This is a genomic window from Microbacterium sp. JZ37 (assembly GCF_035188445.1).
In the GTDB taxonomy this organism is placed as follows: Bacteria; Actinomycetota; Actinomycetes; order Actinomycetales; family Microbacteriaceae; genus Microbacterium; species Microbacterium barkeri.
In genome coordinates this window covers 2618828-2731704 of sequence record NZ_CP045253.1, presented here as the reverse complement: position 1 = coordinate 2731704, position 112877 = coordinate 2618828, and the positions used below count along the sequence as shown (strand labels likewise).

The 112877-nt window shown below is 68.8% G+C and carries 114 protein-coding genes and 1 pseudogene (2 of these 115 running past the window's edge); 90 read left to right on the top strand and 25 right to left on the bottom strand.

Annotated features, from left to right (window positions below):
- From rpsL to GC092_RS12670, 5 genes are all read left to right on the top strand, one after another.
- On the top strand, positions 1 to 236 hold the 3' portion of the coding sequence (gene rpsL, locus GC092_RS12690; protein ID WP_067194597.1) for a 30S ribosomal protein S12. The gene continues 133 nt to the left of window position 1, outside the view; the window shows 236 of its 369 coding nt (coding positions 134-369); its start codon lies beyond the left edge, outside the window; its stop codon occupies positions 234 to 236.
- Positions 237 to 241: 5 nt separating this feature from the next.
- Positions 242 to 712 (top strand): 30S ribosomal protein S7, encoded by a 471-nt coding sequence (rpsG, locus tag GC092_RS12685; protein WP_271174465.1) that lies wholly within the window; start codon positions 242 to 244, stop codon positions 710 to 712.
- Positions 713 to 804: 92 nt separating this feature from the next.
- A complete protein-coding gene (gene fusA, locus GC092_RS12680; protein WP_282980231.1) occupies positions 805 to 2919 on the top strand; it encodes an elongation factor G in 2115 nt (704 codons plus the stop codon).
- A 160-nt stretch (positions 2920 to 3079) separates the two neighbouring features.
- Complete coding sequence (tuf, locus tag GC092_RS12675) at positions 3080 to 4273, top strand: elongation factor Tu (protein ID WP_271174467.1); 1194 nt, start codon at positions 3080 to 3082, stop codon at positions 4271 to 4273.
- A 924-nt stretch (positions 4274 to 5197) separates the two neighbouring features.
- Positions 5198 to 6034, top strand: coding sequence for an aldo/keto reductase (locus GC092_RS12670; protein ID WP_324012332.1), 837 nt, complete (start codon positions 5198 to 5200; stop codon positions 6032 to 6034).
- Here GC092_RS12670 and GC092_RS12665 read toward each other — a convergent pair.
- A complete protein-coding gene (locus GC092_RS12665; protein WP_324012331.1) occupies positions 6031 to 6474 on the bottom strand; it encodes a GbsR/MarR family transcriptional regulator in 444 nt (147 codons plus the stop codon). The two genes, GC092_RS12670 and GC092_RS12665, sit on opposite strands and share 4 nt — an antisense overlap.
- Positions 6474 to 7340, bottom strand: coding sequence for an alpha/beta fold hydrolase (locus GC092_RS12660; RefSeq protein WP_324012330.1), 867 nt, complete (start codon positions 7338 to 7340; stop codon positions 6474 to 6476). The genes GC092_RS12665 and GC092_RS12660 overlap by 1 nt, the downstream gene beginning before the upstream one ends.
- Before the next feature lie 96 nt (positions 7341 to 7436).
- On the opposite strand from GC092_RS12660, the gene GC092_RS12655 reads away from it, so the two are divergent.
- Both GC092_RS12655 and GC092_RS12650 read left to right on the top strand, forming a co-directional pair.
- Positions 7437 to 8066, top strand: a complete 630-nt coding sequence (locus GC092_RS12655) for a VanZ family protein (RefSeq protein WP_324012328.1) — start codon at positions 7437 to 7439, stop codon at positions 8064 to 8066.
- A 92-nt stretch (positions 8067 to 8158) separates the two neighbouring features.
- Positions 8159 to 8491, top strand: a complete 333-nt coding sequence (locus tag GC092_RS12650) for a DUF7882 family protein (protein ID WP_324012327.1) — start codon at positions 8159 to 8161, stop codon at positions 8489 to 8491.
- A gap of 402 nt (positions 8492 to 8893) precedes the next feature.
- On the opposite strand, the gene GC092_RS12645 is transcribed toward GC092_RS12650, so the two are convergent.
- Positions 8894 to 9859, bottom strand: a complete 966-nt coding sequence (locus GC092_RS12645) for a helix-turn-helix transcriptional regulator (RefSeq protein WP_324012326.1) — start codon at positions 9857 to 9859, stop codon at positions 8894 to 8896.
- A 62-nt stretch (positions 9860 to 9921) separates the two neighbouring features.
- Between GC092_RS12645 and GC092_RS12640 the strand changes: the two genes are divergently transcribed.
- The 4 genes from GC092_RS12640 (at position 9922) to GC092_RS12625 (ending at position 14596) form a co-directional block, all read left to right on the top strand.
- The gene (locus GC092_RS12640; RefSeq protein ID WP_324012325.1) at positions 9922 to 11058 is read left to right on the top strand and encodes an epoxide hydrolase family protein; all 1137 of its coding nucleotides are present in this window, start codon (positions 9922 to 9924) and stop codon (positions 11056 to 11058) included.
- Positions 11059 to 11579: 521 nt separating this feature from the next.
- The gene (locus tag GC092_RS12635; protein ID WP_324012324.1) at positions 11580 to 12752 is read left to right on the top strand and encodes a sensor histidine kinase; all 1173 of its coding nucleotides are present in this window, start codon (positions 11580 to 11582) and stop codon (positions 12750 to 12752) included.
- On the top strand, positions 12749 to 13417 hold the full coding sequence (locus GC092_RS12630) for a response regulator (protein WP_324012322.1): 669 nt from the start codon (positions 12749 to 12751) through the stop codon (positions 13415 to 13417). The genes GC092_RS12635 and GC092_RS12630 overlap by 4 nt, the downstream gene beginning before the upstream one ends.
- A 57-nt stretch (positions 13418 to 13474) precedes the next feature.
- Entirely contained in the window at positions 13475 to 14596 is a 1122-nt protein-coding gene (locus GC092_RS12625; RefSeq protein WP_324012321.1) for a hypothetical protein, read from the top strand.
- A 797-nt stretch (positions 14597 to 15393) separates the two neighbouring features.
- Here the strand turns inward: GC092_RS12625 and GC092_RS12620 are convergent.
- Positions 15394 to 16794 (bottom strand): D-alanyl-D-alanine carboxypeptidase family protein, encoded by a 1401-nt coding sequence (locus GC092_RS12620; RefSeq protein ID WP_324012319.1) that lies wholly within the window; start codon positions 16792 to 16794, stop codon positions 15394 to 15396.
- Positions 16795 to 16879: 85 nt separating this feature from the next.
- A complete protein-coding gene (locus GC092_RS12615) occupies positions 16880 to 17548 on the bottom strand; it encodes a GntR family transcriptional regulator (RefSeq protein ID WP_324012318.1) in 669 nt (222 codons plus the stop codon).
- A 231-nt stretch (positions 17549 to 17779) separates the two neighbouring features.
- Here GC092_RS12615 and GC092_RS12610 point away from each other — a divergent pair, with 231 nt between their 5' ends.
- The 3 genes from GC092_RS12610 to GC092_RS12600 all read left to right on the top strand — a co-directional run bounded on the left by GC092_RS12610 (position 17780) and on the right by GC092_RS12600 (position 21797).
- Positions 17780 to 19297 (top strand): MFS transporter, encoded by a 1518-nt coding sequence (locus GC092_RS12610; protein WP_324012316.1) that lies wholly within the window; start codon positions 17780 to 17782, stop codon positions 19295 to 19297.
- 60 nt (positions 19298 to 19357) lie between these two features.
- Positions 19358 to 19657 carry a carboxymuconolactone decarboxylase family protein gene (locus GC092_RS12605; protein WP_324012315.1) on the top strand — a complete coding sequence of 100 codons (300 nt, stop codon included), beginning with the start codon at positions 19358 to 19360 and terminating at the stop codon, positions 19655 to 19657.
- Between the two features lie 61 nt (positions 19658 to 19718).
- Entirely contained in the window at positions 19719 to 21797 is a 2079-nt protein-coding gene (locus GC092_RS12600; RefSeq protein ID WP_324012314.1) for an acyltransferase family protein, read from the top strand.
- Positions 21798 to 22097: 300 nt separating this feature from the next.
- Here GC092_RS12600 and GC092_RS12595 read toward each other — a convergent pair whose 3' ends face one another.
- Entirely contained in the window at positions 22098 to 23399 is a 1302-nt protein-coding gene (locus GC092_RS12595; protein ID WP_324012313.1) for a UDP-glucose dehydrogenase family protein, read from the bottom strand.
- Positions 23400 to 23565: 166 nt separating this feature from the next.
- Between GC092_RS12595 and GC092_RS12590 the strand changes: the two genes are divergently transcribed.
- The 14 genes and pseudogenes from GC092_RS12590 to GC092_RS12530 all read left to right on the top strand — a co-directional run bounded on the left by GC092_RS12590 (position 23566) and on the right by GC092_RS12530 (position 41758).
- Entirely contained in the window at positions 23566 to 24669 is a 1104-nt protein-coding gene (locus GC092_RS12590; protein ID WP_324012311.1) for a glycosyltransferase, read from the top strand.
- A 217-nt stretch (positions 24670 to 24886) separates the two neighbouring features.
- On the top strand, positions 24887 to 26347 hold the full coding sequence (locus tag GC092_RS12585) for an O-antigen ligase family protein (RefSeq protein WP_324012310.1): 1461 nt from the start codon (positions 24887 to 24889) through the stop codon (positions 26345 to 26347).
- 38 nt (positions 26348 to 26385) lie between these two features.
- Entirely contained in the window at positions 26386 to 27549 is a 1164-nt protein-coding gene (locus GC092_RS12580; RefSeq protein WP_324012308.1) for a glycosyltransferase family 4 protein, read from the top strand.
- On the top strand, positions 27546 to 28607 hold the full coding sequence (locus tag GC092_RS16140; RefSeq protein WP_416383274.1) for a glycosyltransferase family 4 protein: 1062 nt from the start codon (positions 27546 to 27548) through the stop codon (positions 28605 to 28607). Before GC092_RS12580 ends, GC092_RS16140 begins: the two co-directional genes overlap by 4 nt.
- 20 nt (positions 28608 to 28627) lie before the next feature.
- Entirely contained in the window at positions 28628 to 29608 is a 981-nt protein-coding gene (locus GC092_RS12575; protein WP_324012306.1) for a glycosyltransferase, read from the top strand.
- The gene (locus GC092_RS12570) at positions 29608 to 30726 is read left to right on the top strand and encodes a glycosyltransferase (RefSeq protein ID WP_324014915.1); all 1119 of its coding nucleotides are present in this window, start codon (positions 29608 to 29610) and stop codon (positions 30724 to 30726) included. The genes GC092_RS12575 and GC092_RS12570 overlap by 1 nt, the downstream gene beginning before the upstream one ends.
- A 70-nt stretch (positions 30727 to 30796) precedes the next feature.
- A complete protein-coding gene (locus GC092_RS12565) occupies positions 30797 to 31654 on the top strand; it encodes an NAD-dependent epimerase/dehydratase family protein (protein ID WP_324012304.1) in 858 nt (285 codons plus the stop codon).
- Between the two features lie 398 nt (positions 31655 to 32052).
- Positions 32053 to 32403, top strand: coding sequence for a serine O-acetyltransferase (locus GC092_RS12560; protein ID WP_324014913.1), 351 nt, complete (start codon positions 32053 to 32055; stop codon positions 32401 to 32403).
- 17 nt (positions 32404 to 32420) lie between these two features.
- Complete coding sequence (locus GC092_RS12555; protein WP_324012302.1) at positions 32421 to 33692, top strand: UDP-N-acetylglucosamine 1-carboxyvinyltransferase; 1272 nt, start codon at positions 32421 to 32423, stop codon at positions 33690 to 33692.
- Between the two features lie 63 nt (positions 33693 to 33755).
- Positions 33756 to 34787, top strand: coding sequence for a UDP-N-acetylmuramate dehydrogenase (gene murB, locus GC092_RS12550; RefSeq protein ID WP_324014911.1), 1032 nt, complete (start codon positions 33756 to 33758; stop codon positions 34785 to 34787).
- Positions 34777 to 36249 (top strand): lipopolysaccharide biosynthesis protein, encoded by a 1473-nt coding sequence (locus GC092_RS12545; RefSeq protein WP_324012300.1) that lies wholly within the window; start codon positions 34777 to 34779, stop codon positions 36247 to 36249. Before murB ends, GC092_RS12545 begins: the two co-directional genes overlap by 11 nt.
- A 104-nt stretch (positions 36250 to 36353) precedes the next feature.
- A pseudogene (locus GC092_RS12540) lies at positions 36354 to 37110 on the top strand (integrase core domain-containing protein).
- A 478-nt stretch (positions 37111 to 37588) separates the two neighbouring features.
- Positions 37589 to 39619 (top strand): acyltransferase family protein, encoded by a 2031-nt coding sequence (locus GC092_RS12535; protein WP_324012297.1) that lies wholly within the window; start codon positions 37589 to 37591, stop codon positions 39617 to 39619.
- A gap of 339 nt (positions 39620 to 39958) precedes the next feature.
- On the top strand, positions 39959 to 41758 hold the full coding sequence (locus GC092_RS12530; protein ID WP_324012296.1) for a DUF4012 domain-containing protein: 1800 nt from the start codon (positions 39959 to 39961) through the stop codon (positions 41756 to 41758).
- Here the strand turns inward: GC092_RS12530 and GC092_RS12525 are convergent.
- Positions 41738 to 42994 carry a hypothetical protein gene (locus tag GC092_RS12525; RefSeq protein ID WP_324012294.1) on the bottom strand — a complete coding sequence of 419 codons (1257 nt, stop codon included), beginning with the start codon at positions 42992 to 42994 and terminating at the stop codon, positions 41738 to 41740. The genes GC092_RS12530 and GC092_RS12525 overlap by 21 nt on opposite strands.
- 271 nt (positions 42995 to 43265) lie before the next feature.
- Between GC092_RS12525 and GC092_RS12520 the strand changes: the two genes are divergently transcribed.
- A complete protein-coding gene (locus GC092_RS12520; protein ID WP_324012292.1) occupies positions 43266 to 43676 on the top strand; it encodes a glycosyltransferase in 411 nt (136 codons plus the stop codon).
- 30 nt (positions 43677 to 43706) lie between these two features.
- Here the strand turns inward: GC092_RS12520 and GC092_RS12515 are convergent, their stop codons facing one another.
- Positions 43707 to 44075: a VOC family protein gene (locus tag GC092_RS12515; RefSeq protein WP_324012290.1), complete on the bottom strand. Its 369-nt coding sequence runs from the start codon at positions 44073 to 44075 to the stop codon at positions 43707 to 43709.
- Between the two features lie 53 nt (positions 44076 to 44128).
- Between GC092_RS12515 and GC092_RS12510 the strand changes: the two genes are divergently transcribed.
- The 3 genes from GC092_RS12510 to GC092_RS12500 all read left to right on the top strand — a co-directional run bounded on the left by GC092_RS12510 (position 44129) and on the right by GC092_RS12500 (position 46595).
- Positions 44129 to 44596 (top strand): MarR family winged helix-turn-helix transcriptional regulator, encoded by a 468-nt coding sequence (locus tag GC092_RS12510; RefSeq protein WP_324012288.1) that lies wholly within the window; start codon positions 44129 to 44131, stop codon positions 44594 to 44596.
- Positions 44597 to 44775: 179 nt separating this feature from the next.
- Positions 44776 to 46002, top strand: coding sequence for an FAD-dependent oxidoreductase (locus tag GC092_RS12505; RefSeq protein ID WP_324012286.1), 1227 nt, complete (start codon positions 44776 to 44778; stop codon positions 46000 to 46002).
- 2 nt (positions 46003 to 46004) lie between these two features.
- On the top strand, positions 46005 to 46595 hold the full coding sequence (locus GC092_RS12500) for a TetR/AcrR family transcriptional regulator (RefSeq protein ID WP_324012284.1): 591 nt from the start codon (positions 46005 to 46007) through the stop codon (positions 46593 to 46595).
- A 55-nt stretch (positions 46596 to 46650) separates the two neighbouring features.
- On the opposite strand, the gene GC092_RS12495 is transcribed toward GC092_RS12500, so the two are convergent.
- From GC092_RS12495 to GC092_RS12485, 3 genes are read right to left on the bottom strand one after another with little or no spacing between them, the layout of a single operon-like run.
- Complete coding sequence (locus GC092_RS12495; protein WP_324012281.1) at positions 46651 to 47541, bottom strand: sugar phosphate isomerase/epimerase family protein; 891 nt, start codon at positions 47539 to 47541, stop codon at positions 46651 to 46653.
- A complete protein-coding gene (locus tag GC092_RS12490) occupies positions 47538 to 47942 on the bottom strand; it encodes a C-glycoside deglycosidase beta subunit domain-containing protein (protein WP_324012279.1) in 405 nt (134 codons plus the stop codon). The genes GC092_RS12495 and GC092_RS12490 overlap by 4 nt, the downstream gene beginning before the upstream one ends.
- Before the next feature lie 17 nt (positions 47943 to 47959).
- Positions 47960 to 49504, bottom strand: a complete 1545-nt coding sequence (locus GC092_RS12485; protein ID WP_324012278.1) for a GMC oxidoreductase — start codon at positions 49502 to 49504, stop codon at positions 47960 to 47962.
- A 172-nt stretch (positions 49505 to 49676) separates the two neighbouring features.
- Between GC092_RS12485 and GC092_RS12480 the strand changes: the two genes are divergently transcribed.
- From GC092_RS12480 to GC092_RS12465, 4 genes are all read left to right on the top strand, one after another.
- On the top strand, positions 49677 to 51128 hold the full coding sequence (locus GC092_RS12480) for an MFS transporter (protein WP_324012275.1): 1452 nt from the start codon (positions 49677 to 49679) through the stop codon (positions 51126 to 51128).
- Between the two features lie 4 nt (positions 51129 to 51132).
- On the top strand, positions 51133 to 52452 hold the full coding sequence (locus tag GC092_RS12475; protein ID WP_324012273.1) for an ROK family protein: 1320 nt from the start codon (positions 51133 to 51135) through the stop codon (positions 52450 to 52452).
- A gap of 212 nt (positions 52453 to 52664) precedes the next feature.
- Complete coding sequence (locus GC092_RS12470; RefSeq protein ID WP_324012271.1) at positions 52665 to 53723, top strand: acyltransferase family protein; 1059 nt, start codon at positions 52665 to 52667, stop codon at positions 53721 to 53723.
- A 33-nt stretch (positions 53724 to 53756) separates the two neighbouring features.
- Positions 53757 to 54722 (top strand): glycosyltransferase, encoded by a 966-nt coding sequence (locus GC092_RS12465; protein WP_324012269.1) that lies wholly within the window; start codon positions 53757 to 53759, stop codon positions 54720 to 54722.
- 537 nt (positions 54723 to 55259) lie between these two features.
- Here GC092_RS12465 and GC092_RS12460 read toward each other — a convergent pair.
- Complete coding sequence (locus tag GC092_RS12460) at positions 55260 to 55952, bottom strand: hypothetical protein (protein WP_324012267.1); 693 nt, start codon at positions 55950 to 55952, stop codon at positions 55260 to 55262.
- A 453-nt stretch (positions 55953 to 56405) separates the two neighbouring features.
- Positions 56406 to 57239, bottom strand: a complete 834-nt coding sequence (locus GC092_RS12455) for an EamA family transporter (protein ID WP_324012265.1) — start codon at positions 57237 to 57239, stop codon at positions 56406 to 56408.
- 517 nt (positions 57240 to 57756) lie between these two features.
- Between GC092_RS12455 and GC092_RS12450 the strand changes: the two genes are divergently transcribed.
- Both GC092_RS12450 and GC092_RS12445 read left to right on the top strand, forming a co-directional pair.
- Complete coding sequence (locus GC092_RS12450) at positions 57757 to 59196, top strand: O-antigen ligase family protein (RefSeq protein WP_324012263.1); 1440 nt, start codon at positions 57757 to 57759, stop codon at positions 59194 to 59196.
- Positions 59193 to 60224, top strand: a complete 1032-nt coding sequence (locus GC092_RS12445) for a hypothetical protein (RefSeq protein WP_324012261.1) — start codon at positions 59193 to 59195, stop codon at positions 60222 to 60224. Before GC092_RS12450 ends, GC092_RS12445 begins: the two co-directional genes overlap by 4 nt.
- Before the next feature lie 423 nt (positions 60225 to 60647).
- Here the strand turns inward: GC092_RS12445 and GC092_RS12440 are convergent, their stop codons facing one another.
- Complete coding sequence (locus GC092_RS12440; RefSeq protein ID WP_324012260.1) at positions 60648 to 61538, bottom strand: LysR family transcriptional regulator; 891 nt, start codon at positions 61536 to 61538, stop codon at positions 60648 to 60650.
- Positions 61539 to 61734: 196 nt separating this feature from the next.
- Between GC092_RS12440 and GC092_RS12435 the strand changes: the two genes are divergently transcribed.
- A complete protein-coding gene (locus tag GC092_RS12435; RefSeq protein ID WP_324012259.1) occupies positions 61735 to 62580 on the top strand; it encodes an NmrA family NAD(P)-binding protein in 846 nt (281 codons plus the stop codon).
- A 326-nt stretch (positions 62581 to 62906) separates the two neighbouring features.
- Here GC092_RS12435 and GC092_RS12430 read toward each other — a convergent pair whose 3' ends face one another.
- The 3 genes from GC092_RS12430 to GC092_RS12420 all read right to left on the bottom strand — a co-directional run bounded on the left by GC092_RS12430 (position 62907) and on the right by GC092_RS12420 (position 66233).
- On the bottom strand, positions 62907 to 63917 hold the full coding sequence (locus GC092_RS12430) for a glycosyltransferase family 2 protein (protein WP_324014910.1): 1011 nt from the start codon (positions 63915 to 63917) through the stop codon (positions 62907 to 62909).
- Complete coding sequence (locus GC092_RS12425) at positions 63917 to 65122, bottom strand: polysaccharide biosynthesis protein (RefSeq protein WP_324012256.1); 1206 nt, start codon at positions 65120 to 65122, stop codon at positions 63917 to 63919. The genes GC092_RS12430 and GC092_RS12425 overlap by 1 nt, the downstream gene beginning before the upstream one ends.
- A gap of 151 nt (positions 65123 to 65273) precedes the next feature.
- Complete coding sequence (locus GC092_RS12420; RefSeq protein WP_324012254.1) at positions 65274 to 66233, bottom strand: glycosyltransferase family 2 protein; 960 nt, start codon at positions 66231 to 66233, stop codon at positions 65274 to 65276.
- 127 nt (positions 66234 to 66360) lie between these two features.
- On the opposite strand from GC092_RS12420, the gene GC092_RS12415 reads away from it, so the two are divergent.
- From GC092_RS12415 to GC092_RS12185, 47 genes are all read left to right on the top strand, one after another.
- Positions 66361 to 68556 (top strand): carbohydrate binding domain-containing protein, encoded by a 2196-nt coding sequence (locus GC092_RS12415; RefSeq protein ID WP_324012252.1) that lies wholly within the window; start codon positions 66361 to 66363, stop codon positions 68554 to 68556.
- Positions 68557 to 68645: 89 nt separating this feature from the next.
- Entirely contained in the window at positions 68646 to 70733 is a 2088-nt protein-coding gene (locus GC092_RS12410; protein ID WP_324012251.1) for a DUF4012 domain-containing protein, read from the top strand.
- 112 nt (positions 70734 to 70845) lie between these two features.
- A complete protein-coding gene (locus GC092_RS12405; RefSeq protein WP_309299959.1) occupies positions 70846 to 72435 on the top strand; it encodes a sugar transferase in 1590 nt (529 codons plus the stop codon).
- 196 nt (positions 72436 to 72631) lie between these two features.
- Positions 72632 to 72850 carry a hypothetical protein gene (locus GC092_RS12400; RefSeq protein WP_271172391.1) on the top strand — a complete coding sequence of 73 codons (219 nt, stop codon included), beginning with the start codon at positions 72632 to 72634 and terminating at the stop codon, positions 72848 to 72850.
- A 101-nt stretch (positions 72851 to 72951) separates the two neighbouring features.
- Positions 72952 to 73869 carry a dihydrodipicolinate synthase family protein gene (locus GC092_RS12395; RefSeq protein ID WP_324012249.1) on the top strand — a complete coding sequence of 306 codons (918 nt, stop codon included), beginning with the start codon at positions 72952 to 72954 and terminating at the stop codon, positions 73867 to 73869.
- 315 nt (positions 73870 to 74184) lie between these two features.
- Positions 74185 to 75027 carry an aggregation-promoting factor C-terminal-like domain-containing protein gene (locus GC092_RS12390; RefSeq protein ID WP_324012247.1) on the top strand — a complete coding sequence of 281 codons (843 nt, stop codon included), beginning with the start codon at positions 74185 to 74187 and terminating at the stop codon, positions 75025 to 75027.
- 27 nt (positions 75028 to 75054) lie between these two features.
- Entirely contained in the window at positions 75055 to 76002 is a 948-nt protein-coding gene (locus tag GC092_RS12385; protein ID WP_324012246.1) for an aggregation-promoting factor C-terminal-like domain-containing protein, read from the top strand.
- A gap of 906 nt (positions 76003 to 76908) precedes the next feature.
- Complete coding sequence (rpsJ, locus tag GC092_RS12380) at positions 76909 to 77217, top strand: 30S ribosomal protein S10 (RefSeq protein WP_098409068.1); 309 nt, start codon at positions 76909 to 76911, stop codon at positions 77215 to 77217.
- A gap of 8 nt (positions 77218 to 77225) precedes the next feature.
- Positions 77226 to 77885, top strand: coding sequence for a 50S ribosomal protein L3 (gene rplC, locus GC092_RS12375; RefSeq protein WP_271172387.1), 660 nt, complete (start codon positions 77226 to 77228; stop codon positions 77883 to 77885).
- A 5-nt stretch (positions 77886 to 77890) separates the two neighbouring features.
- Positions 77891 to 78550, top strand: coding sequence for a 50S ribosomal protein L4 (rplD, locus tag GC092_RS12370; RefSeq protein ID WP_271172386.1), 660 nt, complete (start codon positions 77891 to 77893; stop codon positions 78548 to 78550).
- Entirely contained in the window at positions 78547 to 78846 is a 300-nt protein-coding gene (gene rplW / locus GC092_RS12365; protein WP_271172385.1) for a 50S ribosomal protein L23, read from the top strand. Before rplD ends, rplW begins: the two co-directional genes overlap by 4 nt.
- A gap of 24 nt (positions 78847 to 78870) precedes the next feature.
- Entirely contained in the window at positions 78871 to 79710 is an 840-nt protein-coding gene (rplB, locus tag GC092_RS12360) for a 50S ribosomal protein L2 (protein ID WP_271172384.1), read from the top strand.
- A gap of 11 nt (positions 79711 to 79721) precedes the next feature.
- Positions 79722 to 80003: a 30S ribosomal protein S19 gene (rpsS, locus tag GC092_RS12355; RefSeq protein ID WP_147911206.1), complete on the top strand. Its 282-nt coding sequence runs from the start codon at positions 79722 to 79724 to the stop codon at positions 80001 to 80003.
- Positions 80004 to 80024: 21 nt separating this feature from the next.
- Positions 80025 to 80420 carry a 50S ribosomal protein L22 gene (rplV, locus tag GC092_RS12350; RefSeq protein ID WP_271172383.1) on the top strand — a complete coding sequence of 132 codons (396 nt, stop codon included), beginning with the start codon at positions 80025 to 80027 and terminating at the stop codon, positions 80418 to 80420.
- A complete protein-coding gene (gene rpsC, locus GC092_RS12345) occupies positions 80420 to 81181 on the top strand; it encodes a 30S ribosomal protein S3 (protein WP_271172382.1) in 762 nt (253 codons plus the stop codon). The genes rplV and rpsC overlap by 1 nt, the downstream gene beginning before the upstream one ends.
- Positions 81181 to 81600 carry a 50S ribosomal protein L16 gene (rplP, locus tag GC092_RS12340; RefSeq protein WP_271172381.1) on the top strand — a complete coding sequence of 140 codons (420 nt, stop codon included), beginning with the start codon at positions 81181 to 81183 and terminating at the stop codon, positions 81598 to 81600. Before rpsC ends, rplP begins: the two co-directional genes overlap by 1 nt.
- On the top strand, positions 81600 to 81914 hold the full coding sequence (rpmC, locus tag GC092_RS12335; protein WP_271172380.1) for a 50S ribosomal protein L29: 315 nt from the start codon (positions 81600 to 81602) through the stop codon (positions 81912 to 81914). The genes rplP and rpmC overlap by 1 nt, the downstream gene beginning before the upstream one ends.
- On the top strand, positions 81914 to 82198 hold the full coding sequence (gene rpsQ / locus GC092_RS12330; protein WP_271172379.1) for a 30S ribosomal protein S17: 285 nt from the start codon (positions 81914 to 81916) through the stop codon (positions 82196 to 82198). Before rpmC ends, rpsQ begins: the two co-directional genes overlap by 1 nt.
- A 36-nt stretch (positions 82199 to 82234) precedes the next feature.
- Positions 82235 to 82603 (top strand): 50S ribosomal protein L14, encoded by a 369-nt coding sequence (gene rplN, locus GC092_RS12325; protein ID WP_271172378.1) that lies wholly within the window; start codon positions 82235 to 82237, stop codon positions 82601 to 82603.
- A 3-nt stretch (positions 82604 to 82606) separates the two neighbouring features.
- Positions 82607 to 82966 (top strand): 50S ribosomal protein L24, encoded by a 360-nt coding sequence (gene rplX, locus GC092_RS12320; protein ID WP_271172377.1) that lies wholly within the window; start codon positions 82607 to 82609, stop codon positions 82964 to 82966.
- 2 nt (positions 82967 to 82968) lie between these two features.
- Positions 82969 to 83559 carry a 50S ribosomal protein L5 gene (rplE, locus tag GC092_RS12315; protein ID WP_271172376.1) on the top strand — a complete coding sequence of 197 codons (591 nt, stop codon included), beginning with the start codon at positions 82969 to 82971 and terminating at the stop codon, positions 83557 to 83559.
- Positions 83560 to 83709: 150 nt separating this feature from the next.
- Positions 83710 to 84108 carry a 30S ribosomal protein S8 gene (rpsH, locus tag GC092_RS12310; RefSeq protein ID WP_271172375.1) on the top strand — a complete coding sequence of 133 codons (399 nt, stop codon included), beginning with the start codon at positions 83710 to 83712 and terminating at the stop codon, positions 84106 to 84108.
- A 7-nt stretch (positions 84109 to 84115) separates the two neighbouring features.
- Positions 84116 to 84652 carry a 50S ribosomal protein L6 gene (rplF, locus tag GC092_RS12305; protein ID WP_324012237.1) on the top strand — a complete coding sequence of 179 codons (537 nt, stop codon included), beginning with the start codon at positions 84116 to 84118 and terminating at the stop codon, positions 84650 to 84652.
- 2 nt (positions 84653 to 84654) lie between these two features.
- Positions 84655 to 85014: a 50S ribosomal protein L18 gene (gene rplR / locus GC092_RS12300; protein WP_271172373.1), complete on the top strand. Its 360-nt coding sequence runs from the start codon at positions 84655 to 84657 to the stop codon at positions 85012 to 85014.
- Positions 85011 to 85691: a 30S ribosomal protein S5 gene (rpsE, locus tag GC092_RS12295; protein WP_374727720.1), complete on the top strand. Its 681-nt coding sequence runs from the start codon at positions 85011 to 85013 to the stop codon at positions 85689 to 85691. Before rplR ends, rpsE begins: the two co-directional genes overlap by 4 nt.
- On the top strand, positions 85691 to 85876 hold the full coding sequence (rpmD, locus tag GC092_RS12290; RefSeq protein WP_271172371.1) for a 50S ribosomal protein L30: 186 nt from the start codon (positions 85691 to 85693) through the stop codon (positions 85874 to 85876). Before rpsE ends, rpmD begins: the two co-directional genes overlap by 1 nt.
- The gene (gene rplO, locus GC092_RS12285) at positions 85876 to 86337 is read left to right on the top strand and encodes a 50S ribosomal protein L15 (RefSeq protein WP_271172370.1); all 462 of its coding nucleotides are present in this window, start codon (positions 85876 to 85878) and stop codon (positions 86335 to 86337) included. The genes rpmD and rplO overlap by 1 nt, the downstream gene beginning before the upstream one ends.
- 110 nt (positions 86338 to 86447) lie before the next feature.
- Positions 86448 to 87773 (top strand): preprotein translocase subunit SecY, encoded by a 1326-nt coding sequence (gene secY / locus GC092_RS12280; protein WP_271172369.1) that lies wholly within the window; start codon positions 86448 to 86450, stop codon positions 87771 to 87773.
- Positions 87770 to 88363: an adenylate kinase gene (locus GC092_RS12275; protein ID WP_271172368.1), complete on the top strand. Its 594-nt coding sequence runs from the start codon at positions 87770 to 87772 to the stop codon at positions 88361 to 88363. Before secY ends, GC092_RS12275 begins: the two co-directional genes overlap by 4 nt.
- Before the next feature lie 4 nt (positions 88364 to 88367).
- On the top strand, positions 88368 to 89213 hold the full coding sequence (gene map, locus GC092_RS12270) for a type I methionyl aminopeptidase (RefSeq protein WP_271172367.1): 846 nt from the start codon (positions 88368 to 88370) through the stop codon (positions 89211 to 89213).
- A gap of 23 nt (positions 89214 to 89236) precedes the next feature.
- Positions 89237 to 89926 (top strand): DsbA family protein, encoded by a 690-nt coding sequence (locus tag GC092_RS12265; RefSeq protein ID WP_324012235.1) that lies wholly within the window; start codon positions 89237 to 89239, stop codon positions 89924 to 89926.
- Between the two features lie 164 nt (positions 89927 to 90090).
- Positions 90091 to 90318 carry a translation initiation factor IF-1 gene (gene infA, locus GC092_RS12260; RefSeq protein ID WP_156242004.1) on the top strand — a complete coding sequence of 76 codons (228 nt, stop codon included), beginning with the start codon at positions 90091 to 90093 and terminating at the stop codon, positions 90316 to 90318.
- A gap of 73 nt (positions 90319 to 90391) precedes the next feature.
- Entirely contained in the window at positions 90392 to 90508 is a 117-nt protein-coding gene (gene rpmJ, locus GC092_RS12255) for a 50S ribosomal protein L36 (RefSeq protein ID WP_005050492.1), read from the top strand.
- 168 nt (positions 90509 to 90676) lie between these two features.
- Positions 90677 to 91051, top strand: a complete 375-nt coding sequence (rpsM, locus tag GC092_RS12250; protein WP_271172365.1) for a 30S ribosomal protein S13 — start codon at positions 90677 to 90679, stop codon at positions 91049 to 91051.
- A gap of 28 nt (positions 91052 to 91079) precedes the next feature.
- A complete protein-coding gene (rpsK, locus tag GC092_RS12245) occupies positions 91080 to 91478 on the top strand; it encodes a 30S ribosomal protein S11 (protein ID WP_271172364.1) in 399 nt (132 codons plus the stop codon).
- A gap of 144 nt (positions 91479 to 91622) precedes the next feature.
- Positions 91623 to 92612 (top strand): DNA-directed RNA polymerase subunit alpha, encoded by a 990-nt coding sequence (locus GC092_RS12240; protein ID WP_271172363.1) that lies wholly within the window; start codon positions 91623 to 91625, stop codon positions 92610 to 92612.
- Between the two features lie 35 nt (positions 92613 to 92647).
- The gene (gene rplQ, locus GC092_RS12235) at positions 92648 to 93226 is read left to right on the top strand and encodes a 50S ribosomal protein L17 (RefSeq protein WP_271172362.1); all 579 of its coding nucleotides are present in this window, start codon (positions 92648 to 92650) and stop codon (positions 93224 to 93226) included.
- 117 nt (positions 93227 to 93343) lie between these two features.
- Entirely contained in the window at positions 93344 to 93811 is a 468-nt protein-coding gene (locus tag GC092_RS12230) for an S-ribosylhomocysteine lyase (protein ID WP_271172439.1), read from the top strand.
- Positions 93808 to 94503, top strand: coding sequence for a 5'-methylthioadenosine/S-adenosylhomocysteine nucleosidase (gene mtnN, locus GC092_RS12225; RefSeq protein ID WP_324012230.1), 696 nt, complete (start codon positions 93808 to 93810; stop codon positions 94501 to 94503). Before GC092_RS12230 ends, mtnN begins: the two co-directional genes overlap by 4 nt.
- Positions 94504 to 94860: 357 nt before the next feature.
- Positions 94861 to 95724 (top strand): tRNA pseudouridine synthase A, encoded by an 864-nt coding sequence (locus GC092_RS12220; protein WP_324012228.1) that lies wholly within the window; start codon positions 94861 to 94863, stop codon positions 95722 to 95724.
- Positions 95725 to 95828: 104 nt separating this feature from the next.
- A complete protein-coding gene (locus GC092_RS12215; RefSeq protein ID WP_271172359.1) occupies positions 95829 to 96497 on the top strand; it encodes an endonuclease/exonuclease/phosphatase family protein in 669 nt (222 codons plus the stop codon).
- 170 nt (positions 96498 to 96667) lie between these two features.
- Positions 96668 to 97114 (top strand): 50S ribosomal protein L13, encoded by a 447-nt coding sequence (rplM, locus tag GC092_RS12210; protein WP_271172358.1) that lies wholly within the window; start codon positions 96668 to 96670, stop codon positions 97112 to 97114.
- 33 nt (positions 97115 to 97147) lie between these two features.
- Positions 97148 to 97612: a 30S ribosomal protein S9 gene (rpsI, locus tag GC092_RS12205; RefSeq protein ID WP_374727767.1), complete on the top strand. Its 465-nt coding sequence runs from the start codon at positions 97148 to 97150 to the stop codon at positions 97610 to 97612.
- A 14-nt stretch (positions 97613 to 97626) separates the two neighbouring features.
- A complete protein-coding gene (glmM, locus tag GC092_RS12200; RefSeq protein ID WP_324012223.1) occupies positions 97627 to 98982 on the top strand; it encodes a phosphoglucosamine mutase in 1356 nt (451 codons plus the stop codon).
- A 221-nt stretch (positions 98983 to 99203) separates the two neighbouring features.
- The gene (locus GC092_RS12195) at positions 99204 to 100277 is read left to right on the top strand and encodes a hypothetical protein (protein ID WP_324012221.1); all 1074 of its coding nucleotides are present in this window, start codon (positions 99204 to 99206) and stop codon (positions 100275 to 100277) included.
- 528 nt (positions 100278 to 100805) lie between these two features.
- Positions 100806 to 101402: a GTP cyclohydrolase II gene (locus tag GC092_RS12190; RefSeq protein ID WP_324014907.1), complete on the top strand. Its 597-nt coding sequence runs from the start codon at positions 100806 to 100808 to the stop codon at positions 101400 to 101402.
- A gap of 77 nt (positions 101403 to 101479) precedes the next feature.
- A complete protein-coding gene (locus GC092_RS12185; RefSeq protein ID WP_324012220.1) occupies positions 101480 to 101827 on the top strand; it encodes a hypothetical protein in 348 nt (115 codons plus the stop codon).
- 110 nt (positions 101828 to 101937) lie between these two features.
- On the opposite strand, the gene GC092_RS12180 is transcribed toward GC092_RS12185, so the two are convergent.
- Genes GC092_RS12180 through GC092_RS12165 form a run of 4 tightly spaced genes read right to left on the bottom strand, consistent with a single transcriptional unit; the run spans position 101938 to position 104582 of the window.
- Positions 101938 to 102276: a DUF202 domain-containing protein gene (locus tag GC092_RS12180; protein WP_324012219.1), complete on the bottom strand. Its 339-nt coding sequence runs from the start codon at positions 102274 to 102276 to the stop codon at positions 101938 to 101940.
- Complete coding sequence (locus GC092_RS12175; RefSeq protein WP_324012218.1) at positions 102273 to 102626, bottom strand: YidH family protein; 354 nt, start codon at positions 102624 to 102626, stop codon at positions 102273 to 102275. Before GC092_RS12175 ends, GC092_RS12180 begins: the two co-directional genes overlap by 4 nt.
- A complete protein-coding gene (locus GC092_RS12170) occupies positions 102623 to 103600 on the bottom strand; it encodes a formylglycine-generating enzyme family protein (protein WP_324012213.1) in 978 nt (325 codons plus the stop codon). The genes GC092_RS12175 and GC092_RS12170 overlap by 4 nt, the downstream gene beginning before the upstream one ends.
- Before the next feature lie 52 nt (positions 103601 to 103652).
- Positions 103653 to 104582, bottom strand: coding sequence for a Ppx/GppA phosphatase family protein (locus GC092_RS12165; RefSeq protein WP_324012211.1), 930 nt, complete (start codon positions 104580 to 104582; stop codon positions 103653 to 103655).
- Between the two features lie 233 nt (positions 104583 to 104815).
- On the opposite strand from GC092_RS12165, the gene GC092_RS12160 reads away from it, so the two are divergent.
- Entirely contained in the window at positions 104816 to 106885 is a 2070-nt protein-coding gene (locus GC092_RS12160) for a carbohydrate binding domain-containing protein (protein ID WP_324012209.1), read from the top strand.
- A 93-nt stretch (positions 106886 to 106978) separates the two neighbouring features.
- On the opposite strand, the gene GC092_RS12155 is transcribed toward GC092_RS12160, so the two are convergent.
- A complete protein-coding gene (locus GC092_RS12155; RefSeq protein ID WP_324012207.1) occupies positions 106979 to 107743 on the bottom strand; it encodes a TetR/AcrR family transcriptional regulator in 765 nt (254 codons plus the stop codon).
- A gap of 88 nt (positions 107744 to 107831) precedes the next feature.
- Here GC092_RS12155 and GC092_RS12150 point away from each other — a divergent pair, with 88 nt between their 5' ends.
- The 3 genes from GC092_RS12150 to coaA all read left to right on the top strand — a co-directional run bounded on the left by GC092_RS12150 (position 107832) and on the right by coaA (position 110012).
- Entirely contained in the window at positions 107832 to 108284 is a 453-nt protein-coding gene (locus GC092_RS12150; protein ID WP_324012204.1) for a VOC family protein, read from the top strand.
- Positions 108281 to 108928 carry a CatB-related O-acetyltransferase gene (locus GC092_RS12145; RefSeq protein WP_324012202.1) on the top strand — a complete coding sequence of 216 codons (648 nt, stop codon included), beginning with the start codon at positions 108281 to 108283 and terminating at the stop codon, positions 108926 to 108928. The genes GC092_RS12150 and GC092_RS12145 overlap by 4 nt, the downstream gene beginning before the upstream one ends.
- Positions 108929 to 109067: 139 nt before the next feature.
- On the top strand, positions 109068 to 110012 hold the full coding sequence (gene coaA / locus GC092_RS12140) for a type I pantothenate kinase (protein WP_282978214.1): 945 nt from the start codon (positions 109068 to 109070) through the stop codon (positions 110010 to 110012).
- 24 nt (positions 110013 to 110036) lie between these two features.
- Here the strand turns inward: coaA and GC092_RS12135 are convergent, their stop codons facing one another.
- From GC092_RS12135 to GC092_RS12125, 3 genes are all read right to left on the bottom strand, one after another.
- Entirely contained in the window at positions 110037 to 110708 is a 672-nt protein-coding gene (locus tag GC092_RS12135) for a FadR/GntR family transcriptional regulator (RefSeq protein ID WP_324012200.1), read from the bottom strand.
- 70 nt (positions 110709 to 110778) lie between these two features.
- Positions 110779 to 111909, bottom strand: a complete 1131-nt coding sequence (locus GC092_RS12130; RefSeq protein WP_324012198.1) for an L-talarate/galactarate dehydratase — start codon at positions 111907 to 111909, stop codon at positions 110779 to 110781.
- 208 nt (positions 111910 to 112117) lie between these two features.
- A protein-coding gene (locus tag GC092_RS12125; RefSeq protein ID WP_324012196.1) for an enolase C-terminal domain-like protein crosses the window boundary here: on the bottom strand, positions 112118 to 112877 show its 3' portion. It continues 563 nt past the right edge of the window; 760 of the gene's 1323 nt are visible here — the last part of the coding sequence; its start codon lies beyond the right edge, outside the window — the gene reads right to left on this strand; its stop codon occupies positions 112118 to 112120.

Here is a 112877-nt window from a genome sequence, read left to right as displayed (position 1 = left end):
CGAACTCGGCGATGCGCAAGGTCGCCCGTGTGAAGCTGCGCAACGGCACCGAGGTCACCGCCTACATCCCCGGTGAGGGTCACAACCTTCAGGAGCACTCGCTCGTGCTCGTCCGCGGTGGTCGTGTGAAGGACCTCCCCGGTGTGCGCTACAAGATCGTCCGCGGTGCGCTCGACACCCAGGCTGTCAAGAACCGTAAGCAGGCGCGCAGCCGCTACGGCGCGAAGAAGGGTTGAGTTAGATGCCTCGTAAGGGTCCGGCCCCCAAGCGCCCCGTCGTCAACGACCCGGTCTACGGCGCCCCGATCGTCACGCAGCTGGTCAACAAGATCCTCGTCGACGGCAAGAAGTCCATCGCCGAGCACATCGTCTACACCGCTCTCGAGGGTGTGGCCGCGAAGAACGGCCAGGACGCTGTCGCCACGCTGAAGAAGGCGCTCGACAACGTGCGCCCGACGCTCGAGGTCCGCAGCCGCCGCGTCGGTGGCTCGACGTACCAGGTTCCGGTCGAGGTCAAGCCTCACCGTGCCAACACGCTCGCTCTGCGCTGGCTCGTGAGCTACGCGAAGGGTCGCCGCGAGAAGACGATGACCGAGCGTCTCATGAACGAGATCCTCGACGCGTCGAACGGCCTCGGTGCCGCGGTCAAGCGCCGCGAGGACACCCACAAGATGGCCGAGTCGAACCGCGCCTTCGCGCACTACCGCTGGTAGGAAGCGCCCCGAGCCGGTCCCGGATCGCTCCCCGGGGCATCCGGGGCCGGCTTCCTGCTTCATTCCCTCTCCACACGTAAGGAAGAACGCAAGTGGCACAAGACGTGCTCACCGACCTCAAGAAGGTCCGCAACATCGGCATCATGGCGCACATCGATGCCGGTAAGACCACGACGACCGAGCGCATCCTGTTCTACACGGGCGTCAACCACAAGATCGGCGAGACCCACGACGGTGGCGCGACCACCGACTGGATGGAGCAGGAGCAGGAGCGTGGTATCACCATCACCTCCGCCGCTGTGACGTGCTTCTGGGACAAGAACCAGATCAACATCATCGACACCCCCGGTCACGTCGACTTCACCGTCGAGGTGGAGCGCTCGCTCCGCGTCCTCGACGGCGCGGTCGCCGTGTTCGACGGCAAGGAGGGCGTCGAGCCCCAGTCCGAGACGGTGTGGCGTCAGGCCGACAAGTACAACGTCCCCCGCATCTGCTTCGTCAACAAGATGGACAAGCTGGGCGCGGACTTCTACTTCACGGTCGACACGATCATCAACCGCCTGAAGGCGAAGCCGCTCGTGCTGCAGCTTCCCATCGGTGCCGAGAACGACTTCGTCGGCGTCGTCGACCTCGTCAACATGCGCGCTCTCACGTGGCCCGGCGACGCCAAGGGCGACGTGACCATGGGCGCCAAGTACGAGATCGGCGAGATCCCCGCCGACCTCGCCGACAAGGCTGCCGAGTACCGCGAGAAGCTCCTCGAGACCGTCGCCGAGAGCGACGACGTGCTGCTCGAGAAGTACTTCGGCGGCGAGGAGCTCACGGTCGACGAGATCAAGGGCGCCATCCGCAAGATGACGATCGCCAGCGAGGTCTACCCGGTCCTCTGCGGATCGGCGTTCAAGAACCGCGGCGTGCAGCCCATGCTCGACGCGGTCGTGGACTACCTCCCCTCGCCCCTCGACGTGCCGGCCATCGAGGCCCACGACCCGAAGGACGAAGAGAAGATCATCGAGCGTCACGCCGACCGTGACGAGCCCTTCGCGGCTCTCGCGTTCAAGGTCGTCTCGCACCCGTTCTTCGGCCGTCTGACCTACATCCGCGTCTACTCGGGCCACCTCGAGTCGGGTGCGCAGGTCGTCAACTCGACCAAGGGCAAGAAGGAGCGCATCGGGAAGATCTTCCAGATGCACGCCAACAAGGAGAACCCGGTCGAGTCGGTCACCGCGGGCCACATCTACGCGGTCATCGGCCTCAAGGACACGACCACGGGCGACACGCTCAGCGACCCGAACAACCAGGTCGTCCTCGAGTCGATGACGTTCCCGGAGCCGGTCATCGAGGTCGCGATCGAGCCCAAGACGAAGGCCGACCAGGAGAAGCTGGGTCTCGCGATCCAGAAGCTCGCGGAAGAGGACCCGACGTTCCGCGTCGAGAACAACGCCGAGACCGGTCAGACCGTCGTCAAGGGCATGGGCGAGCTGCACCTCGACATCCTCGTGGACCGCATGAAGCGCGAGTTCAAGGTCGAGGCCAACGTCGGCAAGCCGCAGGTGGCGTACCGCGAGACGATCCGCAAGGTCGTCGAGCGTCACGACTACACGCACAAGAAGCAGACCGGTGGCTCGGGTCAGTTCGCGAAGATCCAGTTCAAGCTGGAGCCGCTCGAGGTGACCGCCGACAAGACCTACGAGTTCGTCAACGAGGTCACCGGTGGCCGCATCCCGCGCGAGTACATCGAGCCGACGAACCAGGGCTTCCAGGACGCGATGAACACCGGCGTGCTCGCCGGCTACCCGATGGTCGGCGTCAAGGCGACCCTCGTGGACGGCGCATCGCACGACGTCGACTCCTCGGAGATGGCGTTCAAGATCGCCGGTTCGATGGGCTTCAAGGAGGCCGTCCGCAAGGCGAACCCGGTCATCCTCGAGCCGCTCATGGCCGTCGAGGTCCGTACGCCCGAGGAGTACATGGGCGACGTCATCGGCGACCTGAACTCGCGTCGTGGTCAGGTCCAGTCGATGGAGGACGCTCAGGGTGTGAAGGTCGTCAAGGCCCTCGTCCCGCTCTCGAGCATGTTCGGCTACATCGGCGACCTGCGTTCGAAGACGTCGGGCCGTGCTGTCTACTCGATGGAGTTCGACAGCTACGCCGAGGTCCCGAAGGCTGTCGCCGACGAGATCATCCAGAAGGGCAAGGGCGAGTAATTCGCCCGAGCCTCATGGCTCGCCGGGGCCGGCTGCGTGGCCGGCCCCGGCACCTCAAAACTTCATAACGAGTCTCTACTAGACTGTGAAACATCCCCGTAGAGGCCCGGTCGCAATCCGGCGACCGTGATCTCTGCACGACCGTCCTGAGGAGGACCCAGTGGCTAAGGCCAAGTTCGAGCGCACCAAGCCGCACGTGAACATCGGAACGATCGGTCACGTCGACCACGGCAAGACGACGCTCACCGCGGCGATCTCGAAGGTGCTCGCTGACAAGTTCCCGTCGGCGACCAACGTGCAGCGCGACTTCTCGTCGATCGACTCCGCTCCTGAGGAGCGCCAGCGCGGCATCACGATCAACATCTCGCACGTCGAGTACGAGACGCCGAAGCGTCACTACGCTCACGTCGACGCCCCGGGTCACGCCGACTACATCAAGAACATGATCACCGGTGCCGCCCAGATGGACGGCGCGATCCTCGTGGTCGCCGCGACCGACGGTCCCATGGCTCAGACCCGTGAGCACGTTCTGCTCGCCAAGCAGGTCGGCGTTCCCTACCTGCTCGTCGCGCTGAACAAGGCCGACATGGTCGACGACGAGGAGATCCTGGAGCTCGTCGAGCTCGAGGTCCGCGAGCTCCTCTCGTCGCAGGACTTCGACGGCGACAACGCTCCCGTCGTCCGCGTCTCGGGCCTCAAGGCTCTCGAGGGCGACGAGAAGTGGACGCAGTCGATCCTCGACCTCATGGAGGCCGTCGACGAGTCCATCCCGGACCCGGTGCGTGACAAGGACAAGCCGTTCCTCATGCCCATCGAGGACGTCTTCACGATCACCGGTCGTGGCACCGTCGTCACGGGCCGCGCCGAGCGTGGCACGCTCGCCATCAACTCCGAGGTCGAGATCGTCGGCATCCGCCCGACGCAGAAGACCACGGTCACGGGTATCGAGATGTTCCACAAGCAGCTCGACGAGGCGTGGGCCGGCGAGAACTGCGGTCTTCTCCTCCGTGGCCTCAAGCGCGAGGACGTCGAGCGCGGCCAGGTCGTCGTGAAGCCGGGCTCGGTCACCCCTCACACCAACTTCGAGGGCACCGCGTACATCCTCTCGAAGGACGAGGGTGGCCGTCACAACCCCTTCTACACGAACTACCGCCCGCAGTTCTACTTCCGCACCACGGACGTCACCGGCGTCATCACGCTGCCTGAGGGCACCGAGATGGTCATGCCCGGCGACACCACGGACATGACGGTGGAGCTCATCCAGCCCATCGCCATGGAAGAGGGCCTCGGCTTCGCGATCCGTGAGGGTGGCCGCACCGTCGGCGCCGGCACGGTGACCAAGATCATCAAGTAAGTTCTTCCGAACCTGCTTCGTCAGCGGGGTCGCCCTTCGGGGCGGCCCCGCTTTCGTGTGTCCGGGGTTCTGTCGCGTCCACGTGCGGGCATTGCACGAGCGGATGGCCCCTTCCGGTCGTCGCACGAGCGGATGGCCCCTGCCCGGTCGTTGAGCGAGCGGAGCGAGTCGAAACGCGGTGACCTTTCGAGGCACGGCCGGGGCGTTTCGTCTCGGTCGCTGGCGCTCCCTCGCTCAACGACCGGGGGGCGAGCGGATGGCCCCTTCCGGTCGTCGCACGAGCGGATGGCCCCTTCCGGTCGTCGCACGAGCGGATGGCCCTGGCCCGGTCGTTGAGCGAGCGGAGCGAGTCGAAACGCGGTGACCTTTCGAAGCACGCCCGGGGCGTTTCGTCTCGGTCGCTGGCGCTCCCTCGCTCAACGACCGGGGGTGAGCGGATGGCCCCTGCCCGGTCGTTGAGCGAGCGGAGCGAGTCGAAACGTGGTGACCTTTCGAGGCGCGGTCGCGTCGTTTCGTCTCGGTCGCTGGCGCTCCCTCGCTCAACGACCGGGGGTGAGCGGATGGCCCCTGCCCGGTCGTTGAGCGAGCGGAGCGAGTCGAAACGTGGTGACCTTTCGAGGCGCGGTCGCGTCGTTTCGTCTCGGTCGCTGGCGCTCCCTCGCTCAACGACCGGGGGTGAGCGGATGGCCCCTTCCGGTCGTCGCACGAGCGGATGGGCGCCTTCCGGTCGTTGAGCGAGCGGAGCGAGTCGAAACGTGGTGACCTTTCGAGGGTCGGCCGGGGCGTTTCGGCTCGGTCGCTGGCGCTCCCTCGCTCAACGACCGGCAGGCGAAGCTCGCCGACCGAGTCGCAAGACCTTCCGCGACGTCCACTCGCGGTGTCAAGCCGCTCGCGCCATCCGCCGTCGCCGTCTAGGAAAGACGCATGACCATCCCCACCTGGACTGCACACGGCGGGCTCGAGCTGCCCGTCCTCGGATTCGGCACCTACCGCCTCAAGGGATCGGATGGCGCGGATGGCGTCGCGCGCGCGATCGAGAAGGGCTACCGGCTCATCGACTCGGCCTTCAACTACGAGAACGAGGGCACGGTCGGCGCGGGTGTGCGGCGGGCCGGGATCGATCGCGACGAGGTGATCGTCACTTCGAAGCTCCCAGGCCGGCACCACGCGTACGACGAGGCGCTCGAGACGATCGAGGAGAGCGTGTTCCGGTCGGGCCTCGGCGATCTCGACCTCTATCTCATCCACTGGCCCAATCCGAAGACCGACCGGTACGTCGAGGCGTGGGAGGCGCTCATCGAGGCGCGCGAGCGTGGGCTCGTGAAGGCGATCGGGGTGTGCAACTTCCTGCCCGAGCACCTCGAGCGGCTCGAGCGCGAGACCGGCGTGCTTCCCGAGGTGAACCAGATCGAGATGCACCCGTACTTCCCGCAGGAGGAGCTGCTGCGGTTCGATGCGGAGCACGGCATCCTCACCGAGGCCTGGAGCCCGCTCGGGCGCGGCAACGATCTCCTCGAGAACGAGGTCATCGTCGACATCGCCCGCAAGCACGGCGCGACACCCGGCCAGACGGTGCTCGCATGGGCGATCGCGCGGGTGTCGATCCCGATCCCGAAGGCGGCGAGTGACGAGCGGCAGATCGAGAACCTCGGCGCCCTCGAGGTGGAGCTCGACGAGGACGACATCGCGGCGATCACGGCGCTCGGGCGCCCGGATGGCCGACTCGCCGACCAGGACCCCGCCGAGTACGAGGAGTTCTAGGTCGCGCGGCGAGCTCGTGCACGCAGCACGTGCTCGCCCGCCTCGACGTACGACGTGAACAGCTCGGTCACGTCGCGCAGTCGGCCAGCAGTCTCGGGTGTCTCGGTGAGGCTCTCGGCGGCCTGCAGCGTGCGGATGAACGCGCGTGCGCGCTCATGGCTCGCCGCGAGCAGGCTCTCGAATCCGCCCGTCGCCTCGATGAGGAGGCGCCGGCTGCCGGGCTGGGGGATGGTCCGGGCGAGCCCCCACGCCACGAGCTCGCGGACGGCGGTGCTCACGGCTCCCGCACTGAGCGAGAGCTCGGCGCGCAGCTCCTCTGCGCGGGACGGCTCATCCTGGAGCAGGAGATAGCCGTAGACCCGGCCGGTTGCGCGAGGGAGGTTCCACGTGGCGAGTCTGTCGCCCATCGCGTCGATGAACTGCTCGCGGTCCGCGCTCATCAGCGGCGCCCTGCGCGGCCGGGCTCCGCGGCACGCCACTCGTCGAGGATCTCGCACAGCGTGCGAGACGTCTCCGCGGGCGCATCCCAGGTGAGGATATGCCCGGCGCCGGGGATGACCCGTTCGCGCACGCCCTCGGCCGCCGCCCACCGCGCCATCGCCGACGCGATGTTCCCCGTTCGATCCTCCGCGCCGCGCACGAGGGCGAGCGGCACGGGGGAGAGGTAGGTGGGATCCGGCTGCACGAACGAGGTCGTCGCCCGCCAGACGTCGAGGAAGACGCGCTTGGGCATCCGTGCGAACACCGACTCGGCTCGAGTCACCGCCTCCGGCCGCACAGCCGACGCACGCGCCATGAGGCGCGCCATGGTCCGCGCCGGCATCGCCGCGAGCGCCGGCGCCGCGAGTCGGAGGCCGAGCCGCTCCATCGCGGACAGAGGGCCGGTGTTCCACGTCGACCCGAGCACGATCAGACCGCTCACGCGATCAGGGTGCGCGCGCGTGAAGGCCTGGGCGAGGTTGCCGCCGAGCGAATGCCCCACGAGCACCGGTGACGGATGACCGCAGGCCGAGAGAAGAGCGTCGAGATCCCGCAGCGCGTCCTGCGCGGCGAAGCGCATGCCCGCCTTCATCGCGGATTCCCCGTGCCCGCGCAGATCGCAGACGATGACGCGGAAACCGCGCTCGATCAGCGCGGCAGCCTGGTCGTCGAACATCGTGTGGTCGAGGCCCGCCCCGTGGAGCAAGACGACGGCCTGCTCTCCGCTGCCGGCGTCCTCGTACGCGAGCTGCGCGTCCCCTCTCTCGAGCCGCTTCGTCAAATTCACCACTTTCTGAAAATAACCCATCGGACACAACGCGGCCACCCACCCCGGTCACCCAACCGTTACCCGAGGCACCGATGATTGCCAGGTGACACCGCCTATCGTCGAGGGCATCATCTGCTCCAGAGGAGGCACCGCATGACCGACGTCCTCGGACCGAAGCCGCCCCGCAGCCGCGCTCGCCTGTGGGTCGCCACGCTCCTTCTTCTCGTCTACGCGGGCTTCGTCGCTCTCGTCACACTCTGGCCGAACCCGAGCGACCTCGAGTTCGGCGGGATCGCCGACCGCGTGCTGAACGTGCTGTACCGCTTCGGCGTGCCCGAGTCGTTCGGCTTCGACGAGCTCGAGTTCACGGCGAACATCGGCATGTTCGTGCCTCTCGGCTTCTTCCTCGGTCTCGCGCTGCCGCGGCGCGGATGGTGGCTCGCGCTGTTCCTCGTGCCCGGTTACTCCGGCTTCATCGAGTTCACGCAGGCGACGGCCCTCGAGTCGCGCGTCTCGAGCATCCTCGACGTCTTCGCGAACACGACCGGCGGCTACATCGGCCTCCTCTTCGCGATGACGATGCGCGCCATGATCTATGCGCGCGACCGGCGCATCATTGCCCGCGCCATCTGGGAGCGCGACGCCGAGATCATCCGCGCCCGGCAGCATCCGCTTCCGCAGCAGCGCGTGACACAGCGGGAGCCCGACCCGGCGACGCGGATCTTCGAGCAGCCCGCCTGGCGCGACCCCCAGGACGCTCCGACCGAGCGGCTCCCGTTCTGAAACGAAAAGTTAACTTGGCTAATCGCTTCCATGTCTAGTAACCTCCGAAGTGTGGGCAGACGCTCACAGGTCGGCGAACGAGGGGGCACGTCATGGGCAGGATCTTCTACGGCACGAGCGACCAGGCGATCGAGATCGAGGACCGGCTCCTGGCGCACGTCCAGGCCGTCGTCATCACCAAGCTGCGGCGCGGGGAGTCGTTCTCCCTCACCTGCCGCGCGGCGGATGGCTCGCGCGAGACGGTGTGGGTGAACTCCGCGATCCCGATCCGCATCGTCCTCGAAGACGAGACGGATGGCCGGCTCGACCGGGAGCTGCTCGTGCAGCTCGTCGAGGCGGCGAACTCGAACCGCGGGCTCGATGTGACCGAGCTCATGGCGGAGTCGGCGCCCGTGCAGCGCCGGAACCTGTCGCGCGCCGCCTGAAGGGGCAGGCACCTGCGTCCGGTGGGGGAGCCGGGCACGGGGGATGGCGCGCAGCGGACCTGACCGAGAGGAGACGGGTCGAACGCCGGGGGACGTTCGGCCCGTTTCGCATGTCCGGATGGTGCGGGCTCAGGACGCACGCACCCCGGTCGTTGAGCGAGGGAGCGCCAGGGCACCTCCCCGGTCGTTGGGCGAGGGAGCGTGAGCGCACGCTCCCCGGTCGTTGAGCGAGGAGCGCCAGCGCGCTCACTCCGGTCGTTGAGCGGGGAGCGCGAGCGCACTCTCCCCGGTCGAGCGGGGAGCGCGAGCGCACTGTCCCGGTCGTTGAGCGAGGGAGCGCCAGCGACCGAGTCGAAACGCAGTTCCTCCAGAGCTCACCCCGTTTCGACTCCCTTCGCGCGCTCAACGACCAGAAAGCGCCCCACCCGCGGCCCGCTGGAGTCGCGCGGCGAGCCGCTCGAGCGCCGCGACGACCTCGTCGCCCTCGAGCACCTCGATGTCTGCGCCGAGCTGCGTGAGCGAGAGCGCGAGCCGGTCGGGGTCGTTCGAGCCGAGCTCGAAGCGGCACGTGCTCTCGTCGATCTCCTCGATCTCGATCGGGATGGGGATCCGTGCGGCGACCTCGGCGGACGGTGCATGCACGACCACGCGCGCGCGGTATGTCCAGGTCGACCGCGCGACGCGGCGCACGACGAAGTTCACAACCTCCTCCTCCGGGATGACCCGCGGTCGGAACCGCGCGCCTGTCGGCGCGTGCGGCACCATCCGATCGACCCGGAAGATGCGCCAGTCGTCGCGGGCGAGATCCCACGCGAGCAGGTACCAGAGCGGCCCCCAGTTCACGAGCCGCTGCGGCTCGACGTGGCGCGGCTCGGTGCGGCCGTCGTGCGTCGTGTATCCGAAGCGCAGCCGCTCTTGGCTGCGGATGGCCGCCGCGACGGCGCCGAGCACGGGGAGCTCGACCGGACCGCCCGGATCGGGCACGGCGCTCGTCGCCGCGCGCACGGCCTCGACGCGCCGGCGCAGATGCGACGGCAGCACCTGCTCGAGCTTCGCGAGGGCGGTGAGGGATGTCTCCTCGACGCCGACGCCCCGGGTCGCGATCGCGCCGAGCCCGAGCGCGACGGCGACCGCCTCGTCGTCGTCGAGGAGGAGCGGCGGCATCGCCGTGCCGGCGGCGAGGCGGTACCCGCCCGAGACGCCCGGGCGCGCGTCGACCGGATAGCCGAGCGCGCGCAGGCGGCCGATGTCGGCGCGCACGGTCCGCGTGCTCACGCCGAGGCGCTCCGAGAGCGCCGAGCTCGTCCAGTCGCGTCGCGCCTGAAGGAGTGAGAGCAGCTCGAGCAGGCGGGCCGAGGTCTCCAGCATGCCTCGATCATCCTCCGAATCGCGGAAGCTCATCGTCCGCATTGCCTGGAAGCGTCGATGTCATGACCGAAAGCACAGCTCTCACACCCTTCCGCATCGACATCCCGCAGGCCGACCTCGACGATCTCCGTGACCGACTCGCGCGCACGCGCTGGCCGCACCCGGTGCCGGGTCGCGACGACCCGCACGACTTCAGCCGGGGCATCCCTCTCCCGTACCTCCGCGAGCTCGCGGAGTACTGGCGCGACGGGTTCGACTGGCGTGCGCAGGAGGCTCGGCTCAACGAGCTCGAGCAGCTGACGACCGTCGTCGACGGCCAGATCTTCCACGTCGTGCACGTGCGGTCGTCCGACCCCGCCGCCACGCCGCTGCTCCTGAATCACGGATGGCCGGGCTCGTTCATCGAGTACGAGCGGATCATCCCGATGCTCGCCGACGACTTCCACCTCGTGATCGCCTCGCCGCCCGGGTTCGGCTTCTCGACTCCGCTCTCGGGCACCGGATGGGAGCTCGCTCGGACGACGGATGCCTTCGCCGAGATCATGACGAGGCTCGGCTACGAACGGTTCGCGGTCCACGGCACCGACATCGGCTCCGGCGTCGCCGGCCGTCTCGCCGCGGTCTACCCCGAGCGGGTGATCGGCATGCACCTCGGCATCGATCGGGCGGTGCTCGGGCTCGTGGGCGCGGTCTTCCCGCGACCCGACGGACTGTCGGAGGCGGAGGCGGCCGAGCTCGACGGGATCCTGGCGGCGAGCGCTGCGGAGCGCGGCTACCTCGAGATGCACAACCACCGCCCCGACACGATCGGTGCGGCACTGACCGACTCGCCCGTGGGGCTCCTCGCGTGGATCGGGGAGAAGTTCAAGGTGCGGTCGGGCGACGGGTACGGCGCGCCGGTGGTGGATCGCGACCAGCTCCTCGCCGACGTGAGCCTGTACTGGTTCACCCGCAGCGGCGCATCGAGCGCGCAGTTCTACTACGAGGGCGCGCACTCCGGGGCGATGCCGCTCATGGGCGGCCCGGTGCCCTCGGCCTGGGCGGCGTTCGACACGCACCCGCTGCTGCGTCGCACGATGGATCCGGCGAACCGCATCGAGCACTGGAGCGACTTCACTGAGGGAGGTCACTTCCCCGCGATGGATGCGCCGGAGCTGCTCGCCTCGGACCTGCGGGCGTTCCTCCGCGGGCTCAGCTGAGGGTTGCTCGGCCGCCCCTGGGGGTTCCTCGGTCGCACCTGGGGTTGCTCGGCCGCACCTGGGGTTGCTCGGCCGCCCCTGGCTGTTCGGGTCGCAGTTTCGGCCCCTAAACGCGGGGTTGAGGACGGTTTTTGCGACCTGGGCAGTTGGGTCGGCTGTTCAGGTCGCAGTTCCGGCCGCTAAACGTCGGTTGGGGGACGGTTTCTGCGACCTGAGCGGTGGGCCTGGCTGTTCGGGTCGCAGTTTCGGTCCCAAAACGCCGGTTAGCGGCCGGTTTTTGCGACCTGAGCGATTGCTCTTCCCCGGTCGTTGAGCGAGGGAGCGCCAGCGACCGAGACGAAACGTGGTGACGGTTCTTCGGGTTCGGCGGCGTTTCGACTCGCTTCGCTCGCTCAACGCCCGGGGAGACGGCACCCGCCCGCTCCACATCCCGAAGCGGCACTCATCGCCCCACTCCACCCCCGCCGCCCCTCACCCGCGCGGGGGAGGCGCGGCGGCGCCGGGCGCGGCACGATGGAGCCGTGACCGCATCCGACGCCGACCGTCGCGGGCCGCTCGTCGCGGCGGTGCTCCTGTGCGCGATCGCCTTGCCGATGACGATCGCGATGCTCGTGCAGCTCGTCGCTCCCGTGCAGGGTGGGGCGTGGGCGACGTGGATCGGCGCACTCGCGGTCGTGCTGCACGCGGCCGCCTTCGCATCGCCGTGGCTGCCGCGGGCGGCGTTCGCGGTCGGCGCCGCGGTGATGCTCGCACTCGCCCTCATGGCCGACGCCGGAACGTCGAGCGCCGCCCTCGTGCCGTCGGCGGTGGCGTTCCTCCTGCTCGAGTGGCAGGTCGCGTCGACCCAGGGGCGCGCGACGGCCGTCGCGGCGCTGGTCGTCGGCATCGTCGGCGCGTTCGTCATCACGAGCGTCGACGTCGTCTCGACGCGGCAGGCCGACCCGGCGCTCATCGCCTTCGAGGTCATCGCGCTCGCCGCGGTCGCGAGCGCCGCGTGGGTGCTCGGAAGGTCGGCGCGGCGACGCCGCATCGCGACGGCCGAGCGCGAGCGGCAGCAGGTGCGGGATGCTCTCGCCGCCGAGCGCGCGCGGATCGGCCGCGACCTGCACGACGTCGTGTCGCACTCGCTCACGGTCATGATCGCCCAGGCCGAGGCGGCGCGCGTGCTCACGAGCGAGCCGCGCGCGGCGGATGCCCTCGCCCGCGTGGCCGACACCGGGCGCTCGGCGATGCAGGGGCTGCGCGGGATGCTCCGCGTGCTCGACGAAGCGGATGCCGCTCGAAGCGCGCTCGACGAGACCGCGCCCGCGCCGGATCTCGCGTCGCTCGCCGCTCTCGTGGCCGGCGCGGGCTCATCCGATCACCGCCTCTCGTTCGTCGAGACGGGGCATCCGCGCCCGCTCGCGCCCGACGCCCAGCTCGCGCTGTACCGCGCGGCGCAGGAGGCGATCACCAACGCCGTGCGCCATGTGCGCCCGCCGGTCGAGGTGCGCGTCGAGCTCGCATGGGGAGAACAGGATGTGCGCCTCACCGTCGCGGATGACGGCGGCTCCGGCCCGCGCGACGATCCGGGCGGCGGCACGGGACTCATCGGGATGGCCGAGCGTGTGCGCCAGGCAGGCGGCGCACTCGAGGTGCGCAGGGGAGCGGGATGGACGGTGCAGGTGACGATGCCGGTGGAGCAGGGCGCATGATCCGGGTGCTGCTCGCCGATGATCAGGAGCTCCTGCGCGACGCGCTCACGACCATCCTCGGCGCGGACGCGCGCCTCGAGATCGTCGGGGGAGTGGCGGATGGCGCGGCCGCGGTCGAGTACGTGCGCGCGCACGACGTCGACGTGGTGCTGATGGATGTGCGGATGCCCGGGATGGACGGGATCCGCGCGACCGAGGAGGTGCGGCGGGTACGGCCGTCGACGCGCGTGCTCGTGCTGACGACGTTCGACGTCGACGAGTACGTGTTCGGCGCCATCCGGGCAGGGGCGAGCGGGTTCCTCACGAAGGACGCGCGGCCCGACGCGCTCGTCGACGCGATCGTGCGGGTGGCCGCGGGCGACGCCGTCATGGCGCCGCGGGCCACGGCGCTCCTGCTGCAGCACGTGCGCAGGCAGGCGGCTCCGGCAGGCGGCGACCCGCTTGCCGTGCTCAGCCCGCGCGAGCGCGAGGTCGCGCTCGCGCTCGCTCGCGGGGCGTCGAACGACGACATCGGGCGCGCGCTGTACCTCACCGGCAACACGGTCAAGACGCACGTGAAGGCGATCCTCGCGAAGCTCGGCCTCGCCGACCGGATCCAGGTCGTCATCTGGGCGTACGAGCACGGCGTCGTCGAGCCGGGCGCTCAGCCTCACCCGCGCGGGTGATCCGTCCCGCTCTCGCGGGCGAAGCGCGGCACGGAGTCTCCGCGCGACCGTGGAGCCATGGACATTCGCACGCAGATTCCCAACCCGGCTCCGACCATCCGCCCGCCCGCGTCGCGCCCGCTGACGTCGGTCGGTGTCGCGCTCGCGACCGTGGCGCTCGCCGCCGCGGGGGTGTGGCTCGTCGCTCCCGACGCCGGCCCGTTCGCGGCGGGCGGCACTCCGCTCGAGCAGCTGCTCGGCGGACCCGCGCCGTTCGCGTCCTTCATGGCGGGCGCCATCCTCGCGCTCGCGGGAGTGCTCGCGCTCGCCGCAGGGCTCGCCTCGCTCGCCGGATGGCGGTCGCTCGACCGCGCGGCACCCGCGCTCGCGCTCGTCGCGTCGCTCGCGGTCGCGCTCGGCCTCGTCGGATTCGACGGCATCGTCATCGCGGGGTACACGCTCGCGACCCTCGTGCCGATCGGCGTCGTCGTGGTGATCGCCCTGCTCGCGCGGCGGCGTCCGCTCGCGGCAGTCGCGCTCGCGGTGCCGGTCGTCGCCGTCGTCGTGCTCGCGGTGACGGGGGTGTTCCCGATCGGGATGTTCTACGCCCGGTTCACCGAGACCGTCCTCGACGATCCGGTCCGCTTCGTCGGGGCGCTCGGGCTCACCCTCTTCGCCGGAGTCTGGATGGTCTGGGCCGCGACCTCGACGGCGGCCGCGCTCCCGCGCATGGGCGCGTTCGTGCAGCGGCATCGCGTGGTGATCACGGTGCTCGCGGCGCTGTGCCCCGCGCCGTACGTCGTCGCGCGTCTGACGTGGCTCACACCATGGCCGCTCTTCGGAGGCGACCTCGAGGCCTTCGCGGAGCACCCCGACATGTTCGTGACGGGGCTGCTGCTCGGGGCGGCGATGCTGCTCGGAGCCGTGCTCACGCTCGGGCTCGTGCTGCCGTGGGGCGAGCGTGCGCCGCGGTGGGTGCCCGGCATCGGCGGGCAGCCGGTGCCGATCGCGCTCGCCGTCGTGCCGGCGCTCTCGGTCGCGGTGCTCTTCACCGCCGGCGGCGTGCAGGAGCTGGGGCTGATCGCCTCGGGGCAGCTTCACGGCGCGAGCGCGCTGGTGCTGCCGTTCTGGGCGTGGGGTCCGCTGCTCGCGCTCGCGACATGGGGGTATGCGCGGAAGCGGATGGGCGAGGTGCGGTGAGCGGGGGCGTCGGCGTCCTGCCCCGGTCGTTGAGCGAGGAAGCGCCGGTGCCTTCCCCTCGGTCGTTGAGCGAGGGAGCGCCGGTGCCTTCCCCCCGGTCGTTGAGCGAGGGAGCGCCAGCTACCGAGTCGAAACGTGGTGACCGTTCTTCGGCGGCGTTTCGACTCGCTTCGCTCGCTCAACGTCCGGAAGGGGCGTCGTTCGCTCAACCTCCCGAGCGGGTGTGCCGCTACCTTCCCCCGGTCGTTGAGCGAGGGAGCGCCAGCGACCGAGACGAAACGTGGTGACCGCTCTTCGGCGGCGTTTCGTCTCGCTTCGCTCGCTCAACGCCCGGAAGGGGCTTCGTTCGCTCAACCTCCCGAGCGAGGGAGCGCCGGTGCCTTCCCCCGGGCGTTGAGCGAGGGAGCGCCAGCGACCGAGACGAAACGTGGTGAGCGTTCTTCGGCGGCGTTTCGTCTCGCTTCGCTCGCTCAACGCCCGGAAGGGGCTTCGCTCGCTCAACGACCGGATGGGGCTTCGTTCGCTCAACCTCCCGAGCGGGTGTGCCGCTACCTCCCCTCGGTCGTTGAGCGAGGGAGCGCCAGCGACCGAGACGAAACGTGGTGGCCGTTCTTCGGCGGCGTTTCGTCTCGTTTCGCTCGCTCAACGCCCGGCAGGGGCACCAGCTCGCTCAACGACCGGAAGGGGCACCAGCTCGCTCAACGCCCGGAAGGGGCACCAGCGCGCTCAACGCCCGGAAGGAGCGCCGACGTCGCCGGAGGTGCATCCAGTCTGCTACGGGCAAGGCAGCTCCCGCGTCACCGGTACTCCGGTGCCGCCGGGAGCCCGAAGAACGCCTCGAGCGAGTGGTATCCGCCGTCGTGGTAGACCCGCGCGAGGTCGGCGCCGATGTACCGCAGGTGCCACGGCTCGGCGTTGTACCCGGTCGTGCCGGTCTGGCCTGACTCGTAGCGCACGATCCACCCGTACCGCCAGGAGTTCTCGCGCACCCAGCGCTCCTGCGCGGTGCCGGCGAAGCTGTACAGCGAGCCGCATCCGCCGCCGCACGAGACGACATCCGCGGCGAGGCCGAGCTGGTGCTCGCTGTAGCCGGGTCGGGCCGCGAGGCGCTCGCCCTGCTCCTGGCCGAGCGTCTCGACCTGGTAGCGGTGGATGCCCGCCTGGGTGCCGTACGAGCGGTAGCCGCTCGTCAGCGCGATGCGGCCGGCGCCCGATGCGGCGACGTCGCGCTGCAGCTGCTCGAACGATCCGACGGCGTCGGAGCGGATGCCGCCGTCAACGAGAGAGCCGGATGGCACGGTGAGCGACGCGGGGACGTAGTCGAGCGGAGACACGGGGCGCTGCTTGTTCACGACGACCCACGGCAGCGCCGGGTCGTCGAGCGGCACGCACGCCGCGCGGCCGTCGGCGATCGCGTCGCGCAGCGCGCCCGCCCCGCCGAAGAGCTGCGTGATGCGCCCCGCGTCGTGGGCTGCGAGCGCCGCGGGCATGTCGGGCGACTGGCAGCCGACGCGCGGTGCCGGCTGGCCCGTGATCGGAGGCGACGCCGCCCCCGAGGTGGGCGCGTACATGGCGACGCCCTCGTACGTCCAGTTGCGGTCGCTCGAGCGCAGCTTCTGGGCCTCGTCGGCGTTGGCGGTGTAGAAGTGCTTCTCGAAGCCCGGGCTCCAGAACCGGTGGACCGCGACGGTCCCCTCGGTCTGCTGCGCTGCGGCGCAGAACCGCACACCCTCGTACGTCCAGTTGCGGTCGGTGCGGCGCACCTCGTCGGCCTCGGCCGCGTTCATCGTGTAGAAGTGCGACGTGTAGGCGGATGACCAGAACCGGTGCACGGGCGAGGTCCCGGCCGGGCAGGAGCCCGACGCGAGCGGCCAGACCCGGAAGTCCGTTCCCTCGTACGTCCAGTTGCCGTCCTTGCTGTGCAGGCCCTGCGCCTCGGCGTGGTCGAGCGTGTAGAAGTGGGCGTTCTCGTAGCCCTGACTCCAGAACCGGTAGATCGGGCGGCTCGAGCTCGGGTCGGGCGAGGCGCTCGCCGCGGCGGCGGGCGCGACCGTCACGCTCGGCGCGACCGCGGCCATCCCCCCGAGCAGGATGGCGGCCGCGAGTCCGCTCGCGAGCCTGCGGATCGCGGAACCCGGTTTCCGCCCTCGTGCACGTGCTCGCCCCAGCGCTGCGCGCGCCATCCCCCCGGAAGTCATGATCCCGATCGTATCGACGGCCCGACGGCGGTGGGGAACGGAGCGACCCGGGCACCCGAGCGGATGGCGCTGGCCGGCTGCGGCGCTACGGTGCGCCTTCCTCGACGGCGGGGCGGCAGTCGGCGAAGGCCGCGGGCAGGAAGAACTCCTGCAGGTGCGTCGCCACCTCGGCGCCGTCGCCGGCCTCGAACGCCCGCTTCAGCCGCGAGATGGTGGGAGCCATGTCGATGTCGTGGCTCGGGCCCGTGCGCACGACGTGCCCGACGTGGAACAGCAGCGTGATCCGGGCGGCATTCCATGCTTCGAGAAGGTGCTCGTTCTCGGCGGCGCGCGCGAGCGCGCTGACGAAGCGGGTCGAGCTCAGGAGCAGGTCGCGTGGTTCGGCCGCTGAGGCCAGGGCGGCCAGCTCGGCGGACGCAGCCGTGTGCAAGGTCGTGCCGGCGAGCTTCGGGATGGCGACCCGCGCGACGCCGCCCGCGAGGTAGGCGGCGAACTCGGCCGCCGCCTTCGTCGATGCCGGCGTGACCGGGGCGACGCGCGTCCAGCGGCTGGCTTCGACGTCCACGAGCCCGAGCGGAACGAGGCGTCGGATGGCCTCGCGCACGGGCATGCGCGAGATGCCGAGCTCCTGCGCGATCTCCGCGAGCTCGAGGGCCTCGCCGGGGGAGTAGCGCCCCTCGCAGATCTCACGCGCGAGATGCTGGAACACGTTGTCGGTCAGGGACTCCGTGTGGGCGCGGATACGCGGCTGCATCACATCGACTCCTTCGCAGTCGCACTCGGGTACTCGACTGAAGGTACGGGCCCTGCGAGCCTTCGCGCGCGGGGTTGTTAGGGTACGAACATATTGGCATAATCCCCGGCGCCGGGAGCGGGAGGTCGTCAGTCGCGCTCCCTTCTTTCTGTGCGGAATACCCTAGGGGGGTATGGTGTTGGGCAAGGAGTCCTGTCGACCCCGAAGCCGAACCCCGAGGAAAGCGCCTGCATGACCACCCCCTCCCGCACATCCGCTCGCCCTCCCGCTGACGTGCAGTCGAGCCGGGGATTCCTCGTCCCGATGCTCGTCGTCTCCGGCGGGCAGCTCCTCATCGTCCTCAACGACGTCATCGCGAACGTCGGGCTGCCGGCCATCCAAGCCGATCTCGGCATGTCTCCCGCGGCGATGCCGTGGGTGGTGAACGCCTACATCCTCCTGTTCGGCGCGCTGCTGCTGTTCGGCGGACGACTCGGCGACCAGTACGGACGCCGCCGTCTGCTGCGCATCGGGCTCGTCGTCTTCATCGCCGGGGCGCTGATCGCGGGTCTGTCCACGAGCGGCACCATGGTCATCCTCGCGCGCGCTCTTCAGGGCGTCGGAGCAGCTCTGACGGCGCCGAACGTGCTCGCCTCGATCAATTCGACGTTCCCAGCGGGAAAGCAGCGCAACACGGCGCTCGCCCTGTACGGCGCGATGTCCGGCCTGGGCGTCGCGGTCGGACTCCTCGTCGGCGGGGTGCTCACGGGCACGCTCGGATGGAACTGGATGTTCTACCTCAACATCCCGATCGGCCTCCTGCTTCTCGCGGGCACCAGGTCGCTCGTCGAAGCCGAGCGGCACCAGGGGCGGATCGACATCGCCGGCGCGGTGCTCGGCACGGGCGCGATGGCTTCCCTCGTCTACGCGATCACGCGCGGAGGCGAGCACGGATGGGCCGACCCAACGACCCTCGCGTTCCTCGCCGCAGCGGCCATCCTGCTGCTCGTCTTCCTCGTGGTGCAGTCGAAGATGAAGGATCCGATGCTGCCGCTGCGGGTGTTCCGGAACCGCAATCGCGCCGGCGCGTACGTCGGGATGCTCATGGTCTCGTTCGGCCCGCTCGGCATGTTCTACCTGCTCAACCTCTACCTGCAGTACGTCCTCGACTTCGACCCGCTGCAGACGGGCCTCGCCTGGCTGCCTTTTGCGGTCGGCATCGTCCTCGGGGCGGGAATCAGCGCGAAGCTCGCGGCAGCGATCGCGCCGCGCTGGATCATCGGCGCGGGCATGCTCATCGCCGCCGGCGGTCTCTTCTCGCTCACCTTCATCGGCACGAGCACGTCGTACTGGGGGCACCTCCTGCCGGCGATCCTCGCCACGGCGTTCGGGTTCGCGCTCAACTTCGTGCCGCTGACATCGGCCGCGGTGACCAGTGCTGCTCCGGCAGACACGGGAATCGCATCGGCCCTTCTCAACGCAGGTCAGCAGATCGGAACGGCGCTCGGCATGGCCGTGACCTCGAGCATCGCGGTCGCCGTCACTGCGGGCGACCTGCCCGACGCACTCGCCCGTCTGACGCAGGGGCGCCGGGATGGCGACTCGACCATCGTCGCGGAGGCATCAGAGGCGCTCGTCCACGGCTACACCGCCGCGCTCGCCGTCGGCGCGATCTCACTCGTCGTCGCGGCGGTCGTGACAGCGATCGTCGTCAACGGCGCGAAGCCCGCTCCGACCGCGTCTGACCAGCTCGCGAACGATGCCATCTGAACGGACAAGCCACTCCAGGAAAGGAACAAGGTGCACTCCCACAACGACGAAGCGACGTTCATGGCCGACATCAAGGAGGGCGCGCCCGAGCTGGTCTCGGCCTTCTTCGGGTTCGACAAGGCCGTATTCAGCAAGAACAGCGGCAACCTCGACCTCGCCACGAGGGAGCTGATCGCGGTCGGTGTCGCTGTGACCACGCAGTGTCCGTTCTGCATCGAGGATCACGCCAAGCGCGCGGTCCGGGCGGGCGCGTCCAAGGCCGATGTCGCCGAAGCCGTCATGGTCGCCGCTGCGCTCCGCGCCGGCGGCGGCGTGACCCACGGCTGGAAGGCGATGAAGGCGATCGCCGAGAGCGAGTGAGTCGCGTGGCGCTCGGGAGCAGCCGTCACGGCGGCTTCCTCCCGCCCCTAAACTGGCCCTCGTGTCCGCTCTCGCTCAGGGCATCGGCGCAGAGCCCCGCATGAGCGGCGGACGCGAACCGAGCCACCTCCGCCGCGACGTCCAGGGTCTGCGCGCCGTCGCGGTGCTCGCCGTCATCGCGAACCACGCCGTCGGATGGCCCGCGGGAGGGTTCCTCGGCGTCGACGTCTTCTTCGTCATCTCGGGCTTCATCATCACGGCGCTGCTGCTGCGCGAGAGCGACCGCACAGGCCGCATCTCACTCGCCGAGTTCTATCGGCGTCGGGTCCGGCGGATCATGCCGGCGTCGGTTCTCGTGCTCGTCGTCACCGTCGGAGCGAGCTGGGCGCTCCTCGGCGGCGAGCAGGCACGGTCGATCGCCCTCGACGCGCTCGCCGCGGTCTTCTTCGTGAGCAATTGGCGCTTCGCGGCCGAGGGCACCGATTACTGGGCCGACACCGGCGACGTCTCGCCGCTCCAGCACTACTGGTCGCTCGGCGTCGAGGAGCAGTTCTACCTCGTATGGCCGGCCATCCTCATCCTCTGCCTTCTGTTCGCGGCCCGTGGTCGTCTGCCCAGCCGTCGCGTCCTGGCGATCGCGCTCGGCGCCATCCTCGTCGGGTCGCTTGCGTGGGGTGCGCTCGAGACGCTGCAGCGGCCCGGCATCGCGTACTTCTCATCCCTCACGCGCGCATGGGAGCTTGCCCTCGGCGCGCTCGTGGCGGTCGGCGCGCCGCTGCTGGCTCGATTGCGCGACGCCTGGCGCCCGCGGATCGTCTGGGTGGGTCTCGCCGCCCTCGCGTTCGCGCTCCTCACCAGCGGCAGCGAGGGGATGCCCGTGCCCGGCGCGCTGCTCGCCGTGGTCGCGACGGCCGTCGTCATCGCCGGCGGGACCGGAGGGAGAGAACCCGAGATCTGGCCCCTCACGAATCGCGCCTCCACGTATGTCGGAGACCTCTCGTTCTCGCTCTACCTGTGGCACTTCCCGGTCGTGGTGTTCCTCGCGCCGCGGTTCGATGCGCACGAGCGGAAGTTCCTCGCGGTCGCGCTCGCGGCCACGCTCGTCCTCGCGGTCGTGACATATCACCTGGCCGAGAACCCCGTACGGCGGTCGGCATGGCTCGCGCGGGGCAGCGGGCGGATGGTCTGGGTCGCGACGATCGGGGGAGTCGCGCTGCTGATCGCGGGGCTTGTCGCCGCGGGAGCGGTGCGACCTCCTGCACCGGCGGCCGCGGCGGCGGAGCGCACGACGATCACCTCGCAGGCCCAGCTCGACGGACTGCTTCGCGACGCGCTCGCCGCAACAGCGTGGCCCGCGCTCGACCCGGCTCCGGCTGATGTCGCGGTGCAGGGGATGCCGGAAGAGGATGGCGCCGGCTGCTCGAACGTGGATCTCGCCGACCTGTCGGCGTGCTGGTTCCCCCACGAGGGGGCAGAGCGCACGGCTGTCGTCATGGGCGACTCGACGGGCATCGTGCTGCTGCCGATGATCCGCGCCGCGCTCGGAGACGGCTGGAACGTCAAGGCGCTGACCATGGCCGCCTGCTATCAGGTCGACATCCCGCGCTGGTATGACAACGCGGAGCACGAGCGGACGTGCGAGGAGCATCAGGCAGGAGCCCTCGCCGAGGTCGAGCGCATCTCGCCCGCTCTCGTCTTCGTCAGCAACCTGTACACCGGGGTGTGGCACCTCGAGCCGGCGGTCGACGCGCTCGATGGCGGCGGAGTGTATCAGTGGGCGCTCGAGACCGAGCGTCTCGCGGAGCAGCTGAAGAAGGTGACCGACGACGTCGTCTTCGTGCAGTCGCCGCCGCGCCGGGAGGCGCTCGGGGAGTGTGCCGGCGCGGGGTCAGTGCCGGCTGATTGCATCCATGAGCTCGACGCGCTCTATCGCGAGGTGGCGGAGGGTGAGATGGCAGCGGTGCGCTCCGCCGGTGCGGCGTACGTCACCGTCGAGGAGTGGTTCTGTGCGGATGGTCGCTGCCCGGCTTTCGTGGGCACGACCCCGACGATGCGCGACGAGATGCACGTCACACGGCAGTACGCGGAGATGCTGGCGCCGCTGCTGCGGGAGACGGTGGGTGAACAGGCCGGCGGTTGATGATGCGTTGTAGCGAGGGCCGGGCTTTCAGTGCCCTCCGCCACGATGCCGTCTCTGGTGTGCGAGCCGCTCCCAGACGTACGAGCCGAGAAAGGTGATCGCGGTGACGGACATCCAGGTAGGTGCAAGGAACGGACTCCAAGCGGGGACGAGCCAAGCGACCAGGAGGCAGACATAACCGAGCGTCACGACGAACGCGAAAGGTATCACCGGCGCCCAGGTGAACGGACCTCTCTGCACTCCTTAACGATAACCAGCTCGTTGAGGCGCGTATGTGTTCATCGCGACGCGGGGGTCATGTCAGCGGCCCATGCCGTGGTAGGTCCAGCCGGCGTCGCGCCAGGTGGTGGGGGTGAGGATGTTGCGGCCGTCGATGATGACGGGGCGGGCGACCTTGTCGCGGGTGGTGTGGGGGTCGAGGTCGCGGAAGGCTTTCCACTCGGTGGCGATGACGACGGTCTCGGCGCCGGTGAGGGCGTCGTCGAGGGTGTCGGCGTAGGCGAGCTGGGGGTGGGCGCGGCGGGCGTTGGGGATCGCTTCGGGGTCGTAGGCGATGACGTCGGCGCCGAGGCCTTTGAGGCGGACGGCGACGTCGAGGGCGGGGGAGTCGCGGGTGTCGTCGCTGTCGGGCTTGAATGCGAGGCCGAGGACGGCGACGCGGTGGCCGTTGATGTGGTCGGGGAAGCTGTCCACGGCGAGGTCGACCACGCGCTGGCGGCGGCGGAGGTTGATCTCGTCGACGTGCTTGAGGAACGCGACGGATTCGCCCTTGCCGAGTTCCTCGGCGCGGGCGGTGAAGGCGCGGATGTCCTTGGGCAGGCAGCCGCCGCCGAATCCGACGCCGGCGTTGAGGAAGCGGCGTCCGATGCGGTTGTCGTGTCCGATCGCGTCGGCGAGCTGGGTGACGTCGGCGCCGACGGTCTCGGCGATCTCGGCCATCGCGTTGATGAAGCTGATCTTGGTGGCCAGGAAGCTGTTGGCGGCGACCTTGACGAGCTCGGCGGTGGCGTATCCGGTGACCAGGCGGGGGGTGCCCGCGGCGATCGCGGTGTGGTAGACGGCGTCGAGGGTGGCGGTGTCGTCGGTGCCGGTGGTGTCGGAGACGCCGTACACGAGCCGGTCGGGCTCGATGGTGTCCTTGACCGCGAAGCCCTCGCGGAGGAACTCGGGGTTCCAGGCCAGGTGCGCGCCGGTGGGGGCGATCAGCTCGGCCAGGCGGCTGGCGGTGCCGACGGGGACGGTCGACTTGCCCGCGACGAGGTCGCCGGGGCGCAGGTGGGGCAGGAGGGACTCGACGGACGCGTTGACGTAGGTCATGTCCGCGCCGGTGCCGTCGTGGCGCTGCGGGGTGCCGACGGCGATGAAGTGGACCTGCGCGCCCGCGGCGGCGGACATGTCGGTCGTGAACGACAGGCGACCCGATTCCAGCCCCTGGGTGAGGATCTCCCCGAGCCCGGGCTCGAAGAACGGCGTCTCGCCCGCGGCGAGCTTGGCGATCTTGGCCTCATCGACATCGATCCCGACGACCTCGTGCCCCAGCGACGCCATCGCCGCCGCATGCACTGCACCCAGATACCCGCAACCGATCACACTCAACTTCATGCAGAACCCTCCCTAGGCGGCAGGCGAGCGCCGGACGCCTCGGTAATTGTTCCATGCCTCGCTGTCGAGTGTTGGACGCCGCTATCGCGGCATCCTCAGGAGGCCTCGGATAGGCTCGAGCTCGATGACTTGCTGTCTCCGAGGGGGATGATTGAGCGGCGTAATCGTGCACGAGTGGCTCGAGCGATCTGGCGGTGCCGAGAACGTTGTCGAGGCACTCAGGGAGACGTTTCCCGATGCGGAGTTGTGGAGCCTCTGGGACGCCAGCGAGGGTCGGTTCGGTGAGCATGTGAATGAGACTGTCCTCGCTCGGACGCCTCTTCGCGGCCGAAAGGCTCTTGCGCTGCCGTTCATGCCGTTCGCCTGGCGTAATCTCCCCGAGATCGAGGCTGAGTGGATGCTTGTGAGCAGCCACTTGTTCGCCCATCATGCTCGGTTCCGGGGCGCGTCGGCGCACATCCCGAAGTTCGTTTACACGCACACGCCAGCGCGTTACATCTGGGTCCCCGAGCTCGACGGTCGAGGAGATGGACCGATGGCGCGCGCCTTGTCCGGGTTGCTTAAGCCGCTCGATCGGAAGCGCGCCCAGGAGCCCGTGGCTATCGCCGCGAACAGTCAGTTCATCGCAGAACGCATCGCGGACACGTGGGAGCGGGAGGCCACGGTCATATACCCGCCCGTCGCCGTCGCCGAATTCGCGGCGGAGCCCGAACTCACTGCCAATGAGCAGGACGCGCTCGACGCGCTCCCCTCGGAGTTTCTGCTCGGTGTCTCACGTTTCGTACCGTACAAGCGACTTGATGCTGCGATCCAGGCCGGAAAAGCGTCGGGTCTGCCCGTCGTCCTCGCCGGGCGCGGCCCCGACGAAGAGCGACTACGTGCGGTCGCGGAAACCGTGCACCCCGGCAAGGTCTCGTTCGTGCACCACCCGTCGTTCCAACTGCTCAAGGCCCTTCTGCGCAGGGCTCAGGCACTCGTGTTCGCCTCGATCGAAGATTTCGGCATCGTTCCTGTTGAGGCAATGGCGTCAGGGACGCCTGTAATCGCGAACGCTGTTGGAGGTGCTGCGGAATCGGTACTCGAGGGAGTGACAGGGACACACGTTCGTGAGTGGAACTCCCACTCCGAGGTGCGAGCGGCCGTCGAGCGAGCACTGGGTACCGACTCGCGTGCCTGCACCGCCCGAGCGCGGGACTTCGACTACCAACACTTTGAGGACGGCATAGCTGCCTTCGTCAAAGATGGGTTACGCGCGGCCGCCAGACCTTAGAAGCACCGCCGCAGTGTCCGAAAGTCGTGGGCGAGAGCGAGCTCGTCGCGAGCACGTGACCGTGGCCCCCGTGCGCACGCGCTCTCGCGTCCAGTCACGAGCACCGCTCGGGTTGCCTGACAGTACGTCAAACCACGCTGTCATAGCATCGAGTCATCATGGTTGTCACACTTGGAGGAGCGCGGAGTGAACGCGCCGGCGAGAAGCGGGGCGTGCGATGCTGATCGAGCTCACCCCGATCGGCATGCTCTTCGGGGCAGCCATCGTAGCCACTCTCGTCCTGAACCCGAAACAACTCATTTGGATACTCAGCGTTGCTGTGCCGTTCTCTCACACAGCGATGTTCGTCGTCGGCGAGAATGGCGTTAGTCCCTTTTGGGCAACTGCGGTCGTGGCGGTGGGGCGGCTGTTCTACCTGCTCCTTCATCGCGCTGGAGGCAATGGTCCGCGCCGCGCCCGCCGGGCTGGACAAGTCGAGCTTTCGGGTGCAACGGTCGCGATTTTGGCCTTCGCAGCGTACGGCCTATTCATAACTATAGTTGGACCAGCTCTGTTCGCGGGGACGCCGGTCATAACGCCTCGTGGCGGTCTTGATTCCCAAATCGGCAACTTCACCGCACTGACATATACATCGTCCAACTTCGCGCAAGCCGCGTACCTGCTCGTCGGCGTCGGACTCGTTGCGTACATTATTCTCGAGCGTCCGCCGTCCCGCCGCATCCTAGAGGCCGCTATCGTCACTGGTATCGCGCTCACTCTTTTCAAGCACTTCTTCTTGCAGTACTGGCCGCAAGCTTGGTTCGATTCAAATCCTAGCTACTACTACCACTGGATATTCGATGGTGCGCGAGAACGTGGACCGTTCGCCGAGCCGTCTCTTCTCGGAATGTTCATTGGGATGAGCATCGCTTACCTGGTCAGTTCAAGCGTAGCGAGCAGTTGGGGGCGGCGAGTTTTTTATGGCGTGTTGCTGGTGGCGGCCATCTACATCTATGCCGAGTCCTACACGGGTACAGCCCTACTTTCTCTCGGCTCCACCATGCTGATCGCGTTTGTTTACGTCGCCGTGCAGGTATTCATCGGACAGGGGAAGCGCGGTCGACTAATATTCTTCGCGGTCTGCTTGGCACTTCTCGGGCTGATTCTGGTGGCGTGGCAGTTTATCGCGAGATACACTATCGATCTCGTCATCGACAAGCTGGGATCGGAGTCGTTTGAGAAACGCAACGCGAGCAATGCCAACTCGTGGAGCGTGATGCTGGACTCGTTTGGACTAGGGGTCGGTCTTGGGAGTGATCGCCCCTCCAGTCTCTTCTTCCTGCTTCTTTCGTCCGTAGGTGTTATCGGCATTATCCTGTTCTTGCGTGGGATCGGCGGATATGCGCTAGTGGGGATGCGTGATCCGGGCCGTCAACCGCTGGTCTGGGCATTTTTGGCGCAAGTGATTGCAATGCTCGTTGCAAAGCCGGACATCTCTGCGCCGGCTTTTTGGCTCATACTCGGTCTTCTTGGAGTCGGGTACAACGAGTTTGCGCGAGAGCGAAGGAACTCGCGTGATCAACCTTGGCGCGCCCGTGATGCGATTGGATCTTTGGTTTCATTCATTCCTGATGAGATCCGATCCCTTCGTGCGCCGACGGCTTCGCCGACGGGTGAATACACGCTGGGGAGCCGATGAGAGCACCAGTAGGCGCCTAAGGTTAAGAAGAGGCAGAAATGAAGCGCAGTAATAGAGAGCAGCTCCGCGTCACCCACGTAGCGCATACTGCCGAACGTGGCGGTGCCGAGCTTGCACTACTCAAAGTGCTTAATGACCCTGCCCGCGACTGGTCGGCATCGGTGGTCTTGCCCCGAGGCGAGCGGGGTGTCTTCTCGAACCTCCGAGAAGACACCACAGTTGCGGAATCGGGTGCAAAGCAACCGCCGGGAGCCTCGGGCGCTGGATTGAATGCTGCCCTCAGTTTTGCCTGGAAGTTGGTCAAGCAAGCTGCGCGACTCCGGGTCAATCGGGAGTTTCGGCGTTCCGATGTCGTGCATGCAAACTCGACTCGTGCTGCTGTTTACAGTGCGATAGCATGCTTCACCTCAAGGAAGCCCCTGGTTGTTCACCTGCGAGATCGGATCGAGCCGGAAGCGATTGGCAAGTTCGGATTCGTCGCGTTCAAGAGGATTGTTCTTCCTCGAGCGACTGCATTTATCGCGAATTCTGACGCAACCGCTGAAACCGTGCGGCGGTATGTTCGGAGCGGGCAGATCGTTGAGGTCATCCCGAGCCCGGTTGGCGTCGCACGTGCTCGTGAGGTCCCGCTAGCGCCGCCCGGACGAGTGAGGGTGGGCATGGTTGCGCGCCTAGACCCGTGGAAGGGTCAGGCCGAACTGCTCGAAGCATTTGCCAGAGCGAACGTGGAAGAGCAAGCCGAACTGGTATTCATTGGCGACGCTGCTTTTGGTCATCAGGACTATGAGAAGAAGCTTCGTCAGTTGGCGGCCGACCTCGGTGTCGAGCGTGTTACATTTGCTGGCTTCCGCTCCGACGTGCAGGCTGCGGTGGATGCATTGGACGTCTGCGTGCAGTACTCAACAAGACCCGAGCCGCTCGGGCAGAACGTTCTGCAGTATCTCGCGCGTGCGCGCGCGACGATCGTCGCCGCCGAGGGAGGTCCCCTCGAGTGGGTAGTTCATCGGAGGAACGGTCTCGTCGTGCCGCCGCGAGACGTTGCATCGTTAGCGACAGCTTTGCGGGAACTCGTGCTCGACGCGGACCAGAGAAACGAGCTCTCGCGCGGGGCGATAGAAGACGAACGTTTGCCGACAGATTCCGAGATCTGCGCGGCGCACGGTGATGTCTTCAAGCGCGCGGCGGCGATTGGGGAACAATGAAAGTAGCATTCGTAGCGGCTCCGCTTACGGCCCGGACTGGGGTTTATCGGTCTGCGCGCGAGCTGGTCGCGGCAGGACGCAGCCAGGGGCACGATTGGCGATTGCTGCTCGGCGTGTCCGAATCAGCGTCGGGCGAACGCCCGGTGGATGATCCTCAATGGATTGACGAGTTCTCGCTTAACCCGGGCGGCGTGGAGGGAATTGTTCGGCTTCGATCAGTTCTGCGCTCACACTCGTTGGTGGCGACCGCAGACCTCGTGGTCAGTCTCATCCCGCAGTCCGACATGGCGCTCGCGACCATGCGAGTCCCATGGATTGCCTACGTTAGAGGGCTCCCTTGGCCCGCGTCCGGCGAAAGTTCCTTTGCTAAACGGAGTGTTTGGAGAGGTCTGGAACGGCTCGCTCTGAAACGAGCGCGAGCGGTGTGGGCGACCACCCGCGTCCTTTCCGACCAACTGGAATGGCGGAGAGGTACGACTATCGTTCCCGCCGGTATCCGGCCTATTGAGCGGACAGTGTGGGGTGATGAACCTCCTGGAAGCGCGGTTTGGGCTGCGCGGTTTCACCACGACAAGAACCCCCGTCTCTTCTTGCAGGCGGTGGAAGGGCAGGGATTCCCCGCTAAAATGTACGGCTCGGGTGAACTCGAGCAGCAACTCCGTGCGGGCGCGCCGGCGAATGTTGACATCGTTGGGTGGTCCCGTCCAGAGGAGCTATGGGCGGAGGCGTTTGTCTACGTCGGCACATCATTTCGGGAGGCGTTCGGTAGAAGCGCACTGGAGGCGGCGATGAGTGGGGTACCGATCGTCATTAGTGACGCGTTTGGCGTGGCGGAGCATCTCGTAACCGATGAAGAGATGAGGCGGCGCTTCGTGCTTCCTGTCTCAGACATCAGTAGGTGGCGAAGCGCTCTTAGAGATTTGCACACTGATGTTCAGTTGCGATCTACCTACTCGGACCACCTTGTAAACAATGCCTCGAAGCTCACAATCGACAGGTCTGCTGAGGCCGTCGCTGCCGGAATCAAACGGGTTCTCGGCCAGGGGCGTACGAGATGAATGCCTGCCCCGATGTTTCCGTGATCGTCGGATATTACAACCGACGAGATGTGCTGGACGTTACCCTTGATTCGATTCTCGGGCAGAGTTTTTCGAACCTGGAGCTGATCGTTTTCGATGACGCTTCAACGGACGGTACTGCGGAGGCGCTAGCGGAGTACGCAGCTCGAAGACAGGATGCACGCCTGAGAATCTTGTTGCACGAGGCGAATGTGGGTTTCGTCCGCGGCCTAACGGACGCCATCGGTCTCGCGCGTGGCCAATACATTGCGATCCAGGGGTCTGGCGATTCTTCCAGGCCCGAGCGGATTGCACGCCAGGTCGAATTACTTGAAGCTCGTCCGGAAGTTGGAGTTGTCGGGTGCTGGTATAACAACTACAACATCTCAAGTGGCCGACATGAGGAGGTGCGGCCAAATGCAGATTCGGCGTCACTTGATGACCTCATGCAGAGAAACTTCTTCACGCATGGCGAGGTCATGTTCCGACGCTCTCTCTATGATCGAGTGGGCGGCTACCGCCCCGAGTTCACATATGTTCAAGACCTCGATCTATGGATTCGTATGCGCAGACTCGCTGAGTTCGCGACGGTTCCTGAAGTGCTGTACGAGCGCTACATTCGGAACGACGGCGTAACGAGCAATCCCAAGAAGTTCGCTCGCCAAGTCCGATTCCCGGTGCTCGCGCGAGAGCTTTCGCATTTGACGGAGGCTGATCAGGAGCGGAAGCTTGAGCTTGTCCGGGAAAGAGGTGTCGAATCGGTTGTCTCTCTCAATCATCCTCAGGTACAGAAAAAGTACATTGAGCACGTTCGCGTGCTTGGTTGGAGCGGGAAACCAGACGAGGCGGTGGAGCTCGCGCGCGAGAACGTTATGTCTTTACGGCATCGAGTTTTTCTAGTGGGATTTTTCACGGCCTATCGTCTTCCAATGCTTGGTCAAGTTCTGAGGGTTTTCGTCGCGGCCGGGCGTCGAATCAAGCGCAAGGTTGGAGGTCGTTGATGCGTAAGGTGGTGGTTTTCAGGAGCAACTTGCTCCCGGCGTCGGAAACATTCGTCCGGAATCAGGCAGATGCCCTGGAGAATTGGCAACCCACGTTGATGGGGCTCCGTCGGACGGATTCGCCTGTGTCGCGTCATACTGACGTGATCATCGAGCCGCGCACGAAGCTTCACAGCCGCCTCCATTCGCTTACAGGGCGAAGCCACCGTTTGAGTAGCTTCATCCAGCAGTCCCGTGCTGAGGTAGTTCACGCGCACTTTGCGACAGATGCGTGGCTTGTGGTTAAAGCAGCTCGAGCGGCAGGGGTGCCGCTCGTTGTCACGGTTCATGCCCGAGACGTCACGGCCGCGTTGAACCAGGGGTCTGTTCTGAAAAGGCTGATCATGAGACGGCGCGTGAAGTACGCGCTTTCGCACGCGGACCTTGTGGTCACGGTGTCCGACTACATCACACGGCACGCGCTGACGGCGGGCGCCAAAGCAGAACGGACAGTGCGGCTTTACACCGGCACGCCCATTCCCGAGGACCGAAGCACTCGGAAGGAATGGGACATTGTATTCGTGGGAAGGCTCGTCGAGAAGAAGGGCATCGACGATCTTCTTGAGGCTTTGGCGATTATCGATTCTCCCGGGATTAGGGTGGCCATTGTTGGCGACGGGCCGCTGAAATCCATGCTCGTAGAGCGTGCGCGTACCCTTTCGGCTCAGATCCGCTTCCTGGGAATGATCCGGCCGCAGGCAGTTCTTGAGACGATAGCCGCAAGTCGAGTGCTTGCTGCCCCTTCGAAGACGACTCGGGACGGCGACATCGAAGGTCTGCCTACCGTGATCATCGAGGCGCTGGCACTAGGTGTTCCAGTTGTAGCGACTCGACACAGCGGCATCCCTGAAGCGGTCGTCGATGGCGTCAACGGCAGGCTCGTCGATGAGCGTGACGTGGTCGCGCTTGCCTCGGCGATCAGCGCTTTGGTCGATGATGAGGCTGAAGCCGCGCGTTGCGGGGCGCGTGCGAGAGAGACGGCGATTTCGGCGTTCGACATCCAACGTCAGACTGCGCAGCTGGAGCTCCTGTATGATAAGGTGGCCCGCTCGAATCTTCGCGGAAGCCGCGCGGGCTAGGCCGACGACTGTCGGCACATAGATTGCGAGGATATTGGTGCGGTTTTTTATTACGGGTGTCGCGGGATTCGTGGGCTTTCATCTGGCGAACCGGTTGCTCGAAGACGGGCACGAGGTGCATGGCTTCGATGGGATGACGCCGTACTACGATCCGTCCTTGAAGAAGGCGCGCGTGCGGATCCTCGAGGAGCAAGGGCGCTTCTCTTGGACCGAGGGCATGCTTGAAGACAAAATGGCGCTGGAGGCTTCTCTTGAAGATCGAGTGCCAGATGTGATCATCCATCTTGCGGCGCAAGCAGGAGTTCGCTACAGCCTTGAGGCGCCTCTCGCTTACGTGGACGCCAACCTGGTCGGCACGTTTAACATCCTCGAACTTGCTCGAGAGCTTAAGCCTGCCCATCTGATGCTCGCATCGACGTCGTCTGTGTACGGGGGCAACCAGAAGCTTCCATTTGCTGAGAGCGATGGGAGCCACTTCCCCATGTCGCTCTATGCGGCGACGAAGAAGGCTACGGAGGCGATGAGCCACGCCTACGCGCACTTGTTCGATATTCCGACGACCTGCTTCCGTTTCTTCACCGTGTATGGGCCGTGGGGCCGGCCGGACATGGCGTTGTTCAAGTTTGTCGAGCGAATCGAAGCTGGTGAGGCTATCGATGTGTATGGCAATGGCGAGATGAGTCGTGATTTCACCTTTGTCGATGACCTTGTCGCTGCTATCGAGATGTTGTCGCTCAAAGCGCCTGTGGTTGGCGAGCCTGTGGTGGCTCCGGGCGCGGTTGATTCGCTTTCGCCCGTCGCGCCGTGGCGCGTGGTCAACATTGCGGGCGGACGCGAGGTCCCGTTGCTCGAATACATTGAGGCGATCGAGCGTCACCTTGGGCAGCCGGCGAAGAAGAACTTCTTGCCGATGCAACCGGGGACGTAGTTTCTACGCGCGCGGACGCATCGTTGCTGAAAGCGTTGACTGGGTACGAACTGACGACGAGCGTCGACGAGGGTGTCGGAGCATTTGTCGAATGGTATCGGCAGTATCGCAAGGACTCCGCGTTCGCGCACCTCGCCAGTGAGGCGGTTCCTCGCGTCAGCGACCGCGCCCTCGTCGAACTTGCCGACTGATTGTGCACCGACTCAGTCTGCCGCTCAGCGGGTGCAAATGTCGCCCAGTAAAGAACTTTGATCGAGGTTAACGTGCGATTAGGTGCAGTGAAGAACTTCTTGCTGGGTGGGGCGTATTTCCGAGTCGCACAGTACGTTCGTGTGATCGCCCGGCTGCGCTCGAAGGGCCGTCAGAGGTCAGCGTGGATACTCGCGTCACGATTGAGCGTGAAGTACGGTGTGTATTTGTCTTCTCGTGCGCAGGTTCCCGCCACGACTCGTATGCCCCACCCAACGTCGATCGTGATCGGCGAAGGCGTCAAGCTCGGTGAGAACGTGACGCTTTATCAGAACGTCACCTTGGGTGGCGCTCGTCGCGGGGATTGGAAAGCGGGAAACTACCCTGAGGTGGGAGAAGGAACGACGATCTTTGCGGGGGCCGTCGTTGTAGGGGCGGTGAAAATTGGTCGACAGTGTGTCATTGGGGCTAATTCGGTAGTAACCTCCGATATCCCCGACTTCTCCACGGCCGTGGGTGCACCGGCGCGCGTCGTGCGCGTCGGAACGGAAAGACTCTGAGGCGAGGAAAAGAGAATATGGAAGCAGAGCCAAAGACTCTGTCGGTGACGGCATCTCGACTCGAAGGCACAGTTCGGGTCGATGGCGCTAAGAACTCCGCGCTGCGGTTGCTCGCCGCATCGTTGCTTACCGCTGATGATGTTGAACTTACGAACTACCCATCAGAGTTGCTTGACGCCAAGATTCATGTTGGCATGCTGGGCGCTTTGGGCAAGACCGTGGAGTTGTTGTCTGACAGTCATGTACGGATAACGGAGAAGGCGGGCCTGCCCAGTTCGAACCTTGTGTGGGATGGTCGGTCAATTCGTAACACCTTGCTGATCCTTGGCGCGCTGACGGCGCGCACTGGTGCTGGGAGCGTCCCCTTGCCAGGCGGTTGTCGCTTGGGGGAGCGCAAGTACGACCTCCATGTTCACGTACTCGAGGCGTTGGGTGCGCGTGTTTGGGACGACGCGAGCTATCTTCACGCTGAGGCGCCCGCGGGTGGACTCATTGGTGCTGATATTCATCTGCGTCTGCGTTCGACAGGAGCGACTGAGAACGCGATCTTGGCCGCAACCCTCGCGAAGGGGACGACCCGCATCTGGAATCCCCATATTCGCCCGGAGATCATCGATCTTGTCTCCATGCTTAATTCCGCCGGCGCGAGAATTAAGGTGCACGGACAGGAGCACATCGAGGTCGAGGGCGTTGAAGAGCTGTCGTCGGTTCGGCACCGAGTCATTCCGGACAACATGGAGGCGATAACGTGGCTCGTCGCGGCAGGTGTGTCGGGTGGCGAGATTGAGATTGAAGACTTCCCTTACGGTGACTTGCAAGCGGCACTTATGCACCTCGAGTCATCGGGAGCAACGCTCTACCGCGGAGAGAATTCGCTCATTGTTCGGGGTGAGAAATGCTATCCGTTTGAGATCAGCACCGGACCGCACCCCGGAATCAACTCCGACGTCCAACCGATCCTTGCTGCTTGGGCCGCTAAAGCCCGTGGCGAATCTCGCATCGTGGACCTGCGATTCCGCGGTCGCTACGACTATGCGGGCGAGTTGTCCAAGATGGGCGTTGAGAGCGTGGTCGACGGCGACATGCTTCGCATCAGCGGTTCTGGCGGTCAGCTCCAGGGAGCAGAAGTTCGGGCGCTCGACCTGCGCGCGGGAGCGTCGTTCGCTCTGTGCGGGCTGATGGCCGAGGGAGAGACAACCGTGACCGATGCTTGGCAGATCGCGCGAGGTTATGTGGGGTTTGCGGAGAAGCTTCGTTCATTGGGTGCTCACGCACAGTGGGGCTACTGATCTTTGCTCGTCGACGCTTAGGAGGCGTTTTCCTAGTGGGCGGTGCGGAGAGGGCAGGTGAACATGTCGCCGATTAAGGCAGACGGGCCGTTGGTTAGGCGTCTCGCAGAGTTGTCCGTGGGTAACGTCACTAGCGGTGTCGATCTCGGTCGACTTACTCGCTGGCGGATCGGTGGCATGGCGGACGCAATGGTTGAGCCGGATTCCGTTGAGCATGTAGCGGCTCTTCTGGCTTTCCTTTCGAATGAGGGCGTGCCTTACTGCGTGGTGGGTGAGACGTCGAACCTGCTTTTCGACTCCTCAGGACTGAGAGGTGTCCTTGTGCGTGTGGGCGACCGACTCTCGGGGATCGAGGTCTCTGGGAGCAGAATGTCGGTTGCGTCAGGCACGCGCGTGCCGCATGTCGCACGGACCTCTGCGGCTCATGGGCTGGCCGGGATTGAGCACATCGTCGGAATTCCGGGGACGATGGGCGGGCTGGTTCTGATGAATGGCGGTAGCCAGCGTAAGGGAATCGGAAGTCACGTTGCGTCAGTCCAGTATGTCAGTGAGACAGGTGAGGTCCTCTCGTACACTCGTGAGCAGTGCGACTTCTCTTACCGACACTCGAGTCTGCAGGGCCGTCGAGGCGTCGTAGTTGGGGTGGAACTCGAGCTCGAACACGGTGATTCTGTGTCGATCAACCAGGAGATGGACGAGATCGTCGAGTCGAGGGCGCAACGTTTCCCTCAAGACGAACCAAATTGTGGTTCGACATTCTTGTCGAATCCTGCAATGTACGCGACAGTAGGACCTCCTGGAAAGGTGATTGAGGAAGCTGGGTTCAAGGGCATGGTCCTTGGCGGCGCGCAAGTTTCCCCGATTCATGCAAACTTCATCAACAACGCGTCATCGGCTACTTCGGACGATGTGCTGTCGTTGATCGGTCTCATCCGAGGCACAGTGCACGCGCGCACGGGCTTCCTGCTGGACGCTGAGGCCCGATACGTCGCGCCGGACGGGTCGATGAGACCCGCGCATGAGGTTTGCGACGACCGCGGGCTGACGAGGGAGATCCGCGAGAGCGACAGGAACCGCCTTTCCGATGTCGTCTAGCGGCCTGTCAGGCTCGGCGGCGCGCGGGGGCGCGGTCACCATGTTGGCCCAGGCCGCGCGCATCATCATTCAGATGCTCCAGGTATTCATCCTGGCGCGGTTGATCGCCCCCGAGTCTTATGGTCTCGTCGCGATGGCTACTGCGTTCACTGGTATCGCAGGCATTTTGCGCGACTTCGGCTTGTCGACCGCTGCACTTCGTAGGGTGGACCTGTCGGCGCAGCAACGGACGAATTTATTCTGGCTGAACACAGCGTCCGGCGTCGTTCTCGCCGGGATCATATTCGCACTGTCGTGGCCGATCGCGGCGTTCTACGGTGAGACGGAACTCGTTACGCTTGTGCAGTGGGTATCGTTGGCCTACGTGATGAGCGGCGCCACGACGCAGTTCCGTGTGGCTATCAGCCGCGATCTCCGTTTCAGAGCGCTCGCAATGTGCGATGTGCTTCCATCGATCGTGGCGCTCCTGTTGGCTGTACCTGTCGCTTTGGCAGGGTACTCGCTCGCGGCGCTTGTCGTGCTCCAGTTGGCGCTTCCTGCGACTGACCTGCTCTGCAGCGCGATCCTCGCACGCTGGAGACCTGGCCTGCCGAGGCGTGCGCCGGGGATGCGGGACCTTCTCTCCTTTGGTGTGAGTTTCGCCTTCACCCAGCTTCTGAGCTACGCAACACGAAATGTGGACACGGTCATCATCGGTCGTCTGTGGGGTGCATCTCCGCTCGGACTCTATAACCGCGCGTTCCAGCTCTCGGTGGTTCCGATCAATCAGATCAATGCCCCGATGACTAAGGTCGCGTTGCCGGTCCTGGCGCGCGTGGTCGACGAGCCGGAGCGGCTAATGCGCGGATTAAGATCCGCACAACTCGTTGCTTGCTACCTCACTGCGACGGGATTGTGTATCGCTGCGGGCTTGTCTGAGCCGCTTATCGAGGTTCTATTGGGGCCGGGCTGGTCGGGCGCGGCACCGTTGTTTGCGATCCTCGCTCTAAGCTCGGTATTTCGTTCGATCCAACAGATCGCGAACTGGTTGCAGGTCGCAAAGGGATCTGCCAGGTCGTTGCTAATGAGCAATCTCATCGGTCAGCCCGTGATAATCCTTCTGATAGCACTGGGGATCCCGTGGGGGGTAGTCGGGGTGGCGGCCGGAAGTGTGATCGGATACGCAGCGTTCTGGGTATTCTCAATGCTTTGGGCAGGGAAGCACACGGGTGTACCTACCGTGCCGCTCATGGCGCGGGCAACCCGCATTGTCGGTTGTGTGGGGGTACCGAGCGGGCTCGCGGCGTACGCGACCTGCTGGTTGTCTCCCTGGGAGGCTTTTCCGACGTTGCTGCTGGGAGCGGCGGCCTCATGCGTTGCCTTGGCAGCTTCATACCTCTCGTCCCGGCGGACGCGAGTCGAGTTGAAGGCACTCGCGTCGCTCGTGCGGAAGAGTCTCGGGCGGCGGGGGAAGCCGCTCTAGCTGTACCGCCATGAGGTTGGTTCCGTCGTTGAGGTTGTGAACGGAGAGGACGTCCGGGCTCAAGTCGGGATATCTGACGTCTTCGTGGAGCACACGGAGGTTCCATGGCCGACGCTGGCGCCCGTGTGACCGTTTATGGCAGGCGGTTGATCATCGAACGTGCCCGCACCGGCTGGAAGCATGCGCATGTCGCCGCGGCGATCTCGCGCACCTGTGTGAAGTGTGGCTCACGCGCTACCGCACGGAAAGTGAGAGGCCAGCCTGGCCGGCCGGTCCTCGCGACCGCACACCAGTCGGACGCGCACGAGCGCCGAGATCGAGGAAGCAGTCTCGACCTGCGTCAGACGGAGCGCGTCGGGCGGGATAAGATCGCTGTCCGGCTCGGCGTTTCCGCTCGGGCGGTCTCGCGCATCCTGTCCCGCCATGACGTCCGCTGTTGCGTGCGCTGGGCCCGATCATCGGGAGGTGATCCGCCCATCGAAGACCACCGCGGTCCGCTATGAGCGGGATCGGCCCGGCGAGCTGGTCCACATGGACGTGAAGAAGCTCGGTAAGATCCCCGACGGCGGTGGCTGGAAGGCACACGACCGCGCCTGGGCCTACAGGTTCTCGCGGCGCGAGGCTTGCGCTGCGCACGCGAGCCGGTAGAAGTTCATCAAGCCGCACTGCCCCTGGCAGAACGGCTAGGTTGAGCGCGTCGACCGCATCCTGCAGACCGAATGGGCCTACCTGCAGGTCTTCCTCACCACCAACGCCGACCGGACGGCCGCGCTTGTGCCCTGGCTCGAGCACCACAGCACTGGACGACGCCACTCGGCCCCCGGAGCCGGCCCGCCGATCACCCGACTGGCACCAACGTGAGACCTGGTACATCGCGCCTTGTTCACCTTGCCCGACCGCGAGTGAAATCGCGAGCCCACTGAGCAACGGCTCCGTGGAGCGACGCTAAGTCTCCGCGACATTCAGCACATCATCGCTAGGGCTGGCATTCGCCTCGATACTTGCAAGGCCGTCCTTCAGGGCGTGGCGCGAGACCGGCGACGCCCGCACAGGGCGACCTGCCGACGCGTGGCGGCGGCTGGCTGCGTAGCTCGCCGCCCTGGAGACGATGAAGGATCCGTGCCTCGCCTGTTCGCCGGATGTTGCGACTCGGGTGACCGGCGCGTTGAGGGTTCGTCGCGACCTCGGACACACGACGGCGGACAGACTCAGCAGCTACCGGACTCTCGCAATCGCCAGAAGGTAGCGTTGCCGTAGGCGACAGTCGGCCGACGTGCCCCACCGCGCCGACGGTCTTGAAGCGGGATCCCCTTGAAACCGCCCGTTAGGCTTTCGGGTCGTGGCTTCCAAGAGACTCGACATCCAAGGACTGCGCGCACTCGCTGTATTGCTGGTCGTCATCTATCACCTCTGGCCGTCCCGCGTGCCGGGCGGGTTCATCGGTGTCGACGTCTTCTTCGTGATCTCTGGCTACCTCATCACCGCACATCTGCTGCGTGAGGTTGAGAACACCGGCACCGTCGCGTTGTCCCAGTTCTGGGCACGTCGTATCCGGCGACTCCTGCCGGCGTCGCTCCTGGTTCTGCTGGCGTCCTTCGGGCTTGCAGTGGCCGTCATGCCGGGGTCAGTGATGCCGCAGAATCTGTCGGAGATCGGCGCCAGTGCGCTGTACGTGCTCAATTGGCTACTCGCGGTGAATGCCGTTGACTATCTCGCCGCTGAGAACTCCCCGAGCCTCGTGCAGCACTTCTGGTCGCTGTCAGTTGAGGAGCAGTTCTACATCGCCTGGCCCCTCCTGATCTTGCTGGTGCTGCTTCTGGCGCGGAAGGTGCGGGGGAATCAGCGACATGCGATCGGAGTCGGCATCGCGGTCGTGTTCGTCTTGTCGTTGGCGGTGTCGATTTGGGCGACGTCGGAGTATCCGTCAATCGCGTACTTCGCGACCCCCGTGAGGGCGTGGGAGTTCGCAGCGGGCGGGCTGCTCGTGTTCCTCCCGGCCCTGTCGCGGGCACCTCAGCCTTCGCGGGTCGTGGCCAGCTGGTTCGGGCTCGCTGCGATCCTGGTGCCCGCGTTCGTGTTCGACGCGAACACGCCCTTCCCAGGTTGGACGGCACTGATTCCGGTGATCGGCACCGCACTTCTCATTCACATTGGTGATCCTGATTCCAACTGGGCGCCGCAGTTCCTCGCTAGGCATGGACTCGTGCAGTTCATCGGAGACAACTCCTACTCCATCTACCTCTGGCATTGGCCGCTGATCGTCGCCTACCCGGTGGCCACAGGCCGATTGCTCGGCCCTCGTAGCGGGCTCGTGATCCTCGCTGCGACGATCGTGCTCGCAGTCCTTACCCAGCGGTACGTCGAGACGCCATTGAGACGCTCGGCCGGGCCGCTTCGATCGCGGCGTCCGACCTATGCGTTTATGGCCCTGGGGATGGTCGCGATCGTCGCTGTGACCGGGGGCACGTCGTACGCTGTCGCGACGGCCGATGAGCGATACGAGTCGTCCATAGAAGCCGAACTTGAGAACAGGGAGGGATGCTTCGGCGCCTACGCGCTCGACAACCACTGCTCCGACCCTTTCGCCGTCACAGGGACCGTCAACCCCGCGTATACGAGCAGCGACATCTATTACAAGCGAGGTATCTCGATGAACGCTCCTTGCACGACCTCCGCCGAGGGCGTGAAGCACTGCGAGTTGGGTGAGATGGACGATCCCGCGCTGACGGCTGCTTTTGTCGGGGACTCCCACTCTCACCACCTCTGGGAGGCGATGCATCTCGTCGGGAAGGAACTCGGCTGGCGCGTCCTCGCATATCAGTCCCCTGGCTGCAGCGGATTCGACGTGCCCCGCGAGGAGAAGAACGCGGAAGACCAGGCGCGGATCGACAACTGCGTAGAGTGGGGCGAGAAGGTCCGCGAGGAACTCGCCGCGAACGAGGCGCTCGAGGCCCTGGTATTCAGCAACCGGGCGCACACAAAGAAGACTGATGCTGCGACGGCGGCAGACATGCTCGCACCGCTGCTCGCTGGCGGGCGCGAGGTCGTGGCACTCACGGACGTACCTGGGATGCCGGAGCGAGTGCGGGCGCCCGAATGTGTGGAAAGCGAGCGCTCGGAGTATGATCCCTGCTCGTGGGAGAGGCCCGAGCGGCCGAACTTCCTCGCGGACGCGGTACGTGCCAGCGGTGGGGACGTCGTTGACCTTGGTTCGCGGCTCTGCACAGGCGGGAAGTGCCACGCCGTGATCGGAGGAACGATCGTCTACTTCGACAGCAATCACCTAGCGACGGCCTTCTCACGCTCACTCGCGCCGTGGCTCGCGCACCAACTAGAGGACGCCACCGCGGTGACGTCGCCAGAATCGTGACAGCTGCGGTCTGTCGTCTGGCGCTTCGAGTGGTCCCATCAGCGCATCAGAGGCGGCGCGCGGCGTTCGCCTACACGCGATGCAGTTGAGCGCCGAGGGCGCTGCGACGCTCTCATATCGGGGCCTCCCTCTCCCGCCTCAGGGATCGCCAGGCTCGGAGCGAGCTGGCTTATGTCCTGAGGCACGGCGGTATCCGGCGCCGAGTGCAACTCGGCTACCGCACGCGCAGCCCTTCGTGAGGATTGTCCGGAGCGGCCCGAACTATGCTGGGCGAACCAGACCAAGACGGACCGACAGTTCGCTGTCCGGTTCCGGCAGAGCCAGGAGTTGCGCCACACAATGACTTCGAGCAACCGCACCGAGCCGTCCGAGCCTCGGGAGAAGCCGAGTCGCAGGGGACGATTGCTTCGACGCTGGCTTGGATGGGGCATTCCGGTTCTCGTGCTTGCCTACGCGGCGGTGCTGGCTGTAAGCGCCTTCATCGCCTACAGCGCGTTGCGAGATGTCGTTCCTCTTGCAAGCGAGGTCCAGAACAAGGTCGCCTCGGGCGACGCGGTTGGCGCTCAGTCCTCGGTCGATGACGTGGCAGAGAAGACCGCTACTGCTCGCGCTTCCACTGACCACCTGTTCTGGCGAGGCGTCGAGTGGGTCCCGTTCGTCGGGGACGACATCGCCTCCGTGCGCCTCGCCGCAGCCGCGGCCGATGACCTCGTTCGTGACGCGTTGAAGCCGTTCGCTGGCGTCGATATCACGGCCATCGGGCCAGAGAACGGCGCGATCAATCTGGACGCTGTGCGTTCGCTCGCGGAGCCGATGTCGCAGGCAGCTGTCGCGACGGAGAAGGTGCAGATCGATCTCAGCGCCATCGACACGTCGACTTTGCTTCCGCCGGTCCAGGATGCCGTCGGCCAACTCACCGGCGCCGTCGAAACGCTTTGGCCCACGCTCGTGCGTCTCGACGAACTCATGCCACACCTTCCGACGATGCTCGGTGGAGATGGACCACGGAACTACCTCGTGATCGTTCAGAACAACGCCGAAGCGCGGACGACGGGCGGGAATCCTGCGTCGCTGATGATGCTGACTGCTGATCAGGGACGCATTTCAATCAGTCAGCAAGCGGCTTCCACGGACTTCAACAACGGTCGGCCGGAGCCGATCATCGATCTGGATCAGGGCACGGAGGCCCTGTACGGGACGCGCGTCGGGAAGTTCATCCAGGACTCGACGATGTCCCCGAGCTTTGATGAGACGGCGCGGCTCGTGCGGGCGTTCTGGCAAGAGACCTACGGGGACCCAGGTGTCGGCGTGCTCTCTCTCGACCCGGTGGCTCTCGGCTACATCCTCGGTGCGACCGGACCAGTGAACCTTCCGACGGGTGATCAGATCAACTCCGAGAATGCCGCTGACGCGCTCCTTAACCGCGTGTACTTCAAGTACCCGGACAACGCCTCGCAGGATGCGTACTTCGCGGCCGCTGCGGGGGGCGTGTTCGAGAAGATCACGAGCGGGTCCGCGGATATCGTGAAACTCGCGCAAGCGCTGGGTAGGGCAGGATCTGAGGGCCGCATCTACTTCTCATCGACGGACCCGATAGAGGCGCGGGCCGTTCAAGGCACGACTCTCTCGACCCCGCTCCCCGCCGACAACGAGGACGAGACTGCTCTGGCGGTTTTCGTCAACGACACCACCGAAGGCAAGCTCGACTACTACGCGAATATGAGCGTCGAAGCGAGCAGCAACGTCTGTCAGCCGGAGGAAGCACCCACGTTCACGACCAAGGCGACCTACAACTACACCCTGCAGCCGGGCGAGGTCGCGGATCTGCCCAAGTACATTTCGACGGGCAAGTTCTACGACCGTGGCGTGAAAGCGACGGACATGGTCTTCTATGGCCCGGTCGGAGGCACCTACGTGTCCGCCAAGGTTGACGGCCAAGATTACGTGCCCGTCGCCGGGACGATGGACGAGGGACGCCCCGCGGTTCGGGTGCTGATCGAGAACCAGCCGGCCACCTCCCACACGATCGAGGTGACCTTCGCCGGTGCCGAGGGGCAGGAGTACGGCCCCCTTGACGTCGTGCACACGCCTCTCGTGAAGAAGGTGCCGGTCGAGACTTCAACCCCAGGCTGCGAGTGAGCGGCGGGCGAGCGTGGTCATGACCGCGCTCGCCGCGACCGCACCGACGGCCATCGGAATCGCACGGTAGACGAAGAACGCGTGCCATGTGGAGTGGCCGGACAAGCTCTCGAGCCACACGACGGTGAGGAGCGCGGGTGCCGCTAACAGTGCCATCCGCCAAGCACCCGCGCTGTCGCGCTTGCGGATGAGCATGACGACAGCCCAGGCGACGACACCCAGCACGGCGAGCGCCACGGGCAACGCCGTCGGCACATCGAGCCAGAACCCCGCATTGATCTTGGAGGCGGCGCCTAGGCCGCTTGGCAGGTCGGCGCCGGCTTCTGCGCCGCTCGTCCATCGGCCGACTTTGCCGGAGAGCTCGTCCCAGCTCACCGCTCCGCTTGCGAGACCGACCAGCCATCGCGCGGCCCAGGCCGCGCCATAACCCCCGAGCCAGCTTGCGGTCGCGAGGCCGAGCACTCTCGCCCCGTCTCGGAGAGACGCGGGGCTTGAGGCCAGCCGCGAAGCCACGGCACCGAAGACGAAGAGCGTCCAGGCGATCGGCGGATTGTGGAGAAAATCGACGTAGACGAAAACCGCACCCGCCACGAGCCCAGCCGCCGCGGTGCCCCAGACGCTGCGCGCGCCGACGATGAGACCGAGAACGCCGCCGAGCAGTGCGACCGAGAACTCAACGAGGTGTGAGAAGCCTGTCGTCGTCTGCGTTATGAAGTTCGTCGATACCAGCACCGGCGCCAGCAGCGCGACGGCGGCCGCAAGCCCGATCCGGCGACGCGCGACGACGAGCAGGGCGACAACTGCGGCTCCAACGAGCAAGGTTGCGGCCATCCGCACTGCGCCGATCCCGCCGAGCGCGAGGAGCGGCCGGGTGAGTACGGCGAAGCCGCCCCAGTACCGTCCATAAGTTCCTTCTACGGCCGGGACGCGTCCAGTGCTCAACGCTTCGACGCCCGTGACTGCCGGCTCGCAACTTCCGAGGTGCGGGAAGGTCAGTGCTGCCCAGAGCGGGTCGATCGCGGAGGCGGTCCGGGCCGAAAGCCCCGCGGTGAGCACGATGCAGTCGGTGTACGCGTCGGAAAGACCACGGTGCGAGAGTCCGTCCGACGGGTGGTCGGTGGTCGTCCAGAGCCCGTCGGCGATATCCGTTGCGAGCTCGCTGTAGATGAAGACGGCTGGGATGGCATGCGCGAGGACGAGAAGGAGCAGGAACACGATCTGCAGAGCGATGAACAACCCGCTCGCCGCGAGCGCCCAGCGCCACACCCCGAGAGATCCGGAGAGGGCAGCTCGGACTGTGCGCATGGGGAGGGCCTTCGAACTCGCGCAGAGCTCTGCTCTGCATGCACGGCCGTCGTGCACTTCTCTCGAACCTACCGGCCAGGGGAGGAGACGCGCTCGCGGTGAGACGCAAAGCGCACTGGAGGCGGTCGCGATCGCGGCTAACAGTCGCTTCATCGCCGAGCGCATCGACGGCGCCTGGGAGCGCGCCTCCGGTCTGCCTGTCGTGCTCGCCGTATCGGGGCCCGACGAAGACCGGCTCCACACGATCGCGGACGAGACGTACCCCGGCGCGGTGACCTTCGTGCACCATCCGTCGAATCCGCTGCTGACCGCCATCCTGCAGCGCGCTTCGGTGCTCGTCTTCGCGCCCATCGAGGACTTCGGGATCATCCCCGTCGAGGCGATGGCGGCCGGCACGCCCGTACTCGCGAACGCCATCGGGGGAGCGGTCGAGTCGGTGCTCGATGGCGTCACGGGGGCGCACGTGCACGACTGGGACTCCCCGTCGGAGCTGCGCGCGGCGGTCGACAAGGCGCTCGCCTCGTCGCCGGCGGAGTGCCGGGTGCGCGCACAGCGGTTCGGTGAAGACGTCTTCGCCCGCGAGATCCAGGGGTTCGTCGAGCGGAACGTGTGAGGAAGGGGCGCCCGAGCGCCCCTTCCTCGCCTACGCCCGGTCGTGGATCGTGACGTGATATCCGTCGGGATCCGCGAAGGTGAAGGTGCGCCCGAACGGGCCGTCGATCGGCGCGGAGACGATCGTGTGACCCGCATCGGCGAGCGCATCGTGGATCGCCTGCGCGTCGGTCGCGTGGAGCCAGATCGCGGTGCCGATGCCCGGCTGCGCGGCCGACTCGAGGTCGGTTCCGGGCACGAGGTCGCGCAGGGCGAACGCGATCGGAGTCGTCTCGAAGACGACGGCGTGCGGCGGCCCTGCCGGCGAGCGCACGAGACCAAGGTGCTGCTCGTAGAACGCCTGCGACGCCTCGAGGTCGCGCACCTGCAGGGAGATGAAATCGGGGCCGGTGACGGGCATGTCTGCTCCTTTGTGTCAGATAACTGACAAGGAGGCTATGTCAGACTTCTGACATGAGTCAAGACGTGATCGATCTCGAGACATCCCTCGGCTATCTGCTGAAGGAGGCGTCCTCCGCGCTCCGTTCGGCCATGGAGGCCGTGCTCCGACCGCTCGGGATGACGGTGACGCACTACGCCTGCCTCGAGCTGCTCGCGCAGCGGCCGGGCCTGTCGAACTCCGAACTCGCACGCGGGGCGTTCGTGACGCGTCAGTCGATGAACGTGCTGCTGCAGACGCTCGAGCAGGACGGCTCGGTCACGAGGCCGGCGGAGGCCCGCGTGGGGCGGGCGCTGCCCGCGGAGCTCACCCCGCTCGGTCGGGAGCGCCTCGAGGCGGCGAGCACCGCCGTCCGCGCGGTCGAGGACAGGATGGTCAGCGGGATGACCCCGCGCGAGCAGGAAGCGGCGCGGTCTGCCCTGCGGAGCATGATCGCGGCGTTGACCGGGCGCGGCGATGCGGAGCGTGCCGAGGAGCAGTGACCGCCGGGCCCCGGCCATCCGGATATCGGGGTGCCGTCGGCATCAGCCGCGCCGATAGGCCGCATCGCGATCCGCGATGCACCCTTACCCTCAAAATGTAACGCCGTTATCGTTCTTCTCGGGCGCAGAGCCGCGCCCGTCTCGAGCTCGTCGTCGTCGGCGACTCGAGGGAGGAGATCATGGAGATGAACGTTCCCGTCGTCGTCATCGGTGCGGGCCCTGCAGGCATGGCGACCGCGCTCGCACTGCACACCGTGGGACAGGAGGTGATCCTGCTCGAGAGGTACCCCGAGGCGCGCCCGGCCGGCAATATCCTCAACCTCTGGCCGCCGCCCATCCGCGCACTCGGCGAGATGGGCGTCGACATCGACGACCTCGGAGCCCCGTGCCACACGACCTTCCGCAACGCCCGCGGAGCGGTCAGGGCCGAGGTCCGCCTGCCCGACGACGTCGTCCGCGACTACGGCGGCGGGTTCATCGGCATGCTGCGGCCTGAGCTGTACCGGCGGATGCTTGCGGCGATGCCTGAGGGGGTGCTCCGCACCGGAGTGACCGTGGCGCGGATCGAGGATGGCGAGGGCGCGGCACGCGTGCACCTCGCGGACGGCACGAGCATCGACGCCGGCGTGATCGTCGGAGCCGACGGCATCCACTCGATGGTGCGGACGCACCTCTGGGGTGAGGAGCCGATTCGATCGCACCGCCTGCACATCATCGGCGGGTACACCTTCGCCGACGTCCCGGGCGCCGAGCGCAACGAGGTCGTGCTCGCTCACGACCGCACGGTGCAGGGCACGTACTCGTCGATCCGCGACCGGGGTCGCGACGGCTACCAGTGGTGGATGGTCGAGGCATGGGATGCGGATCGGCCCGCTCCCGACGACCTGAAGGCGCACGCGCACGCCGCGCTCGTGAACTTCGGGTCGCCGCTGCGGGATCTCGTCGCGGCGACCGATCCCGCGCACACCCAGCGCTGGCCCATCCGCGACCGCGTGCCGCTCACACAGTGGTCCAAGGGGCGCATCACGCTGGCCGGCGACGCCGCCCACGCGACGTCGCCCTACGCGGCATACGGTGCCGGGATGTCGATCGGCGACGGGTACACGCTCGCCCAGTGCCTGACCGGCGTCGACCTCGCCGACGCGACGGCTGTCGCCACCGCACTCCGTCGCTATGACGAGCGCCGCATCGCGCACACGACATCGCAGGTGCAGCAGGCGTACATCCTCGGCAAGGTCTTCCACCACACCCCGCGCCCGCTGCGCCCTCTGCGCGACTGGGTGCTCGACCGCACGCCCCTGCTGCAGAAGCAGGTCGGCGAGCGCAGCCCGGGTGAGATCGTCGCGCAGCTCGCGGAGATGGGCGCCGGGCTTGCTCCCGAGGCGCCGGGCGCGCGAAGCTCGTGAGGATGACGACGAGGGCCGAGACAGCAGACGTGCGCCCGCCGCGCCAGGAGCGGAGCGCGCGGACCTGGGACCGCGTTCTGAGCGTCGCGATGGACCTCTTCGCCGAACGCGGATGGGATGGTCTCACGATCGCGGAGGTCTGCCGCCGCGCCGAGGTCTCGGCCCCGTCGATCTACGCGCGGGTGGATGGCAAGGCCGGCCTCTTCCGCGCCGCGCACGAGCGCTGGCTGCGTGACATGGAGGAGTCCGAGGCGGCGATCGCCACCCGGCTCGAGCAGGAGGAGCTCGATGGCGCCGATCGCGCCGCCCACCTCATGGCCGAGCTCTACGACGCCAACGCCTCCGTCCTGCGCGCCGTGATCGACCGATCGGTCCACGACGACGAGCTCCGTGCGCGTGGCGCGGCTGCGTCGCGAGCCCTCGTGGCGCGCGTCGCAGACATCCTCCCGCTCGAGGGGAGTCGCGCCGCGGAGACCTCCGAGGCGCTGTACGCGGCGTGCGTGCTGCGGGTGCTCGTCGGGGACGACTTCCTGCGCGCGAGCGGCGAGGAGCTCGATGCCTTCGTCGCGCGCCTTCGTCGAATGGTCGGCTGAACGTATGGACGCCCCCTGTCGAGCGACACGGGGCGTCCACGCAGGGGCCGGCGGATCAGCTGCCGCGGATCTCGCCTTCGAGGCGGTGCAGAAGCGCGTGCTGGCGGCGCACCTGCTCGACCGCGCGGTACGGGCTCCGGTCGCCCTCGTACTCACTGGAGAGATAGCCCGACCAGTCGCTCGCGATGAGCGTCTCGAGGATCTCTCGCCACGGGATCTGCTGGTCGACGAGCTGCGCGTCGATGTCGAAGAACTTCGCCTGGATGAACGCGGTGTACGGCAGCACGCTCTCGAGATCGGACATCGGCAGGGCGAGCGGCTTGCGCCATCCTTCCTCCTGCGCCTCCTCGCTGAGCCCATCGTGGTTCGCGGTGGTGATCGCGCGCTGGAAGATCCCGGTGTCGATGAGGAGTCGGAAGTGGTCGGTGCCCGTCCGCTCGATGAACGACACGTACTCCTCCACGACGGGGTGGCGGATGGGCGTGGGTGCGTGGATCTCGGGGCAGATCACGATGTCGAGGTCGGCCGCGAGAGAGAGGTTGCGCTCGATGACCTCCTCCCAGATCGGGTGCGGGCGCAGGTCCATCGACACGACGCCGATCTTCGGGCGCAGGGTCGTGAACCCGAGCGTGGAGGCGAGTCGGAGGTCGGCGGCGAGCATGTCCGCACCCTCGTCGGCCGTGAGGTCGCGGTGGCGCCACATGCTCGAGTCGATCCACGAGCCGTAATTCGTCGCCTCGAGCGCGTGCTCCTCGAGCAGGGCGTGCCAGCGATCGATCCACGCCGCACTCGGCGTCGGGTACGACGGGATGTTGCCCTCGCCGAGGATCTCGATGCCCGTCGCGCCGAGGTCGGCGATCTGGCGCATCGCATCGTCGAGGGTCATCAGGGTGTACATGTCTCCCGTGTAGCTGTACAGGGAGACGCCGTACTTCAGGGTGCTCATGAGACGACGACGACCTCTCGCTCGGCGTGGAAGACGGATGGCTGGAACTCGGCCGGGATGTACGGCGCGTGGATCGCGATGTCGACCTGCAGGCGGTGCACGCCGACGGGAAGGCCGCCCTCGTGCGGCACGGTGATCACGGCGGGCTCGTCGAGCTGCCAGCGGACCTCGCGATCCGACTCCCGCAGCTGCTGCGCCGTGAAGGTGCGCCCCTGGAGCGTCCAGAGCGCGACATCGCGCGCCCAGCTCAAGTCGCCCACGGTGACAGCGACGCCGTCGATGAGGCTGCCCCACACGCCGCGGTAGTTCGGCATGCGCAGTTCGAAGCGGAACCCCGTGGTCCGCCCGTCGGCGACGACGTTGCGCACGCCGACGCTCTGGATGATGTCTCTGTCGAGCATGGGACTCCTCGTTCTGGTCAGTGAGTGGTGAGCGCGTCGGCGATGTGGCGCGCTCCGCGCACCGCGAGCGCCACACCCGTGAGGGTCGGGTTGCACGCGGTCGCGGTCGGGATGACGCCGTTGCCGGCGACGTGCAGGCCGCGGACGCCCCACACCTGGCTGCGGCTGTCGCACACCGAGGTGCCGTCGTCGACGGCGCCCATCCGCACGGTGCCCTGGTAATGCAACGAGGCTCCGGCGGGGAACACGAGTGGCTCGGGGTCGAGGGCCTCGCCGAGCGACTCGCCTGCCTCGAGGATCGCGCGACGCGCGGTGTCGAGCGTCGCGCGGTCGCGGTCGGTGAGCGTGTAGTGGATGCGCATCGCCGGCATCCCGTAGTCGTCGACCTCGCCGTCGTCGAAGGCGACGCGATCGGACGCCTGCAGGTCCTTCGCGCAGAACCAGCCGAGGCCCACGATCGACCCGGGCACGATGTCGCCCTCGATCGGCACGGGCGAAGCGTCGAGCTGCATGACCTGCCCGTGGAAGGGGAGCGCGTCGGTGAACGGCACCCAGCTCACGCCGCTCTGAGCGGTGATCGTGGTGTCGCCGGTCGACGCGTCCGCGACCGGGTCGACATCCCGCAACCGCACGGCGTGCACGATCTGGGGCTGGTCGTTGAGATAGCGCCCGAGTGCGGGCGGGCGGATTCCGGAGGCGTGAAGCACCTGCGGGGTGCGGAGGCTGTCGGCCGCGACGACGACGAAGGGCGAGGGGATCTCCTGCTCCTCGCCCGTGCGGAGGTCGCGGACGCGCGCGCCGGTGACGCGCTCTCCGTCGACGAGGACGCGCGTCGCGAGCGCCTCGTCGATGAGGACGGCGTTCGGATTGCTGCGCGTCTCGTCGCCGAAGACGACATCGGCCCCCGACCACACGAGCCCCGAGTCGGTGCGTCGCACGGCGAGCGGCATCGGCTGCACGCGACGATCCGGCGTCCGCCCGTCGTCCAGCGCGGCCGACAGCCGTGCGCGGACCGTGCTCGCGAGCGGCGCATCGGCGAGAGCATCCGCGCTCACGCCGAGGAGGCGCTCCGCCTCGTCCAGCAGGTCGTCGAGGTCGTCGAGGAAGTCGATGCGCTCGCTCTCGCCGGGGCGGGGGCACGCGCCGGTCCAGTGCGCGCCCATGCCGCCGACGTTGCTCGACATCGCGGCGGCGGGCAGGCCGTCCTCGCCGTCCTGCCGCCAGCCAGACGTCAGCAGGAAGGTGCCGGGGCGCTGCAGCCGCGCCTCGGCGCTCGTGTACCCGTCCATCGTGTCGGAGGAGACGTCGTCGACATGCGGTCGCGGCCCCTCCGACCGCCGCTGGGCGCGCGCTCGCTCGTCGGGGTCGGCGATGTTCTTCACGTGCGCTCCGGGCGGTGTGCTCACGCACGGGCCCGCCTCGACGATCACGAGGCGGGCGGAGGGGGCGCGCTCGCTGAGGATGCGGGCGTACGCCGCGCCGGCCGGCCCGCTGCCGATGATCACGACATCGGCGTCGGTCGGCAGGCGGCGCTCGCCAGGGGTGGCTGTCGGGTCGGTCATGGTGCTCCTTGCGGTCAGATCGATTCCCGAACTTAAGTGCTGTAAGAGCAGAAGTGCAAATAGCGGTCGGCTATGACGCGCATCAAGACGTCTGATGCTCGCCTGATTGACTTCTGTTCGGTCGGCACGCAAGTATGCCTACCGACGGACACCCCAACAGAAGGGCTCGACGATGAGCGACACCTCCCGCCGCCGCGCGACACTGGCCTCCACGGCAGCCGTTCGCGCGACCATCCCGCCGCGCGGTCTCGCGGCGACCGACCCCGACGACCCGCGCGCCGTGGGCAAGCGCGAGCGCGCCGCTTTCGCGCTGGGCGACATCGCGTCGAACCTCACCTGGACGACGATCTCGAGCTACCTGCTGTTCTTCTACACCGACGTCGCGCTCATGAGCGCGGCGGTCGCCGGCGTCGTGATCCTCATCGCGCGCGTGCTCGATGCGTTCTTCGATCCCGCCGTGGGCGTGCTCCTCGACCGGACGACGACGCGCTGGGGGCGCGCCCGGCCGTATCTCCTCTTCGGGGCTCCGCTCCTCGGCGTGCTCACCTTCCTCACCTTCCTCACGCCGGGAGGAGGAGACGACTTCCCGACGATCGCGTACGCCGCGGCGACGTTCGTCCTCGTGGGACTCGCGTACTCCGCCGTCAACGTGCCGTACGGCGCGCTCATGGCGATGACCACGCGCGACTCGGGCATGCGCATGAAGCTCGCGGGGCTGCGCTCCTTCGGCGTCGGGATCGGCATCATCATCGTGTCGACCTTCACCCAGCCGCTCATCGCGGCGATCGGCGGCTCGACGACCTCGAAGACCGGCTTCGCGGTGACGATCGGCATCTACGCCGCCGTCGGCGTACTCCTTCTCTGGCTCGTCTTCGCCTGGGTGAAGGAGCGCGTGCCCGCGACTCCCGTGACGCACGAGCGCGGCACCTTCGCCCGATCGCTCCGCTCGCTCGCGGGCAACCGTCCGTGGATCGCCGTCTTCGTCTTCTCGGTGCTCGCTTTCGCCCGGCTCGGTGTCGTCACCGGCGGCGCCGTGTACTTCGCGATCTACGCGCTGGGCAACCCCGGTGCCATCCCCATCGTGCTCCTCGCCTTCTCGCTCTCCGCCGTCGTCGGATCGCTCCTGACCGCGCCGATCCTGCGACTCCTCGGGCAGCGCCGCGCGATCATCCTGGGTCTCGCGCTCTCGATCGTCCTGACGTACGCGATGTACCTCGTGCACACCGACCTCATCGCCTTCTCGATCGTCTTCTTCATCGCGAACATCCTCGGCGGGTTCGGGTTCGTGGCCGCTCCGGCCCTCATCGCCGACACGGTCGAGTGGCAGGAGGCGCGCAGTGGACGACGCGACGAGGGCCTGCTCTTCGCGGGCTACAGCATGAGCACGAAGATCGGCGCCGCGATCGGCACCGCGCTGCTCGCGTGGGGGCTCGCCCTCATCGGATACGACCCGGCGCACGTGACGGCCGCGACCGCCGATGGGGTGCTCTGGCTCTTCCTCCTCCTTCCCGCCGGCATCAGCGTGCTGCAGATCCTCGCGATCGCCGGGTACACGCTCGAGCGGCGGCTGCCCGAGGTCGCCGCCGCCGTGCGCGCGCGCCGCGCCGAGTCCGCGGGAGAATGACGGGGTGACCATCCCGGCAGCGCCCCTGCTCGGCGGCCTCCTCGAGGGCCGCCGTGCAGGCGCGGTGGCGCCCGCGCTCGACGCCGCCCCGCTCGCCGTGCTGATCGAGCTCGTCCGGACCGGGATCGCCCGTACCCGACCCGAGCTCGTCGTCGCGAGCGGGCTCAGCCGGAAGATCGTGTCGCAGCGCGTCGAGCAGGCGATCGCGCTCGGTCTCCTCGAGGAGGGCGAGCTCGCGCCATCCGGGGGCGGCCGCCAGGCTCGCACCCTCCGATTCCGTGCGCGCAGCGGTCACGTGCTCGTCGCCACGCTCGGCGCCTCGGAGTTCACCGCGGCCATCGCGGACCTCGACGGCACGATCGTCCGCTCGTCGCATGAGGACTGGGATGTCGCGCACGGGCCCGAGGAGACGATGCAGCGCATCACGTCGCACTTCGCCGCGCTCGCCGCGCAGGGGGGCGCGGCGCACCCGTGGGCCGTCTGCATCGGCGTGCCCGGGCCTGTCGACTTCGCGACCGGGCGCCTCGTCTCGCCGCCGATCATGCCCGGCTGGCACGGCTTCAGCGTGCGCGCGTGGATGCGCGACATCTACGACGCGCCCGTGTGGGTCGACAACGACGTCAACCTCATGGCGCTCGGCGAGTGGGCGCGCGGGCGCGCGGTGACCGGGTCGGACGCGCTGTTCGTGAAGATCGGCACGGGCGTCGGGGCGGCCTTCATCTCACGCGGCCGGCTCATCCGCGGGCAGCGCGGGGCCGCCGGCGACATCGGCCATACGCACGTCACCGACGACCCCCGCGCGCAGTGCCGCTGCGGCAAGACCGGATGCCTCGAGGCGGTCGCGAGCGGATGGCGGCTGCTGGCAGACCTCACGGCACGCGCGGACGAGAGCGCCGTGATCACCGCGGCGATCGCGCGGCGCGGTCGCGTCGTGCTCGGCGACGTCGCGGAGGCGGTCGCGGTGGGCGACCGTCTCGTCATGGAGCTCGTCGACGACGCAGCGCGGACGATCGGCGGCGTCGTCGCCAACCTCGTCAACTTCGCGAACCCGGGCGAGGTGATCATCGGCGGCGGCGTGCTGCGCATGGGCGACCGCATTGTCCGGATCGTCGAGGAGGTCATCCGCGAGCGGGCGGCCGAGCTCGTCGTGGAGGGCCTCGTCGTCCGAGGGTCGACGCTCGACCAGCGCGAGGGTGTCACCGGCGCCGCGCTGCTCGCGACAGAGAGCCTGCTCACGCCCGCGAACCTGGCCCTGTGGGTGGAGGAGGCGCGCCCGCACGCCCACGCTGCGGAGGTGCAGCGGATCGCCGCGGTCTTCGGCTGAGCGGATCGGGCCGGCCTCGCTCCGGGTGCTTGCCTTGAACGGCCGCTTAGGCGGTCGGATGGCGACCGGACGGGGCAAGGACCGCGGTCTCGTTCCGGGGGCTTGCCTCGAACGGCCGCTTGGGCGGGCGGATGGCGACCAGTCGGGGAAAGGATGGCGGCGCCGACGGCCCGGCCACGGCCATCCGAACCCTCCCGCATAGGCTGGGGCGCATGGCCCGGACCGAGCGCATCGTGTGGATCGACGCGGCCCGCGGCATCTGCGTGCTCGGCGTCGTGCTCATGCACACGACGCTCTCGAGCTACCTCGGGCATCTGCAGCCGGGGGCATCCACGGGCTTCTGGTCGTGGTTCATCGACGCGATGACGCCGTTCCGCATCCCGGGGCTCGCGATGCTGAGCGGCCTGCTGCTGGCGCGACGGATCCGGCACGGATGGTCCGACCGCACCGTGCGCGTGTCGGTCGCCTCGTCGTACTGGCTCTACGCGGTGTGGCTCCTCGCGTTCGCGCTCTACGCCGGGCTCGTCGGCGCGTACGTCTGGACCGGCCCGCTCGGCGGGACCGGTGCCATCCGCTGGGATGCGTACCTCAACGAGCTCGTCCTGCCGAAGACGCTCCTCTGGTACGTGTTCGCGCTCGCCGTGTGGACCGCTCTTCTGGCGACGCTGCGCCGGGTCGACCCTGCTCTCGTCCTCGTGACGCTCGTCGTCGTGTCGATCTGCAGCCACTACGTGCCGGTCGCCGACAACAACGACCAGTACCGCAACCTCATGCGGTACGCCGTCTTCTTCGCGATCGGCGTCTACGGATCGGCGTGGCTGCGCGAGCGCGTCGCGTCGCGGCACCTCCCGTTCGCGCTCGGCGCGCTCGCCGTGTACCTCGGCGCGGGCGGCATCATGGCCATGGGCGATTCGCACGTCGGCGCGGTGCTGTCGGTGCCTCGCGACGCGGCCGCGGCCATCCTGCTCCTGCTGCTCATGTCGGTGCTCTGCCGGGCGCGGCCCGTCGGCCGGGCGCTCGCGTGGATCGGGCGCCGGACTCTGCCGATCTACGTCCTGCACGGACTCCTGCTCGAGCTGCTGTCGCGCGTGCCGAACTGGGGCCTCGTGATCGACCGCCCGGTCATCCGCTCGCTCGCGCCGCTGCTGGTGACGCTCGCCATCGCCATCCTGTCGGTCGCGGTCTACGAGCTCGTCATGCGCACCCCCGCGCGGGTCGTGTTCGAGCTGCCGCGGCCGGCGAAGCGCGCGCTGCTGGGGGAGCGGCGGTAGGGGCCCGGTCTCCGGGACGACAGAATGGAACCCATGGCACAGGTCGCGATCGACACCCGGTGGGATGGCATCGCCGGCATCCAGCGCTACTCGCGCGAGGTGCTCCCGCGGCTGACGACGCCGTGGCAGTCGCTCGGGCTCGACGGCGACCACCTCGCCCCGCTGGATGCGCTGCGCGCCGTGCCGCGCGACCGCCTCCTCTACTCGCCCGGCTACAACGCCTTCGTGCGGGCGAAGCGGCAGCTCGTGACGCTGCACGACCTCATCCAGCTGCAGACGCCGTGGCCCGGGCGCGCGAAGTACCTCGCGTACTACCGGCTCGTGGTCCGCCCGGTCGTGCGGCGGACGGGTGTCGTGCTCACGGTCTCCGAGACGTCGAAGGCGCTCATCGAGGAGTGGCTCGACGACGACGCCGTGCGGGTCGTCAATGCGGGCATCGGATGCTCCGACGCCTTCCGCGCCGACGTCGCGCCGGCCCCGGGCGATCCGTACCTCATGTACGTCGGCAACCTCCGTGCGCACAAGAACGTCGAGGTCGTGCTCGACGCCCTCGGGCGCGTGCCGGATGCGCGACTGCGGATGCTCCTGCCCGCGCGCGAGCACGAGCAGGCCGAGCGGATGGCCGCGGAGCGCGGCATCTCGGCTCGCGTCGAGCTGCTCGCGGGGATCGACGACGCCGCGCTCGCGCGCCACTACCGCGGCGCGGCGGCGACCGTGATGCCGTCGACCCTCGAGGGCTTCGGTCTTCCCGCGCTCGAGAGCGTGATGACCGGCACCCCCGTGCTGTTCTGGTGCGGGTGCGCGGCGGTCGCCGAGACGGTGGGCGATCGCGGCCGCGCCGTCGAGAACGCGACCGACGTCGAGGAGTGGGCTGGCGCCATCCGCTCGGCCCTGGCCTCCCCGCGTCGCGTCGATCCGCCCGCGTCGGGGTACGACTGGGACGCGACCGCGCGCACGATCGACGCGACGCTGGGGGAGCTGCTGGCCTCCGGTCGTTGAGCGCGCCGTCCCGGTCGTTGAGCGGAGCGAGCGCCAGCGAGCGCAGTCGAAACCTCGTGAGCCGATGTCGGGACGGGTGTCGTTTCGTCTCGCTTCGCTCGCTCAACGACCGGCGGTGGTTGCTCGTTCGACGACCGGGGTGGGGCGTCCTTCCGGTCGTTGAGCGGAGCGAGCGCCAGCGAGCGCAGTCGAAACGTCGTGAGCCGATGTCGGGACGGGGTGTCGTTTCGTCTCGCTTCGCTCGCTCAACGACCGGGGGCCGTCCTTCCGGTCGTTGAGCGGAGCGAGCGCCAGCGAGCGCAGTCGAAACGTCGCGAGCCGGTTTCGGGAGCGGAGGCGTCGTTTCGTCTCGCTTCGCTCGCTCAACGACCGGGAGGTGGTTGCTCGTTCGACGACCGGGGTGGGCCGTCCTTCCGGTCGTTGAGCGGAGCGAGCGCCAGCGAGCGCAGTCGAAACGTCGCGAGCCGATCTCGGGAGCGGGGGCGTCGTTTCGTCTCGCTTCGCTCGCTCAACGACCGGGGGCGCTGACGATCCGCGTCAGCGCGGAACGGTCTCCAGCTCGAGCGTGATCAGCGGAAGCTCGTCGCGAGGAACGACGACCGTGACGATTCCGCCCGTGGGCAGCTCCGTGCCGATCGCATAGATGTGCGGGTCAGTGTCGATGAACGCGCCATCGAGCTCGAGGCCATCCACCATCAGCGAGATCGGCCGCTGGACCGCGCGCTCGCGGATGTCGGGCGCGGGCGGGAGTCCGCCGGCGACTCCCTCGAGGCCGCGTTCGATGCGGAAGGTGTTGCGCAGCACATGGTTCGCGTGCTGGACGAGCACCGCCGCTAGAGACGCTTCCTCCGAGGGATCGCGGTGCCACGTCGTCCGCACGGCCTCCCACAGCTGCGGGAACCGCATCTGCTCGGTCATCTCGACGAGCCAGTCCGGTCGAGGGTGGGCGGAGGCCTCCTCGAGGGAACGCCGCATGTCATCGTCCATCTCGACGAGGTTCCCCGGGGCCATCCGGTTGTCGGGATCGCGGATGAGCGTGTACGTGAAGCTGACGTGCATCTCGCGCAGCCCGCGGCCGTCCTGACCCTGTTCATAACCGGATGGCATGGCGCTCTCGAGATGCCGCTGCGGCACGAGAGTCAGCACCTGCACCGGCATCTCCCGGAGCTTCTGACGCCACTCCACGCGCGGGTCGGGGATGTCCTCTGGCGATACCTCGACATGCTCCATGGGTTCCAGTGTGGCCGAGCGCCCTCAGCGCGGCCAGGAACTCGAGGCAGGTTGCGTCGTTTCGTCTCGCTTCGCTCGCTCAACGACCGGGAGATGGGGCGTCCTTCCGGTCGTTGAGCGGAGCGAGCGCCAGCGAGCGCAGTCGAAACGTCGCGAGCCGATCTCGGGGACGGGGTGTCGTTTCGTCTCGCTCCGCTCGCTCAACGACCGGGGGTGATTGTTCGCTCAACGACCGGGGGTGGGGCGTCCTTCCGGTCGTTGAGCGGAGCGAGCGCCAGCGAGCGCAGCCGAAACGCCGCGAGCCGACGTCGGGGCGGGTGTCGTTTCGTCTCGCTTCGCTCGCTCAACGACCGGGGCGTGGTTGCTCGCTCAACGACCGGGGCGTGGTTGCTCGCTCGACGACCGGGGCGTGGTTGCTCGCTCGACGACCGGGGTGATTACTCGAACGCGCGCTCACGTGCTGATGAGCACGAGCGCGAGCGTGCACAGCGCGAGGCCGATGCCCTCGGTGCGCGTCCACCAGCGACGCGTGACGATCGCCGCCGCGACCACCGTCACCGCCGGGTAGAGCGACGTGACCGCCGCCGCGATGGCGAGATCCCCGAGCTGGGCCGCGATCTGGTAGCTCACCGTCGCGACGCCGGCGAGGACGCCCGCCACCGCCGCCATCCCGACCGCCCGCCGGGGGAGCGAACCTCCGGTACGCAGGACTCCGACGGCGAGCACCGCGAGGAGCGCGACCGAGACGCCCTGGCCGATCGCGAGGGGAACCAGGCCCGCCGCTTCCGACGTCTGGCCGAGGCAGGTGAACTGCGTCCCGAAGCCGGCGCCGGCTCCCGCGCCGATGAGCAGGCCGCGCCGGTCCGCTGCGGACCGGCCGCCTGCCGCGACGAGCCAGATCGCCGGGACGACGGCGATGAGACCGGCCGTCTGCAACGGCGTTGGCAGACCGCCGAACGCGACGCCGACGACCACTGGGATCGTCACCGCGACGACACCCGACATCGGCGCGACGCTCGTGACCGAGCTCGTCGCGATGCCCCGGTAGATCAGCACGTTGCCGATCGCGCTGCCGAGCCCCGCGCCTGCTCCCCAGAGGACATCCGCTCCGGTCGGAGCTCCCTGCCCGACCGGCGAGACGACGAGGAGCACCGCGAGCACCGCCGCGCATGCCTGGCTGATGAGCGCGACGACCCGAGCGTCGATCCGCTCGGACGCGCGCCCGCCGACGTAGTCCGACAGGCCGTACGAGACGGCGGCCGCGATCGCGAAGGGGAGCGTGAGCACGGTCGTTCAGTCCGCCGGAGCGGTGAGCTGGTCGCGGTGCCGCTGGGGTGCACGCGGCACGCTGTCCCGCGCACACTCCGGGGAGTCGTGCCCGTGCGTCGCAGTCAGGACGATCGCCGGCTGCATCGAATCCTCCTCGGTCGGGCCTTCGCGTCCGACCGTAGAGGGCGGCGCTCCACGTCGGAAGTGCCGCTCGTCGTCACACGCTGCGTGGCGGCGGGAATGCTCCCCACTCGTCGCGCTCCCTCGAATCCTCGGCCGGGTCAGCGCTCATGGAGCGAATGTACTCGTCGAGGTGAGGAAGGGAGAACGCGACGTATCCGTGGCCGTCTGCCTTCACGCAGCCGGTGTCGATGAGCCGCCGCTTGTAGACCTGAACACGAGCGCTGCCGTCTGATCGCGAGCGCGGACTCACAACTGGGGACTATCGCCCGGGCACCGCCTCCCAGGGCTCGGAAGTGAGAGCGCTAACCTGGATGGCGGGGGACGCAAGACCTCCATACCGTGCCGTCGACGTGTGGAGCAGATCGTGATCGTCCTGGCCGAGCCGTCGTTCCTCGGCTCCCGCACGCCGCTCGAGATCGTCCTCATCCTCGCGGCCGCCCTGCTCGGGGCCGGCGTCATCGTGCTGCTGTCGTTCCGGCTGCCGGCGCGGACGCTGCTCGCGGGCGCCTTCGCGCTCGGCACGCTGCAGTTCTTCGGCCCGTTCGGCTTCACGTCCCTCGGGCTCATCGCGACGGCGGCCCTCCTCCCGGGCGCGATCTGGCGCTTCTGGCGCGGCAACGCCCACGTCTGGATCGGGCTGCTCGGCGCGCTCGCCGTGTGGCAGGCGATCTCGGTGCTCTGGGCCGACAAGGTCGGCTCGGCCGCCTATGGCGTCCTGCTCACCCTCGCGCTGATCGCCACCGCGCTCCTCGCGCGCGAGACCATCCGCTCGTCTCCGCAGGGGCTCATCGCGGCCCTCGCGATCGTGTCGCCGCTCATCCTCATCGAGGCGTGGCTCGTCACTCTCTTCCGCCTCGCGCCCGATCTCGAGAAGGCGTATCTCACGTCGCCGATCGCGCGCGTGTTCACCGAGCCGGGCGTCGAGATGATCGCGCACGGCAGCACCGAGAACGTCAACGACATCTTCAAGGCCGGCGGCCTCTTCCTGAACGCGAACACCGCGTCGCTCTTCCTCGCGGTGGTCGCGTGCCTGTACGTGTGGGCGGCCCTGCAGCGCCCGGGCCGCGCTCGCTTCTGGCTGTTCCTCGCGGTCGCGGCCATCTCGCTCGACGCCTCCCTCGGAACCGGATCGAAGACCCCCCTCGTCGCCATCGTCATCCTGCCGGTGCTCGGCGTGCTCGCCCTCGTCGCCGTGCGCAAACCCATCCTCACGGTCGTCGTCGCGGTCGCCGGCGCGGGGCTCGCCGCGGGCGCCGTCGCCGTCGTCACCGCCATGCGGCCGCGCCTGCTCGACGAGGTCGTGCGCACGCTCGACGAGCGGCGGCGGCTGTGGGGCGTCGTCTTCCAGAGGTTCCCCGAGAACTGGTTCACGGGGCTCGGCTTCGGCAACTGGCGGCTCACGATCGCGGAGGAGTGGCGGATGGCCTTCCCCGGCCGCGGCCTGCAGCTCTTCCCGCCGCACAACCTCTTCGCGCAGGCGTGGGCCGACGCCGGCATCATCGCGCTGCTCCTGACGATCGCGCTGTCGCTGCTCCCGATCATCGCCGTGCTCCGCCGCATCGGCGCCGCGCGCCACGACAAGCTCGTCTCGCGCGCGTCCGTCGAGCTGCTCGTCGTGTTCGTCGGCGTCTCGTGGGTGCTCGCGCACGGCATGCTCGACACGACGACGTTCCTCGGCGACAACCACCTCGTGCCGTTCTTCGCCGCGATCACGGCGGTCGCGTTCTCGACGCGGCTGGGGACGCGGCAGGATGGTCGCATCCCATCCGCCTCCGTCAGTCAGGCCGCATGACCACCTACGTGTACTACCCGCGCGGGCTCGCCACAGGCGGGCCCGAGGCGCTGCACCAGCTCGTCGACTCGCTCCGTCGCCAGGGGCAGGACGCGTTCCTCGTCCCGGTGCCGGGCACCGAGGAGGCGCCTCGCGCGGAGCGCTACGCGCACTACGACGCCCCCGAGGCGCCCGCGGTCGTCGATGCGCCGGGAAACGCCATCGTCGTTCCCGAGACGCAGGCGCTCCTGCTGCGGGGCCTCGCGCACGCGCAGCCGTTCGTGTGGTGGCTCTCGATCGACTACGCGCCGCGCTTCGTCATCGAGCGCGCTCAGAAGTCGACGCTCCCGCTCGAGCGCACGCCGATGTCGCGCCCGCCGCTCATCTGGGCCCGCCATCTCAAGCGCGCCCTGCGCGGTGTCACGACGGGGGAGGACGCCGTGCTCGCCCGCGCGGGCCACCTCGTGCAGTCGCACTACGCGTGGAACCACGTCTTCGCGCACCTCGGCCGGGTGGGGACCATCCTCTCCGACTACACGCCCCTGGACTTCCCCGAGACGGTCGCCGTCGAGGGGCGCGCGCCGCGCATCACCTACAACCCCGCGAAGTCGGCCGCGCTCATGCGCGAGTTCTCACGGCGCTGGCCGGGCATCGAGCTCCTGCCGCTGCGCGGGATGACGCGCGACGAGGTCGCCGACGCGCTGCGGACATCCCTCATCTACCTCGACCTCGGCACTCACCCCGGCAAGGACCGGATGCCCCGCGAAGCCGCCGCGATGGGCGCGATCGTGCTCGTCGCGCGCCGCGGCGCGGGGGCCAACGACGTCGACGTGCCGCTGCCGTGGGAGCACAAGGTCGACGTCGCCCCCGACGTCGTCGCGGCGGCGCACACCGCCATCGAGCGCGTGCTCGCCGACCCGGCCGCCGCACTCGCCGCGCAGGAGCCGTACCGTGCAACCATCCGCCGCGAGCGCGAGGTGTTCGACCGCGAGGTCGAGGCGGCGTTCATCCGAGGCGAGTTCGGCCGCGACGGCGCCGCGGGGGTGTAGGGGGCGCTGCTGGGGCTGGGGTCCGTCCCGCGTCCGTCACGGGCCGTCCGTCACCGGGCCCGGCCATGCCGCACCGGCCATCCGTATCCCGCGTCCGTCACCTGACTTCCCACACCACCCATCCGTATCCCGATTCGGATCGGTGGGGCCGGTGTGGCCTGGTGTCGTGCAACACGCGCACGTTCGCCCCACGACTCCGATTCCCGTGACGTCGCTGCCGTATCCCGATTCGGATCGGTGGGGCTGGTGTGGCCGGGTGTCGTGCGACACGCGCACATCCGTCCCACGACTCCGAATCCGGTGACGTCATTCGGCCTGCAGGTCGGCTGTGTCACTCGGCCCGACGTGCCGGCCCCCGTCGCTGCCTAGCCGGCCCGACGTGCCGGCCCCGTCGCTGCCTCACTGCCGCGGCCGCCGACGGCCTCAGCGGGCCGAAGCCCGGGCCGGAGCCGCGGCTTCCGCGACCTGCTCCGCTGCCCGCACGAGCGCCGCGACGGCGCGCGACCGCGAGTCCTGCGGCCACACGATCGACAGCTCCGTCGTCGGAGCGTCAGCCACCGTCAGATACGCGACACCCTGGCGCGGGTACCGCTCCGCCACATGCGCGGGAAGCAGCGCGACGATGCCCTCGAGCTCGACGAGCGCGAGCAGCTGGGGCAGGTCGCGGATGTCGTGGTCGCGAACGAGGGCGCGCTGGTACGCGTGGAAGCCGACCTCGTCGTCAGGACCCGAGATCGGGAGCGCGAGTGCGGCGAGGGTCGTGCCCGATCCGGCGAGGGACGCTCCCGCGAGCGGATGGTCGACGCGCACGGCGGCGACGGTCTCCTCCTCGCTCAGGCGGTCGGCATCCAGACCCGTGCGGTCGAACGCGCCGCGGATGAGTGCGACATCCGCTTCCCCGCGCCGCAGGAGGACGGGCTCCTCGCCCCACGCACACAGGCGCACCGAGACCTCGAGGTCCGGCTCGTCTTCGGCGAGGCGCCGGAGCAGAGCGTCGAGGAATCCGCCGTCGTTGTCAGCCTTCATCGCGAGCACGACCCCGTGCGGCGCGGCCGCCGCACGCTGTGTTCGGCGGCCTGCGGCGTGCAGCGCGTCGAGGGCCGTGCGAGCGTGCTCGAGCAGGACGATGCCCGCCGGCGTGAGCGACACGGCGTGCGTGCTCCGCTCGAACAGGGTGACGCCGAGCTCGCGCTCGAGGGCTCGGATGGCGCGCGACAGCGGCGGCGTCGACATGCGCAGGCGCTCGGCGGCACGCGTGAAGTTCAGCTCCTCCGCCACCGCGACGAAGTAGCGGAGCGATCGGGACTCGAGCATCGCGCCTCCTCTTCTGCGACCATCCTCGACCATCCCGACCGCGATCGCGTGCCGGTATGACTCCAGGGGCAATACCCGTGACCGACCCGATCCTTCCACCGCGACGGGCGCGGCGCGAGGGTGGAGACGCCCGGATCTCGGGCCACCCACCGCGTCGACCGTGCGTCGGCGCGCGAACACGAGGAGCACAGCACGGATGATCATCGTCACAGCCGCCACGGGCAAGCTCGGCAGCGCGGTCGTCGAGCGTCTCATCGACCGCGTGGGGGCGCAGGAGGTGGGCGTCGCCGTCCGCAATCCGGCCGCGGCCGCGGGACTTGCCGAGCGCGGAGTCCGCGTGCGCCGCGCGGACTACGCCGACCGCGCGTCGCTCATCGACGCCTTCGAGGGAGCGCGGCGCGTGCTTCTCGTCTCAGCGCGCGGAAACGGCCCGGATACGGTCGAGCTCCACCGCCGCGCGATCGACGCCGCGCGCGGTGCGGGCGTCGAGCACCTGGTCTACACGAGCCACATGGCGTCGCGCGCCGACTCGCTCTTCTCGCCGATGCGGGATCACCACGCGACCGAGGCCGCCCTGGACGCGTCGGGCCTGTCGTACACCTCGCTGCGCAACGGGTTCTACGCGTCGACCGTGCCGATCCTGCTGACCGGGGCGATGGCGACGGGGGAGCTGCGGACTCCCGTCGACGGCCCCGTCTCCTGGACCACGCACGCCGACCTCGCCGACGCCGCGGCCGTCGCGCTCACGACCGGCCTCGGCACCGGCGCGACACCGCCGCTCACGGGCGGCGAAGCCCTCGACATGGCGGCCGTGGCCGACGTCGCGTCGCGCGCGACGGGGAAGACCATCCGCCACACGGTCGTCTCGCCGGAGGAGTTCCGTTCGGGTCTCCTCGACGCGGGCGTCCACGCCTTCCTCGCGGGCATGCTCGTCGAGATGTTCGCTGCGGCGCACGCCGGGGAGTTCGCGGCGGTGCATCCGGCGCTGGCGGAAGCGCTCGGTCGCGCGCCCCAGACGCTGCAGGACGAGCTGGCGGGGTAGCCGGGGCCGGGGCCGGGGCCGGGGCCGGGGCGTGCCCGGGCGGCGGGCGCGGCCCATCCGTCACCGGATTCGGATCGGTGGGGCTGGTGTGGCCTGGTGTCGTGTGGCACGCGCACATCTGTCCCACGAGTCCGATTCCGGTGACGCTGGCGCCGCCGCCGACGCCGGCCCATCCGTCACCGGATTCGGATCGGTGGGGCTGGTGTGGCCTGGTGTCGTGCGACACGCGCACATCTGCCCCACGACTCCGAATCCGGTGACGCCGCTGAGCACCCCGGCCCGGTCCGAACCACACGCGCCCCGGACCCACCGCCCCCGCCCCGGCCTCAGCGCCGGAAGACGCGCAGCAGCTTCCGCATCCCATGCTGCTCCGGAGGGAGGTCGTGCAGCAGGAGCGCATCGATGTCCGCCGCGGTCGCGGAGCGGGCGCCCTGGATCCGGCGACGCTCCCGCAGCGCGTGCGGCAGCAGGCGGATGGCCCCGCCGATTCCGCGCAGGGCATGCGCTCCCGAGCCGGTCGCGAAGGTCTTGCCGAGCATCATCGCGAAGAGCAGGGCGAATCTCGGCCAGATCACGTGACGGAGGCCTGCGGGCACGTCCTTCACGAGGAGGACGGGGAGGTTCTTGAACGTCTGCCGCACGGTGAAGCCGGGGATGCGTCCGCTCGTCGCGCCGATCCGATGATGGGCGACAGCCGCCGGCTCGTACACGATCTCGTGGCCCGCGAGCCGTGCGCGGAACCCGATGTCGATGTCCTCGAAGTACGCGAAGAACGTCTCGTCGAACAGGCCGATCTCATCGAACAGCGCCGTGCGATAGAGCGACGCACCGCCGCTCGCCGAGAACACGCGCCCCTTCTCGGGGGCGTGCGCGCGGCCATCCGATCGCCCGCGGGGGAACGGCATCCCCCAGACGCTCAGGCCGTCGCCGGCCGTGTCGATCGTGCCCGCGATCGCGGGGTCGTCGGAGCGCCGGAGGAGCAGACCGGTCGCGATCGCCGCCTCCGCGTCGGCCTCGAGCGCCGCGACGAGCGTGGCGAGCCAGCCGGGCTCGGGGAGCGCGTCGTTGTTCAGCAGCGCGACCGCGTCGTAGTCGTCGTGCTGCGCGAGCCGGATGCCGACGTTCACGCCGCCCGCGAACCCCAAGTTCTCGGGCTCCAGGCGGAGGCGGATGGCCCCGCTTTCGGCACGCGCGCGAAGACGCCGCACGTCGTCGGGGGAGGAGCCGTTGTCGACGACGAGCACATCGGCCGGATGCGTCTGCACCGCGAGGCCGTCGAGGCACTCCTCGGTGTCGTCGATGCCGTTCCAGTTCAGGACGACGACGAGAACCCGCATCACACCCTCGCCTTCCGCGCCGCGAGCACGTACCCCACCTGGACGAGGAGCACGACGACCTCGGCGGAGGCGAGGCCCGTCGCGCCGCCGACCGACCCCCACAGCGCCGACAGCGCGAGCGTCAGCGGCACGCCGACGACCGCACCGGCCACGACGCTCACGAAGATCGCGCGGGTGCGCCCGAGCGGCACGAGCACATGCCGCCCGAGGGATGTCGTGAGCGAGATGCAGAGGATCGCTGCGCCGAAGAGGATGGCGGTGGCCGCGTCCATCTCCTTCCCGCGGAAGAGGATGCCGGTCAGCCACGGCCCGATGAGCGCGAAGGCCGCGAACCCGAGCACGCCGAGCACGGCGTGCAGGAGCAGGGCCTTGCGAGCGCGGGCGCCGAAGTGCGCGCGATCCTCCTCGACGACCCAGCCCTGCAGGGCGTTGCCCTGCGCGCCCACGACCGTCTGGCCCATCCGGAACAGCTTGTCGCCCGAGACGTAGGCGGCGGCCTGCGCGGTCGTCGTCCCGGCCGTGACGAGCGACACGGCGAGCGTCGTGTACGCGCCGCTCACCGTCTCCGTCGCCGCCGCCGCGAGGTGTCGACGGGCGAAGGCGAGCGATCCCCGCCAGTCGCCGCGCACGAGGGCGGCGGGCTTCATCACGCTCGCGGCATATGCGGCGATGCCTCCCGCGATCGCGAGCAGCAGGAGCGCCGGGTACCAGAGCACGGGGCCGCCGACGAGGATGATCGCGCCGCCCAGTGCGGTCGCGGCGGCCCGGGGGAGCAGTTCGAAGAGGATGAGCGGCAGCGGGCGCCCGAGTCCGATGAGGAACCACGCCGACGACAGCCCGCCGAGCGTGATCGCGACGGCCATGGTCGCCGCGATCGGGGCGTCGGCACCGGGAGCGAGCACCGCCGCGATGACCGCCGCGACGAGCGCCCCGGGGAGGGCGACCGCGAGGCGCGCGCGCGTCCCGGTCGCGAAGAGCTCGGGGCGCTCGGCCTCGGGCGCGAGGCTCACGAGCGTGGGCCCGACGACATTGAGGCCGAGGCTCACGGCGAGCGCGAAGAACCCGCCGACCGACTGGCCGACGGCGACCGCGACCCACGGGCCCGCTCCCGCGTTGTACGCGAGGACCGGCAGGACGAGGAACGGGATGAGCGCCGACGCCGCCGGGATCGTCGAGAAGCTCAGGAGCCGTCGTGCGAGGGCCATCAGGCGTCCCGGTTGCGAGGTCGGGTTGCGGCGTTTCGTCTCGTCGCTGGCGCTCCTCGCTCAACGTCCGGGGAGGTCGCTGGCGCTCCTCGCTCAACGTCCGGGGAGGTCGCTGGCGCTCCTCGCTCAACGTCCGGGACGGCAGAGCCCGTCACAGCTTCTCCCAGAACGACGCCGAGCGCATCCGGAGCGACCGGGGCATGTCGATCGAGGCATCCGCCGCCGCGAGCGGGAACTGCGGGCGCACCTCGCGCGCCGCCGCGCGCCATCCGGCGATCCGCCCGGTGAGCGACTTCACGTCGCGGTACAGCACGATCCGGCGCAGGCACACGATCGCCTCGGTCGCGAGCGCGCGCGCCGCCCGACGCGTCCGGAGGATGCCCCACGCGCGCAGGAGGTACCCGCGCCCGAAGCCCGCGAGGTACCGCTGCTTGGGCGAGCCCTCGCCGGCCGACGCGCCGCCGATGTGCATGCCGCCCGGCGTCTCGAGGCCGATCGCGTCCCATCCCGCCGCCCGAAGTCGGAACGCCAGGTCGAGCTCCTCGCCGTACATGAAGATGCCCTCGTCGAGCAGGCCGACCTCGCCGAGCGCGCGGCGACGGTACGCCGCGGCGGCGCCGTAGGGTCCGAGCAGCGCGGGCCGCGTCGCCGACGCGCGGTCGACTGTCGCGCCGTGATAGCGGACGAAGCCCGCCGCCGTCGCGTCGGCCGTGATCCCCAGGGAGTCGACGCGGCCATCCGGGCGCAGGAGCAGGGGAGCCACGCTGCCGACCGTCGGCGGCGCCGCCTCGAAGGCCGCCAGGACATGCTCGACGAGCGTCGGCTCGGCGATGACGTCGCTGTTCACGAGGAGCACGTACGGCGCCTCGCCGTGCGCCATGCCGCGGTTGCAGGTGTGCGCGAATCCGCGGTTGCGGCCGTTGCGCAGGAGCGTCACGCCCGGGAACGCGCGGGCGATCCGGTCGGCGGTGTCGTCGGGCGAGCGGTCGTCGACGACGATGACGTTCGCCGCGACCGTCTGCTCCTCGAGCGCGCGCAGACAGGGCTCGACATGATCCCAGCCGCCGTACACGGGCACGACGACGTCGATGAGCGGGGTGTCGTGCGGCATGCGTCAATCCTACGGAGGCGGATGGCCGACGCCGGGAGGCGGCATCCCCGGGCAATGCGCAGGGGGAGGAGCCGCGCGGGTGACAGGATTGACGCAGTCGACCAGCCCTCGGGGGAAGGACCAGCCGATGTTCGCTCGCCAGAGAGACAAGAAGAAGATCGCCATCATCGCGGCGAGCGCCGTCGGCGCGGTCGCCGTGCTGGGCGGAGGCACGGCGCTCGCGCTCAACCTCACGCAGCAGCCCGCGCCGGTCGCGTCGGAGACGCCGACCGCGACGCCGACGGCGACGAAGACGCCGACCCCCACCCCGACGCCGACCCCCACGCCGGAGCCCGTCGAGCTGCCGGTCTCGGTTCCCGTCGAGGGCGCGCTCAACGGATGGCAGGGCGCGGGCTCCGCGCAGATCGCCGACGTGTGGCCGCAGGCGGGCGATGCCGCGAGCGGCGAGACCTCCGCGTACATCGACGCCCCCGTCGTCGACGCGCCGGTCGCCGCCCTCAGCGCGACGGTCGCGGTCCAGGCGGGAACCACCTACGACTTCTCGGCTCAGGTGCGCCAGATGGCGACCCTGCCGGAGCCCGTCTCCGCGGCCATCCTCATCGGCGAGACGCGCATCGAGCTCGGCGAGATCGACGCGTCGTGGACCGAGGTCGAGGGCGAGTACACCGCGCCCGAGGGCGCCGGCGAGACGACCATCGCGATCCAGATCGAGGGGCCCGTGTCGGGTCTCGGCATCGACGACCTCTCGCTGACGCCCCAGGGCGGCGAGAACGTCGTGCCGAACCCGTCGTTCGAGGAGGTCACCTCCGACTGGGGCATCCTCAACAACGCCCTGATCCTCCGCGAGAAGAGCGCGGCGCTCGGCGTGAAGATGGGCGCCGGCGACGCGCGCTGGCAGGTGACCCGCGCCGACGGCTCGGTCGCGGCCGAGGGGACCGCCCCGCTGCGCGACGGCGTCTCGGCCATCCCGCTCGAGGGCGTCACGCAGGGCTACTACCGCGTCTCGGTCACCGACGCCTCGGGGCAGAGCGTCGCCACCCCCGTCGCCGTCGTCGACTTCGAGGGCGCCCGCATCGCGCCCGACGAGCGCATCGGCGCGATCACCCACGTCGACCAGTCGTGGTACGTCGACGCGGCAGACGTGCTGCAGTCGGTCGGCTTCGGCTCTGCGCGCAACGACGTGCTGTGGGAGCAGAACGAGCGCACGCCCGGCGTCTACGAGTTCAGCGGCCACTACACGTCCGAGTTCGACAAGATGCACGCGCACGGCATCGGCCTGCTCGGCATCGTCAACTACGGCAACCCGCTCTACGACGGCGGCAACCCGCCGTCGTCGCCCGGCGCGGTCGAGGCGTACGGCAACTACGCCGCGGCGATCGCGCAGCGGTTCGACGTGGTCGGCCTCGAGGTGTTCAACGAGTTCAACCACGAGCGCTTCAACACGGGCGGCTGCGGCACCGCGCCGACCTGCTACTTCCCGCTCGTCCAGTCGGTGCAGGCGAAGGTCGACGACTCGATCCCCGTCATCGCGGGATCGACGGCCAACTACGACGCCGAGTGGTTCCGGCGCCTGTGGGCCGAGACCGACACGCTCGCGCACGCCGACGCGATGAGCTTCCACCCCTACAACCCGTCGTACTACCAGCAGCCCGAGAACCTGACCGGCGCATTCGCCGACGCGCGCGAGAACATGCAGGCGGGCGCGGGCGGCGAGCTGCCGATCTGGCTCACCGAGTTCGGATGGACGACGGGCAACGAGCTCGGCCAGGCGCGCTCGCTCGACGCGCAGGCGCAGAACCTCGTCGCGGCCGAGGCCGTGAGCCTCGCGAACGGCGTCGAGAAGTACTACTGGTACGACCTCATCGACGACAGCACCGACGGCAACAACCACGAGGGCAACTTCGGCATGTTCTACCAGGAGGCCGCGAGCGTCGCGACCGCGGCCCCGAAGCCCGCCGCCTTCGCCCAGGCGCTCTTCATCGACCAGCTGGGCGGGCGCGAGGCCACCGCGCGCGACGACATCGGGTCGGGCAACCACTCGTACCTGTTCGGCGAGGAGTCGGACGGCGTCCGCGTCGCCTGGACGCTCAATGGCCAGGCCAGCGCCGAGTACGAGGCGTCGGGCCCCATCACGATGACCGACATGTCGGGCGCCGTGACGACCCTCGAGCCCGAGAACGGCACCGTGACCGTGCCGCTGACGGGGAGCGCCGTCTTCCTGGCCGGCGACTTCTCGCCCGCCGACGAGCCGACGCCGACGCCGACGGCGTCGCCGACCGCGACGCCCGACCCCACGGAGACGCCCGCGCGCCCCGAGGACTGAGACGAGCGGATGGCCGGGGCCGCGCGCCCCGGCCATGTCGCGCACGCGACAACGAGGGAATCTTGCAGAAGGTTTCGTAGGGTTGGAGAATGCCCCACTCGCAGGACGACGCGCGCGACAAGCCCCTGAGTCGACGCGCCCGACGGCTCGCACGCCAGGCTGAGGCACCGCAGGAGCCCGGGTTCTACGCCACCGGGATCGATGCGGCCGCGACCGGCCGCATCGACGTGTTCGACCTCGAGCGGCAGGATGCGCCGGCGCAGGCGCCGGGCGGCGCCGACGCGGCGCCCGCGACGCAGGTGCTGCACACCCCGCGCGACGCGGGGGAGACGCCGACGACCCGCATGGGCGCGGTCGGCGGGGCCGCCGACGCCACGCCGACGCAGCGCTTCGACGCGCCGACGCAGCTTCTCGACGCGCCCCGCGGCGAGAACGCGGCGCCGCCATCCGCCCCGCCGCCCGGGAAGGGCGCGAAGGAGAGGGGCGACGGCTCGCGCCGTCGCCGCATCCGCATCGGCGTGCTCATCGGCATCGCCGTCCTCGTGGTCGCGGGCCTGTGGCTGGGCGCGCGCGTGCTCATCGTCAAGAGCGAGCTCGAGGCCGCCCAGCGCGTGGTGAACCACGTCCAGGACGGCGGAACCCTCGAGGTGTCGGTGCCCATCCTCGGCGAGCATGCCGCCAACGCCGCGAGCGTCTCGGTCGACCCGGTCTGGCGCCTCGCCGAGTTCATCCCGTGGGCCGGCGACAACCTCCGCGGCGTGCGCCTCGCGGCCGAGGCGCTCGACGTCGTCAGCAACCGGATCGGCCAGCCCGCCCTCGAGGCGATGTCATCCGACTCCGGCGAGTCGATCATCGCGCGCGTGCTGCCGCTGCTCCAGGACTCGACCGACGACGTCGTGCGCATCGCGGAGGGCATCGCCGACGTCAAGGACGCCGGCACGCTCATCGCTCCTGTCCAGACCGGTGTGAACCTCGTCGACTCCGTGATGTCGGTCGCCGCGCCCGCGTTCGAGTACGGCCCCGAGCTGCTCGGCGCGAACGGCTCGCGCAACTACCTGCTCGTGTTCCAGAACAACGCGGAGTCGGTCGGCCTCGGCGGGTCCGCGGCGTCGCAGACCCTCATGAGCGCCGATGCGGGCAACCTGCAGATCGTGAACCAGGCCTCGAGCGCCGACTTCACCGAGTTCGTGCCGGTCGACGTCGACGTCGACCAGAGCGCGCTCGACCTCTACAACGAGTACCTCATCCACCACGTCAACACGTCGCCGAGCCGCCCGGACTTCCCGACGATGGCCGAGATCGTCACGAAGTTCTGGCAGCGCGACATCTCCGACGACCGCATCGACGGGGTCGCGTCGATCGACCCGATCGCGCTCGGCTACATCCTCGAGGCGACCGGGCCCATCCAGCTGACGACCGGCGACGTCATGACGAGCCAGAACGCCGCGCAGCTGCTGCTGAGCGACGTCTACAGCCGCTTCGACAGCGTCACCGATCCGGCCGCCGCCGACGAGTTCTTCGCGAGCGTCGCCGAGCAGGTCTTCACCAAGGTGTCGGCCGGCGACTTCGACATCCAGTCGATGCTGTGGGCCATCCGCCACGGGATCGAGGGCGGCAACATCCTCTTCCACAGCCAGAACGAGGATGTCCAGAAGCAGATCGCCGACGAGAAGGTCGCGGGCATCCTGCCGAAGGACAACGACGACCAGACGACCCTCGGCGTGTTCTTCCGCGACGAGTCGGCGTCGAAGATCGACTACTACATGAAGTCGAACATCGACGTCACCCAGACGTGCCAGGCCGACGCGTCGACCTTCGAGGTCCGGACGACGCTGCACCTCGACATCGACCAGGCGACGGCGGATGCGCTTCCCGCTTACGTCAAGAGCGGCAACCCCGACTGGGGTCCGACGACGTTCCGCACGCAGGTCTACGTGTACGGCCCTCCCGGCACCACCGTCGAGTCGGTCGCGGTGGAGGGCGAGGAGGTCGCGCTGACGCGCGACGATGTCGTCGACCTCGGCCGCCCGGTCGCGTGGTTCACGACCTATCTCAATCCGAGTGAGCTCGCGACGGTGACCGCGACGTTCTCGGGCGAGGGCGAGTTCGGCCCGCTCGCGCTGCGCTCGACCCCGATGGTGCAGGCGACGACGGGTGCGCTGACCGCATGCGGCTGATGGGCAGAAGCGCCCGTTCGAGCCGTTTCGCGCGCGCCTCGGCGTGTCTGGGAATAACCTGCGCGGTACACTGCCTCAGTCCATCTTTCGATCAGGACACGGGGGAACACGCGTGACCACGGAGATCACACGAAGCGGGCAGCGTGCCGCGGACGCCGAGTCCGCCGCCGCGACGACCGCCTCTGCTCTCACGACGAGCGCAGCGTTCCCCGCCCTCGTGCGCACCGCGAGCGGCAAGATCCCGGTCGTCGCCGCGTCGGCGCCGCCGAAGTTCAACTGGCGCAAGCGCTATGCGCGCTACCTGCGCCTGACCGACTTCATCGTCCTCACGCTCGTCGTGTTCGGCACGCAGTTCAGCTGGCTCGGCATGCACAAGCTCATCGAGATGCCGATCCCGGCATTGCCGGGGCTCACGTCGTACACGATGCTCTCGGTCGTCGTCGTGCTGCTCTGGATGATGGTGCTCGCCCTCAACGACACGCGCTCCGATCGTGTGATCGGCGTCGGGACGGCCGAGTACAAGCGCATCTTCGACGCGAGCTTCATGCTCTTCGGCGTGATCGCCATCGCGGCCTTCCTTCTCAAGGTCGAGATCGCGCGCGGGTACCTGCTCATCGCCCTCCCATCCGGGGTCGCCGCGCTCTTCATCGAGCGCTGGATCTGGCGACGCTGGCTCGCGCGGCAGCGGGCGAAGGGGGAGTACTCGGCCCGCGTCCTCCTCGTCGGCTCCGAGCGCTCGGTCGCGCACACGGCGCGCGAGCTCAAGCGCGCGAAGGGCGCCGGCTACCGGATCGTGGGCGCGTGCATCCCGACCGGGCGCATCGCGGGTCAGCTCACCGACACCGACATCCCCGTCATGGGCAGCGTCAACTCGGTCGAGCGCGCGATCGAGGTGACGGGTGCCGACACCGTCGTCATCACGAGCACCGACGAGCTCGGGCCGCAGCGCGTCAAGCAGGTCTCCTGGGCGCTCGAGGCCGGTCGCCAGCACCTCGTGCTCGCGCCGAGCATCACCGACATCGCGGGTCCGCGCATCCACATGCGCCCCGTGTCGGGCCTCCCGCTCATGCACGTGGAGACCCCGCGCTTCTCGCCGGGCCAGCGCTTCGTCAAGCGCATGATGGACCTCTTCGGCTCGCTCTTCATCGTCACGCTGCTGAGCCCCGTGCTCCTCGTGCTCGCGGCCATCGTGAAGGTCTCCTCGCCCGGCCCCGTCATCTACAAGCAGACCCGCATCGGGCGCCACGGGCGCGAGTTCCAGATGCTCAAGTTCCGCTCGATGGTCGTGGGTGCGGAGCACCTCCTCGACGACCTCATCGAGCAGCAGGACCTCGGCAACGAGGTGCAGTTCAAGATGAAGGACGACCCGCGCGTCACGAAGGTCGGCCGGGTCATGCGCAAGTTCAGCCTCGACGAGCTGCCGCAGCTGTTCAACGTGCTCGGCGGATCCATGTCGCTCGTCGGCCCTCGCCCGCCCATCCAGCGCGAGGTCGACCAGTACGCCGACCACGTGCACCGCCGCTTCCTCGTCAAGCCCGGGATCACGGGCCTGTGGCAGGTCTCCGGGCGCTCCACGCTCTCCTGGGACGACAGCGTTCGTCTCGACCTCTCCTACGTGGAGAACTGGAGCGTCATGGGCGACATCGTGATCCTCCTCAAGACGGGCAAGGCCGCGCTCTTCCCGGGCGACACCGCCTCCTGACGCGCAGCGCATCGCGGCCTCCTGACGCGCCGCGCGTCGCGGCCTCCTGACGCGCCGGGCGTCGTGGCCGGTCCGGTCGCGCCCCGGGCACCCCATGCACGAATTCACCCGGATGTCTAGCCGGTTGCGCTCCCCGGATGCCAGACTGATCGCGAAGCGCCCGGACCTGCGGGCGTCCAACGCCGAGGAGGGTGACATGGGTCTGGATGACCTCGTGAACAAGGGCAAGGATCTCTACGAGCAGAACAAGGACAAGGTCGACGAGGCGCTTCACAGCGACCAGGCCGAGCAGGTGAGCGACAACGTGCTCGGCGGCGTCGCCGACTTCGCGAAGAAGATCCTCCCGGACTCGGTCGACGGCAAGATCGACGAGGTCCGCGACAACATCGACGGCGCGATCGGCAACGACCGCTGACGCAGCCGTGAGCGCACGAGGGCCCCGCCGGACGGCGGGGCCCTCGTCTGCGTCCAGGGCGGTTCACCCGCTCGCCCCGTACGTTCGGTAGGGTGCGGCACATGCTGCGCGGAGTCATCCCTCCTGTCGTCACGCCCCTCACGGCTGAGCGTGCTCTCGACGAGGCGAGCCTCGTCCGGGTCGTCGAGGACCAGATCGCGGCGGGCGCGGGCGGCGTCTTCGTCGGCGGGTCGACGGGGGAGATCGCCCTGCTCGACGACGAGACGCGCGTGCGGGCGGCGGAGGTCGCGGTCGAGGCGGCGGCCGGGCGCGTCCCCGTGCTCGCGGGCGTCATCGACACCGGCACGGCGCGGGTCGTGCGGCACGCGCAGCGGGCGGAGGCGGCGGGCGTCGACGCCGTGGTCGCAACGCCCCCGTTCTACATCGCGCCGCACGCCGATGAGATCTCCCGCCACTACCGGCTGCTGGCGGAGGCCGTGTCGATCCCCGTGGTGGCATACGACATCCCGTCGGCGACGCATGTGCCGCTTCCGGCATCCGTCCTCGGCGAGCTCGCTCGGGATGGCGTGATCGCGGGCTTCAAGGACTCCAGCGGCGACATCGCGGGCTTCCGGCGAGCGCTCGACGCCGTCGCCGGAACCGACGTCGCCGTCTTCACCGGCTCCGAGCTGTTCGCCGACCTGGCCCTCGAGCTCGGCGCGGCCGGCATCGTCCCCGGCCTCGGCAACGTCGATCCCGCCGGCTACGTCGCCATCGAGCGGGCCGTCGCCGCGGGCGACATCGCGACCGCACGGCGCGAGCAGGAGCGGCTCATCCGGCTCTTCCGCATCACCGAGGTCGGCGACCGTGCGCGGCTCGGCTACACGGCCGCAGCGCTCGGGGCATTCAAGGCCGCGCTGTGGCTGCGCGGCGTGATCGCGACGCCCGCGACATCCGCCCCGCTCGGCGCGCTCGACGCCGCCGAGATCGACGACATCCGCGCCGTCCTCGGCGCCGAGGGAGTGGCGCTCACGCGCTGATCGCGCCCGCTTCGGGGGATTGCCAGGCATTTCGGAGGTTCCGCTTCGGGCGGTGTGACGCGCCCCTCCGCGATCCGCGTCAGCATGCGGATCTCTCGTTATCGATCCGTTACATTCCGTGATCGACGTGCGCGGGGCCATCCATGCGCCTCGGAGGGCATACCCAGAGACCGCCCAGACTCGCGGGTCAGGGTCTTCGTCCTGTGGCCGACGCCCGAACGGCGGCCGCACCGGTGCACCCGACACCGGCACCCTCACCGGCGAGACCGGCGCCCGCCCCGGCGCACCGCCAGCCCCCACGACACAGGACGTTGAATGCCCCGCGATCTCGAAGCGGGTGAGCCCCTGCTCGCCCCGTTCCCCCGACCGAACCACCTCTCGCTGCTCCGCAAGGAGAAGGAGCGACGCACGCGCCGCCGCTGGGCGATCGGCGCGACGCTCGCCCTCTGCGTGACCGCCGCGAGCGGAAGCGTCGCGGCAGCGGCCGCCGAGCTCCAGACGGGCGCCCGCACGGCCGCCGAGGTGACGGTCGCCCTCGTGCAGCCCGAGACGGTCGAGGCCGCGACGTCGGCGATCGAGGAGGCCGAGGCGGCGATCGCCGACGCCCATCCGTCGGTCGACACGACCGCGCTCGTCGAGCAGGTCGACACGCTCCGCGCGTACGACAAGCTCCCCGTCGTCACCGTCGAAGCCGCCATCGCGGACGCCGCTGCCGAGACCGAGCGCGTCGTCGACGAGACCGCTGCCGCCGAGGCCGCCGACGCGGAGGCCGCGAAGAAGGCCGCCGAGGAGAAGGCGGCCGCCGAGGCGGCGGAGGCCGCCGCCGCCGAGGCCGCGGCAGCCGCCAACACGGTCGAGGGCGCGCAGGCCACGGCCCGCACCATGGCCGCCGAGCAGTACGGCTGGGGCGACGGCGAGTTCTCGTGCCTCGTCTCGCTCTGGAACAAGGAGTCGGGATGGTCGTACACCGCGACCAACCCCTCGAGCGGTGCCTACGGCATCCCGCAGTCGCTCCCCGGCGACAAGATGGCGACGGCCGGCGCCGACTGGCAGACCAACCCGTCGACGCAGATCGCCTGGGGCCTCGAGTACATCGCCGCCGCGTACGGCACCCCCTGCAGCGCCTGGGGGCACTCCCAGGCCACCGACTGGTACTGAGCCACGAACACGAGATCAGGACACCGCATGGCCGAGCAGCTTCTCACCCCCTTCCCCCGCCCGAACCACCTCGTGCTCCTCCGTCAGGAGAAGGAGCGCCGCCGCCGTCGCCGCTGGGCGATCGGGTCGGCTCTCGCGCTGTGCCTCTCCGCCGCGGGCGGGAGCGTCGCCGCGGCCGCCGTCGAGCTGACGCCCGTGCCGCGCACGGCGCAGGAGGTCACGGCCGCTGCGACCGTCGACACCGCGGCGCGGACGGCGACCGAGGCCCTCGACGCCGCGCAGCAGGCGATCGACGAGGCGCACCCCTCGATCGACACGGCGCAGCTCGAGAAGTACGTCGCGACGCTCGACGCCTCCGACAAGCTCCCCGTCGTGACGGTGCTCGCCGCGGCCGAGGACGCCGAGGCGGAGACCGACGAGGTCGTCGCCGAGACCGCCGCCGCCGAGAAGGCCGACGCCGAGCGCAAGGCCGCCGAGGAGAAGGCCGCGGCCGAGAAGGCCGCCGCGGAGAAGGCTGCCGCCGAGAAGGCGGCCGCAGAGCAGGCCGCGGCGGAGCAGCGCGCCGCGGAGGAGCAGGCCGCGGCGGAGCAGCAGGCGGCGGAGGAGCAGGCTCAGCAGGAGCAGGCTGCTCCCGCGCCTCAGCCCGCGCCCCAGGCGCCGGCGGTGCCGTCGGGCAGCGCGCAGGAGATCGCACGGCAGATGGCGGCCGACCAGTACGGCTGGGGCGACGGCGAGTTCGCGTGCCTCGTGTCCCTCTGGGACAAGGAGTCGGGATGGTCGTCGACCGCCCAGAACCCGTCGAGCGGCGCCTACGGCATCCCGCAGGCGCTCCCGGGCGACAAGATGGCGTCGTTCGGCGCGGACTGGGCGACGAACCCGGCCACCCAGATCGCGTGGGGCCTGAGCTACATCGCGGGCACCTACGGCACCCCGTGCGGTGCGTGGGGTCACTCCCAGTCCGTCGGCTGGTACTGAGCGGCCCGAGGCTCGTTCGGCGGGCGGGGCGGTGGGGCTTCGGGCGTCGTCCGGGGCGGCCGCGCTTCGGGGCCGTCCGCCGCGCCGGGGCCGTCGCCGCGTTTCGCGGCAAGCGGATGAGCATCCTCGAGGCGGATCGGCCTGCGGCAATGGAGCACGGGCCCACCACCTTGGCCGTGTCTCACCTGGCGTGGGAATCGAAGGCCCATAGCCGCTGCGGGTGAGACATCCATCCGTCCGTGTCTCACTCGTCGCTGGAATGGTGACCGGATGGCCGCCGAAAGTGAGACATGCCCGCAGCGGCCGTGCCACCACCCCCATCCATGTCTCACTCGTCGCCGGAATGACGACCGGATGGCCGCGGAAAGCGAGACATGCCGGCACCGCGTCGACCACCACCCCCATCCATGTCTCACGCGTCACCGGAATGGCGACCGGATGGCCGCCGAAAGTGAGACATGCAGGGGAGGGTGCGACCGCCCCGGCAGCCCGGAGACGGGGCATCCGGAGGGGTGCGCGACGAACCTGAACGCCTGCCCGGGATCCCTTGCGGCACAACGGCCCGCGGTGCGACACGCCCGGGTTGCGGCGACACCGTCGGGGATGGCAGAATAGACAGGTTCCACATTCCGGCGTGCGCTTCGGCGCGCCAGCCGGATCACTGCCAGGGCAGTGCATAGGCGGCGCCTCGAGCGCAGAGACCTAGGCCGCGGGCAGCAGAACACACACAACCCCACCTCCCCTCCCGGGGAGAAGTGCGGCTGCGGTCGTCTCCGGACGGCCGATTGACAGCAGAACAGTGGTGCAGCATGCGCCGTCCTCGGGCGGCCTCGATGTGCCGAAGGCGCGCCAGCGCCGCAGTGCGTCCAATGCCCGAGAGGTACGACGCGGAAAGAGAGACAGACAATGGCGGGACAGAAGATCCGCATTCGCCTGAAGTCGTATGACCACGAGGTCATCGACACGTCGGCGCGCAAGATCGTCGACACGGTGACCCGTGCCGGCGCTCAGGTCGTCGGCCCGGTGCCGCTCCCGACGGAGAAGAACGTCGTGTGCGTCATCCGATCGCCTCACAAGTACAAGGACAGCCGCGAGCACTTCGAGATGCGCACCCACAAGCGCCTCATCGACATCGTCGACCCGACCCCCAAGGCGGTCGACTCGCTCATGCGTCTGGACCTCCCTGCTGACGTCAACATCGAGATCAAGCTCTGAGGTTCGACATGGCTGACATCAACAACAAGGTTTCGAAGGGTCTGCTCGGCACCAAGCTCGGCATGACCCAGGTCTGGAACGAGAACGGCAAGCTCATCCCCGTCACGGTGATCGAGCTCGCTCCGAACGTGGTCACGCAGATCCGCTCGGTCGAGAAGGATGGCTACAACGCCGTCCAGATCGGCTACGGGCAGGTCGACCCCCGCAAGGTGAACAAGCCCCTCACGGCCCACTTCGAGGCCGCCGGCGTGACGCCCCGTCGTCACCTCACCGAGATCCGCACCGCGGACGCCGCCGACTACACCCTGGGCCAGGAGCTCACGGTGGACGGCGTGTTCGAGGCCGGCCAGCTGGTCGACGTCGTCGGCACCAGCAAGGGCAAGGGCACCGCGGGTGTCATGAAGCGCCACAACTTCAAGGGCGTCTCGGCTTCGCACGGTGCGCACCGCAACCACCGCAAGCCCGGTTCGATCGGCGCGTCGTCGACCCCGAGCCGCGTCTTCAAGGGCATGCGCATGGCCGGCCGCATGGGCGGCGAGCGCGTGACCGTCCTCAACCTCACGGTTCACGCCGTCGACGCCGAGAAGGGTCTGCTGCTCGTCAAGGGCGCCGTCCCCGGTGCGCGCGGCCGGATCGTCTTCGTCCGCAACGCTGTGAAGGGAGCCTGAGGCACATGGCTGACTCGACTCTCGCTCTCGACGTCCTCGGCACCGACGGCAAGAAGACCGGCACGGTCGAGCTTCCCGCTTCGGTGTTCGACGTCAAGACGAACATCCCGCTGATCCACCAGGTCGTCGTCGCGCAGCTCGCGGCGGCTCGCCAGGGCACCCACTCGACCAAGCGTCGCGGTGAGGTCTCGGGCGCCGGCCGCAAGCCCTTCAAGCAGAAGGGCACGGGCAACGCCCGCCAGGGCTCGATCCGTGCGCCGCACATGACCGGCGGTGGCATCGTCCACGGTCCGAAGCCGCGCGACTACTCGCAGCGCACCCCCAAGAAGATGATCGCCGCCGCCCTCGCGGGCGTGCTCAGCGACCGCTTCCGCGGCGGACGCCTGCACGTCGTCGACGCGTTCGGCACCGAGAAGCCCTCGACGAAGGCCGCTGCGCAGTTCATCGCGCAGGTCACCTCGTCGAAGAAGGTCCTCGTCGTGCTCGACCGCACGGACGACTTCGGCTGGCTGAGCGTGCGCAACCTGCGCAACGTCCACGTCCTGGCCGCTGACCAGCTCAACGCCTACGACGTGGTCACCTCCGACGACGTCGTGTTCACGAAGGCCGCGATCGACGCGTTCATCGCGCAGAAGACCGGCGCCACCCAGGAGGTCTCGGCATGACCGCTCTCAACAAGGACCCGCGCGACGTCATCATCGCGCCGGTCGTCTCGGAGAAGAGCTACGGCCTGATCGACGAGGGCAAGTACACGTTCATCGTGGACCCCCGCTCGAACAAGTCGGAGATCAAGCTCGCGATCGAGAAGATCTTCGACGTGAAGGTCGCCTCGGTGAACACGATCAACCGCGTCGGCAAGGCACGCCGCACCCGCTTCGGCACGGGCAAGCGCAAGGACACCAAGCGCGCCATCGTGACCCTCAAGTCGGGCACCATCGACATCTTCACGGCTGTCGCCTGAGACGGCCAGGAGGAATAGAGAGAAATGGCTATTCGCAACTACAAGCCCACGACCCCGGGTCGCCGCGGCTCGTCGGTGGCTGACTTCGCAGAGATCACGCGCTCGACGCCCGAGAAGTCGCTGCTCCGCCCGCTCGCCAAGACGGGTGGCCGCAACAACCAGGGCCGCATCACGACGCGTCACATCGGCGGTGGCCACAAGCGCCAGTACCGTGTGATCGACTTCCGTCGCAACGACAAGGACGGGATCAACGCGAAGGTCGCTCACATCGAGTACGACCCCAACCGCACCGCGCGCATCGCGCTCCTGCACTACTTCGACGGCGAGAAGCGCTACATCCTCGCGCCCGAGAAGCTCCGTCAGGGCGACATCGTCGAGTCGGGCTCCGGCGCCGACATCAAGCCCGGCAACAACCTGCCGCTGCGCAACATCCCCACCGGTACGGTCATCCACGCGATCGAGCTCCGCCCCGGCGGCGGCGCGAAGCTGGCCCGTTCGGCGGGCGCCTCGGTGCGCCTCGTCGCCAAGGACGGCCCCTACGCGCAGCTCCGTCTGCCCTCGGGCGAGGTCCGCAACGTCGACGCACGCTGCCGCGCCACCATCGGCGAGGTCGGCAACGCCGAGCAGTCCAACATCAACTGGGGCAAGGCCGGCCGCAAGCGCTGGAAGGGCGTCCGCCCGACCGTCCGCGGTGTCGCGATGAACCCGGTCGACCACCCGCACGGTGGTGGTGAGGGCAAGACCTCCGGTGGTCGCAACCCCGTCACGCCGTGGGGTCAGCCTGAGGGCCGCACCCGTCACGCGAACAAGGAAAGCGACAAGCTCATCGTTCGTCGTCGTAACGCCGGCAAGAAGCGCAAGTAGGAGTCAAGAAGATGCCACGCAGTCTGAAGAAGGGCCCCTTCGTCGACGAGCACCTGCTTCGCAAGGTTGTCTCGCAGAACGAGGCGGGTACCAAGAACGTCATCAAGACCTGGTCGCGCCGTTCGATGATCATCCCCGCCATGCTGGGACACACCATCGCCGTGCACGACGGTCGCAAGCACATCCCCGTGTTCGTGACCGAGACCATGGTCGGCCACAAGCTGGGCGAGTTCGCGCCCACCCGCACCTTCCGCGGTCACGTGAAGGACGACAAGAAGGGCCGTCGCCGCTAAGGCGACCGAGAGGAGAGAGAAATGGTGGAGTCCATCGCACGTGTGCGACACATCCGCGTGACCCCTCAGAAGGCTCGTCGTGTCGTGGCCCTCATCAAGGGCAAGCAGGCCCAGGAGGCTCTCGCGATCCTCAAGTTCGCGCAGCAGTCCGCCTCGGAGCCCATCTACAAGCTCGTCGAGTCGGCGATCGCCAACGCGCAGGTCAAGGCCGGCAACGCCGGTGAGTACCTCAACGAGCAGGACCTGTACGTGAAGAACGCCTTCGTGGACGAGGGGACGACGCTCAAGCGCTTCCAGCCCCGTGCACAGGGCCGCGCGTTCCAGATCAAGAAGCGCACGAGCCACATCACGGTCGTGCTCTCGACCCCGGAGGTCGCCGAGGCGGCCGCTGCGGGCAACAAGAAGGCGAGCAAGTAATGGGACAGAAGGTAAACCCGTACGGCTTCCGCCTCGGCATCACCACGGACCACGTCTCGCGCTGGTTCTCTGACTCGACCAAGCCGGGTCAGCGGTACGCCGACTACGTGGCCGAGGACATCAAGATCCGTCAGCTGCTCACCACGTCGCTCGACCGCGCCGGCGTGAGCAACATCGAGATCGAGCGCACCCGCGACCGCGTGCGCGTCGACATTCACACCGCGCGTCCGGGCATCGTCATCGGCCGCCGTGGTGCGGAGGCCGAGCGCATCCGCGGTGAGCTCGAGAAGCTCACGGGCAAGCAGATCCAGCTGAACATCCTCGAGGTGAAGAACCCCGAGGCCGACGCTCAGCTCGTCGCGCAGGGTGTCGCCGAGCAGCTCAGCGCCCGCGTGGCCTTCCGCCGCGCGATGCGCAAGGGCCTGCAGGGTGCGCAGCGCGCCGGCGCCAAGGGCGTCCGGATCCAGGTCTCGGGCCGTCTCGGCGGCGCCGAGATGAGCCGCTCGGAGTTCTACCGCGAGGGCCGTGTGCCGCTGCACACGCTCCGCGCGAACATCGACTACGGCTTCTACGAGGCGAAGACCACCTTCGGCCGCATCGGCGTGAAGGTCTGGATCTACAAGGGCGACCTCACCAACAAGGAACTCGCGCGTGAAGAGGCTTCGCGTAAGCCCTCCTCGCAGCGCGACCGTGGCGGCCGTCGTGGCCCGCGTCGCAACGACGCCGAGGCAGCGCCGGTCGCGGAAGGAGCGTCGGCGTAATGCTCATCCCCCGCAAGGTCAAGTACCGCAAGCAGCACCACCCCAAGCGCGACGGCCAGGCCACGGGTGGCACGAAGGTCAGCTTCGGCGACTTCGGCATCCAGGCGCTCACGCCCGCGTACGTGACGAACCGTCAGATCGAGGCAGCTCGTATCGCCATGACGCGTCACATCAAGCGTGGCGGAAAGGTGTGGATCAACATCTACCCCGACCGTCCGCTCACGAAGAAGCCCGCCGAGACCCGAATGGGCTCCGGTAAGGGCTCGCCCGAGTGGTGGGTCGCAAACGTCAAGCCGGGTCGCGTCCTCTTCGAGGTCGCCGGTGTCAACGAGCAGCTCGCCCGTGAGGCACTGACCCGAGCAATCCACAAGCTGCCTCTCAAGGCACGCATCATCAAGCGCGAGGAGGGCGACGCGTAATGGCGATCGGCACCAAGGAGCTCGCCCCCAAGGAGCTCGACACGTTCGAAGACCAGCGCCTCGTCGAGGAGCTGCGCAAGGCCAAGGAAGAGCTGTTCAACCTGCGCTTCCAGTCGGCCACCGGCCAGCTGGAGAGCCACGGCCGCATCCGTGCGGTCAAGCGCGACATCGCGCGTCTCTACACCGTGATCCGCGAGCGCGAGCTCGGGATCCGGGCGACGCCGGCTCCGGTCGAGACGAAGGCCAAGAAGACCAAGGCGAAGAAGGCGGACAAGGCGGAGACGCCGGCTGCCGCCGAGGGAGAGGCTGAGTGATGGCCACCGAGAACAAGACCGAGGAGACCGCCGAGCGCGGCTACCGCAAGTCCGTCCGCGGCTACGTCGTGAGCGACAAGATGGACAAGACGATCGTCGTCGAGGTCGAGGACCGCGTGAAGCACCCCCTCTACGGCAAGGTCATCCGTCGCACGAAGAAGCTCAAGGCGCACGACGAGCAGAACACCGCCGGCATCGGCGACCTCGTGGTCATCAACGAGACCCGCCCGCTGAGCGCCACCAAGCGCTGGCGCCTGGTCGAGATCCTCGAGAAGGCCAAGTAAGCCCTCCGGGGCTCGCTTGGAACCAAGGAGTAAGAAGTGATTCAGAACGAATCCCGCCTCAAGGTCGCTGACAACACCGGCGCCAAGGAGCTGCTCACCATCCGCGTGCTCGGCGGCTCGAACCGCCGCTACGCGGGTCTCGGTGACACGATCGTCGCCACCGTCAAGGACGCGATCCCCGGCGGCAACGTGAAGAAGGGCGACGTGGTCAAGGCCGTCGTCGTCCGCACTGTCAAGGAGACGCGCCGTCCCGACGGCTCGTACATCAAGTTCGACGAGAACGCCGCCGTCATCCTGAAGAACGACGGGGAGCCCCGCGGCACCCGCATCTTCGGGCCCGTCGGCCGCGAGCTTCGTGACCGCAAGTTCATGAAGATCGTCTCGCTCGCACCGGAGGTGCTGTAACTCATGGCGAAGATCAAGAAGGGCGACCTCGTCCAGGTGATCTCCGGCGCCAAGCCCGAGCGCGGTGGAGACCGCGGCAAGCAGGGCAAGGTGCTCGAGGTCGTGGACGGCGGCAACCGCGTCGTCGTCGAGGGCGTCAACTACATCACGAAGCACAACCGCGTCGGCCAGACGCAGCGCGGCACGAAGACCGGCGGCATCGAGACCCTCGAGGCCCCCATCCACGTGTCCAACGTCGCGCTCGTCGACCCCGAGACCAAGAAGCCGACCCGCGTCGGGTTCCGTCTCGAGGAGCAGGTCAAGGACGGCGTCAAGAAGACTGTTCGCGTGCGCTACGCGAAGAAGTCGGGTAAGGACATCTGAGAATGAGCACGGATACCGCTGCGCAGACTGGCAAAATCCAGCCGCGTATGAAGCAGGTCTACCGGGACGAGATCCGTCAGAAGCTGCAGGACGAGTTCGGCTACGCGAACCCGATGCAGGTTCCCGGCCTCGTCAAGGTGGTCGTGAACACGGGTGTCGGCGAGGCCGCTCGCGACAGCAAGGTCATCGAGGGCGCGGTCGCAGACCTCACCGCCATCACCGGCCAGAAGCCTGTCGTCACCAAGGCGAAGAAGTCGATCGCTCAGTTCAAGCTGCGCGAGGGCCAGGCCATCGGCGCGCACGTCACCCTCCGCGGTGACCGCGCGTGGGAGTTCCTGGACCGTCTCATCTCGCTCGCCCTGCCCCGCATCCGCGACTTCCGCGGCCTGTCGCCGAAGCAGTTCGACGGCAACGGGAACTACACCTTCGGTGTCACGGAGCAGTCGATCTTCCACGAGATCGACCAGGACAAGATCGACCGCGTCCGCGGCTTCGACATCACCATCGTGACGACCGCGAAGACGGATGACGAGGGTCGCGCGTTCCTGCGCCACCTGGGATTCCCCTTCGTGGGCAAGAACGAGCAGGCCTGATACACTAGGGCGTTTGCTTCATGCGTTTCGCCCCCGCGGCCGCGCCGCGGGGGCGTCTCGTGTGAAGGCACACAATCGAACATCGCAGGTCATCGAAGGTCGTCTGTCGTGTAACGGCAGCCGAAACCTCATGAACAAAGGAATCGTCATATGACAATGACAGACCCGGTCGCAGACATGCTGACCCGTCTGCGCAACGCGAACTCGGCGCACCACGACTCCGTGTCGCTGCCGTCGAGCAAGCTGAAGACGCACATCGCCGACATCCTCAAGCAGGAGGGCTACATCTCGGCGTGGGAGGAGACCGACGCGCGCGTCGGCAAGACCCTCACGCTGACCCTCAAGTACGGCCCGAACCGCGAGCGCTCCATTGCGGGCATCAAGCGCGTCTCGAAGCCCGGTCTCCGCGTGTACGCGAAGTCGACCGAGCTCCCGCGCGTGCTCGGCGGACTCGGCGTCGCCATCCTGTCCACCTCCAGCGGTCTCCTCACCGACCGCCAGGCCGAGCAGAAGGGCGTGGGCGGAGAAGTTCTCGCCTACGTGTGGTGATCGAACCATGTCGCGTATCGGACGTCTTCCCATCGACATCCCCAACGGCGTCACCGTGACGGTCGACGGGTCGCAGGTTGCGGTCAAGGGCCCTAAGGGCGAGCTCGCCCTCGAGGTCGCGAAGCCCATCGAGGTCAAGGTCGAGGAGAACCAGGTTCTCGTCACCCGCCCCGACGACGAGCGTGAGTCGCGTGCCCTGCACGGCCTCACCCGCACCCTCATCTCCAACAACATCATCGGCGTGACCCAGGGCTACACCAAGGGCCTCGAGGTCGTCGGCACGGGTTACCGCGTCGCCCAGAAGGGCTCGTCCGTCGAGTTCGCTCTCGGCTTCTCGCACCCGGTCGTCGTCGAGCCGCCGGCCGGCATCACGTTCACGGTCGAGGGCAACAACAAGCTCACCGTCAGCGGCATCGACAAGCAGGCCGTCGGCGAGGTGGCTGCCAACATCCGCAAGATCCGCAAGCCCGAGCCGTACAAGGGCAAGGGTGTGCGCTACGCCGGCGAGGTCGTGCGTCGCAAGGCCGGAAAGGCTGGTAAGTAATCATGGCTGTGAAGTCGAAGTCCGTCGCGCGCTCGCGTCGCCACACTCGCCTTCGCAAGAAGGTCGTGGGCACCGAGGCGCGCCCCCGTCTCGTCGTCAACCGCTCTGCGCGCCACGTGTTCGTGCAGCTCGTCGACGACAGCAAGGGCATCACGCTCTTCAGCGCGTCGACGCTCGAGACCGACCTCCGTTCGTTCGAGGGTGACAAGACCGCCAAGGCCCGCAAGGTCGGCGAGCTCGTCGCCGAGCGCGCGAAGGCCGCCGGCATCAACGACGTCGTGTTCGACCGTGGAGGCAACCGCTACGCCGGTCGTGTCGCCGCGATCGCGGATGGCGCCCGTGAGGGAGGCCTGAACCTGTGAGTGAGAACAAGGAGACCGAAGTGACCACCGAAGCCGCTGCTCAGGCAGCGCCCGAGCAGACCGAGGAGCGCCGCGAGCGCGAGCCTCGCCGCGGCGGTCGCGAGCAGCGCGGCAACAGCCGTGACCGCAACAGCCGCGGCAACGACAGCCAGTTCCTCGAGCGCGTCGTCACGATCAACCGCGTGTCGAAGGTCGTCAAGGGCGGTCGTCGCTTCAGCTTCACCGCGCTCGTCGTCGTCGGCGACGGCAGCGGTGTGGTCGGCGTCGGCTACGGCAAGGCCCGCGAGGTGCCCCTGGCCATCTCGAAGGGCGTCGAGGACGCGAAGCGCAACTTCTTCCGCGTGCCCCGCGTCGGCAGCACCATCCCGCACCCCGTGCAGGGTGAGGCGGCCGCCGGTGTCGTCCTCCTCCGTCCGGCCGCTGCCGGTACCGGTGTCATCGCGGGCGGCCCCGTCCGCGCCGTCCTCGAGTGCGCGGGCATCCACGACGTGCTCTCGAAGTCGCTCGGCTCGTCGAACACGATCAACATCGTGCACGCGACCGTCGAGGCGCTGAAGCAGCTCGAGGAGCCCCGTGCGGTCGCCGCGCGTCGCGGTCTCGACTTCGACCAGGTGGCTCCGGCTCGTCTCGTGCGCGCGGAGGCCGAGGCCGCCGCTACCGCAAAGGCAGGTGCCTGATGGCTGCGCGTCTCAAGGTGACCCAGATCAAGTCCAAGGTGAGCGAGAAGCAGAACCAGCGCGACACGCTGCGCAGCCTCGGCCTCAAGCGGATCGGCGACTCGGTCGTCCGTCCCGATGACGCTCAGACGCGCGGCTACGTCCGCACCGTCGCTCACCTCGTGAACGTTGAGGAGATCGACTGATGGCTGAGACCAACGAGCAGCGCCCCGGCGTGCTGAAGGCCCACCACCTCCGTCCCGTCCCGGGCGCCAACACCGCGAAGACCCGCAAGGGCCGTGGTGAAGGCTCGAAGGGCAAGACGGCCGGTCGTGGCACCAAGGGCACGAAGGCCCGCAACACCGTGCGCGTCGGCTTCGAGGGTGGGCAGATGCCGCTGCACATGCGCACCCCGAAGCTCCGCGGCTTCAAGAACCCGTTCCGCGTCGAGTACCAGGTCGTGAACCTGGACAAGCTCGCGGAGCTCTACCCCCAGGGTGGCGACGTGACCGTCGCCGACCTCGTCGCCAAGGGCGCCGTTCGCAAGAACGAGAAGGTCAAGCTCCTGGGCAACGGCGACATCTCGGTCGCGCTCAACGTGTCGGTGGACAAGGTCTCCGGCTCGGCTGAGCAGAAGATCGTCGCCGCCGGCGGCAGCATCAAGTAACACCCCGCGAAAGGGCCGGAGGCGAGAGCCTCCGGCCCTTTCCGTTACTCTGGACATCGGTGCGCCTTCTCATCGCGGCCCACCACTCCATTCCACTGGGAGGCTCTTCCTTGTTCAGCGCTATCGCGCGGATCATCCGCACGCCCGATCTGCGGCGGAAGATCGGCTTCACGCTCGGGATCATCGCCGTGTACCGCTTCGGCGCGCACATCCCCGCACCGTTCGTCAACTTCCCGAACGTGCAGAGCTGCATCGATCAGACGTCGGGCACGCAGGGCCTGCTCTCCCTCGTCAACCTCTTCTCCGGCGGCGCGCTCCTGCAGCTGTCGATCTTCGCGCTGGGCGTCATGCCCTACATCACCGCGACGATCATCACGCAGCTGCTGCGAGTGGTCATCCCGCACTTCGAGACCCTCTACAAGGAGGGCCAGGCGGGCCAGGCCAAGCTCACGCAGTACACGCGCTACCTGACGATCGCGCTCGCGCTCCTGCAGTCGACCACGCTCATCACCGTCGCGCGCAGCGGCCAGCTGTTCGGGGTCACCGGCGTCCCCGAGTGCGAGAACGTGCTGACCAACGACGCCTGGTGGGCGCAGCTGCTCGTCATCATCACGATGACCGCCGGCACCGGCCTCATCATGTGGTTCGCCGAGCTCGTCACCGAACGCGGCGTGGGCAACGGCATGTCGCTGCTCATCTTCACGTCGATCGCCGCGACCTTCCCGGCCGCGATGTGGGCCATCTGGCAGGCGAACGGCTTCGAGATCTTCCTCCTCGTGCTCGCGGTCGGCATCGTCGTCGTCGCGGCCGTGGTGTTCGTCGAGCAGTCCCAGCGGCGCATCCCGGTGCAGTACGCGAAGCGGATGGTCGGACGCCGCACGTACGGCGGCACGAACACGTACATCCCGATCAAGGTCAACATGGCGGGCGTCGTGCCGGTCATCTTCGCCTCGTCGCTGCTGTACATCCCGTCGCTCGTCGCGCAGTTCAACTCCACGCCCGACGCCGAGGGCAACCTGCCCGGCTGGGTCACGTGGATCAACAGCTACCTGACGACAGGCGACCACCCGCTGTACATGCTGGTGTACTTCCTGCTCATCATCGGGTTCACCTACTTCTACGTCGCGATCACGTTCAACCCCGTCGAGGTCGCCGACAACATGAAGAAGTACGGCGGCTTCATCCCCGGGATCCGGGCCGGCCGCCCCACCGCCGAGTACCTCGACTACGTGCTCACGCGCATCACGCTCCCGGGCTCGCTGTACCTCGGCCTCATCGCTCTCATCCCGCTCATCGCCCTCGCGACGGTCGGCGCCAACCAGAACTTCCCGTTCGGGGGCGCGTCGATCCTCATCATCGTCGGTGTGGGACTCGAGACCGTGAAGCAGATCGACGCGCAGCTCCAGCAGCGCCACTACGAAGGACTCCTCCGATGACAGCCCGTCTCCTCATCGTCGGCCCCCAGGGCTCCGGCAAGGGCACGCAGGGCGTGCTCGTCGCCGAGGCGTTCGGCATCCCCGTGGTGTCGACCGGCGACATCTTCCGCGCCAACATCAAGCAGGGCACCGAGCTCGGCCTCAAGGTGAAGGCGATCACCGACGCCGGCGACCTCGTGCCCGACGAGGTCACGAGCGAGATCGTGCGCGACCGCCTCTCGCAGGACGACGCCCAGGGCGGCTTCCTGCTCGACGGCTACCCGCGCAACACGACGCAGGTCGGCCACCTCGACGCGTTCCTCGCGGAGCGCGGCGAGAACCTCGACGCCGTGATCCTCCTCGACGTCCCGCGCGACGAGTCCATCGCGCGCATCGCGAAGCGCGCCGAGGAGCAGGGCCGCAGCGACGACACGGAGGAGGCGATCGCGAAGCGCCTCGACATCTACGAGTCGGAGACCGCGCCCATCGTCGACGTGTACGCCGAGCGCGGCATCGTCGACCGCATCGACGGCGTCGGCACGCTCGACGAGATCACGGCGCGCATCTTCGCCGCCCTCGAGGCGCGCGGCCTCGTGCGCGTGGCCGCCTGAGCGCGTGTTCCGCCGCTCGCCCTACAAGAACGCCGCTCAGCTGCGGGCGATGATCGAGCCCGGACTGATCACGGCCGCCTCCCTCGAGGAGGTGCGCCGGATCATCCGCCCGGGCATCACGACCGCCGAGCTCGACGCCGCCGCCCACCGCGTCATCGTCGAGCGCGGTGCCCGCTCGAACTTCCAGCTCGTCCGCGGGTACCGCCACACGACGTGCATCTCGGTCAACGAGCAGGTCGTCCACGGGATCCCGGGTGAGCGCGTGCTCGAGCCCGGCGACATCGTGTCGATCGACAGCGGCGCCGAGACGAAGGACGGCTGGAACGGCGACTCCGCCATCACGATCGTCGTGCCCGGGGGAGATGCGGATGTCGTCGCGCGCCGCGAGGAGCTCTCTCGCGTGACCGAGGGCTCGATGTGGGCGGGGATCGCCGCCCTCGCCTCCGCGGCGCACCTCGGCGAGGTGGGCGCAGCCATCCAGGACCACATCGAGGCGAACCCGCTCTCGTGGACCGGGCAGCCCGCCGGCATCCTGCGCGACTACGTCGGCCACGGCATCGGCCGCAAGATGCACGAGGCGCCCTCGATCTTCAACTACCGCACGAGCGACCGCGGCGCGGATGTGCGCCCCGGGCTCACCGTGTGCATCGAGCCGATGATGACCTCCGGATCGGAGGAGGTCTTCGTCGAGGACGACGACTGGACCGTGTCGACCGTCGACGGCAGCGACGGCTCCCACTGGGAGCACAGCGTCGCCGTGCATGATGACGGCATCTGGGTCCTCACCGCGCCCGACGGCGGAGCCGCTGCTCTCGCCGCGTTCGGCGTGACCCCTCACCCCATCGCCTGACACCCCGGAGAAGAACTGACGTGATGATGGCAGCCCCTGGCAAGAAGACGAACTGGTTCGCGATCATCATCTCGCTGGTCGTCGTGGTCGCCGTCGTCGGCGTCGGCGCGCTCGTCGTGACGATGAACAACGCCGCGACCGCTCCCGCCGAGGCACCCGCCGCGGGCGTCGTCAACGAGGAGACCGGGGGAGTGAGCCTCGGCGACGGGCCGAACGTCATCGAGGAGTACGTCGACTTCATGTGCCCGTACTGCGGGGACTACTGGGCGGGCTACAGCGACTACGTGAGCGAGAAGGTCAAGTCGGGCGACGTGACGCTCGTCATCCACCCCATCTCGATCCTCGACAACGCGTCGATGGGCACGAAGTACTCCACGCGCGCCGCGAGCGCCGCGTACTGCGTCGCGGAGACCAACCCCGACGCGTTCTACGCCTACGTCGACCGCCTCTTCGAGAAGCAGCCGGCGGAGTCGACCGAGGGTCTCACGAACGACCAGCTCGTCGAGTACGCGTCGCAGGTCGGCGCGGGCGACGCCGCGTCGTGCATCCAGGGCGAGGAGTACGCCGACTACGTCGCCGAGCGCACGCCCGAGACGCCGCTCGCGCAGGGCGCCACCGGCATCTCGACGCCGACGATCGTCGTCAACGGCGAGGTCGTCTCGCTCACGCTCCAGGGCCCCGAGACCGACCTCGAGCCGCTCCTCACGAAGTAGCAGGGGTGCGCAGGGCGCGACACGCCGAGTTGCCGACACGCCCGACGTGACCTAACATAGATCTTTGGTGCCTTGCGCCTCATCTCGGCGTGTCGTCTCGACGAACCCGGCATCACCATCCAACCACCGCAGACCGACCGGTCTGCAGCTACGCGAGCGAGGATATGGCGAAGAAAGACGGAGTCATCGAGTCCGAGGGGACCATCGTCGAGGCGCTGCCGAACGCGATGTTCCGTGTCGAGCTCGACAAGCCCGCTGGGCACAAGGTGCTCGCAACGATCTCCGGGAAGATGCGGCAGAACTACATCCGCATCATCCCCGAAGACCGTGTGGTCGTGGAGCTGAGCCCCTACGACCTGACGCGCGGCCGCATCGTCTACCGCTACCGCTGACCGGTCGAGAAGTAACGACCGGCGGCCGTCGCGCGCGACGACGCCGGTACGAAGACAGCGAACAGGAAGCATCATGAAGGTCAACCCCAGCGTCAAGCCGATCTGCGACCACTGCAAGGTGATCCGCCGTCACGGCCGCGTCATGGTCATCTGCAAGAGCAACCCGCGCCACAAGCAGCGCCAGGGCTGATGCGGCGCGGCTCAATGCGACGAAGGAGCGTTGAGCCGTGACGGATCAGTCGCAGAGACCCACAACTGAATTCAGGCAGGATCAGAACCCGCTCGGCGGGGGACACCTCGGGGCGGAGGCCCGGGCACCGATCCTGCTCCACACCTCCACAATCATCAGGAGAACCGCATGGCACGTCTTGCCGGCGTCGACATCCCGCGCGACAAGCGCGTGGTGATCGCACTCACGTACATCTACGGCGTTGGCCGTACCCGCTCGAACGAGATCCTCGCCGCCACCGGTGTCAGCCCCGACATCCGCGTGAAGGACCTCTCCGACGACCAGCTCGTCGCGCTGCGCGACTACATCGAGGGCAACTACAAGGTTGAGGGTGACCTCCGCCGCGAGGTCGCCGCCGACATCCGCCGCAAGGTCGAGATCGGCTCCTACGAGGGTCTCCGCCACCGTCGTGGTCTCCCGGTCCGCGGTCAGCGCACGAAGACCAACGCGCGTACGCGCAAGGGTCCCAAGCGCACCGTCGCCGGTAAGAAGAAGGCCCGCTAAGGCGCGCGGATAGGTTTAGGAGAAAACCATGGCTGCACCGAAGACTGCCGCGCGCAAGCCGCGCCGCAAGGAGAAGAAGAACATCGCGCTGGGCCAGGCCCACATCAAGTCGACGTTCAACAACACGATCGTCTCGATCACCGACCCGTCCGGCGCCGTGATCAGCTGGGCCTCGTCGGGTGGCGTGGGCTTCAAGGGCTCGCGCAAGTCGACGCCGTTCGCCGCCGGCCTCGCCGCCGAGTCGGCTGCGCGTCAGGCGCAGGAGCACGGCGTCAAGAAGGTCGACGTGTTCGTGAAGGGTCCGGGCTCGGGCCGCGAGACCGCGATCCGCTCGCTCCAGGCCGCCGGCCTCGAGGTCGGCTCGATCCAGGACGTGACGCCGCAGGCTCACAACGGCTGCCGTCCGCCGAAGCGTCGCCGCGTCTGAGAACGTCTTCGCCGGGGTGCTCGTTCGAGCACCCCGGCGCATTCGCCGTTCAACGCCCGGCGCGAGCTGGGTCCCGAGTACAACTCAAGACCTCTCATCATCGCAAGTGTCATATAGCGGGCACTTGATCGAAAGGAACACATAGTGCTCATCGCACAGCGTCCGACCCTCACCGAGGAGAAGATCTCCGAGTTCCGCAGCCGGTTCGTCATCGAGCCCCTGGAGCCCGGCTTCGGCTACACGATCGGCAACGCGCTCCGTCGCAGCCTCCTCTCGTCGATCCCCGGCGCGGCTGTCACGAGCATCCGCATCGACGGCGTGCTGCACGAGTTCAGCACGATCCCCGGCGTGAAGGAGGATGTCACCGAGATCATCCTCAACATCAAGCAGCTGGTCGTCTCGAGCGAGCGCGACGAGCCCATCACCGCGTACCTGCGCAAGACGGGTGCCGGCGAGGTCACGGCCGCAGACATCTCGGCCCCGGCCGGCGTCGAGGTCCACAACCCCGAGCTCGTCATCGCGACGCTCAACTCGGACGCGAAGTTCGAGCTCGAGCTCACGATCGAGCGCGGCCGCGGCTACGTGTCGGCGACGCAGAACCGCAACGAGTACGCAGAGGCGGGTCAGATCCCCGTCGACTCGATCTACTCGCCCGTCTACAAGGTCAGCTACCGCGTCGACGCCACCCGTGCCGGTGAGCGCACCGACTTCGACAAGCTGATCCTGGACGTCGAGACGAAGGCGTCGATCGCCCCCCGCGACGCCGTCGCGTCGGCCGGCCGCACGCTGGTCGAGCTGTTCGGCCTCGCTCGCGAGCTGAACGTCGAGGCCGAGGGCATCGAGATCGGCCCCGCGCCGGTCGAGACCGTCCTCTCGAACGAGCTGTCGATGCCCATCGAGGACCTCGACCTGTCGGTCCGCTCGTACAACTGCCTCAAGCGCGAGGGGATCAACACGGTCAGCGAGCTCGTCGCCCTCTCGGAGACGCAGCTCATGAACATCCGCAACTTCGGTCAGAAGTCGGTCGACGAGGTGCGCGACAAGCTCGTCTCGCTCGGTCTGTCGCTGAAGGACTCGGTGCCCGGCTTCGACGGCACCGGCTTCTACAGCGGCTACGACGAAGAGTCCCTCTGACCCGACTTCCTGTCCTGATACTGGAGTAACAAGAAATGCCCAAGCCCACGAAGGGTGCCCGCCTCGGCGGCGGCCCGGCCCACGAGCGCCTGCTTCTCGCGAACCTCGCAGCGGCTCTGTTCACCCACAAGTCGATCAAGACCACGGAGACGAAGGCGAAGCGCCTCCGCCCCCTGGCTGAGCGCCTCATCACCAAGGCCAAGCGCGGCGACCTCCACGCGCGCCGCACCGTGCTCTCGGTGATCGGTGACAAGGAAGTCGTGCACGTCCTGTTCAACGAGATCGCTCCGCTCGTCGCGGACCGCGAGGGTGGCTACACGCGCATCACCAAGGTCGGCAACCGCAAGGGCGACAACGCTCCCATGGCCGTGATCGAGCTCGTCCTCGAGCCCGTCACGCCGAAGGCGAAGAAGTCCACGTCGAAGCCCGCCGCGCCGGCTGAGCCCGCCGCCCCCGTCGCCGACGCGAACGAGGACGAGGCCGCCGAGCCCGCCGAGGTCGAAGAGGCCGGCGTCGCCGCGGAGGACACCGCCGGCGAGGCTCTCGTCGACAACGAGGCATCGGACGAGGAGGCGGCCGAGGAGGCCGATGCTCCCGAGGCCGAGTCGAAGTAAGCACTTCGCGACCGCGCAGCGCCCCGCACCGGATGGTGCGGGGCGCTTCGCTGTGTTCGGGCGGGGGATGGTCCGGGCCGGTGCGCGTAGGCTCGGAGGGTGACTGAAGCGCCCCGCATGAACGTCGAGTCGTTCAACCTCGACCACCGCATCGTGTCCGCGCCGTACGTGCGCCTCGCCGACCGCAAGCAGCTGCCGGCGGGCGACGTCATCGTGAAGTACGACGTCCGCTTCGCGCAGCCGAACGTCGCGCATCTCGAGATGCCGACCATCCACTCGATCGAGCACCTCTTCGCCGAGAAGAGCCGCAATCACTCGGATCGCGTGATCGACTTCTCGCCGATGGGATGCCAGACCGGCTTCTACCTCATCCTGCAGGGCGAGCCCGCGTACGAGGAGGTCCTCGCGCTCGTCGAGGCGACCCTCCGAGACATCCTCGAGGCGACCGAGGTGCCCGCCGCGAACGAGACGCAGTGCGGATGGGGTGCGAACCACACCCTCGAAGGCGCCCAGAGCGCCGTCCGCGACTTCCTCGCGCAGCGCGACGCGTGGGCGACCGTCTTCGCGCCGGGCGCGAGCGCATGACGACCGTCGTCGTCCAGGTCGCGATGGACGAGGAGGCGCAGCCCTTCCTCGACGCCGCCAGCGAAGTGAGCGAGCCGGTCCGCATCGCGCGCGCCGAGCACCGCGGCGTCGTCGTCGACGGCCGCACGTTCGTGCTCGTGCGATCGGGTATCGGCATGGTCAACGCGGCGGATGCCGCGGTCGGCGCCCTGCATCGGTACGGCGACGACGTGCTCCTCGTCTCGGCCGGGTCGGCGGGTGGTCTCGCCGCCGACGTCGAGGTCGGGGACGTGTTCGTCGGGATGGACTACGTCAACGTCGAAGCGGATGCCCGTGCATTCGGCTACGAGGCGGGCCAGGTTCCGGGGATGCCCGCGAGCTACGCACCTGACCTGCTCGCCGTCGCGGCTCTCACCGCATCGGCACCGGACGGCGTGCGCGTGCGCGGCGGCGGCATCGGCTCGGGGGAGAAGTTCGTCACGGTCGAGATCGCCCACCGTCTCCGCGAGGTCTTCCCGGGCATCCACGTCGTGGACATGGAGACCGCGGCCATCGCGCAGACGGCCTTCAACCACGGCGTCCGCTTCGTGTCGGTGCGTGCGATCAGCGACCTCTGCGCCCCCGACGGCACCGAGTTCCTCACGCACGTCGACGACGCCGCGGAGCGGTCGGCGAAGGCGGTGCTCGCGGCGCTGCCGAAGCTCGTCGGCTAGGCGCCATCCGTTCGGGTCGCGGTTGTCGTCCCTATCGGCGGTTTCTGGGACGGTTTTCGCGACCTGGGCGCTAACAGCTGGGCGCCATCCGTTCGGGTCGCAGTTGTCGTCCCTATCGAGGGTTTTGGGGACGGTTTTCGCGACCTGAGCTGGGCGCCATCCGTCTGGGGCGCAGTTGTCGTCCCTATTGGCGGTTCCTGGGACGTTTTTCGCGACCTGGGCGGCGGACCGGGGCGGTGGGGCGGCGGGGCGGTGCGGCCGGGTGGTGCGTCTGCGGCAGCGCCGGCGGCCCTGGATGGACGCCGCTGGCTCGCCGGCCGCGAAAGAGCGCCGGCCGCTCCCCGATATCCTGAACCGATGCGGCGCATCCGGCTCGACATCGCGTACGACGGCACGAACTTCCGAGGATGGGCCCGGCAGCCGGGGCTCCGCACCGTCCAGGGCACGCTCGAGGCGGCGCTCACGCGGATCGCGAGCTCGCCCGTGCAGCTCGTGGTCGCAGGGCGCACCGACGCCGGCGTGCACGCGACCGGGCAGGTCGCGCACGCCGACATCGACGACGTGCAGTGGGAGCGGATGACGCAGCGTCGCCGCAACGCCCCCGAGGTCGAGGACCCGATGGAGCCGGTCGCGCGTCGCCTCATTGGCGTGCTCGGCCAGTACTCCGATGTCGCCGTGAACCGCGTGTCGACCGCGCCCGAGGGATTCGACGCGCGCTTCTCCGCGACGTGGCGCCGCTACGCGTATCGCATCGCCGACCAGGTCGTCGGCTACGACCCCATGGAGCGCCACCGCACGACGACCGTCCGCGCGGAGCTCGACGTCGCCGCGATGGACGAGGCCGCGCGCGGACTCGTCGGACTCTGGGACTTCGCCGCGTACTGCAAGCCGCGACCCGAGGCCACGACCATCCGCACGCTCCTCGAGTTCGACTGGCGTCGTGACGACGACGGCGTGCTCGTCGCGAACGTCCGCGCCGACGCGTTCTGCCACTCGATGGTGCGCGCGCTCGTCGGCGCGTGCGTCGCCGTGGGGGAGGGGAAGCTCACCGCCGAGCACCTCCGCATCATCCGCGACGGACTCGAGCGCACGAACGAGTTCAAGGTGCTCGCCGCGCGCGGCCTCACGCTCACCGAGGTCGGCTATCCGGCCGACGACCAGCTCGCGCAGCGGGCCGAGCAGACGCGCAACCGGCGCGACGCCGACGAGGTCGGCGGCTGACGTGCGAGCGGATGGCGGCCGAGCGGATGGCGGCCGGCTCGCGTCCAGGACACGCGCGCGCAACCCATAGCCTCCGCACGTTCGGCGGGCATACCGTGGGCGGCATGAGAGTCATCTCGTACAACCTCCGCAAGCACGCCGCGGCCGCGGAGCTCGAGCACCTGGTCGATCGGTGGGAGGCGAACGTCCTCTGCCTGCAGGAGGCCGACACGACCGACCTCCCCGAGCACGTCGCGGGCCTCCGACTCGCGAAGGCGACCGAGCGGAACCGGCTCGGCCTCGCGCTCTACTACCGCGAGAACATGTTCCGCCTCGAGGACGTCGTCGTGCTCTCGCTCAAGCGCTCGCTGCACGACATCCTCCTGAAGCCCGCCCACGAGCGACTCCTCGGAGCGCGGATGTTCGACATCGACGCCGGGCGCGAGGTGATCTTCGCGTCGTTCCATGCGGCTCCGCTCACCGCACTCAACTCGCTCCGGCGTCACCAGATCCGCTCTGCGCTGGGGGCGCTCCAGCGCCTGGGTCCGGGCCTCCCGACGCTCATGGTGGGCGACTACAACTACCCCGTCTTCAAGGAGCGGCTGCACGAGCGGATCAAGGGCCACGGCTACGACCTGACCCTGAGCGACGCCCGCACCTACACGCGGTATCGGTTCTTCCGGGGGCACTACGACTTCGCGACGTCCGCCGGACTGACGATCGACGACATCACGACGCTGCCGCAGGGCGCGAGCGATCACCTGCCCATCCTCGTCAGCGCGAGCTATCGCTGACGACCGCTTTTGGCCATCCGCACGCTCATCGGTTAGGATTGCTCTTTGGTGCCCGTCTCGGGCGCCGCGAACGTGAGCCCTCCACCGCAGGTGATGGCCGGCATCGACCGGTCAAACCGCCCGGAGCGGGATTCACGAACGTCTCCGTTCGAACAGAAAGCAGCACTACTGTGACGCGCACTTACAGCCCGAAGGCCGGTGAAGCCCAGCGCGAGTGGCTCGTGATCGACGCCACCGACGTCGTTCTCGGCCGCCTGGCCTCGCACGCCGCCGCCCTCCTCCGCGGCAAGCACAAGGCGACCTTCGCTCCCCACATGGACATGGGCGACTTCGTCATCATCGTGAACGCCGACAAGGTCGCGCTCACCGGTCAGAAGCTCCAGCAGAAGAAGGCCTACCGTCACTCGGGCTTCCCGGGCGGCCTCAAGTCGGTCACCTACGCCGAGCTCCTCGAGAAGAACCCGGTTCGCGCTGTCGAGAAGGCAGTCCGCGGCATGCTCCCCAAGAACACCCTTGGTCGCGAGCAGCTCGCCAAGCTGAAGGTGTACGCCGGTGCCGAGCACCCGCACGCCGCTCAGCAGCCCAAGACGTACACCCTCGACCAGGTCGCCCAGTAAGCGGCGTTTAAGGACTTCATCGTGGCGAACGAAATCGAAAACGACATCCAGAACTACTCGACCGAGACGCCGGCGAACGACGTCGTCGTGGCCGAGCGCCCCGTCGTGAGCGTCCCCGGTGCTGCCGTGGGCCGTCGCAAGCAGGCCATCGCCCGCGTGCGCATCATCCCCGGCTCGGGCTCCTTCACGGTCAACGGCCGCACCCTCGAGGACTACTTCCCGAACAAGCTGCACCAGCAGCTCATCACGGACCCCTTCACGGTGCTCAACCTCAACGGCGCCTACGACGTGATCGCCCGCATCAACGGCGGCGGCCCCTCGGGCCAGGCCGGCGCGCTGCGTCTCGCGATCGCCCGTGCCCTCAACGAGGTCGACCGCGAGAACAACCGCCCGACCCTCAAGAAGGCCGGCTTCCTCACGCGCGACGCTCGCGTCATCGAGCGCAAGAAGGCCGGTCTCAAGAAGGCCCGCAAGGCTTCGCAGTTCTCGAAGCGCTGAGGCAGACACACTCCATGCCGCTTTTCGGCACGGACGGCGTGCGAGGGCTTGCCAACGGCACCCTCACCGCCGACCTGGCTCTCTCCCTGGCCCAGGCGACCGCGGTCGTCCTGGGCCAGGGGCGTTCCGCGGAGGCGCGCCGCGCCGCGGGCAAGCGCACCACGGCCGTCATCGGCCGCGACCCCCGCATCTCGGGCGAGTTCCTCAGCGCTGCCGTCGCGGCGGGTCTCGCGGCATCCGGCGTCGACGTCTACGACGCCGGCGTCATCCCGACGCCCGCGCTCGCCTTCCTCATCGCCGACCGCGATGCCGACTTCGGCGTCATGGTCTCGGCATCGCACAACCCCGCGCCCGACAACGGCATCAAGATCTTCGCGCGCGGCGGCGTGAAGCTGCCCGACGTCGTCGAGCAGCGGATCGAGAGCTACCTCACGCGCGACAAGCTGCTGCCGACCGGCGGCGAGGTCGGCCGCATCCGGCGCTTCTCCGACGCCGAGGACCGCTACCTCCTGCACCTGCTCGGCTCTCTTCCCGCGCGCCTCGACGGCATCCACGTCGTGCTCGACTGCGCCCACGGCGCGGCCGCTGGCGTCTCGCCCGAGGTGTTCCGCGACGCAGGCGCCCAGGTCACCGTCATCGGCGCCGACCCCGACGGGCTCAACATCAACGACGGCGTCGGATCGACGCACATCGACAAGCTCGCCGAGGCCGTCGTCGCGCACGGCGCCGACGTCGGCATCGCGCACGACGGCGACGCCGACCGCTGCCTCGCCGTGACCGCCGACGGCACGCCCGTCGACGGAGACCAGATCATGGCCATCCTCGCCGCCTCGATGCAGGAGCGCGGCATGCTCGCGCAGGACACGCTCGTCGCGACCGTGATGAGCAACCTCGGCCTGCACGTCGCGATGCGCGAGCGGGGGATCACGGTCAAGACGACCGCCGTCGGCGACCGCTATGTGCTCGAGGAGATGAACGCCGGCGGATACTCCCTCGGCGGCGAGCAGTCGGGCCACGTCATCATGAGCGACTTCGCGACGACGGGCGATGGCGTGCTCACGGGCCTGCACATCGTGGCCGAGATGGCACGTCAGGGCAAGAGCCTGGCCGAGCTCGCGTCGATCATGACGGTCTACCCGCAGGTGCTCGTCAACGTGAAGGGCGTCGACAAGACGCGCGTCGACGACGAGGTCGTGCAGGACGTCGTCCGCACGGTCGAGGCCGAGCTCGGCGACACCGGCCGCGTGCTCCTGCGCGCATCGGGTACGGAGTCGCTCGTCCGCGTGATGGTCGAGGCCGCCGACGGCGCCTCCGCCCAGCGTCACGCCGACGCGATCGCCGACGTCGTCCGGGAGCGGCTCGCGCTCTGACGCGCGGCCGCTCCCGGCGCGCGGGATTGCCGGGGCCATCCGTCGGGGCGCTTGACGGGGCGGGCTTGCCGGTTCTGCCGCGGCGGGCTTGCTGGGGCGGGGCCATCCGCGGGTTTGACGCGAGCGGCGGCCATCCGCGGTCGTGCCCTCCGCGCTCTCTGGGCGGATGGCCGCGGCCGCCGAATCGTCGGACGTACGGTCGGCTCTCTATCCTGGAGACGATGCCCCGCTCCGAGACGCCCGAACGCCCGATGCGCACCACCTGGGTGCCGGTTCACCCCGACCTCGCGCCCACGCGTCGTTCGCTTCGCGCGCAGGCCCCGGGCCGGAGCCTGCGCCCGCTGCTCATCGGGTCGGCGGCGGCCGTCGTCCTGGCGATCGTCGTCGTCGCGCTCGTGGCGGGGCCGATGCTCGCGCGGGCGGGGGAGTCGGACCGGACCGAGCAGTACGCGAGCGCTCGTGCGGAGGCTGTCTCGGCTCGGGATGAGGCGTCTTCCGCGCGGTCCGATGTCGCCGCCGCGATCGCGACCCGCACGGAGACGGCCGAGCGGATGTCCACGGCCCTTGCGGGCGCGGAGGGGTACGCCGACGAGGCCGCGCGGTCGACCGCCGCGCAGGCGGTAGCTGCCTATGCGGACGGGCTCGGCCGGCTCGAGCTGCCGTCCGAGCCGGCGGCCATGCCCGAGACCGCGACGGTCGACACGGATGAGGAGCTCGACCGTGCCCTCACGGCCCTCGACGGCGCCGAGGCCGAAGCCGACGCGACCATTGCCGCTGTCGGCGAGGCGCGCAATCGGATGGCCGAGCTCGACGCCGAGTTCTCCGCGGCGCTCGAGGCATTCCGTGGATCCCTGCTGCCCCGCGCCGAGGTCATCCTGGGAGAGAATCCCGATGCCGTCGAGGACTTCCGCGCGGCGGTCGCGTCAGCCGCGCAGAGCGCGGCGGACGCGAACGACCCCGCCCAGCTGGAGCAGCGGCTGAAGGAGTTCGCCTCCGCGGTCGATGCGCTGCGTGCGGACCAGCATCGTGCGGCGATCGCGATCGAGCAAGAGCGCCTCGAGCAGGAGCAGCGCGAGGCGGAGGAGCGCGAGCGGCAGCAGACGCCGGTCGTGCCCGCTCCCGTGCCGACGCCGGACCCGACGCCCGAGCCGACGCCCGAGACGAGCCCGGAGCCGACGCCCGAGCCCGAGGAGCCGACGCCGACGCCCGAAGATCCGACTCCGGAGACGCCCGCTCCCGAGACGCCCGCTCCCGACGACCCGACTCCCGAGACCCCTGCTCCCGACGCGTCGTAGCCGCTCGTCCGGGCCGAGACCTCACGTGTCTCACTTCGCGCGGTAATTCGGGGCGGAATCCCGCCGGTGGCGAGACATGCTTGTTCGGCCTTCTGTGGGGGCGGTGCTTCCGTGTCTCGCTTCCCGCGGTTATCCGGGCTCGATTCCCGCCGGTGCTGAGACATGCCGGTGCGGCGCACGGCGCGTGTCTCGGTTTCCGCGGTTATCCGGGCTCGATTCCCGCCGTTACCGAGACACAGCTCGTCCGGCTGACACCCCGTGTCTCACGCCCCGCGGTTATCGGGGGCGGATTCCCGCCGTTACCGAGACACGCTCGTCCGGCTGACGCCGCGTGTCTCACGCCCCGCCGTTATCCGGGCCGGATTCCCGCCCGTACCGAGACACGTCCAAAGGCCACCTCGTCACATTCTCGATTCGAGGGAATAGACGCCGGAGGGGGCTGTTTCACCTGCTGTGATCGAGCTCTCGGATTCGCGCCCCGCTGCGACGCTGGATGTCCCCGCCGCCCGTGAGCGGGTGCGCGTGCGCATCCCTCTTCGCTTCCCCGATGGATACGCGACGGAGGCCGAGGTCATCACGTTCGACGGACTCGTCGACGGCCGGGAGCACCTCCTTCTCGCGCTGGGCGACTGGCGCGGCGCGCTCGAGCGCGACGGCGTCGCACCGCTCGTCCGCCCGCACAGCGAGTGCCTCACGGGCGACGTCTTCGGCTCGGAGCGCTGCGACTGCGGCCCGCAGCTGCGCGAGGCCGTCGAGCGCATCGCCGACGAGGGCGGATTCCTGCTGTACCTCCGCCAGGAGGGACGCGGCATCGGACTCTACGCGAAGCTCGATGCCTATGCGCTGCAGGACGCGGGACTCGACACCTACGAGGCGAACCTCGCGCTCGGCCACGGTGAGGACGAGCGCGACTACACCGCGGCGGCGCAGATGCTGCGCGCGGTCGGCGTCGACCGCATCCGCCTGCTGAGCAACAATCCCGACAAGGCCGCCCAGCTCGGCGCCCTCGGCGTCGCGGTCGAGGAGCGCGTTCCCACGGCCGTGCACCTCTCGGCCGCCAACGCGAACTACCTGCGCACGAAGCGGGATCACACCGCGCACACGCTCGATCTGCCCGCAGCCTGAGCCCGGATGGCGCCACGCCCGCACGCGTGGCGCCATCCGTGTATCGCGCTGCGGCAGCGCCCCGATATGCTTCGGGGGTGATGCGGCGGACGGCGCGATGGGGCGGGGTGCTCGCCATCTGCGGCGCGCTCGCATTCGGCGGCGCCGCGCACGCGGATGACCAGCCGGATGAGCCTTCGGCGCCGGCGGATGTCTCGGTGCACGTCGTGATCGACGGCTCGCGCTGCGGCCCGGTCATGAGGGTTCCGGATGGCGTCGCCGAGCACGTCCGCGACCGGTCGAAGGGCAAGGCGCGCCCGTTCATCGGCGGACTGCCGCCGGCAGCGGGCGCAGGCCAGTGCAAGGCCGAGCGACCGCCCGAGGTCGTCGTCGAACGGTCTCGGGGACGCGGCGGCGCGCTCGTCACGTACTCCCTCTTCGCCTGAGCGCGGGCCGGGAACCGCCCACCGCCGTCGAGACTAGCCCTGGTCGTCGGGACCTGTGCCGGGAGCACCGGTTTCGACGACGAACGCTAGTCTGACGAGGATGACGGGCCTCAGCTCCCGAGAGCGCCCATCACGAGGTAGCCGGCGCACGCGGCGCCGAGCATGAGCGCGGCGGCGGTCGCGAGAGCGAGCGGCCACGCTCCCCGCTCCAGGGCGCCGGAACGGTGGAGCGACGCGTGCGCGCGGCGGTATCCGATGGCCGCCGCGAAGTACGCGCCCACGGCGAGCCCTGCCCCCACGAGGCCCACGATCACGGCCGCGAATCCGAGCGACTCCGCCGTGAAGCGCATGGCGACGAGACTCGCGAGCCCGAAGGAGAGGCACGTGCGGCGCCATGCGAGCAGCGTGCGCTCGGGCTGCAGCCCCGGGTCGAAGACGGCGTCCGTCACACGAACATCCCGATGGTGACGAGCGCCACGGCGACGACCACACCGGCGACGATGACCCCTCCGACGCCGAGCCCGGGAAGCGGCCGGCCCAGACGGAGCGCCTTCTCGGTGCGCGCCCACCCGAGCCAGGCCTGGATGGCGGCGAGCGTGCCCAGCACGAGGAAGACGGCCGCGGCCGCGAGGCGCCACCCGGCGGCCGTCGGGATGTCGAGCGCCTCGAGAGCGAACGCGCCGGCGTACATCGCGAGCGCGGTGCGGAGCCACGCGAGGAACGTGCGCTCGTTCGCGAGGCTGAAACGGGGATCGGGTTCGTCGCCCTCGCGGTAGACGCGCTGCGGGAAGCGGCTCACGAGCGCTCCTCGCGGAGCGCGACGGTGCGGAACCCGGCGTTGCCCATCGACGAGTCCGGGGTGTTCTGCGACCGGGCGGAGTTGCGGTAGCGGTTGCAGTACGAGATGTGGCAGAGATAGCTGCCGCCGCGCAGGATGCGCGCGGCCCCGGTGGCGGGCCCTCTCGGGTTCTCGACGTCGCCGCGCTCGTAGGTGCGCGGATCGAACCAGTCCTGACACCACTCCCACACGTTCCCGACGGTCTGCCAGAGCCCAAAGCCGTTCGGTTGGAAGGTGCGCACGGGAGCCGTGGTGAGCCATCCGTCGTCCAGAGTGTTCTCGCGCGGGAACACGCCCTGCCAGATGTTGGCGCGCCATCCGCCCTCGTCGACCTCCGCGTCGCCCCACGGGTACTTCGCGCCGTCGATTCCGCCGCGCGCGGCGTACTCCCACTCGGCCTCGGTGAGCAGGCGGCGACCGGCCCACGCGCAGTACGCGACGGCGTCGTTCCAGCTGACGTGCACAACCGGATGGTCGTCGAGTCCGTCGAGGTCGGAGCGAGATCCTCCCGGATGGCGCCAGTCGGCGCCCCTGACGCCGAACCACCAGGGCGTCCCCGGCGGCTGACCGACGATGTCCTCCTCCGGAGCCGCGACAGCGAGGTGGAACACCGCCGAGAAGCCGAACGTCTCGGCCTCGGTGCGGTAGCCGGTGTCGTCGACGAAGCGCGCGAAGTCGGCGTTGGTCACGGTCGTCGCGTCGATCTCGAACGCGTCGAGCGTCACGCGGTGCAGCGGCGTCTCGCCATCCTGCGGATTGCGATCGCCCGACGAGTCGCCCATCGTGAACGCGCCCGCCGGGATGCGCGCCTGCTCGATCGCGTGGCGCCCTGTGCGGTCCGGCGCCGTCGAAGGCGGCCGTGTGCTCAGGGAGAGGAAAGCGCCGCGCCCGGGGGTTCCGCACCCGCAGCCGCAGCCGGTGTCTTCGTCGCTCACTCTTCCACGGTAGCCCTCGGCGCGGCGCGGAATCCCGCGCCAGAAGTGGGGATTACCAGCCCAGGTCCTCGATGTAGCGCAGCAGCACGCCCTCGCGGAGCGCCCACGGCGACACCTCGAGCTCGTCGACCTCGAGTGCGGCCATCGCCTCGTGCAGGACGACCGCACCCGCCGTGATCTGGAACGTGCGATCGGCCGTGATGCCGGGCAGCTCCTGCCGCGCCTGCGCGGGGATCCGCGCGAGCACCGGGATCCAGGAGCCGAGCGCGTCGCGGCGCAGCACCATCCGGTCGTTGCCGGCCCAGCCCTCGAGCGGATGGCCCGCGAGCCGCGCGAGGGAGCGGATCGTCTTCGACGACCCCACGACGTGGTCGGGGCGGGGGAGCGATGCGAAGCGCTCGGCGATCGGAGCGAGCGCCGACGCTGCGTGCGCGCGGAGCCGGTCGACCTGCCGGTCGCCGGGCGGGTCGTCGGGCAGGAACCCGATCGTCATCCGGCCGGCGCCCAGCGGGACCGACTCGGCGAGATCGGGCAGCTCCTCGCTGCCGCCCGCGATCTCGAGCGACCCGCCGCCGATGTCGAAGAGGAGGATCTGTCCCGCCGACCAGCCGAACCAGCGCCGGACCGCGAGGAACGTGAAGCGCGCCTCCTGCTCGCCGCCCAGCACCTGGAGCGGCTGGCCGAGCGCGGCCTCGATCTGCAGGATGACGTCGGTGCCGTTCGCGGCCTCGCGCACGGCGGAGGTCGCCGTGGCGAGCAGCTCGTCGACGCCCTCCTTCTCGGCCACCTCGCGCGCGCGATGCACGGCGTCGATGATCGCCTTCACACCCTCGTCGGAGATGCGCCCGTCGTCCTCGAGATAGCGCATGAGCCGCAGGACGGACTTCTCGCTCGTCTGCGCGAGCGGTCTGCCGCCGGGGTGGGCATCCGCGACGAGCAGGTGGACGGTGTTCGAACCGATGTCGAGGACTCCGAGGCGCACGTCGACAGCGTAGTGGTCGCGCCGTGGATGCAAGCGCTTGCCGACTCATGTCGATGAGAAGCCCCGAGATTGCGCGCGACCCGCGCCATCACCATCCGCCCTCGACGGATTTTCTGCAAACGCTTGCAGCAGACCCATCCGCGCCGCTAGCGTCACAGCGGGCACGCGGATGTGCCCCGGTGCGCACTCGAAGGCGAAGCGCGCATCGACGACAAGCGAAGGAGCATGCCCCGATGAACCCTGCCCCGACCGTCGACCGCCCGCGCCGCAGAAGGCGCCCGCTCCGCGCGCTCGCGCTCGCCGGAGCCCTCGCCCTCGCGGCCCCGCTCCTCGCGATCGCCGCTCCTGCCGAGCCCGCCGAAGCCGCCGCTCCCGGGCCGAAGGACACCACGGCCGTCCTGTTCGAGTACACGTGGGATGCGATCGCCCGCGAGTGCACGGAGACCCTCGGCCCTGCGGGATACGGGTACGTGCAGACGTCGCCACCGCAGGAGCACGTCCTCGGATCGGCGTGGTGGACGCACTACCAGCCGGTCTCGTACAAGCTCGACTCGCGCCTCGGCACCGAGGCCGAGTTCCAGAACATGATCGACACGTGCAACGCGGCGGGGGTGGGCGTCATCGTCGATGCCGTGATCAACCACATGTCGGGGCAGTCCGCGGGCGGCACCGGATGGGCCGGAACCCAGTACCAGCACTACACGTACCCCGGGCTCTACCAGAGCTGGGACTTCCACGGCTGCAAGCGCGACATCGTCAACTACCAGGACCGCTGGGAGGTGCAGGAGTGCAATCTCGTCAACCTCGCTGACCTCAACACGAGCTCGACGTACGTGCAGAACACGATCGCCGGCTACCTCAACAAGCTCGTCGACATGGGCGTCGCCGGCTTCCGCATCGACGCCGTGAAGCACATCGCCGCCACCGACATGCAGGGCATCTGGAGCAAGGTGAAGAACCGCGATTCGCTCTACGTCGTGCAGGAGGTCATCCGCGCCAACGAGCCCATCCAGCCGGAGGAGTACACCTCGATCGGCGACATCCACGAGTTCGCGTTCGCGCGCAAGCTCAAGGAGGCGTTCGGCGGCCGCACGCTCAACTGGCTCATCGAGGGCAACGGCATCGGCGCGACCTGGAGCGGCTTCCTCCCGCAGGCCAACGCCGCGGTGTTCGTCGACAACCACGACACCGAGCGCAACGGCGAGACCCTCTCGTACAAGGACGGCGCCGCCTACGACCTCGCGCAGATCTTCACGCTCGCCTGGAACTACGGCTCGCCGTCGATCCACTCCGGCTACGCGTTCAGCAACAAGGACGCCGGCCCGGAGACGGATGGCGCGGGCGCGGTCGTCGACGCGAGCCCTCAGGGCGGATGGACCTTCACGCACAAGCAGAACGACATCCTCAACATGGTCGGCTTCCGCACCGCCACGTACGGCAAGCCGATCACGGACAAGTGGACCAATGGCAGCAGCGCGATCGCGTTCGGCCGCGGAGACGCCGGCTTCGTCGCGATCAACCGCGGCGGGGACCTCACCCGCACGTTCACGACGAGCCTGCCCGACGGCACCTACTACAACGTCATCGACGCCGTGAAGACGAACGGCGTGTGGTCGGGCCCCACGATCACCGTCTCGGGCGGCCAGTTCACCGCGACGGTGGGCGCCGACGACGCCATCGCGCTCCACAAGGACGCGAAGGCGACGACGGGCCCCGTCACCGGCGACGACCTGACGGTGTACTACTCGACGTCGAAGGGATGGTCGGCGTACAACATCCACTACAAGGTCGGCGCGGGCGCGTGGACGACGGCGCCGGGGCAGCCGATGACGGCGGCGTGCTCGGGATGGGTGTCGCGGACGATCGACTCGAACGGCGCGTCGGTGACGGCGGCGTTCAACAACGGCGCGGGCACGTGGGACAACAACGGCGGAGCCGACTACGTCCTGTCGGGCACGACCGCTGCGGTCGCGAACGGCGCCGTGACGACGCAGAACCCCTGCGCGACGACGTCGACCGACGACCTGACGGTGTACTACTCGACGTCGAAGGGATGGTCGGCGTACAACATCCACTACAAGGTCGGCTCGGGCGCGTGGACGACGGCGCCGGGGCAGTCGATGACGGCGGCGTGCTCGGGATGGGTGTCGCGGACGATCGACTCGAACGGCGCGTCGGTGACGGCGGCGTTCAACAACGGCGCGGGCACGTGGGACAACAACGGCGGGTCCGACTACGTCCTGTCGGGCACGACCGCTGCGGTCGCGAACGGCGCCGTGACGACGCAGAACCCCTGCGGCTGATCCGGATCGTCGCCGGTCACTGAGGAGCGGGCGAGGCGAGAGGGCGGCCTGCGGGTCGCCGGAACTCGCCTCGCCCGCTCCCGTCCGCGGGGCTCAGGCCGAGTCGATGAGCGCGGCGAGGCCGTCGAGTGTGCGAGCAAGGCCGAACTCCCACGCCCGATCCGCCGCCCAGGCAGACCCTTGCGCCTCCCCGGCTGCGGCTCCGATCCGGACGGCGCGGGGATAGCGCGTCGGGTCGAACGCGCGCGCGAGGATCGGCTGGTTGGCCGCCCACCACTCGCCGTCGCTCATCGCCGAATCCGTCGTGGCGCGCTGCGCGTCGTGCGCCGCGCGGCAGTGTGCCTGCACGAAGCCGAGCAGATAGGTCAGCGCCGCGTCGACGTCGGCATCCGCGAGTCCCGTCCCGTCGAACGCCGCGAGCTCGTGCTCGTACTTCGCCATCAGTCCGGGCCCGAGGGGCGGCCGGCTCAGAGCGGCGACCTCGGTCAGCCATGCGTGCTCCGTCAGCAGCTCGCGATTCGCCTCGGCGACCATCCCGAGCCGCGCCCGCCACGTCTCATCCGCCCAGGGGCGCCGGGGCATCCGGCCGTAGAGCGCGTCGACCATGAGGTCCAGCAGTTCCGGCTTGCCGGGGACATACGTGTAGACCGACATCGCCGACACTCCCACCCGCTCGGCCACGGCGCGGATGGTCACCGCGGCCAGGCCGCTCTCGTCGGCGAGCTCGAGCGCGGCATCGACGAGCTGGACCGCGGTGAGCGAGCGCGCGGGCCCCTTCCGCTGCGTGCGAGCGGGCTCGCCCCACAGCAGGGCGAGCGTGGCGCTGGGCTCGCCGGATCCGGTGCGGTTCGAGGACATGGGAATGATCCTGCCATGGACGGGGTTGTGCTCTGTACGTCGTATACCGTACAGTGTACGACGTTCCGTTGAGGAGAAGGAGGACGCGATGACCCGCACGACCGCATCCGCAGCCGAGACCATCCGACCGACAGGAGGCCGTTCCATGCACATCACCGAATCCGCCCTCTCGCTCAATGTCCGCGACGTCGAGGCGTCCGCCGCCTGGGTGAAGCGGCATCTCGGCTTCTCCGAGACCATGTCCGCCGACGGGTTCTGCTCGCTCGCGCACCCCGAGGCGGGGTTCGCGCTCATCTACCTGCGCACCGGGCTCGGGACCTTCAGGCCCGCCGCGCAGGCGCACGATGCCGGGGGACTGCTCGTGGTGTTCGTCGTTCCCGACATCGACGCGCAGTACGAGCGCCTGCGTGCCGAGGGCGTCGAGATCGTCACGCCGATCGAGACCGAGCCGTGGGGCGAGCGCTACTTCCAGATGGCCGACCCGAACGGCGTCGTGTACCAGCTCGTGCAGTGGATGACCCCCGAGGAGGAGCAGCAGTGACCGATCCCCGCATCCCCGACCCCTCCCAGCCCACGCCGACGACGCGACCGGAGCTGTCGAACGTCGTGTTCCTCCGGAGCGTCGTGACGTCCGAGCTCATCGAGGTCGGCGAGTACACGTACTACGACGACGAGGGAACCCGTCCGCCGTTCGAGGAGGCCAACGTCCGGTACCTCTACGGCCCCCAGCGCCTCGTCATCGGCCGCTTCACGGCGATCGCCCCGGGTGCGACGTTCCTCATGCCGGGCGGCAGCCATCCGATGGTCGGACCATCCACCTATCCGTTCACGATGTTCGGCGGGGCCTGGCTGGAGAACACCCTCGACGCCTTCCTCGCGATCGAGCAGCGCGGCGACACGGTCGTCGGCAACGACGTGTGGATCGGCCGCGAGGCGACGATCCTCCCCGGCGTGACCATCGGCGACGGCGCGGTGATCGGCGCGCACAGTGTCGTCACGAAGGACGTCGCGCCGTACGAGGTCGTGGGAGGGAACCCCGCGCGGCGCATCCGCATGCGGTTCGACGAAGAGGATGTCCGCCGGCTCCTCGCGGTGCGCTGGTGGGACTGGCCGATCGAGCGCATCACCGAGCATGCCGCCGTGATCATGACCGGGACGCCGGCCGAGCTCGAGCGGCTCGTGTGACGCCCGGCCCGACCCGCGCCAGCGCGCGCGGGTCGGGCCTCGCCCGGCCGTCCTGCCGCTGTGCCCCGGCCATCCTGCCGCTGTGCCCCGGCCGTCCTGCCGCCGGGCCCCGGTCATCCGCCCCGGTACGATGTTGCGGATGAGTCCGACAGCCGTTCCCGCCTCCCTCTCGCTGTACCGCGAGATCCCCCGCGCCGAGTGGGCGCGGATGGCGGCGGGCATGGATCAGCCGCTCACCGAGACCGAGGTCGTTCAGCTGCGCGGGCTCGGCGACCGGCTCGACATCGCCGAGGTGCGAGACGTCCACCTGCCGCTGAGCCGCACGCTCAGCATCTGGGCGAGCGGGGTGCGCCGAATCGGCGCCGAGGTGTCGACGTTCCTCCAGGAGGAGGATCCGACGACCCCGTTCGTCATCGGGGTCGCGGGGTCGGTCGCGGTCGGCAAGTCGACGGTCGCGCGCCTGCTCCGCGAGCTGATCAGCCGCTGGCCGGACACCCCGCGCGTCGAGCTCGTCACGACGGACGGCTTCCTCTACCCCAACGCCGAGCTCGAGCGGCGCGGGATCATGAGCCGCAAGGGCTTCCCCGAGTCGTACGACCGCCGTGCTCTCGTCGACTTCGTCACGCGCGTGAAGAGCGGTGCCGACGAGGTGCGGGCCCCGTTCTACTCGCACATGAAGTACGACATCATGCCCGACGCGCAGGTCGTCGTGCGGCGGCCCGACGTGCTCATCATCGAGGGGCTCAACGTCCTGCAGCCGCCGCCCACGCCGAACGACGTCGCGGTCAGCGACCTGTTCGACTTCTCGATCTACGTCGACGCCGACGCCGCGCACATCGAGGAGTGGTTCGTCAACCGCTTCCTCGCGCTGCGGGAGGGCGCGTTCTCGAACCCGTCGTCGTACTTCAACGTCTTCCAGCACCTCAGCGACGAGGAGGCCATCAGCACGGCCCGGGGCATCTGGAACGACATCAACCTGCCGAACCTGCTCGAGAACGTCGCGCCGACGAAGCACCGCGCGACGCTCGTGCTCAACAAGGGCGCCGACCACAACGTCGAGAGCGTGCTCCTGCGCAAGCTGTAGAAGCGGCCGGGGCGGCGTGGGCGCTCAGCCTGCGCGGCGCGCGGCGGAGGCCGCGAGATGGGCGCGCATCGCCGCCGCAGCGGCGAGCGGGTCTCCCGAGCGGATGGCCGCCGCGATCGCGCGGTGCTCGGAGACGACCGCCGCGGCCTCAGCGCTCGCCCGCTCGGAATCGGAGATCCGTGCCGGCGGGAGGACGATGGCGCGCGCACCCATCCGATCGAGCGCGGCCAGCAGGTAGCGGTTGCCTGAAGCCGCCGCGACCGCGCGATGGAAGGCGAAGTCGGCCTCGGCCGACGCGGCCGGCAGCGTCGCGCTCTCCAGGTCGGCCAGGGCCGCGTCGACCGCCGCGAGGTCGGCAGCGGATGGCCGGCGCGCGGCGAGCGCGGCGGCCTCGGTCTCGATCGCGGTACGGAAGGCGTGGAGCTCGTTCCGCTCCGAGGCGTCGCGAGCGGCGAGCCAGTCGTCGCCCGTGACGGGCGCGGGGGGAGTGAGCGCGTAGCTCCCCGACCCGACCCGGGTGCGCACGAGGCCGCGGGACTGGAGCCGCTGGAGCGCCTCGCGCACGACGGTCCGGCTCGCGCCGAACTCGTCGACGAGGCGCCCCTCGCTCGGCAGGCGCTCGCCGGGTGCGATGACGCCCTCGACGATCCGGGCGGCGAGGACGCGGGCGATCTCCTCGGAGCGCGATGTGCTCATCCGCTCATCGTCCCATTCCGCAGGCGGCTCCCGCGGCCATCCGCGCGCATGCCGCGCCCGCGTCCATCCGTCATCGCCCGATCGCGACCGAATCGGTCGTCCAGGCGCGCGCCTGGTCGCTGAAGGTGATGCCGAGGCCGGGGCGGTCGGGCACGATCATGCGGCCGTCGCGCGTCTCGAGGCGCTCCTCGAAGAGCGGGTCGAGCCAGTCGAAGTGCTCGACCCACGGCTCGCGCGGGTAGCAGGCGGCGAGGTGCAGGTGGATCTCCATGGCGAAGTGCGGTGCGAGGTCGAGCCCCGCCTGGTCGGCGAGCGTCATGAGCCGCAGGAACTGCGTGATGCCGCCGACGCGCGGGGCATCGGGCTGGATGATGTCGCACGATCGTGCCGCGATCAGCCGCTCGTGCTCCGCGACGGACGCGAGCATCTCGCCCGTCGCGATCGGCGTGTCGAGGGCGCGCGCGAGATCGGCGTGCCCTTCCGCGTCATAGGCGTCGAGGGGCTCCTCGATCCAGACGAGGTCGTACTCCTCGAGCCGACGGCCCATCCGCAGCGCGGTCGCACGATCCCACTGCTGGTTGGCGTCGACCATGAGCGGCACGGCGTCGCCGACGTGCTCGCGGACGGCGCGCACGCGGCGGAGGTCCTCTGCCGTGTCGGGGAGCCCGACCTTGATCTTGATGCCGCCGATCCCCTCCTCGATCGACCGCGACGCCCGCTCGCGGACCTCGTCGATGGACGCGTTGAGGAATCCGCCCGACGTGTTGTAGGTGCGGACCGAGTCGCGGTGAGCGCCGAGCAGCTTCGAGAGCGGGAGGCCGGCGCGCTTGGCCTTGAGGTCGTAGAGGGCGATGTCGATCGCAGCGAGCGCCTGCGTCGCGACGCCTGAGCGGCCGACGGACGCTCCGGCCCAGAGGAGCTTCGTGTAGAGCTTCTGGATGTCGTTCGGGTCCTCGCCGATGGCCGCCTCGGCGACCTCCTTCGCATGCGCGTACTGCGCCGGGCCGCCGGCTCGCTTGGAGTAGCTGAAGCCGTGCCCGGCGAAGCCCTGCTCGGTCTCGATCTGGGCGATGAGGAAGGCGACCTCGGTCATGGGCTTCTGTCGGCCGGTGAAGACCTTGGCGTCGGAGATCGCGGTCTGCAGCGGCAGGCGGAGCGTCGACAGGCGGATGGTGCGGATGGCGTCGGGCGTGTACGTCACGGGGTTCTCCTCATCGAGCGGATGGCCTGAATCTATCGTACAGATCCATAATCTGTCCAATGAAATACCTCCCGTGTCTCGCTTCGGGTGGGAATGCCGAGGGCATTCCCACCCGAAACGAGACACGGGAGGTGGGGAGGGAAGAGAGGGCGGAAAAGGAAAGGGAGGGGGATGCGGGGGACGGGCGACGGGGTAGGCGGCCTCCGGATCAGCGGACGAGGCAGGGTCGCTTGGGGTCGAACACCCACTCGCGGAGGAGGTACTGCATCGCCACGGCGTCGTCACGGGCGCCGAGGCCGTGCTCGAGGTAGAGCTCGTGCGCGGAGGCGAGCCGATCGCGGTCGATCGTCACGCCGAGACCCGGTGCGTCGGGAACCCGCACCGCGCCATCCCGGATCTGCAGGGGCGCCGTCGTGAGACCCTGGCCGTCCTGCCAGATCCAGTGGGTGTCGAGCGCCGTGATCGCGCCGGGCGCGGCCGCCCCGACGTGCGTGAACATCGCGAGCGACACGTCGAAGTGGTTGTTCGAGTGCGACCCCCACGTGAGATCGAAGTCGGCGCACAGCTCGGCGACTCGCACCGACCCGGCCATCGTCCAGAAGTGCGGGTCGGCCAGCGGGATGTCGACGGCGTTCTCGCGCACGGCGTGCGCCATCTCGCGCCAGTCGGTCGCGATCATGTTCGTCGCCGTGCGCAGCCCCGTGCGCCGTCGGAACTCGGCCATCACCTCGCGACCCGAGAACGGCCCCTCCGCACCGCAGGGATCCTCCGCGTAGGCGACGACACCGCGAAGCCGCTCCCCGAGGCGCACGGCGTCGGCCAGCAGCCACCCGCCGTTCGGATCGAGCGTGATGCGGGCCTCGGGGAAGCGCCGCGCCAGCGCCGTGACGACATCCACCTCGGCGTCGCCGTCGAGCACGCCGCCCTTGAGCTTGAAGTCGGTGAATCCGTACCTCGCCTGGGCGGCC

What these genes read in the sequence shown, in the direction of transcription:
- rpsG (WP_271174465.1), top strand. Translation starts at nt 242, where the DNA reads ATGCCTCGTAAGGGTCCGGCCCCCAAGCGCCCCGTCGTCAACGACCCG.
- GC092_RS12670 (WP_324012332.1), top strand. Translation starts at nt 5,198, where the DNA reads ATGACCATCCCCACCTGGACTGCACACGGCGGGCTCGAGCTGCCCGTC.
- GC092_RS12665 (WP_324012331.1), bottom strand. Translation starts at nt 6,474, where the DNA reads ATGAGCGCGGACCGCGAGCAGTTCATCGACGCGATGGGCGACAGACTC.
- GC092_RS12655 (WP_324012328.1), top strand. Translation starts at nt 7,437, where the DNA reads ATGACCGACGTCCTCGGACCGAAGCCGCCCCGCAGCCGCGCTCGCCTG.
- GC092_RS12650 (WP_324012327.1), top strand. Translation starts at nt 8,159, where the DNA reads ATGGGCAGGATCTTCTACGGCACGAGCGACCAGGCGATCGAGATCGAG.
- GC092_RS12645 (WP_324012326.1), bottom strand. Translation starts at nt 9,859, where the DNA reads ATGCTGGAGACCTCGGCCCGCCTGCTCGAGCTGCTCTCACTCCTTCAG.
- GC092_RS12640 (WP_324012325.1), top strand. Translation starts at nt 9,922, where the DNA reads ATGACCGAAAGCACAGCTCTCACACCCTTCCGCATCGACATCCCGCAG.
- GC092_RS12630 (WP_324012322.1), top strand. Translation starts at nt 12,749, where the DNA reads ATGATCCGGGTGCTGCTCGCCGATGATCAGGAGCTCCTGCGCGACGCG.
- GC092_RS12625 (WP_324012321.1), top strand. Translation starts at nt 13,475, where the DNA reads ATGGACATTCGCACGCAGATTCCCAACCCGGCTCCGACCATCCGCCCG.
- GC092_RS12620 (WP_324012319.1), bottom strand. Translation starts at nt 16,794, where the DNA reads ATGACTTCCGGGGGGATGGCGCGCGCAGCGCTGGGGCGAGCACGTGCA.
- GC092_RS12615 (WP_324012318.1), bottom strand. Translation starts at nt 17,548, where the DNA reads ATGCAGCCGCGTATCCGCGCCCACACGGAGTCCCTGACCGACAACGTG.
- GC092_RS12610 (WP_324012316.1), top strand. Translation starts at nt 17,780, where the DNA reads ATGACCACCCCCTCCCGCACATCCGCTCGCCCTCCCGCTGACGTGCAG.
- GC092_RS12605 (WP_324012315.1), top strand. Translation starts at nt 19,358, where the DNA reads ATGGCCGACATCAAGGAGGGCGCGCCCGAGCTGGTCTCGGCCTTCTTC.
- GC092_RS12595 (WP_324012313.1), bottom strand. Translation starts at nt 23,399, where the DNA reads ATGAAGTTGAGTGTGATCGGTTGCGGGTATCTGGGTGCAGTGCATGCG.
- GC092_RS12585 (WP_324012310.1), top strand. Translation starts at nt 24,887, where the DNA reads ATGCTGATCGAGCTCACCCCGATCGGCATGCTCTTCGGGGCAGCCATC.
- GC092_RS12580 (WP_324012308.1), top strand. Translation starts at nt 26,386, where the DNA reads ATGAAGCGCAGTAATAGAGAGCAGCTCCGCGTCACCCACGTAGCGCAT.
- GC092_RS16140 (WP_416383274.1), top strand. Translation starts at nt 27,546, where the DNA reads ATGAAAGTAGCATTCGTAGCGGCTCCGCTTACGGCCCGGACTGGGGTT.
- GC092_RS12570 (WP_324014915.1), top strand. Translation starts at nt 29,608, where the DNA reads ATGCGTAAGGTGGTGGTTTTCAGGAGCAACTTGCTCCCGGCGTCGGAA.
- GC092_RS12555 (WP_324012302.1), top strand. Translation starts at nt 32,421, where the DNA reads ATGGAAGCAGAGCCAAAGACTCTGTCGGTGACGGCATCTCGACTCGAA.
- murB (WP_324014911.1), top strand. Translation starts at nt 33,756, where the DNA reads ATGTCGCCGATTAAGGCAGACGGGCCGTTGGTTAGGCGTCTCGCAGAG.
- GC092_RS12545 (WP_324012300.1), top strand. Translation starts at nt 34,777, where the DNA reads ATGTCGTCTAGCGGCCTGTCAGGCTCGGCGGCGCGCGGGGGCGCGGTC.
- GC092_RS12530 (WP_324012296.1), top strand. Translation starts at nt 39,959, where the DNA reads ATGACTTCGAGCAACCGCACCGAGCCGTCCGAGCCTCGGGAGAAGCCG.
- GC092_RS12515 (WP_324012290.1), bottom strand. Translation starts at nt 44,075, where the DNA reads ATGCCCGTCACCGGCCCCGATTTCATCTCCCTGCAGGTGCGCGACCTC.
- GC092_RS12510 (WP_324012288.1), top strand. Translation starts at nt 44,129, where the DNA reads ATGAGTCAAGACGTGATCGATCTCGAGACATCCCTCGGCTATCTGCTG.
- GC092_RS12505 (WP_324012286.1), top strand. Translation starts at nt 44,776, where the DNA reads ATGGAGATGAACGTTCCCGTCGTCGTCATCGGTGCGGGCCCTGCAGGC.
- GC092_RS12500 (WP_324012284.1), top strand. Translation starts at nt 46,005, where the DNA reads ATGACGACGAGGGCCGAGACAGCAGACGTGCGCCCGCCGCGCCAGGAG.
- GC092_RS12495 (WP_324012281.1), bottom strand. Translation starts at nt 47,541, where the DNA reads ATGAGCACCCTGAAGTACGGCGTCTCCCTGTACAGCTACACGGGAGAC.
- GC092_RS12490 (WP_324012279.1), bottom strand. Translation starts at nt 47,942, where the DNA reads ATGCTCGACAGAGACATCATCCAGAGCGTCGGCGTGCGCAACGTCGTC.
- GC092_RS12485 (WP_324012278.1), bottom strand. Translation starts at nt 49,504, where the DNA reads ATGACCGACCCGACAGCCACCCCTGGCGAGCGCCGCCTGCCGACCGAC.
- GC092_RS12480 (WP_324012275.1), top strand. Translation starts at nt 49,677, where the DNA reads ATGAGCGACACCTCCCGCCGCCGCGCGACACTGGCCTCCACGGCAGCC.
- GC092_RS12470 (WP_324012271.1), top strand. Translation starts at nt 52,665, where the DNA reads ATGGCCCGGACCGAGCGCATCGTGTGGATCGACGCGGCCCGCGGCATC.
- GC092_RS12465 (WP_324012269.1), top strand. Translation starts at nt 53,757, where the DNA reads ATGGCACAGGTCGCGATCGACACCCGGTGGGATGGCATCGCCGGCATC.
- GC092_RS12460 (WP_324012267.1), bottom strand. Translation starts at nt 55,952, where the DNA reads ATGGAGCATGTCGAGGTATCGCCAGAGGACATCCCCGACCCGCGCGTG.
- GC092_RS12445 (WP_324012261.1), top strand. Translation starts at nt 59,193, where the DNA reads ATGACCACCTACGTGTACTACCCGCGCGGGCTCGCCACAGGCGGGCCC.
- GC092_RS12440 (WP_324012260.1), bottom strand. Translation starts at nt 61,538, where the DNA reads ATGCTCGAGTCCCGATCGCTCCGCTACTTCGTCGCGGTGGCGGAGGAG.
- GC092_RS12435 (WP_324012259.1), top strand. Translation starts at nt 61,735, where the DNA reads ATGATCATCGTCACAGCCGCCACGGGCAAGCTCGGCAGCGCGGTCGTC.
- GC092_RS12430 (WP_324014910.1), bottom strand. Translation starts at nt 63,917, where the DNA reads ATGCGGGTTCTCGTCGTCGTCCTGAACTGGAACGGCATCGACGACACC.
- GC092_RS12425 (WP_324012256.1), bottom strand. Translation starts at nt 65,122, where the DNA reads ATGGCCCTCGCACGACGGCTCCTGAGCTTCTCGACGATCCCGGCGGCG.
- GC092_RS12420 (WP_324012254.1), bottom strand. Translation starts at nt 66,233, where the DNA reads ATGCCGCACGACACCCCGCTCATCGACGTCGTCGTGCCCGTGTACGGC.
- GC092_RS12415 (WP_324012252.1), top strand. Translation starts at nt 66,361, where the DNA reads ATGTTCGCTCGCCAGAGAGACAAGAAGAAGATCGCCATCATCGCGGCG.
- GC092_RS12410 (WP_324012251.1), top strand. Translation starts at nt 68,646, where the DNA reads ATGCCCCACTCGCAGGACGACGCGCGCGACAAGCCCCTGAGTCGACGC.
- GC092_RS12400 (WP_271172391.1), top strand. Translation starts at nt 72,632, where the DNA reads ATGGGTCTGGATGACCTCGTGAACAAGGGCAAGGATCTCTACGAGCAG.
- GC092_RS12395 (WP_324012249.1), top strand. Translation starts at nt 72,952, where the DNA reads ATGCTGCGCGGAGTCATCCCTCCTGTCGTCACGCCCCTCACGGCTGAG.
- GC092_RS12390 (WP_324012247.1), top strand. Translation starts at nt 74,185, where the DNA reads ATGCCCCGCGATCTCGAAGCGGGTGAGCCCCTGCTCGCCCCGTTCCCC.
- GC092_RS12385 (WP_324012246.1), top strand. Translation starts at nt 75,055, where the DNA reads ATGGCCGAGCAGCTTCTCACCCCCTTCCCCCGCCCGAACCACCTCGTG.
- rpsJ (WP_098409068.1), top strand. Translation starts at nt 76,909, where the DNA reads ATGGCGGGACAGAAGATCCGCATTCGCCTGAAGTCGTATGACCACGAG.
- rplC (WP_271172387.1), top strand. Translation starts at nt 77,226, where the DNA reads ATGGCTGACATCAACAACAAGGTTTCGAAGGGTCTGCTCGGCACCAAG.
- rplD (WP_271172386.1), top strand. Translation starts at nt 77,891, where the DNA reads ATGGCTGACTCGACTCTCGCTCTCGACGTCCTCGGCACCGACGGCAAG.
- rplW (WP_271172385.1), top strand. Translation starts at nt 78,547, where the DNA reads ATGACCGCTCTCAACAAGGACCCGCGCGACGTCATCATCGCGCCGGTC.
- rplB (WP_271172384.1), top strand. Translation starts at nt 78,871, where the DNA reads ATGGCTATTCGCAACTACAAGCCCACGACCCCGGGTCGCCGCGGCTCG.
- rpsS (WP_147911206.1), top strand. Translation starts at nt 79,722, where the DNA reads ATGCCACGCAGTCTGAAGAAGGGCCCCTTCGTCGACGAGCACCTGCTT.
- rplV (WP_271172383.1), top strand. Translation starts at nt 80,025, where the DNA reads ATGGTGGAGTCCATCGCACGTGTGCGACACATCCGCGTGACCCCTCAG.
- rpsC (WP_271172382.1), top strand. Translation starts at nt 80,420, where the DNA reads ATGGGACAGAAGGTAAACCCGTACGGCTTCCGCCTCGGCATCACCACG.
- rplP (WP_271172381.1), top strand. Translation starts at nt 81,181, where the DNA reads ATGCTCATCCCCCGCAAGGTCAAGTACCGCAAGCAGCACCACCCCAAG.
- rpmC (WP_271172380.1), top strand. Translation starts at nt 81,600, where the DNA reads ATGGCGATCGGCACCAAGGAGCTCGCCCCCAAGGAGCTCGACACGTTC.
- rpsQ (WP_271172379.1), top strand. Translation starts at nt 81,914, where the DNA reads ATGGCCACCGAGAACAAGACCGAGGAGACCGCCGAGCGCGGCTACCGC.
- rplX (WP_271172377.1), top strand. Translation starts at nt 82,607, where the DNA reads ATGGCGAAGATCAAGAAGGGCGACCTCGTCCAGGTGATCTCCGGCGCC.
- rplE (WP_271172376.1), top strand. Translation starts at nt 82,969, where the DNA reads ATGAGCACGGATACCGCTGCGCAGACTGGCAAAATCCAGCCGCGTATG.
- rpsH (WP_271172375.1), top strand. Translation starts at nt 83,710, where the DNA reads ATGACAATGACAGACCCGGTCGCAGACATGCTGACCCGTCTGCGCAAC.
- rplF (WP_324012237.1), top strand. Translation starts at nt 84,116, where the DNA reads ATGTCGCGTATCGGACGTCTTCCCATCGACATCCCCAACGGCGTCACC.
- rplR (WP_271172373.1), top strand. Translation starts at nt 84,655, where the DNA reads ATGGCTGTGAAGTCGAAGTCCGTCGCGCGCTCGCGTCGCCACACTCGC.
- rpmD (WP_271172371.1), top strand. Translation starts at nt 85,691, where the DNA reads ATGGCTGCGCGTCTCAAGGTGACCCAGATCAAGTCCAAGGTGAGCGAG.
- rplO (WP_271172370.1), top strand. Translation starts at nt 85,876, where the DNA reads ATGGCTGAGACCAACGAGCAGCGCCCCGGCGTGCTGAAGGCCCACCAC.
- GC092_RS12275 (WP_271172368.1), top strand. Translation starts at nt 87,770, where the DNA reads ATGACAGCCCGTCTCCTCATCGTCGGCCCCCAGGGCTCCGGCAAGGGC.
- GC092_RS12265 (WP_324012235.1), top strand. Translation starts at nt 89,237, where the DNA reads ATGATGGCAGCCCCTGGCAAGAAGACGAACTGGTTCGCGATCATCATC.
- infA (WP_156242004.1), top strand. Translation starts at nt 90,091, where the DNA reads ATGGCGAAGAAAGACGGAGTCATCGAGTCCGAGGGGACCATCGTCGAG.
- rpmJ (WP_005050492.1), top strand. Translation starts at nt 90,392, where the DNA reads ATGAAGGTCAACCCCAGCGTCAAGCCGATCTGCGACCACTGCAAGGTG.
- rpsM (WP_271172365.1), top strand. Translation starts at nt 90,677, where the DNA reads ATGGCACGTCTTGCCGGCGTCGACATCCCGCGCGACAAGCGCGTGGTG.
- rpsK (WP_271172364.1), top strand. Translation starts at nt 91,080, where the DNA reads ATGGCTGCACCGAAGACTGCCGCGCGCAAGCCGCGCCGCAAGGAGAAG.
- rplQ (WP_271172362.1), top strand. Translation starts at nt 92,648, where the DNA reads ATGCCCAAGCCCACGAAGGGTGCCCGCCTCGGCGGCGGCCCGGCCCAC.
- GC092_RS12230 (WP_271172439.1), top strand. Translation starts at nt 93,344, where the DNA reads ATGAACGTCGAGTCGTTCAACCTCGACCACCGCATCGTGTCCGCGCCG.
- mtnN (WP_324012230.1), top strand. Translation starts at nt 93,808, where the DNA reads ATGACGACCGTCGTCGTCCAGGTCGCGATGGACGAGGAGGCGCAGCCC.
- GC092_RS12220 (WP_324012228.1), top strand. Translation starts at nt 94,861, where the DNA reads ATGCGGCGCATCCGGCTCGACATCGCGTACGACGGCACGAACTTCCGA.
- GC092_RS12215 (WP_271172359.1), top strand. Translation starts at nt 95,829, where the DNA reads ATGAGAGTCATCTCGTACAACCTCCGCAAGCACGCCGCGGCCGCGGAG.
- glmM (WP_324012223.1), top strand. Translation starts at nt 97,627, where the DNA reads ATGCCGCTTTTCGGCACGGACGGCGTGCGAGGGCTTGCCAACGGCACC.
- GC092_RS12195 (WP_324012221.1), top strand. Translation starts at nt 99,204, where the DNA reads ATGCCCCGCTCCGAGACGCCCGAACGCCCGATGCGCACCACCTGGGTG.
- GC092_RS12160 (WP_324012209.1), top strand. Translation starts at nt 104,816, where the DNA reads ATGAACCCTGCCCCGACCGTCGACCGCCCGCGCCGCAGAAGGCGCCCG.
- GC092_RS12155 (WP_324012207.1), bottom strand. Translation starts at nt 107,743, where the DNA reads ATGTCCTCGAACCGCACCGGATCCGGCGAGCCCAGCGCCACGCTCGCC.
- GC092_RS12150 (WP_324012204.1), top strand. Translation starts at nt 107,832, where the DNA reads ATGACCCGCACGACCGCATCCGCAGCCGAGACCATCCGACCGACAGGA.
- coaA (WP_282978214.1), top strand. Translation starts at nt 109,068, where the DNA reads ATGAGTCCGACAGCCGTTCCCGCCTCCCTCTCGCTGTACCGCGAGATC.
- GC092_RS12135 (WP_324012200.1), bottom strand. Translation starts at nt 110,708, where the DNA reads ATGAGCACATCGCGCTCCGAGGAGATCGCCCGCGTCCTCGCCGCCCGG.